Raw genomic sequence first — 115,343 nt, 5'->3', positions numbered from 1 at the left:
TGTCGATGACGCTGAAGACCGACTCCAGCTCGGAGATCTCCTCGCCACCGACCAGCGGGATCGCCGGGCGGATCCAGACCGCCGGGGTGTCCCCGGTGCGTCCGGCGAGCGTCGCCGACTCGATCGACCCGATGAAACCTGTTGTACCCCAGTCAACTCCCAGATCCACGTTGCCGGTCACGCCCGCTACCGGTGTCAACTCGGCGGGCACCGGAGTGAGCGGGGACGGGCCCTCGGCGATGGCCGAGGTGTCGGCCGTCCGGAGTCGCCAACCGACCGATCGGGCGGCGAGGCGGAACGAGCCGTCGGGTTGGCGCACCTCGAGATCCGTGCTCACCAGGCTGATCTGGCGACCCGGGCGGACCACCTGCGCGCGGACGCGGTTCACCCCCAGTCCGATCGGGCCGAGGATCTCGGTGGTCACCCGCGTGAACCGCTGACCCGGGTGCGGGTCGCAGCGGAGCAGCGACCGCATCATCAGGCCCGACGGGGGTCCGCCGTGCTGCATCGTCGCCGCCCACACGCTCTGGGTCGCCTCGGTGGGCTGGAAATACTCGTGACCAGAGGATGCCGGGTCGTTCGTTGCCGAGTCATGGGACGGCAGAGTTTCCGGACTGTCGATCGGCACGTAGTAGCAGCTCTCCACACAGCCACCGTATGCCAACCGTCATAGTGGCCCCGTGAGGGGGTCAGGACTGGGGCTCGGGAGCGAATCCCGGAGGCGGCCCCGGGTAGGGCGGTACTTCGCCACCGAACTCGGGCAGCGTGTCTTGTGCTCGCACATGCTGCACAGGCGAGAGCGGCGTGGCCGGAAGTCGCCACTGGCGACCGCCGAACGGATCGCGGACCAGATGGCCTTGAGGGTGCGGGAGAAACGTTCGAGTTCGGCCCGGTCGGGTTCGTAGATCAACTGCTGACCGTCGGACAGGTACATGAGCTGCAGACGTTTGGGTACCACGCCGCGCGTGCGGAGGATGGCAAGCGCATAGAACTTCATCTGGAAGAGGGCCTTGGCCTCATAGGCCTCCCCGGGCGATCGCCCGGTCTTGTAGTCGACCACCCGGATCTCGCCTGTCGGTGCGATGTCGATCCGGTCGATGAACCCACGCATCAGCACATCGTCGACGTCGATCTCGACGTGTTCCTCACAGGCGTCGGCCTCGAACGCGGTCGGGTTCTCCATCGTGTAGTAGGTGGCGATGAGTTTCTGGGCCTCGGCCACGAAGCGGTCGCTCTGACTCTCGTCCACGACGTCGGACAGCTGCGGATCGCCCTCACGCATCGCCGCCCACGCGCCCTCGACGAGCAGGTCGGCCGACTCCTGGGTCCGCAACTCCGCCGGCATGTCGAAGAGATTCTCCAGCGCGGCGTGGACCACCGTGCCCCGCGTCTGGGCCTTGGTCGGGGTCTCCGGGAACCGGTCGATCGCCCGGTACCGATAGAGCAGCGGGCACTGCTTGAAGTCGGCTGCGCGCGAGGGGGACAGGGCCAGCGGGCGTCCGACCAGACCTCGTGGCGACGGCCCGCTCGCCGAAGCACTCGCGGCGTCCGCGGCCCCGGGAACGGGCCCGGCTTCAGTTGTCGTACTCACAACTGGCAGGGTAGGTCGCGACAGTGACAGGTTCGAGGAACGACACCCAGCGGCGCCGGGAGCGGAGCGCGCGGGCGAGTTGCCGCGACCAGCCGGAAGGACTCAATCCGATGCCGACATCCGGCCCCTTCGTCGTAGGTGATCGCGTACAGCTCACCGATGCCAAGGGACGCAAGTTCACCGTGAACCTCGAGACGGGCAAACTCTTCCACACCCATCGTGGCGCGATCGCCCACGACGATCTGATCGGCTCGCCCGAAGGCAGCATCGTATCGGCGACCAGTGGTACGCAGTACCTCGCCTTGCGGCCGCTGCTGGTGGACTACGTGCTCTCCATGCCACGCGGCGCACAGGTCATCTATCCGAAGGACGCGGCGCAGATCGTCACCGAGGGCGACATCTTCCCCGGCGCCCGGGTCTTGGAGGCGGGCGCGGGTTCCGGCGCGCTGACCTGTTCGTTGCTGCGTGCCGTCGGTCCAGAGGGCTCGGTCACCTCCTATGAGATCCGCGACGACCACGCCGAACATGCCGTCCGCAACGTCGAGACGTTCTTTGCCGGAAGGCCGCCCAACTGGGATCTCGTCATCGACGACCTGGCCCACCTGGACACCTCCGAGGTATCCGCGAACGGCTGTTTCGATCGCGTCGTGCTGGACATGCTCGCTCCGTGGGAGCCCCTCGACGTGGTGCGGGACGCGATGACGCCGGGTGGCGTGCTGATCGTCTATGTGGCGACGGTCACGCAGTTGTCGCGCGTGATGGAGGCGATACGTGAGCAGGAGTGCTGGACCGAACCCCGTGCGTGGGAGTCGCTGGTCAGAGACTGGAGCGCAGTCGGGCTCGCAGTGCGTCCCGAACACAAAATGCAAGGACACACGGCGTTTCTGATCACCACGCGTCGTCTCGCCGACGGTGTCACGACCCTGCGGCCGCAGCGTCGGCCATCGCGCGGGTGAGGTTCTGAACACGTCGCTCGCAAAGTGGTTTACCGCGCGAAACGTCGCGAATACGTTGCGAATACGTAGATTTAACAGACCGTCAACAACGTGAATCGCGCGGTGCACGGCGTTTTCCGGCCCGCACCGGTAGCGTGGGGTTACGGCGCAAACACTCCACGAGAGAAGTGTTTGCCGGGGAGAGGAGTCAGCAATGACCGAATCTGACCGCCAGGGCGCCAGTGGCGCCGACCGCCTCGGGTCCTCGGGTGCGCACGACGACGGATCCGACCGCGACGATTCCGTCCAGATGCCCGACGAGGGATTCGTCCCCGCGTACACCTCACCGGTGGTGCGTTCCGACTCGCAGCGGTCGTCTTTCGGGCGGCCCGCCGACCCCAAGGATCTGCAGGAACGAGTCGACAACCTCACCGCGCGCAACGCGAAGCTGCTCGACACCCTCAAAGAGGCCCGTCAGCAGCTCGTCGCCCTCCGCGAGGAGGTCGACCGGCTCGGACAGCCGCCCAGCGGCTACGGCGTGCTCCTCGACATCCACCCCGACAGCACGGTCGACGTCTTCACCTCCGGGCGCAAGATGCGTCTCACCTGCTCACCGAATATCGACATCGACGCACTCAGCAAGGGTCAGACCTTGCGGCTGAACGAGGCGCTGACCATCGTCGAGGCATGTGAGTTCGATTCCGTCGGCGAGATCAGCACCTTGCGCGAGATCCTCGGCGACGGAAGTCGTGCGCTCGTGGTGGGCCACGCCGACGAAGAACGCGTCGTCTGGCTGGCCGAACCACTGATGGGTGAGGTCGACGGGGAGGACGGCAAACGCCGGAAGCTGCGCCCGGGCGACTCGTTGCTGATCGACACAAAGGCCGGCTTCGCGTTCGAGCGCGTCCCGAAGGCCGAGGTGGAGGATCTCGTCCTCGAAGAGGTCCCCGACGTCGGGTACGAGGACATCGGTGGTCTCGGCCGACAGATCGAGCAGATCCGCGACGCCGTGGAACTGCCGTTCCTGCACAAGGATCTGTTCCGCGACTACGCATTGCGTCCGCCGAAGGGTGTCCTGCTCTACGGTCCGCCCGGATGCGGAAAGACACTGATCGCCAAGGCGGTCGCCAACTCGCTGGCCAAGAAGATCGCCCAGGTTCGCGGTGACGACGCGAAGGAAGCGAAGTCCTACTTCCTGAACATCAAGGGCCCCGAGCTACTGAACAAGTTCGTCGGCGAGACGGAGCGTCATATCCGGCTGATCTTCCAGCGGGCCCGCGAGAAGGCGTCCGAGGGCACCCCGGTGATCGTCTTCTTCGACGAGATGGATTCGATCTTCCGAACCCGTGGCTCCGGCGTCTCCTCGGACGTCGAGACCACCGTCGTGCCGCAGTTGCTCAGCGAGATCGACGGCGTCGAGGGCCTCGAGAACGTCATCGTGATCGGCGCGTCGAACCGCGAGGACATGATCGACCCCGCGATCCTGCGACCGGGTCGACTCGACGTGAAGATCAAGATCGAACGTCCGGACGCCGAGTCGGCGATGGACATCTTCTCCAAGTACCTGACCGAGCAGCTACCGGTCCACGCCGACGATCTCAACGAGTTCGGCGGAGATCGCACTGCGTGTGTCAACGCGATGATCGAGCGGGTCGTGGAACGGATGTACGCCGAGAGCGACGACAACCGGTTCCTCGAGGTCACCTACGCCAACGGCGACAAGGAGATCATGTACTTCAAGGACTTCAACTCCGGCGCCATGATCCAGAACGTCGTCGACCGGTCCAAGAAGTACGCCATCAAGTCGCAGCTCGACACCGGTGCGCCAGGTCTTCGGGTGCAGCACCTGTTCGACTCGATCCTCGACGAGTTCGCCGAGAACGAGGACCTGCCGAACACCACCAACCCGGATGACTGGGCCCGGATATCGGGCAAGAAGGGCGAGCGGATCGTCTACATCCGCACGCTGGTCACCGGCAAGAGCGCAGGTGCGAGCCGCGCGATCGACACCGAGACCAACACCGGCCAGTACCTGTAGCGGTACTGCGCGGGGTTTCGGTCCTTGGTGACGCTCGCAGGCTCGCTCCTCAGGGACCGGGACCGGTTTTGGTCGGCGGGCCGGCCCGCCTGCTTTCGGGTTTGCTCGGCGCCGGCCGGCCCATCGCCCTCGGGTGTCAGCCCGGCACGTGGGGCGCCGGGTGGCCGGGTCCCGCGTCTGCGGCCGTCCCGACGGGGTAGCGCACCAGCCCGAGTTCGGCGTCGTCGGAGAGTTGTGGATGCCGGGGCAGGACCCGCGCCGTGTAGCCGTGGCGACCGGAGCGCGCGGGGCGCACCGTCGCGACGAACAGCGTCCGTCCCGATGGGTCGGCTCCGGGCGCCGGCGACATCTCGGCGATCACCGGGTCCAGGATCTCGCCCTCGTCGGTCACCCGACCGACCAGCGCCTGGACCCTGACCCGGTCCGCGGTCAGCTCTCCCAGGGCGACATGGGCGGTGAGCGTGAGGCTCACCCGCTGCGGGCTGTCCTCGGCGAGTGAATCGCCCGTGCCCGCTTCGTCGATGCCGGCGACCTGCACCGCAGGCCAGCTCTGATCGAGCAGGTGCCGGTAGTCGGCGAGGTCACGCGCCGGCGCGAAATCGTCGGCGCAGATGGAGGCGAACTGGGTGGCCGCCGGGCCATAGAGGGCAGTCGTGTAGTCGCGGACCATTCGCGACGCCTGCACCCGGGGTCCGAGTCGATTCAGCGTGTGGCGGACCATCTCCACCCAGCGCTCCGGCACACCGGTGGTCGACCGGTTGTAGAACATCGGGATCACGGTCTCCTCGAGCAGCGCATAGAGAGCCTCCGCCTCGAGGTCGTCGCGACGGTGCTCGTCGGAGACCCCCTCCGCCGACGGGATGGCCCAGCCGTTCTCACCGTCGGCCATCTCATCCCACCAACCGTCGAGGATGGACAGATTCAGGCCGCCGTTCATGGCGGACTTCATCCCGGACGTCCCGCAGGCCTCCATCGGGCGAACCGGGTTGTTCAACCAGACGTCGCACCCGGAGTAGATCTCGCGGGCCATCGAGATGTCGTAGTCCGGCAGGAACACGATCCGATCCCGGAGCGCCGGGTCGTCGGTGAATCGGACCACCTGCTGGATGAGAGCCTTGGCACCGTTGTCGGCCGGGTGCGCCTTGCCCGCGACGACCAGCTGCACCGGCCGGTCCGGGTCGGTGAGGATCCGTCGCAGCCGTTCGGGGTCGCGCAGCATCAGGGTGAGTCGCTTGTAGGTGGCCGCACGGCGGGCGAAGCCGATGGTCAACGCGGCCGGATCGAAGATGTCGGACGTCCACCCCAGTTCGGCGTCGGTGAACCCACGCTCGCGTCCGCTGGTGTGTGCTCGACGACGCACCTCGTCGACCAGTCGGGCCCGCAGGGTGGAACGGATTTCCCAGATCTCGTCGGCAGGCAGGTCGCCGACGACAGCGGCGTGGCCGTCGCCCGCGGCGAGTTCCTGCCAGCGCCGCGCCGTCCACGTCGGCCCGTGCACCCCGTTGGTGACGGCGCCGATGGGGACCTCGCCCGCGTCGAACCCGGGCCACAGATCGGCGAACATCTCACGGCTCACCGCACCGTGCAACTGCGATACGCCATTGCTGCGCTGTCCGAGCCGAAAGCCCATGTGCGCCATGTTGAAGACGCCCGGATCCGCCTCGTCACCGAGGTCGAGCACGGTGGCCACAGACAGGCCGGGGACCAATCGGGAGTTCCCGGTCTCGTCCGCGTCGAGGTAGTAGCGCACCATGTCGAGTGGAAATCTGTCGATGCCCGCCGGGACCGGGGTGTGGGTCGTGAAGACATTCGACGCCCGGACCACGGCCTCCGCGGTGTCGAAATCAAGGGGATCGGGAGCGGTACACATCTCACGGATTCGTTCGACACCGAGGAACCCGGCGTGGCCCTCGTTCATGTGGAAGACGGTCGGGACCGCATGCCCGGTGATCCGGACGTACTCCCGCACCGCACGCACACCCCCGATGCCGAGCAGTATCTCCTGTTTGATCCGGTGGTCCTGGTCCCCGCCGTAGAGCCGGTCGGTGACGTTGCGCAGCTCCTCGTCGTTGGCGGGCAGATCGGAGTCGAGCAGCAACAGCGGGATCCGCCCGACCGTCGCCACCCACACCTGGGCGTCGAGCGTCCGGCCGCCCGGCATCGAGATCGTCACGATCACCGGACCGCCCTCGTCGGCGAGGATCCGCAGCGGCAGCGAGGTCGGGTCGTTGACCGGATAGCGTTCGACCTGCCAGCCGTCGTCGGTCAGACTCTGGTGGAAATAACCCGACCGGTAGAACAGGCCGACACCGATCAACGGCAGCCCGAGGTCGGAGGCGGCCTTGAGATGATCGCCGGCGAGGATGCCGAGCCCACCCGAGTAGATCGGCAGCACCTCGGAGATCCCGAACTCCATCGAGAAGTACGCAATGGACTGCGGTGCAACGGCTTCCGAGTCGAGTCCGGCGACGTAGTCGCCGAACCACCGAGGCCGCGCGACGTAGCGTTCGAGATCCTCACGTGCGGTCGCGAGCCGGTCGAGGAAGGCGTGGTCCCGGGACAGTTCGGCGATGCGGTCGGGGTCGACCTCGGCGAGCAGACGTAGCGGGTCCGCCGTCTCGTGCCACAGCGCCGGGTCGATCGCGGCGAACAGATCCTGGGTCGGGGAGTGCCACGCCCAGCGGAGATTGTGGGCGAGGTCGGTGAGGTCGGTGAGCTCGGCTGGTAGCGGCACCCGAACGGTGAACCGGCGGAAGGCTTTCACCGCGTCGACGCTACCGAGACAGGGGCGAGGGTGCGACCGCGGCACGATGAACATCTACGCTCGTAGCATGCAGCGAATCATCGGCACCGAGGTCGAGTACGGGATCTCCGCTCCCGGCGACCCGACCGCGAACCCGATCATGACCTCCACGCAGGCAGTCCTGGCGTATGCCGCGGCCGCCGGTGTGCCGCGTGCCAAGCGCACACGCTGGGATTACGAGGTGGAGTCGCCACTTCGCGATGCCCGCGGATTCGACCTCGGTCGGGGCGCGGGGCCGGCCCCCATCATCGATGCCGACGAGATCGGCGCGGCGAACATGATCCTGACCAACGGTGCCCGGCTCTACGTCGACCACGCGCACCCTGAGTACTCGGCTCCCGAGGTCACCGACCCGATGGATGCGGTCATCTGGGACAAGGCCGGGGAGCGGGTCATGGAGGCGGCCGCCCGGCATGTCGCCAGCGTCCCGGGTGCGCCCCGTCTGCAGCTCTACAAGAACAACATCGACGGTAAGGGCGCGTCCTACGGCACCCACGAGAACTACCTGATGAACCGGGACACCCCGTTCACCGCGGTCATCGCCGGTCTCACCACCTTCTTCGCGTCCCGCCAGGTGATCACCGGTTCGGGCCGGGTCGGCATCGGCCAGTCCGGCGACGAAGCCGGCTACCAGCTGTCGCAGCGTTCGGACTACATCGAGGTGGAGGTCGGACTCGAGACCACCCTCAAGCGCGGCATCATCAACACCCGTGACGAGCCCCATGCCGATCCGGAACGGTACCGCCGACTGCACGTGATCATCGGCGACGCGAACCTGGCCGAGACCGCGACCTACCTCAAGGTGGGGACCACCGCCCTGGTGCTGGACCTGATCGAGGCGGGAGTCGACTTCTCCGACATCGAACTGGCCCGGCCGGTCCAGGCCGTGCACACCATCAGTCACGACCCGACGCTGGCAGCGACGGTCGCCCTCACCGATGGACGGGAACTGACCGCGCTCGCGTTGCAGCGCGAGTACCTCGAGCGGTGCATGAAGTTCCACGAGACCGAACGCAGCGACGACACCCGGGCGGCACACGTACTCGAGACCTGGGCCGACGTCCTGGATCGGCTCGAACGCGATCCGATGGAGTGTGCCGACATCCTCGATTGGCCTGCCAAGCTGCGCATCCTGGAGGGATTCCGCCAGCGCGAGGGTCTGGGATGGTCGGCGCCGCGACTGCAGCTGATCGACCTCCAGTACTCGGATGTCCGGTTGGACAAGGGGCTCTACAACCGGCTCGTGGCGCGCGGATCGATGAAGCGCCTCGTCGACGAGAACGACGTGCTGCGGGCGATCAACCAACCCCCGGAGAACACCCGCGCGTACTTCCGCGGCGAGTGTCTGCGGCGGTTCGGCGCGGAGATCGCGGCGGCGAGCTGGGATTCGGTGATCTTCGACCTCGGTGGCGACTCGCTGGTCCGGATCCCCACCCTCGAGCCGCTGCGGGGCAGTCGCGCGCATGTGGGGGAGCTCCTGGATTCGGTGAATTCCGCCGCGGAACTCGTCGACCAGCTGACGACGACCGCCTGACGGGACCACGCGGCGGGCGTGTTCGCTTCCGCCCCGGCGGGCGTGTGCACCGGTAGGGTGTGGAGTTACACGATGTGGAGTCCGGCCACGATGTGCCGGATCTCGGTCCGAGCGGGCCGAATCGGTTGAAGGAGGCAGCAGATGGCGCAGGAACAGACCAAGCGCGGTGGCGGCGACGACGATGATGACATCGGTTCGGACGGCGGAGCCGGCCAGGAACGCCGCGAGAAGCTTGCCGAGGACACCGACGACCTGCTCGACGAGATCGACGACGTGCTCGAGGAGAACGCGGAAGACTTCGTGCGTGCCTACGTGCAGAAGGGCGGCCAGTGAGCGATCGGTTCGGATCACTGCACCCCTACCAATCCACGCGGCCGGCATCTCCCTCTTCGCTGTTGGGAGCAGACATCTCGTCGTTCACCGAGTACGTCCGGATGCATGCGCCCGAACAGCTCCCGCAGCACCGGGCTGAGCGGATGACTCTCATGGGCACAGCGACCGACGAGATCCCGCACGGCACCACGATCGTCGCGGTGTCGTATCCCGGTGGCGTGGTACTCGCGGGTGATCGACGTTCCACGGCAGGGAATCTGATCGCCAACCGCGACGTGCAGAAGGTCTACATCACCGACGAGTACTCGGCCGCAGGCATCGCCGGTACCGCCGGGATCGCGATCGAGATGGTGCGGTTGTTCGCGGTCGAGCTGGAGCACTACGAGAAGATCGAGGGCGTCTCGCTCACCCTCGACGGCAAGGTGAGTCGTCTCGCGTCCATGGTCCGCGGGAACCTCGGCGCCGCCATGCAGGGGCTCGCGGCCATCCCGCTGCTCGTGGGCTACGACATCGACCACGACGATCCGACCGAGCGTGGCCGGATCTTCTCCTTCGACGTCGCCGGTGACCGTCACGAGGAGCTCGGCGGGTATCAGGCCATCGGGTCGGGTTCGGTGTTCGCCAAGTCGTCGCTGAAGAAGCTCTACCGCAACGACCTCGATGCCGCATCGGCGTTGTCGATCGCGATCGAGTCGCTCTACGACGCCGCCGACGACGACTCGGCAACGGGCGGTCCCGACCTGATCCGCAAGATCTTTCCGACCGCGGTGATCGTCGCGGCCGACGGCGCCCGCGAGGTGGCACCGTCGGAGATCGAGGAGGCGGCGCGGACCATCCTGGACCGTCGGGCCGCCGAGCACGAGGGGGATCCCCGATGACGTTCCCGTATTACGCCAGTGCCGAACAGATCATGCGCGACCGCTCGGATCTGGCGCGCAAGGGGATTGCGCGTGGTCGCAGTGTGGTCGCCCTGACCTATGCGGACGGAGTGCTCTTCGTCGCGGAGAACCCGTCGAACACGTTGCGAAAGGTCAGTGAGATCTACGACCGCATCGGGTTCGCCGCGGTCGGCAAGTACAACGAGTTCGAGAGTCTCCGCAAGGCCGGCATCCAGCTCGCCGACATGCGCGGCTACAGCTACGACCGTGCCGACGTGGCAGGGCTCTCGCTGGCGAACGCCTACGCCAACACGTTGGGTGCGGTGTTCACCGAACAGGCCAAGCCCTACGAGGTCGAGTTGTGCGTGGCAGAGGTGTCCAAGCCTGGCAAGCCCGGTCCGTCACAGCTGTATCGGATCAGCTACGACGGTTCGATCTCGGACGAGACCCGGTTTCTGGTGATGGGTGGCGCCAATGAGGCGATCACCGCGGCGCTACGCGACAGCTACCAACCCGACCTCGAACTCGGTGCGGCGCTCGAGGTCGCAGTGACGGCGTTGTCGACACCGCCCGAGGCGAGCGGAAACGGATCCGGCTCGTCGTCGACCGCCACCGCGACGTCGGCACCGCCCCGGGAACTGACCGCCAATGACCTCGAGGTCGCGATCCTCGACCGGAACCGGCCCCGCCGGGCATTCCGGCGACTCACCAACGCCGCGCTGACCGACCTCCTGCCGAGCGTCGCCGCGACAGCGGATCCGCCGGTCGACGGCAGTGACGCGAACCCCGCCGACCCCTCCTAGGGGGCGCGGGACCCACACGGCACCCGGGCGGTGACCGGACCGGACGATACGGTCGGGTCACCGCCCGTCGCGTCGCCGGGTCCGCAGGGTGTTCCGCGGGTAAGGTTGACGATGTGCAGCGTCGAATCATGGGTATCGAGACCGAATTCGGTGTCACATGTACCTTTCACGGTCATCGTCGGTTGAGTCCGGACGAGGTGGCCCGCTACCTCTTCCGGAGGGTCGTCTCCTGGGGGCGGTCGTCCAACGTCTTCCTGCAGAACGGCGCGCGCCTCTACCTCGACGTCGGATCGCATCCGGAGTACGCGACTGCCGAGTGCGACAGCCTGATCCAGCTCATCAATCACGATCGGGCCGGTGAGCTCGTTCTCGAAGACCTGCTGATCGATGCCGAGCAACGGCTCGCCGATGAGGGGATCGGCGGCGACATCTACCTGTTCAAGAACAACACCGATTCGGCGGGCAACTCCTACGGATGCCACGAGAACTACCTGGTGGTACGCGCAGGCGAGTTCTCCCGGATCTCCGACGTCCTGCTCCCGTTCCTGGTCACCCGGCAGCTCATCTGTGGTGCGGGCAAGGTCCTGCAGACCCCGAAGGCCGCCACCTTCTGCCTGTCTCAGCGGGCCGAGCACATCTGGGAGGGCGTCTCCTCGGCAACCACCCGCTCGCGACCGATCATCAACACCCGCGACGAACCGCACGCCGATGCCGAGAAGTACCGCAGGCTCCACGTCATCGTCGGCGACTCGAACATGTCCGAGATGACCACGATGCTCAAGGTCGGATCGGCCGCGCTGGTGCTGGAGATGATCGAGGCCGGGGTCGCGTTCCGTGACTTCGCCCTCGACAACCCGATCCGCGCCATCCGCGAGGTCAGCCACGACCCGACCGGCCGGCGACCGGTTCGCCTGGCAGGTGGCCGCCAGGCCAGTGCCCTCGACATCCAGCGGGAGTACCACGCACGCGCCGTCGAACACATGGCCAACCGCCGCCCGGATCCCGAGATGGACCGGGTGGTGGACCTGTGGGGCCGGATGCTCGACGCAGTGGAGGCCGACGATTTCTCCGCGGTCGACACCGAGGTCGACTGGGTGATCAAACGCAAACTGTTCGACCGCTACCAGAACAAATACTCGATGGACCTCTCGGATCCGAAGATCGCCCAACTCGACCTCGCCTTCCACGACATCAAGCGTGGCCGCGGTGTCTTCGATGTCCTGACGCGCAAAGGCCTGGTCACACGGGCGACCACCGATGAGGCGATCGCCGACGCGGTGAACGAACCCCCACAGACCACCCGGGCGAAGCTGCGCGGCGACTTCATCTCCGCCGCGCAGAAGGCCGGCCGGGACTTCACCGTCGACTGGGTGCATCTGAAGCTGAACGATCAGGCCCAGCGCACAGTGTTGTGCAAAGACCCGTTCCGCAGTGTCGACGAGCGCGTCGATCGACTCATCGCATCCATGTGATGCGTAAGCTGTTCCGGTGTCAACCCCGAAAGTCGAACGCCTGCTGAACCTCGTGATCTGCCTGCTCTCGACCGGTCAGTTCGTGACCGCGGAGTACATCCGTCGCAACGTCAAGGGCTACAACGACGACGGCCAGTCCGTCGAGGCCTTCAACCGGATGTTCGAGCGCGACAAGACCGAACTGCGTGATCTGGGCATCCCGCTGGTGACCGGCCGCGAGCGACTCTCAGGTGGTGCCGAGGGCTATCGGATCAATCGGGACAGCTACGAACTGCCCGACATCGAACTCGACCGCTCGGAAGCCGCGGTGGTCGCGATGGCGGCCGCACTGTGGGATGCACCGGAGATCTCGGCGATCTCGCAGACCGCCGTGCTCAAACTCCAGGCCGCCGGGATCGACGTCCGTACCGACGACGAGATCGGCTTTTCCGCTGCGCTCTCGGCCCGATCGCTGGGATCCGAATCGGCACTGGCCGCATTGTTGTCGGCGATCGGCGCATCGCAGGCGGTGACGTTCACATACCGTCCGGGCGCGGCGTCGACAGCGGCGACGCGGACACTCGAGCCCTGGGGTGTGGTCACCCATCGAGGGCGCTGGTATGTCGTCGGCCATGACCGCGACCGCGCGGCCACCCGGACGTTCCGCCTCTCCCGGATCTCCGAGGTCACTGCGACAGGTGCGGCCGGAGCCGTGACCGTCCCGGCCGACACCGACCTGCAGAGTATTGTCGCGAACGCCGTCGAGTCGGCTGCCGGCTCCGACGGCCGGACGGCCCGGATCTGGGTCGCGACGGACCGCGCCGCCGGGCTGCGGCGCCTCGCCACGCTGACGACCCCCCAGGTGCACGACGGCGAACCGGGCGACGTGCTGGAGATCACGATCCGGTCGATGTCCACCCTGGCCCGCATGGTGCTCGGAACCGGGGCCGACGCAGTGGTCTTGTCGCCTCCCGAACTGCGTGAGTCCGTGGTCGAGGCGCTCGACCGGCTCACCGGGGTGAGTGCCTGATGGCCCCACGTCCCGACAGGTTCAGCCGACTACTAGCGCTGGTCCCGTACTTCGCCGCTCGACGTGGCATCGCCCTGGAGCAGGCCGCCGGCGACCTCGGCATCACGCCCAAGCAACTGACCAAGGATCTCGAACTCCTCTTCGTCTGCGGTCTGCCCGGCCATTTCCCCGACGACCTGATCGACCTGCAATTCGAGCAGGGATATGTGGAGGTCGGCTTCACCGCGGGCATGGATCGTCCGCTGAGCCTCACCGGCACCGAGGCGAGCACCATGCTCGTCGCCCTGCGTGCCCTTCTCGACATGCCCGGTGCGGTCGATCGCGCCGCCACGCGGCGGGCCATCGCCAAGATCGAGCAGGCGGTCGGCGCCTCGGAGAAGCGCCTGTCGGTGCCGACCGGAGGCGGGGGCAGTGACGATGGGGACGACGCCGACAACCCGACGTACGCGACCATCCGCGAGGCGGTGCGGTCCGCACGTGCACTCGAGATCCGCTATTACTCGGCGACCCGCGACAGCGTGACCGAACGTGTGGTGGACCCGATCCGGCTGCAGACCATGGACGGCAACACCTATCTCGAGGCTTGGTGCCGCAGCAGTGACGGTGTCCGGTTGTTCCGGTTCGATCGGGTCGAGACCGCGACGCTGTCGGACGAACCTGCCGCACCGCCCGCCGATGCCGTCGCGCACCCGCAATCGGCGATTCTCTCCGACAATCCGGATCTGCCTTCGGCCGAGATCGAGATCGATCCGGAAGAGCTCTGGCTCCTCGATTACTACCTGGTCGAGCCACTCGAACCGGTCGAGAACCGTCCCGACCCGCAGGCCCCGCTGCGCGCACGTCTCGTCTACGGATCGGCGGACTGGCTGTCGCGGTTCCTGCTCGGATTCGGCGGGCGCGTGAGACCCGTCTCCGATCCGGAGATCGCTGATATGGTCGCCTCGACAGCCACGGCGGCCCGCAGTCGCTATCGGTGAGGCCGTGGCGGCCGGCCGTGCACTCCGCTGCCCGCCTTTACTCGGGTAGCATTGGCAACGTCGCGATTCGGAGGTAGAAACATGGGCGCTTTGTCCTGGTGGCACTGGGTGATCGTCTTGCTCGTGGTGGTGATCTTGTTCGGCTCCAAGAAGCTGCCGGACGCCGCCCGCGGTCTGGGCCAGTCGTTGCGGATCTTCAAGAGCGAGGTCAAGGAGATGCAGAACGACGGCAAGGATGCCGACGAGCCGGCCGCACCGACCACACGCGAACTTCCGCCGGGCGACGTTCCGACGAACACCACGCCGAAATCGCCCGATGACGTGAAGAAGTCCGCGTAGGCGCTCGGCGGAACCGAGGCCAGGGCACCCGCGTGCGAATTTCTCTCGACCCGAGACGCCGTAAACGCAAGCTGAACCCCGACGGCACCATGCCGTTGGTGGAGCATCTCTACGAACTCCGGACCCGGGTGGTCATCGCGCTGCTCGCCATCGTCGTGACGACGATCTTCGGCTTCATCTGGTACACACACGGCCTGTTCGGTACCCCATCGCTGGGTGAACTGCTGCGCGGGCCCTACTGCGATCTGCCGTCGTCCTCGCGCGCGACCCTCACCGACGACGGATCGTGCCGCCTGCTGGCCACCGGGCCGTTCGACCAGTTCATGCTCCGGCTCAAGGTCGCCCTGACGGCCGGCGTGGTGCTCGCGTGTCCGATCTGGCTGTATCAGATCTGGGAGTTCATCACCCCCGGCCTGCACTCGAACGAACGTCGCTACGCGGTCGGTTTCGTCTCGGCGGCCGCCGCCCTCTTCGTGACCGGCGCGATCCTGGCCTATCTGGTGGTGGCCAAGGCCTTCCACTTCCTGCTGACGGTGGGCAACGACGTCCAGGTGACGGCTCTGGCCGGTGACCAGTACTTCGGATTCATGCTCCACCTGTTGATCATCTTCGGCGTGAGCTTCGAGTTGCCGCTCCTCATCGTCGCGTTGAACATCATCGGCGTCCTGACCTACGAGCGTCTCAAATCGTGGCGTCGCGGACTGATCTTCGCCCTGTTCGTCTTCGCGGCGATCGTGACCCCCGGCCAGGACCCGTTCACCATGCTGGCGTTGTCGGTCGCGCTGACGGTGCTCCTCGAGGTCGCGATCCAGTTCGCGCGGATCAACGACAAGCGACGTAAGCGTCAGGCGGCCACGGACTGGTCGTCGATACCTGACGATCAGGCCAGCCCGCTTCCCGGAGCCGGGCCGTCGCCGAAGGCGTCGCGGATCGCAACCTCGGAATCCGCTCCCGGGGGACAGAGCGCATCGTCAGCCCGGACCTCGGTGCGAGACCGCGACACCTTCGACGACATCCTGTGACCCGGCTCGAGGAGTTCACCGATCGGATCGCCTTCCGACTCGATGAGTTCCAGCACCGCGCATGCGTGGCATTGGAGGCAGGCCACGGCGTGCTCGTCTGTGCCCCGACCGGCGCGGGCAAGACCATCGTCGGTGAGTTCGCGGTGCACCTGGCGCTGGCCGGCGGCACCAAATGCTTCTACACGACGCCGATCAAGGCGCTGAGCAACCAGAAGTACGCCGACCTCGTCGCGATCCACGGTGAGGCGTCCGTCGGCCTCCTGACCGGTGATCAGTCGATCAACTCGGACGCGCCCGTCGTGGTCATGACCACCGAGGTCGTTCGGAACATGATCTATGCGAATTCACGTGCGCTGCAAGGACTTTCTCACGTGGTGATGGATGAGGTGCACTTTCTGGCAGACCGCTTTCGTGGCGCCGTCTGGGAAGAGGTCATCCTTCATCTCGAATCGTCGGTCCGCGTCGTGAGCCTGTCCGCGACGGTGAGCAACGCCGAGGAGTTCGGCGATTGGATCCAGACCGTCCGCGGCGACACGACCGTTGTGGTCGACGAACACCGTCCCGTTCCACTGAGCCAGCACATGCTGGTGGGCACGCGCATGTTCGACCTCTTCGACCCGGCCGACGACACCGCGAACGTGTCGAGGACGACGCGCGCGCACGTGAATCCGGAGCTGAAGCGATACATCCGCCACCGAGTGCTCATGGCCGACGACCGCGACGACCGCGGCCGGGGTCGCCGTGGGCCGCCAGCTCGCGGTGGGCGGCGCGGCAGCGGGGGCGGGGTCCGGCCACCGTCACGGCCCGATCTGGTCGCCCGGCTCGACCGCGAGGGGCTGCTGCCCGCGATCGGCTTCATCTTCTCCCGCGCCGGTTGCGACGGTGCCCTCGCGCAGTGCCTGCGGTCTGGATTGAATCTGCTGACGCCGCAGGAGTCGCAGGCAGTGGACGAGGTGGTGGACCGGCACCTGACGGAGCTGTCGCCGGCCGACGAGGAGATCCTCGGTGTCGCCGAGTGGCGGGCGGGACTGCGGCGGGGCTTCGCCGCCCATCATGCGGGGTTGCTGCCGACGTTTCGGCACACGGTCGAAGAACTCTTCACGCGTGGGCTGGTCAGGATGGTCTTCGCCACCGAGACACTCGCGCTGGGTATCAACATGCCCGCCCGCACCGTCGCCCTCGAACGGTTGATCAAGTTCAACGGTGAGGCCCATGTCGATCTGACCCCCGGCGAGTTCACCCAGCTGACCGGCCGGGCCGGTCGGCGCGGGATCGACGTCGAGGGCCACGCGGTGGTCGTCTGGACACCGGATCTGGTGCCCGAAGAGGTCGCGGGACTCGCCGGCGCCCGGACCTTCCCGCTGCGTAGCTCGTTCCAGCCGGAATACAACATGGCGGTCAACCTGATCGGGCGGCTCGGTCTCGCCGGATCACGCGAACTCCTCAATCGCTCCTTCGCCCAGTTCCAGGCGGACCGGTCGGTGGTCGGCCAGGCGCGCAAGGTCGACGAGGCCCGCAGGCGATTGCGCAAGCTCGACATCGAGCTGAGCGGTGCGGCCGAGAACCGGGGCCTCGAGCCGGGCGCCCTCGTCGGGGATGGCGACGATCGATCCGGTAACGACCCGTACCACGGGTTCCTCGGATATGTGCAGTTGCGCGAGGACATCCGACGCCGTGAGCGGGATCTGAAGTTCGAGCGCCGGACCGCCAACACGCAGTCGACGGTGGCCGACCTGAACGCACTCAAGCGTGGGCACGTGATCGGCCTGCACGGCGGGCGTCATCGAGGTCTGGCGGTGGTCCTCGAACCCGCCGCGCAATCGGTCGATCCGAAACCCCTGGTGCTGAGTGAGGACGCCTGGTGCGGCCGGGTCGGCACCCGCGATTTCGTCAATCCGCCGCAGGTGCTCGGGAACATGCGGTTGCCCAAGCACATCGATCGGCGCACCGGCAGAGGGCGGCGCGACCTGGCGTCGGCGCTGCGATCCACCGGTATCGAGATGCCGCGCGGTCGCTCCAAGAAGCGCGCGGTGGCCGCCGACGATCGTGAGCTCGGTCGCCTGCGTTCGATCTTGCGCGGCCACCCCGCACATGGCCTCGACGGCAACGACGAACTGTTCCGGCTCGCGGAGCGACGCAATCGGGTGGTCCGGGAGATCGTGTCCGCCGACCGCGCGATCGGGGAACGTACCTCGACGCTGGGTGTGCAGTTCGGCCGAATCGTCGGAGTGCTCGCCGAACTCGGGTATCTGGACGCCGCTGAGCGTCCGGGCGGGCGGGAGACGACGGTGACCGCGGCGGGTCATCTACTCAGCCGAATCTACAGCGAGAGCGATCTGCTGGTCACCGAGTGCATCAGGGCCGGGGTCTGGGAGGGGTTGGCTCCCCATGAGCTCGCCGCGGTGGTGGCGGCGATGGTCTTCGAGGCGCGTCGGGAGAGCTATTCGGGTATCGACGCGATGCCCGGCAACGCCGCCATGCGCGAGGCGCTCGCTCGCACCGTCGAGATTTGGCGCGAGGTGACCACCATCGAGTCGAAGCACCGCGTCGATCCCACTCGCGAACCAGATACCGGGTTCTCGGTTGCGGTGTCGCTGTGGGCATCTGGGCGTTCGCTTACCGAATCGCTCGCGGCGGCGGGGGAGCGTGGCCAGCTGTTGTCACCGGGTGATTTCGTGCGGTGGAATCGTCAGGTCATCGATCTGCTGGAACAGATCCGGCTCGGCGTGGGGCCCGAAACCCGGCTCGCGGGTTCCGCCCGTGCGGCGGTCGCGGCGATCCGGCGCGGTGTGGTGGCCGCCGAACTCGGGTGAGCGCACGACTGACGCAGGTGTCACGCGCGTCGGCGACCGCTGGCCGCCCGACCTGTGAGGTAACGTTCTCCACGCGGTCGGGAGTGCAGGTGGGCTGGATCGACCACCGCCGTGGGACCCGCGGCGGGTACTCAACTCTCGACGACCACCATGACCAGGCGCAACGGTGCCCGGCCACCGGGCAGAGCGGGAGAGACGCATGAGTGAGCCGAACGATCCGAGCCGTCCGAGCGGACAGCCGGAGCCGGATGCATCGGACGCGGCCCCTTCGCCGCAGACACCTCAACCCGAGTACCCACAACCCGGCTTCTCGCAGGCCGGCGCACCGCAGCAGACCTACGGTCAGCCGGGTTCGGCACAACCCTCCCACGGTCAGTCGAACTACGGTCAGTCGAACTACGGGCAACCGGCCTACGGGCAACCGGCTCACCCGCAACCAGGTTCCGCACCGGATCAAGCCCAGCAGGGTCCCGGCAGCAATGGTCCGCCGTTCCAGGGCTACGCACCGGGCCAGCCCGCCGAATATGGAGCGCCGGGACAGTACGGGACACCCGGCCAGTACGGTGCACCCAGACAGTACGGTCCGGGGCCCTACGGCGACCAGACGCAACCGGGGGTGGGATACGGTCCGCCGCCGGGCGCTCAACCCCAGCAGCAGTATCCGGGTCAGCCGCAGTACGGCCAGTTCGGCGGCGACCAGTTCGCGTCGATGGCCACTCCACAGGGGAAGTCGGGTCGGCGGAAGTTGTTGCTGTTCGGTGGCGGAGCCGCGCTCGTGATCGCGGCGATCGTCCTGATCACGGCATTTGTCGTTCCTGGCTGGGCGCCGAAGACGATCTCACAGGATGCGGTGCAAGACGGCGTCAAGAAGGTGCTCACCGAGGACTACCAGGCGAGCGAGGTCTCCGACGTCCAATGCCCGTCCGGTGAGCGCGTCGAGAAGGGCGCGTCATTCACCTGTACGGCGACCGTCGGTGGCCAGCAGCAAACCGTCACGGTCACCTTCCTCGACGACGAGGGCAAATACGAGGTGTCCCGGCCGACCAGCTGACGCTCGTCGGCCGAGATCTGTCACGCCTGACCATCGTCGATCGTGTACTCGCGGTGCAGATCGCGAGTCGCGACACCCCATTCGGACTCCGCGGCTCGCCGCCGATGAGCGTCGAAGGCGCCACGATCGGTGAACCGTTCCGCGACCATCATCCGGTCGGCGTGGTCGGCGCTCGGAGTGACCGAGAACTCGATACATCCCGGCTCGGCCAGCGTCAGCCGTCGATGCTCTTCGAGGAGCGCGTCGACCCGGGCACGTCTCTCGGCGGGGACCAGCAGCCAGCCGGTCAGGTGCACCTCTCTGCTCGGTCGAGTACTCATCGATCCGAGCCGGCGGGCCAGTCGAGGGCCTTGGCCAGTCGCGCCACGGACGCCCCGATGCCCAATTCGTCGATCAGGTCGGCAAGTCCGGCGGGATCGACCGGCGCGTCGGGAAGCCTGTCGTCGTCTGTGCTGTCGATGGTGTCGGCGTCGGTGCGGACCAACACCACGGTTCGCGCGGCGGCGAGATAGTCTGCCGAGGCCAGCAACGACTTCCGTGCTCGCGTGGGCAGCGACGAAGTGCTGTCGGCCGCAGCTGATTCCAGGGCATCGAGGCTGCCGAACTCGCGGATCAGTTTCGCCGCGGTCTTCTCACCGATGCCCGCGACACCGGGCAACCCGTCGGACGGGTCGCCGCGCAACATCGCCATCTCCGCGTATGCGACGCCCGCCCGTTCCTCGGGCACCGCGTATTTCTCGGCGAGTTCCGCTGGACCCATCATCTCCGCCTTCGCCAGGCCGCGACCCACATAGAGCACCCGGACCGGGACCGGATCGTCGGCTACCACCTGGAGGAGGTCTCGGTCTCCGCTCACGACGACGACCGGGTCGGTCGACTCGTCGTACGCCAGTGTGCCGATCACGTCGTCGGCTTCGCATCCGATCGCGCCCGACGTCGCGATCCCGGCGCATCGCAGCACGTCGAGGATCATGTCGACCTGCGGGGTCAGGGTGTCCGGGACCTCCTCGATGTCGGTGACCGGGCGCCCGTCCACGCTGCTGCCCGGCGTGTGCGGAATCTCCTCCGCCACCCGATGGGCTTTGTAGGACGGGATGAGGTCGGTCCGGAAGGCGGGACGCCAGTCGAGATCCAGGCACACGACGAGGCGAGTGGGACGCTCGCGGGTGACCAGGGCAGCGATGGTGTCGACAAAACCCCGGACCGCGTTGACCGGGCGGCCATCCGGCGCGGTCATCTTCTCCGGGAGCGCATAGAAGGAGCGGAACCACAGACTCGCTCCGTCGAGGAGCATCAGCGAACCAGCCATACCCCCAACTCTGTCATTGTCCGGCGTAGGCTGCGCTCATGGCCTATCGGTTCTCTTCCGACGTGTACCGCAACCGCCTCGAGAAGGCCCGACAACTCACCGCAGACGCGGGCCTCGACGCACTGCTGGTATCCACCGGCCCGGACCTGCGCTACCTCACCGGCTCTCGGGCGGACACCTTCGAGAGGCTGACGGCGCTGGTGGTCCCGGCCGAGGCCGCTCCTCGGCTCGTCGTCGCACGCCTGGAACTCGCCTCGGTTCGCGACTCGGCGATCGCAGACCTCGGGATCGATGTCGCCGACTGGGTGGACGGGCAGGATCCCTACGAACTGGCCTTGGCGGGACTGCCGCCCGCCTCGAAACTCGCCGTGTGCGACACAATGCCTGCGCTGCACGTGATCCCGATCGCCTCGCACACGGGTTCGACACCGGCGTTGGCCACCGACGTCCTCCGCGAACTCCGGATGATCAAGGACGACAGCGAGATCGATGCACTACGTCAGGCGGGAGGCGCGATCGATCGGGTACACGCGAGAATGGGCGAATGGTTGCGCCCCGGCCGGTCCGAGCGCGAGGTCGCCGATGACATCCGCGCCGCGATCCTCGCCGAAGGTCACACGGAGGCCGCGTTCATCATCGTGGGATCCGGACCGCACGGGGCGGACCCGCATCACGAATTCTCCGATCGCGTCATCGAGACCGACGACATCGTCGTGATCGACATCGGCGGTCCCGTCGACCCGGGTTACAACTCCGATTCCACCCGCACCTACTGCTTCACCGAGCCACCCGCCGATGTTGCCGAGGCCTATGCCGCGCTTCGAGAAGCCCAACGCGCCGCGGTCGAGGTGATCCGCCCCGGGATATCCGCCGAGCGGGTCGACGCGGCCGCACGAGATCACCTGCGCGAGTTCGGTCTCGCCGAGAACTTCATCCATCGAACGGGCCATGGCATCGGGTTGTCGGTGCACGAGGAGCCGTACATCGTCGGCGGCAACGACATCACCTTGCGGCCCGGCATGGCGTTCAGCGTCGAACCGGGCGTCTACTTCGACGGCCGGTGGGGAGCTCGCATAGAGGACATCGTCGTGGTCACCGACGACGGCTGTGAAGCGATGAACACCCGCCCGCACGATCTCACGATCCTCTGATCGGTCGCCTGGGCACCGCCGCCCGTCGGGGATCAGCCCAGGAGCGACCTGGAACCCATGACGCGGCGGACCGCGATCTCGATGACCACCCGTCGCGGATTGGGTTTCGGCTCGCGATAGCGCATGGCGTATCGCTTCTCGGCCTCCCGCACGTTCGCGGGGTCGCGGCGGATGACGGCCGGGCCCTCGAGAGTCAGCCAGCGCGGTCCGTCGACATTGGTCACCGAGGCATGACCACCGCGCTCGACGTTGCGGACCTTCTGGTTGCCGTCGGAGGTGATCACCCGGGCGAGACCGTTCTCCCCATCCCAGGTGAAGCCAACGGCGACCACGTGGGGAGTACCGTCGGCGCGCAGCGTCGCCAGCGTGGCGAGGTGGCGTTCGCGGAGGAATTCGTCTGCGGCCGGGCCCAGATCAGCGGGGGTGCGGGTCATGACCGTCACGCTAGCGGGCGATGCGATACTGGCAGTCATGGCCCTGCCTCCGACGACCGGAACCATCGTGCTGTTCGGCGGTCGAAGCGAGATCGGCGTCGCGCTGACCCGACGTCTCGCCGAGGGGCGGACAGTGGTGCTGGCGGCACGTCGCCCCGACGAGCTCGGGGCCGAGGCATCCCGGCTGACCGACGCAGGCGCGGCGGAGGTGCACACGATTGCCTTCGATGCCGACGACATCGCGTCCCACACGGCATTGGTCGACTCGGTGCTCGCCCGGTTCGGTCCGATCGAGGCGGCGATCGTGGCGTTCGGCATCCTCGGCGATCAGGCACGCGCCGAGACCGATGTTACGCACGCACTTCAGATCGCGCACACCGACTACCTGGCCCAGATCAGCGTGCTCACTCCGCTCGCGACAGCGCTGCGCGCACAGGGCTCGGGCACCATCATCGTCTTCTCGTCGGTCGCCGGCATCCGAGTCCGACGGGCCAACTACGTCTACGGGTCGACCAAGGCCGGTCTCGACGGATTCGCCAGCGGGCTGGCAGATGCACTCCACGGCAGTGGCGTCCGCCTGCTGCTGGCGCGGCCGGGCTTCGTCGTCGGCGCGATGACGCGGGACCTCATGGATTCGGGAGTCAAACCGGCACCGCTGTCGGTCGATGCCGAACAGGTCGCCGCCGCCGTCGCCGTCGCGTATCGGCGGGGACGGGGAGAGGTGTGGATCCCATGGGCGCTGCGGCCCGTGTTCTTCGGTATGCGCCTGATCCCTCGCGCGATCTGGCGGCGGTTGCCACGATGACCGGGCGGTTCGTGGTGGTCGGGATCGGCGCCGACGGGTGGGATGGCCTCGGCATGCGGGCCCGCGCCGAATTGTCCGAGGCCGCCGTCATCTACGGCTCTTCGAGGCAACTCCAGTTGCTGCCGCCGCTCGAGGCACAGTCGCGGCCATGGAGATCGCCGATGAGCACACACCTGGCCGAGCTCCTCCACACCGGGCCGGAGAACGACCGCGACGGCACCGTTCACATCCTGGCGAGCGGTGACCCGATGTTCCACGGCATCGGCACCACGATCGTGCGCGCCGTCGGTGCGGCCCGCGTCGACGTGATCCCGACCGTGTCGAGCGCTGCGCTCGCCTGTGCGCGATTGGGATGGGACCTCACCGACGTCGAAATCCTGACGTCGGTGGCCAGAGACCTCGAGTCCGTCGCCGACGGGCTCTCCGACGGGCGGAACCTGCTGATCCTCAGTCGCGACGAGACAACCCCGGCGCAGCTGGCACACCTGTTGACCGACAACGGTTTCGGTTGGTCTGCGATCACCGTCCTCGAACAGCTCGGCGGTCCCGCCGAACGAGTGGTCCGAGGTATCGCCCGAACCTGGGCCGAGCCGCCCGGTGATCCACTGAACATCGTCGCCGTGTCCTGTGTCGGGCCGCGCCGGAGTCGCACCCCCGGACATCCCGACGACGAGTACGCCAATGACGGCCAGATCACCAAGCAGCCGATCCGCGCTCTCACCATCTCTGCGCTCGCGCCGAGTCACCGACAACTCCTGTGGGACATCGGCTCCGGGTCCGGAAGTATCGCGATCGAATGGCTGCGGGCCGAACCCACCGGGCGTGTCGTCGCGTTCGAGAGTGATGACACCCGACGGGCACAACTACTCGCCAACGCCACCCGCCACGGCGTCGCCGGCCGGTTGACCGTGGGTGCTGCCGCACCGGAGGCCTTCGCGAGCGCACCCGAACCCGACGTCGCCTTCATCGGTGGCGGGCTCAGCGCACGTGTTCTGGAAGCGACGTGGGCGGCACTGGGGAGAGCGGTCGGCTCGTCGCCAACGCGGTCACCCTGGAGAACCAGCAGCTGCTCATGGAATGGTATGGCCGCCAAAGCGGTTCGCTACGTCGGTTCGCAGTCGAGACGGCCGCGCCGCTGGGGACGATGACCACGTGGCGGCCGTCGTTGCCGATCGTCCAATGGGTGGTGGACAAGACATGACCGTGTATGTCATCGGCGCCGGCCCCGGCGCCCCGGATCTGATCACCCTGCGAGGTGCCGAGATTCTCGGACGCGCCCAGACCTGTCTGTACGCGGGATCACTGGTGCCAGCCGAACTGCTGGAGCGGTGTCCGGCCGATGCCGTCCTGATCGACACCGCCCGGATGCCGCTCGCGGAGATCGTCGCCCACATCGTGCAAGCGGATGCCGCCGGACACGATGTGGTCCGACTCCATTCAGGCGACCCGTCCTTGTATTCGGCGATGACCGAACAGCGCAGAGAACTCGCGGCCCGCGGGATCCCGATCGAGGTGGTGCCCGGCGTACCCGCCTTCGCCGCCGCGGCCGCCGCCCTCGACTGCGAGTTGACCGCACCCGGCGTCGGACAGAGTCTGCTGATCACCCGGGTGTCGACACTGTCCACGGACATGCCGCCGGGTGAGGAGCTCGAACGACTCGCCTCGACCGGCGTCACCTTGGCGTTGCACCTGGCCGCGCACCGGGCTGCCGCGCTCACCGACATCCTCATCCCGTATTACGGAGCGGATTGTCCGACCGCCACAGTCGCATTCGCAAGTCGGCCCGACCAGCAGATCGTGCGCTGCCGGCTCGCCGATCTGCCCGCGAACCTGGCGGACGCGGCGATCCGGCGCACCGCGGTGATCTTCGTGGGCCGCGTTCTCGATCCGGCCGCCCATCCGGCGGTCAGCGACAGCTACCTCTACTCCGAGGCCCGCATGACAAAACTCCGTCGCGATGGGTGACGGACCTGTTCTGTTGCTCGGCGGCACCGGAGAGGCGCGCGCACTCGCGGAGTCGCTCATCGCCGCCGGCATCCCGGTGATCAGCTCGCTCGCCGGCCGGGTCCGTGACCCCAGGTTGCCGGTCGGCGAGGTCCGGATCGGCGGCTTCGGCGGAGTCGACGGCCTCGCCGAGTGGATTCGTGCGCACCACGTCGACGTCGTCGTGGACGCCACGCATCCCTTCGCCACCACCATGACCGCACATGCGGCGACCGTCGCCGATCGAATGGGCCTGCCGCTCTTGCGGGTTCGCCGTCCGGCGTGGACTCCTGGTCCCGGCGACCGTTGGGAGACGGTGCCGGACATGCGTGCCGCGGGCGATGAGATCGCGGCACGTGCGAGCCGGCGGCCGGGGGATCTGCGAGTGCTTCTGACCACCGGTAGGCAGGACGTCGGTGTGTTCGCCGGCATCGGCGACGCCACCTTCCTGATCCGGGTGGTCGACCCACCGACCACCGACCTGCCGCCACGCCACCGGATCCTGCGTTCGCGCGGACCCTACGATCTCTCGAGTGAACGAGAACTGATGCGTACGAACGAGATCGATGTGCTGGTCACAAAGAACAGCGGGGGAGAACTCACCAGGGCCAAATTGGTCGCGGCGGCCGAACTCGGTGTGGGCGTGGTGATGGTGGATCGGCCGGCCGAACCACCGTCGGGCATGGCGGTCGATTCGGTGGCCGCCGCGATGGACTGGATCCTCGAGGTGGCGAGTCGCTGACTCAGCCAGGGTGATGACGGGGTGTGTAGACGAGGTCCCCGCCGGTGCGCCGCACCGCGGTGGTCGCGGACGAGCCGATGATGATCAGGGTGCGCATGTCGATGGTCTCGGGATCGAGTTCACCGACCGAGATCGTCCGCAGGCTCTCGGTCGGACCACCCACGTCGCGACCGACGACCAGTGTCCGGTCGGATGAGGCCGTCTCCAGCAAGATCTCTTTGAGTTTGCCGACCTGCCAGGTCCGACTGGCCGATCCGGGGTTGTAGATCGCCACGACGAGATCGGCAGCCACCGCGTGCCGAATCCGGTCGGCGATCACGTCCCACGGCTTGAGCCGGTCGGACAGCGAGATGATCGCGAAGTCGTGTCCGAGCGGCGCACCGACGGCCGCGGCCACCGCGCTCGCGGCGGTCACCCCGGGTGCCACCCGTACCGCGACGTCGTGCCAGCGTGGTTCCGCGGCGACCTCGGCGACGGCGGCAGCCATCGCGAAGACGCCCGGGTCACCCGAGGACACCACGGCGACACGCGCGCCCCGAGCGGCGAGATCGAGGGCGAATTCCGCCCGCTCGGCCTCCACGCGGTTGTCGCTGGCGTGGACTCGTTGTCCGGGGCGAGCGGTGACCCGTGACAGGTACGTGGTGTAGCCGACCAGATCGGTGGCGCGAGCGAGTTCCACCTGCACCTGCGGGGTCGTCTGGTCGTCGGCGCCGGGGCCCAGCCCCACCACCACCACCTCGCCGCGCGCCGACGAGTCGTCCGGGGGACGATTCGGGTTGTTACGCGGCCCGGGCACCACGACCATCGAAAAGTACGGCACCTCATCGGGATTCACATCGAGCAGTGGCACCACGCGCTGTGCGGTGGTGGACGCCCGCTCCACGTACCAGGCTTCGTCGGCCCGACCAGCCGACACCAGCGCGTCACGCACCCGGACAAAGGTCCGTCCGAGCTTGAGGACGGCGATGGCATCGGCCGCACGGAACCGCGCCACCAACTCCGCCGTGGGGAGGGTGCCGGGCACCACGGTCAACGTCTCGTCGGCCTCGACCAGCGGGATCCCCAGCGCGGCCGACGACGCGCTCACCGACGTCACCCCGGGGACGATCTCGGCGTCGAACTCGCCGACGAGGCGCTTGTGCATGTGCATGTACGAACTGAAGAAGAGCGGATCACCCTCGGCCAGCAGCGCCACGTGGCGTCCGGCCCGCAGGTGCTCGGCGAGCCGGGCGGCACTCTCGGCATAGAAGTCCTGCAGCGCCCCCGCATAGCCGCCCGGGTGGTCGGTCGTCTCGGTCGTGACCGGATACATCAGGCGTTCTTCGATCTGACCGTCGCGCAGGTAGGGCGCCGCCACCGACCGCGCAATGCTGTTGCCGTGTCGCGCACAGTGATACGCGACGACATCGGCCGACCCGATGAGCCGGGCCGACTTCACCGTGACCAGCTCGCTGTCCCCGGGTCCGAGGCCGATTCCCCAGAGTTTCCCACTCACCGACGTCACTCCTCCGGACTCGCCAACGCATTGATGGCGGCCGCGGTGATCGCCGATCCACCGCGTCGCCCGGTCACCGTGATGAACTCGAGGTCGTCACGGAGCGCGAGGGCCGCACAGGATTCCGCAGCTCCGACAAAACCGACCGGCGCGCCGACGATCGCTGCCGGGCGCGGTGCGCCGTCGTCGATCATGTCGAGAAGTGCGAACAGAGCGGTCGGGGCATTGCCGATCGCCACCACGGCACCGTCGAGGTGCGGGCGCCAGAACTCGAGCGCGGCAGCCGTTCTGGTGGTGCCCAGACGTTCGGCGAGCGCAGGTAGCGACGGTTCGGACAGGTGACAGCGAACGTCGTTGTCGGCGGGCAGACGCTTTCGCGTGACACCCGCGGCGACCATCGACGCATCGCACAGGATGGGCGCGCCGGCCCGGAGCGCCGCGCGCGCGGCCCGCACCACACCTTCGGTGGCCACCACGTCGTCGGTCAGGTCGGTCTGTCCGCACGCGTGGATCATGCGCACCACGACCTGCGCCACGTCGGCGGCGAAGGCGGACAGATCGGACTCGGCACGGATCGTGGCAAAGGACTGGCGATAGATCGCGGGCCCGTCACGCAGGTAGTCGCTCATGGTGCGGTCAGCCTATCGACGGTGCGTCTGATACCCACCGTCGGGAGTGGCCTCGACGCTGCGATGCGGGCCGCTGGGGGAGCCGCACCGCCGGCCGCACCCCACCCAGTGTTCGCGCTCCGCCACCGGCTCGCCGCCCCGCACGCGCGCCAGCAGGTCGTCGCGGACCGGCGCCGACGACTTGGCGCATCCCGGGGCACCGACACAGCAGCTCACGGCCGCCCACGGTGAGGCCGCGTCGAAGATCAGTCCCATCGGCGCCAGGACCCGCACCACGGTCTCGGCGACCCCCTCGTCCAGATCGCAGATCAGGATCTCGCGGTCGGGGGTCACGACGATCGGCACCGCCACCGCGGCCACGAACTCGGCGAGCCGGGCGGGGAGTCGTCCGAGTTCGACGACGGCGCCGAGGAGTACCGCGCCGTCGTCCTGGCCGAACCAGCCGACGATCGGTTCGGGCGGCATCGGGTCCGGACCACCGACGACCGTTGCCAGCCGAGTGCGTGCCCGGGTGGTGAGGTCCATTCGTTCGGCGTCCGTGAGATCGGCGACCCGCCACGCCCCCACGGATATGTCGCCGAGGTCCTCGGCGACGGCGAGGAGTTCAGTGACGACCGCGTCGTCGCCGCGGGCCGAACCGACAGGTACGCCACCCACCAGCACGTCGGCGACGACCTCGGCGGACGCGTCGACCGAGCGGACCACGGCGCAGACGTCGGGTTGCCGGCGCGCGATGTCACCGCGGCCGTCGTCGAGGCCGAAGAGGAACCGTCCGGAGATCGACGAGGCGTCGGCGGTCTGGAGCCGCTCGTCCAGCAGGTCGGCGAGCGGACGCACGTCGGCCACACCACCGATCCGGCCGGTCAGTGGACTGACCTCGATGTTGCGAACCTTGTCATGCGCCGAGCTCGGGGCCAGGCCTGCGGCGACGACCGCGTCGGCCACCGCATCGACGTCGGTGAGACCACGCAGCTGCACGTTGCCACGCGCAGTCAGTTCGAGGTATCCGTCGCCGTGCGCGGCGGCCGCCTGCGCGAGCAGTTCGAGCTGGTCGGGCCGTATCCGCCCGCCGGGCAGGCGCACGCGGGCCACCGCGCCATCTGCCGCAGCATGGGTACTGAAGACGCCGGGGCAGCGGTCGGCGGCATCACGGCGGGCTGGCTCGGTCACGCCCTCAGGGTAGGCCCCCGGCGCCGAGGTGCGAACCCCGCGCTGACTAGGCTGAACGCACCGAGGAGCGGCAGAAGCCGGTGCAAATCCGACGCGGTCGCGCCACTGTGAGGGTGTTCGAGGTCGACGACCGGCAACACCCGAGCCAGACCTGCGCTCCGGTAACCGACAGACGTCACCGCCGACCACACACCGGGCGCGCCATCCCGGCGAGGAGAACCATGATCCTGCTGCTCTCGACCTCCGATACCGACCTCATCACGGCAGCGGCCTGCGGCTCGGACTTCTCCGGGGCCAATCCCGCACGCATCCTCGTCGACGACATCCCCTCGCTGGCGGTGGGCGCCGACCTCATCGTGGTGCGCATCCTGGGTGGGACGCGGGCATGGGAGGACGGTCTCGCCGCGGTCGAGGCGACCGGCAAACCGCTGGTGGTCTGTTCCGGCGAACAGCAGCCCGACCCGGACCTCATGGCGCACTCGAGTGTGCCGGCCGGCGTGGTCGCCGAGGCGCACAATTATCTCGCGGCCGGTGGCGTCGAGAATCTCGTCAACCTCCACAACTTCCTCTCCGACACGGTCCTGCTGACCGGTCTCGGCTTCGATCCGCCGCGACAGACCCCTGCCTGGGGCGTCCTCGAGCGATCCGCCCGTGCCGCCACCTCGGCTCCCACCATCGCCGTGCTGTACTACCGGGCCCAACACCTCGCCGGGAACACCCGCTACGTCGAGGCGCTGTGCGCCGCCATCGAGGACCGCGGGGGCCGTGCGCTGCCGATCTACTGCGCGTCACTGCGGACCGCTCCCGACGATCTGATCGACCTCCTGGGTACCGCCGACGCGCTCGTGGTGACCGTCCTCGCCGCCGGGGGTGCCACCCCGGCGGCGGCATCGGCCGGTGGCGACGACGACGCATGGAACATCGAGCGGCTCGCCGCACTCGACATCCCGATCCTGCAGGGCCTGTGCCTCACCGGCTCCCGCGCCGACTGGGCGGCCACCGACGACGGACTCTCGCCCCTGGACGTGGCAACCCAGGTGGCCGTACCGGAGTTCGACGGCCGCATCATCACCGTGCCGTTCTCGTTCAAGGAGTTCGACGAGAACGGTCTGCCCTGGTACCAGCCGGACCCGGAACGTTGCGCACGGGTGGCCGGGATCGCGGTGGCGCACGCCCGCCTGCGACGTACGCCTGCGTCGGATCGCCGTGTCGCGCTGATGCTCTCGGCGTACCCGACGAAACACGCCCGGATCGGCAACGCCGTCGGACTCGACACCCCGCGCAGCCTGCTGCACCTCCTCGTGGCGTTGCGGGCGGCCGGGTACGACATCGGGCCGGACTCCGGCCCGGACGCGATACCCGGTCTGGCCGGCGATGATTCCGATGCGCTCATCCATGCGATCGTCGAAGCGGGCGGGCAGGATCCGGACTGGCTGAGCGAGGAAACGCTGGCGGCCAGTCCGATCCGCGTCGCCGCCGACGACTACCGCCGATGGTTCGCGACGCTGCCGGAGGAACTGCGGCACTCCGTCGAGGAACACTGGGGTCCCGCGCCGGGCGATCTGTTCGTCGACCGATCGACGCGTCCCGACGGCGAGATCGTGGTGTCCGCCATGCGCTTCGGCAACATCACGCTCATGGTGCAGCCGCCCCGTGGGTTCGGTGAGAACCCGGTGGCGATCTATCACGACCCCGATCTGCCGCCGTCACATCACTATCTCGCCTCTTATCGATGGCTCACCGGCCGCGGCGACGGAGACGCGGACATACCCGGTTTTGGCGCCGACGCGATCGTGCACGTCGGCAAGCACGGCAACCTCGAATGGCTGCCCGGGAAGACCCTCGGGATGTCGGCCGCATGTGGGACCGACGCCGCTCTCGGTGACGTCCCGTTGATCTATCCGTTCCTGGTCAACGACCCGGGAGAGGGCACCCAGGCCAAACGGCGCGCCCACGCGGTGCTCGTCGACCACCTCATCCCGCCGATGGCCCGAGCCGAATCGTACGGCGACATCGCCCGGCTCGAGCAGCTCCTCGACGAGCACGCCAACATCTCGGCGCTCGACCCCGCCAAGCTGCCCGCCATCCGTCAGCAGATCTGGACGTTGTTGACCGCAGCCAAGATGGATCATGACCTCGGCTTGTCCGAACGTCCCGACGAGGACGTCTTCGACGACATGCTGCTGCACGTCGACGGCTGGCTCTGCGAGATCAAGGACGTCCAGATCCGCGACGGACTCCACGTCCTCGGACAGGCGCCCGCGGACGAGAACGAGGTGGACCTGGTCCTGGCGATGCTGCGTGCCCGCCAGCTGTGGGGCGGCACGCAGGCGCTGCCGGGTCTGCGCGAGGCACTCGGGCTGACCGAGGACGGCAGCGCGGCGCGTACCTCGGTCGACGACGTCGAGACCACGGCAAGAGAACTCGTCGCCGCGTGTGCCAAGGAGGGCTGGACGGCGGCGGCGGTCGAGAACGCGGCGCAAGGCCACCCGTCCGCCGTGGCCGACGTGCTCGGATTCGCCGCGCGCGAGGTGGTTCCCCGCCTGCGGCAGACCGGCCGCGAGATCGACCAGATCCTGCACGCTCTCGACGGCGGATTCATCGAGGCGGGGCCGAGTGGGTCACCGTTGCGCGGCCTCATCAACGTGCTGCCGACCGGACGCAACTTCTATTCGGTGGATCCCAAGGCCGTCCCGTCGCGGCTGGCGTGGGAAACCGGTCGTGCCCTGGCCGATTCGCTGATCGAGCGGTACGTCGCCGAGCACGGTCACCATCCCGCGTCGGTCGGGTTGTCGGTGTGGGGGACCAGTGCGATGCGCACCTCCGGCGACGACATCGCCGAGGTCCTCGCGCTCCTCGGTGTGATGCCAATCTGGGATGAGGCATCCCGACGGGTCGTCGACCTGGAGCTGATCGGCCTCGCCGAACTCGGCCGCCCGCGGATCGACGTCACCGTGCGCATATCCGGGTTCTTTCGTGACGCGTTCCCGCATGTGGTCACGATGCTCGACGACGCGGTCGCGCTGGCCGCGGCGGCAGACGAAGCCGACGATGAGAACTACGTCGCCGCCCACGTCCGCTCCGCGCTGGCCGATCACGGTGACCGGCGCCGCGCATCGACCCGGATCTTCGGGTCCAAGCCAGGCACGTACGGCGCAGGGCTGTTGCAACTGATCGACTCGCGAGAATGGCGTAGCGACGCCGATCTGGCACAGGTCTACACCGAGTGGGGCGGTTACGCGTACGGCCGGGACCTCGGCGGCATACCGGCCGTCGACGACATGCGCTCGGCCTATCGACGCATCGCCGTCGCGGCGAAGAACACCGACACCCGCGAGCACGACATCGCCGACTCCGACGACTACTTCCAGTACCACGGCGGGATGGTGGCGACCGTACGTGCGCTGACCGGCACCTCGCCGGACGCGTACATCGGCGACAGCACCCGACCGGACTCGGTGCGGACACGCACCCTGTCGGAGGAGACCAGCCGCGTGTTCCGCGCGCGGGTGGTCAATCCGCGCTGGATCTCGGCGATGCAGCGACACGGCTACAAGGGCGCATTCGAGATGGCGGCCACGGTCGACTATCTGTTCGGCTACGACGCGACGACAAACGTGGTCGCCGACTGGATGTACGAGAAACTCACCGAGGCTTACGTCCTCGACGAGGACAATCAGCGTTTCATGCAACAGTCGAATCCGTGGGCGCTGCACGGTATCGCCGAGCGTCTCCTGGAGGCCGTCGATCGGGATCTCTGGGAGGAGCCGCCCGCCGACATGCTCGATCAACTGCGACAGGTCTATCTGCAGGCCGAAGGGGACATCGAGGGCCGCGCCGAGTGATGTGATCACCGCGACCCGGCGCTCGGGAAGAAATCCGGCGGATTCGGGAGAAATCCGGCACCCTCGATCGTTGGACGAGCAGAGACCAGGGCGACACCGACCATCTCGGCCGGTGGACGAGGGGCTCGGAAAGGCGGAGATCCTGATGCGGATGCTCTACGTGATCGCGTATTTTGCGGTCGAGATCGGTGCGTTCGTCGCGATGGCGCACTTCCTCGGTTTCGCCTGGGCGGTGTTGATCACCCTCGCCGCGGTCGTGGGCGGATTCGTGTTGCTCCAGCAACAGGGTCGGAAGGTCTTCGCCGAACTCCGCCGTGCCTCCCGCAACGAAGTCGACCCGCGCGGTCCGCTCACCGACACCGCGCTTCTCGCGGCGGCGAGCCTTCTGCTGGTCGTTCCCGGGATCGTGTCCACCGTCGTCGGTCTGGTCCTGTTGGCGCCGCCGATACGGCGGGTGATGCGTCCGGTGGTCGCAGCTGCCGGTGCGCGCCGGTTCGCCGCGACCATGGACCGCGCCGGGATCTATGCGAGTGGCATGTACGTCGGTCGCGGGACCGTGATCGACGGAACGGTCGTCGATGCCGACGGTACCGTTGTCGATCCGACGCAGGGACCCGCGGATCGCGGGTTGCCTCGGGGCCGATAGTCCCGGCGACCGCCCGTCAGGGCACACTGGACCATCGTGACCACGGAACTGTTGCTCGGCGGTGTCGTCTATTCACCGGCCGCTCCGGATGCCACTGCCATGGCCGTGACCGACGGCACCGTCGTCTGGGTCGGCAGCGACGACGTCGGCCGGGCGCTGCACCCCGACGCGCAGGTCACCGATCTTCGGGGCCGCTTCGTCGGACCGGGATTCGTCGACTCACACGTGCATCTCACGTCCACGGGCCTGGCCCTGTCAGGTCTCACCCTGAACGACGCGACCAGCCGATCGGACTGCCTGCGCCGAGTGGCGTCCTTCGCGTCGGGCACCGACGACGGCGAGCTGATCTGGGGTCTCGGCTGGGACGACTCCGCCTGGCAGGGAGCCGATCCCGATGACCGTCGCTTCCCGACGACCGCGGAGATCGATGCGGTGGTCGGCAACCTGCCCGTCTACCTGGCCCGGATCGACGAACATTCCGCCGTCGCGTCCACTGCGCTGCGGCGCCTGGTTCCCGACCTCGAAGCCGCCGTCGGTCATCACCCCGACGAGCCGCTGGTCGCCGAAGCCCACCACCTCGTCCGCGGCGCGGCCCGCCAACTCGTCACCGCGGCCCAACGCAGCCGTGCACAACGCCGCGCCCTCGACACGGCCGCCGCACATGGAGTCGTCGCAGTCCACGAGAACGGCGGCCCCGACATCAGCGGTCTCGACGACTTCCTCGCGCTGGCCGAACTCGACCATCCGGTCGAAGTGCGTCGCTACTGGGGCCAAGCCGTGCAGAGCGCCGAACATGCCCGTGAACTCCTGGCGATCAGCCGCGCGGACGCCCTCGCCGGTGATCTCTTCATCGACGGGGCGATCGGCTCGCACACCGCCTGGCTGACCGAGCCGTACAGCGACCATGCCGGGCACACGGGGATCAGCTACCTCGACTACGAGACCATCCGCGACCACATCCGGGCATGCACCGAGATCGGCACCCAGGCCGGATTCCATGTGATCGGCGACGCCGCGACCGCTTCGGTGGTGGCCGCGTTCGAGGAGCTCGCCGCCGAACTGGGCACGCCGGCGCTCGCACGCTGCGCCCACCGACTCGAGCACGCCGAGATGGTGTCGGCCGAGCAGGCCGCGACCCTGGCACGCTGCGGTGTGATCGCGAGCATGCAGCCGCTGTTCGACGCGGAATGGGGCGGACCGGGGGACCTCTACGAGCAGAGACTCGGAGTGACCCGAACCGCCGGGCTGAACAACTTCGCCGGACACGCTCGCGAAGGGGTGATCCTGGCCTTCTCGTCCGATGCGCCGGTGACCCCGATCGATCCGTGGTCGTCGATCCGTGCAGCCGTACACCACCATCAACCCCGGAACGCGATCTCGGCCCGGGGTGCGTTCGCGGCCGCGACCCGCGGTGGCTGGCGAGCCGCGGGCGTCAACGACGGCCTCACCGGAACCCTCGTGCCCGGCGCCCCGGCGAATTACGCGGTCTGGGACATCGACGACCTCGTGGTGGCCGGATCCCACGCCGGGGTTCAGCGCTGGTCCACCGACCCGCGGTCGCGGGTGCCTGCCCTGCCGGACATCACCCCGGGCGCACGACTTCCCCGGTGCGTCCGGACCGTGCACCGCGACACCGTCCTGTTCGACGGCGGGGTGCTCGACGGCGGCACCACGTGATCTCGTCCCGGTCCGCGTGGACCGTGCTGCTGGTGCAGACGATCGTCGCGGCGGTGGCGGGCCTCGCGATGTGGGCAGCTTTTCCGCCCCGCAACCTGTGGTTCCTCGCGGTCGTCGGCCTGGGTCTGATGGCGGCACTGCTGGGCGCGGGTCGCCCCCGAGCCCGCACCGGCGCGTGGCTCGGTTTCGTTTTCGGTCTCGCGTTCTTCGTGCCACTGCTGCCGTGGATCGGCGTCTATGTGGGACCTCTGCCATGGCTGGCGCTCGCTGTGATTCTGGCGGTGTATCTCGCACTCTTCGGACTGATCGCGGTGCTCACCATGCGGCTGCCGGTTCCACCGGTCTGGTTCACCGTGTCGTGGGTGCTGGTCGAGGCTCTGCGGTCGGCCTTTCCGTTCGGCGGATTCCCGTGGGGGAGAGCAGCGTTCAGTCAGGTCGACGGGCCGTTGCTCCCGATGGCATCGCTGTTGGGCGCGCCCGGGCTATCGGCCGCGGTCGCGCTCCTGGGCGCCTCGATAGCGTGGCTGTGTCAGATCGTCTTCCGGGCTGTCCGCGCCGGCGAGTACCACGGACGATCGGTCGTCCGCGGGGCCGCGTTGGCCGTGGTCCTCGCCCTGCTCGGTCCGATCTCCGCGATCGCGCTGACGCCCGGCACCGTCGACCGCAACGTCGCGTCGTCCTCGGCGCAGGTCTCGGCTGTGCAAGGTAATGTGCCCCGGCTCGGACTGGAATTCAACGCACAGCGCCGCGCGGTTCTCGACAACCATGTCCGGCAGACCGAGCGGCTCGCCGATGCCGTTCGCAGCGGCAATGCCGAACAACCCGACTTCGTGGCGTGGCCCGAAAACGCGTCGGACATCTCGCCGCTGACCAATGCGGACGCTGCCCAGGAGATCACCGAGGCCTCGGTGTCGATCGGTGCGCCGATCCTGGTGGGCACCCTTGTGATGAATGCCGACGGCCGCCCCACCAACACCGTGCTGGTCTGGGACCAGGAGCGCGGGCCCGTGGATCGGTACGACAAGCACATCATCCAGCCGTTCGGCGAGTATCTGCCGTGGCGAAGCTTCTTCAGGAAGTTCTCGTCGTATGCCGACATGGCCGGCAACTTCCGGCCGGGCTCGGGATCGTCGACGCTGACGGTGCCGGGTCGCTCGGGCACCGTCGAGGTCGGCGTCTCCACATGTTGGGAGGTCGCCTTCGACCGGTCGGCCCGCGCCGCCGTCGACGACGGCGCACAGATTCTCTACGTGCCCACCAACAACGCGACGTTCGGCCGCACCGAGATGACCTATCAACAACTGGCGATGTCCCAAGTGCGTGCAGTCGAACACGGCCGCGCCGTTGTGGTCGCCGCCACCAGTGGTGCGAGCGCCATCATCGACCCAGATGGGATGATCACCGCCCAGAGCGGCATATTCACACCGGCCGTGCTGTCGAGCCGGTTGCCATTGCGTAGCGATATGACGCCGGCGACGCGCTTGGGGAGCTGGCCGCAGACCGTGGCGATCATCATCGCGGCGGTGGGGCTTTTGTTCGCGGTGGGACGGCATACTAGGTTCTCACTCAGGCAACGCAGGCCACAACGCCGAGTCACAGACCGCGCTCCCGCGGACCTGACAGAGCCCGTCGGCCAGGGAGTGACGAAGGATCATGCGGGGCCCGAAGATCAAGCGAAGGAGCTCGGTGGCATTGGGTAGTCCGACACCCGGGAATGAGCAACCGGGGAACGAACAGTCGGCGAGCAGTCGCTCGCACGACGACATGCAGGCCGTCGTGGGGGCACAGGGTGAGCGCGCGCTGGTCGTCATCCCGACGTTCAACGAGCGCGAGAACCTTCCCGCGATCGTCACCCGCCTGCATGCGGCACTGCCGGGCACCCACGTCCTCGTGGTCGACGACTCGAGTCCGGACGGGACCGGCGACGTCGCGGAGAGCATTGCCGCCCAGGATCCCGGCCGGCGCGTCCACGTCCTGCATCGAACGGAGAAAGACGGGCTGGGCAAGGCGTATCTGGCCGGCTTCGCCTGGGGGCTCGCCCGCGAGTACGCCGTCATCATCGAGATGGATGCCGACGGCAGCCATGCACCCGAGCAGCTCGGCAGATTGCTCGAGGCGGTCAACGCCGGTGCCGACCTGGTGATCGGCTCGCGCTACGTGCCCGGCGGGAAGCTGGTGAACTGGCCGCGACGCCGGGAGATGTTGTCTCGTGGGGCCAACACGTATGCGCGTCTCGCCCTGGGTGCGCGCGTGCACGACATCACCGCCGGGTTCCGGGCCTACCGACGAACAGTGCTCGAGAAGATCGATCTCGGGTCCGTCGAATCGGCAGGGTACTGCTTTCAGATCGACCTGGCCTGGCGAGCGGTCCGGGCCGGCTTCGACGTCCGCGAGGTCCCGATCACGTTCACCGAACGTGAGATCGGCGAATCCAAGATGAGCGGCGGTGTGATGACCGAGGCCTTCCTGATGGTCGCTCGCTGGGGGCTGACCAGCAGGATGGAACGGTTGGGCCTGCGCAAGAACTGACGTCGGGCGGTCGCCCACCTCGGCTCAGACGACGAACGGCCGGACGAGACGAGGTCTCATCCGGCCGTGTGCGACGGAAATCAGTTCGTGACGCCCTTGCGCCTCTGCTTGAGCAGGTCGAGCCGCTCGTTGAGCAGTACCTCGAGCTCCTCCTCGGAGCGGCGTTCGAGGAGCATGTCCCAGTGTGTACGCGGCGGCTTGGTCTTCTTCTCCTCGGGCTCGGCGCCCTCGAGGATGGTGCCCTCCATGCCGTTCTTGCACGGCCACTTCGACGGCACCTCGGCGTCGTCGGCGAACGGCACGTCGAAGATCTCGCCGTTGTCGGTGCGGTACTGGACGATACGTCGTGGTGCGAGGTCGTGATCGCGATCGGTCTCGTAGCTCACCGCACCGAGGCGGCTACCCCGAAGTACTCGATCTGCCATGGACAATTCCTCTCAAACATTTCGTCGGGCGCCGGCACGGACAGGCGGGCCCATCGGTCACGGGCACCGGGAGCGCGGCGGCACCTCGGCACTGAACATATTCATTCTACGCGTCCACCTGGACTCGACGGGCGAGCCACGGGCGGCGTTGCCCCGGGTCCCCGGGTACGGTCATAGCGTGGACGACCCCCGCCGACGCCCGTACTCGTGCGCATGGTGTGGCCGCAGCATGATCGACTCGGATCACGGCCGACGCCGGAAGTACTGCAAGCAGTCCTGCCGACAACGAGCCTATGAACAAAGAGCGCTCACGCAGGGCACTTCTATTCCCGTCGACGCGGTGATCCTGACGGCCGCCGAGGCGGACGCCTTCGGCGACCGGCTGTTCGCGCTCCGGTGCGCCGCCGAGGACCTGGTCACCGCGGTCTCGGAGAGGGCCGATGTGGCCACCCTGAACTCACTCGGTGACGACCTGCTGTCACTCGCACGTGAAGCCGAGCGCCTTCGGTGATCCTGCGCGTCTTCGGGCTGTCCGCGGTCGTCACCATCGCCGCACTGCTGGTGGCATTCCTGTACCAGGGGTGGACCGGCCTTGCCCTGTGCGCGATTCTCGGCATCCTCGAGGTCTCGCTGTCGTTCGACAACGCCGTCATCAACGCGACCGTGCTCGAGCGGATGAGCTTGTTCTGGCAGCGGATGTTCCTGACCGTCGGAGTGATCATCGCCGTCTTCGGGATGCGGCTGCTGTTCCCGCTGGCGATCGTGTGGATCACCGGCGGCCTCGCTCCCGTCGAGGCGCTGCGACTGGCGATGAACCCGCCGGCCGGCGACGCGGGGTATTTCCCGGATGGCAGCCCCAGCTACGAGACCATCCTGATGGAGGCGCATCCGCAGATCGCGGCCTTCGGCGGCATGTTCCTGCTCCTGCTGTTCCTGAACTTCGTACTCAGCAACCGTGAGGTCACGTGGCTGTCCTGGCTGGAGAAGCCGCTGGGCCGGCTGGGCCGGCTCGATCAGCTGGCGATCGTGCTCGCGGCGATCACACTCGTCGTGGTCGGTGAGTACCTCGTGCCCGACGACGGCCGGGCCACCGTGCTCATCTCCGGGTTGCTGGGCATGATCACCTACATCTTGGTCGACGGCCTGAGTTCGCTGTTCCAGAGCGAACAGCCGGGCAGTGGGGATCACCTGCCATCGGCGGAGGCGACGATGGCCGAGGCCGGTTCGGCTCGTCGACCGCAAGCGGTGACAGTCGCCGTCGGCAAGGCGGGCTTCTTCATGTTCCTCTACCTCGAGGTACTCGACGCGTCGTTCTCGTTCGACGGCGTGATCGGCGCATTCGCCATCACGCCCGATCCCATCATCATCGCCCTCGGACTGGGTTTCATCGGTGCCATGTTCGTCCGCTCCATCACCATCTATCTCGTTCGTCAGGGCACTCTGGGTCAGTACCGCTACCTCGAGCACGGCGCACACTGGGCGATCGGCGCCCTGGCGGTGATCCTGCTGCTCAGCGTGCACATCCACATCAACGAAGTGATCACCGGCCTGGTGGGTGTGGCGTTCATCGGTGCATCGCTGGCCAGCAGCATCGCAGCCAACCGTCGAGACCGGCGCCGCAAGGAGCGACGGGCGTACCGGGTCACGGCGTGAGCGGGCCGTGGCCACGTGACACCTGGTTAGACTGACGCTCGTGACCGGCATGGACGGAGACGCGGTGGGACCGGGGGAGGACCGAGACGTTCGTCCCGCGCGCCCGACCCGGCGCGCCGCCGACGCTCTGGCGAGGTCCGACGCGAACGCCGGCGCCGTGCGCGCCGCCCGGGCGGCGCGCGGCCTCATCCCCGACACCCGCGGCGCTCTGCATGGAACCCGCACGTCAGACCGGGTGGCCCGCCTCATCGGCGAGTCCCGTCCGGACCGCCCGAGTGTGGTTCGGGAGCTCGGACTCGGCGCGGTGCAGGTGTGGCAGGCGCTCGTCTCGCGTCGCCTCAACCGAGACGACAACCCGGTATCGGCCACGATCCTCTTCACCGATCTGGTGGGCTTCTCGACGTGGGCCCTCGACGCAGGCGACGACCAGGTCCTGCGATTGCTCGCCCAGGTGAACGACGTGACCGAATCGGTGGTCACCGCCCGCGCGGGCAGTGTGGTCAAGCAACTCGGCGACGGGACGATGGCGGTCTTCCTCGACGGCACCGAAGCCATCGAGGCGGCCTACGAGGCGATCTGCGCCGTCAGCGCACTGACCATCGACGGCTATCGTCCTCAGTTACGTGCGGGATTGCACACCGGGACCCCGCGCGCGGTGGGCGACGACTTCCTGGGCGTGGACGTCAACATCGCGGCTCGGGTGGCCGATGCCGCGGGGCCGGGCGAACTGTTGGTCAGCGACGCGACACTCGTCGTCGCGGACGCCGCGAGATACCACCGGCGCAGACGCAGGTTCAAGGCGAAGGGCGTGCCTCGCGACCTCGAGGTCTTCGCCGTGGTGCCCCGTTACGACCCCGGAGCCGGCCGCACAGACCCGGCTCGACACTGAATCCGGTCGTCACGGGCGGCACATCACGCTCGTCACCCCGCGGTCGAGGTCAGTTCGCCCGCCCGTCACGTCAGCGTCCGCTCAGCTGGTGACACTGGTCGTGACGCGGCGCACAATGGGGTCATCCCAGGTGGGCGGCCGCGTCCAGTCGGCGGCGTGGTTCGCCGCGAGTGACCGTGTCCGGATGACGATTCGCGGGGCGTGATGGCAATGGACAGCAAGCAACAGCAGATGCTGGCGTTCGAAACGGATTGGTACCAACTCGGCGGTGGATCGTCGCGGGTGATCACCGAGCGGTTCGGCCTGACCGATCGTGATTTCTTCAGTGAGGTCGACCGGATCGTCGCGTCGGATCCGCCTGCCTCGCTGACGCATTCGGAGCTCGGCAGGATGCGCAGCGTGATCCGCCGCAGATTGTGGATGGCCCGCTGACGCAGGCGGCCACCTCGGCTGAAAGTCGCAAACCCCTCGACTGCGGGCCACGCGCACGCTAATCTGACAACAGCAGTCCTCAGAATTCGTCTGTCAGAATGCGCGGAGGTCCGAAATGACAGTGACACAGCCGTCCTCGATCGAGCCGGCCGAAGCGGTGATCTCACATCCCGACGACGAGATCGAGCTCGTCCCGCCGGACTCACTCACCGCAGAACTGACCGGGCGGTTCACCTTCCTCCCGGTGAACGGTGCGGCCTTCGTGATGCAGGTAATGCACCCGACCATCGGCGACATCGTCGGGAAGTACTCGGTCTTCCGGACCGATCCCCTCGGGCGTGCCATCCGGTCCATCGATTCCGTCCTACGTTGGGTGTACGGCGGTGCGGAGGCGATCGAAGAGGGCAAACGCTTACGGCGCATGCACCAACCGCTGCAGATGCGGAATGCGGACGGTAACCACATCAGCGCGCTCAACCCCGAGGCCTATCAGTGGGTCATCGCCACCGCGTTCCCGACGTCGTGCAGTGCTGCGCCCCTGATCCTCGGCCGGGAGTTCACCGAGGCCGAACGAGACGAGGTCTTCCGGGACAACCGGCGGATCGCGAAGATCGTCCAGGTGCCGATGCGTGGCTACCCCGAATCGATCGAGGCGTTCGGCCCTTACTACGACGACATGGTGGAGAACACCCTGATCGCACATCCGGTGGCCCTCGACCTCATCGCGCAGATGAAGGCGGCGCCGAACCTCGACGGGGCGGTCCCGCCGGCCCTGCTCGGCCTGGCCAACACGGTCGCTCGAGTCGCTGCGGTACCGGTCCAGAAGCTCAACTACCTGACCACTGTCGGCGTCATGGACACCCGGGTACGGGAAATTCTCGGTTTGTCGTGGAGTGACGACGAGCAGCGTGAACTCGAACGGATCCATGCGGCAATCCGTCTGTCCTACCGGGTCCTTCCCGAGCGGCTCACCTACTTTCCGCTCGCCTATCACGCGCGCCGCCACCACGCCGCCGTGCAGGCGATGAAACGCCGCGAGGGCGCCGGAGCCGCCTACAAGGTCGGACGTCAGGCCGGCGCCGCCGCGCGGTAGGGGGCCTCTGCCGCGACGCACTAAACTGGACGTCGTGCCCTTCTCCGACGATGACCTCGATGCGTTCTATCGGGACATCGAGGCACGTACCGCCGCGTCACCTGAGCGCCGACGCCGACCGACCGGTGTCGACCGACGGTCTGCCCCGGCCTGCCCGACCCCGGAGAAGGATGCTTTCGTCGCTGAGATGTCAGCGCGTGACAGCATTGCGCGTATCCGCCATCGCGTGCCACCCGACGTCACTCTCCGGACGTACGAATGTGTCTGTGGCGCATGGCACATCACGAGCAGAGCGCCGCGATGAGCCGGCTCTGTCCGGCCGGCGCGATGATCGACCTCGCCACCGCCGACACGGTGGCCACGGCCGGTGGTTATGCGCGTCTGCTGGGTAGGGCATCGGCGACGCCCGTGCCCGTGCGCAACGGATCCGTGCGGTGGCACCAGTTCGACGGGCCGGTCGGGGAGGGGCAGGACGGCGACGTCGACGAGAACAGTCCGTCCGGCTCACATCGTGTCTCCTTCGGCGTCGCCGACCGCGTATCGGCAGCACGGCTTCTCCAGCGCCGAGGGCTTGCGCCCACCGAACCGGTACACGTCACCGAAGACACCGGCGCTATGGAGATGCACGGCCCGGAGGTGAATGGCGGCGACATCACGGCCATCGATCATCTCGTCTTCACCGCGCCTTCGCGAGACCGGGCGCTGGCGGTCTTCGGGGCCTGCCTGGACCTCGACTTCCGACTCGACCGGGAGATCGGTGACGGCGCTCGCCAACTCTTCTTCCGCGCAGCCGATCTCGTGGTGGAGGTGGTCACGGGCTCCGCACAGGCAACCGGCGACGCGCAACCCTGTTCGCTGTGGGGTGTCGCATGGCGCTCTCAGGATGCCGAACTCACTCACCGCCGGCTGGGCGATCTCGGCGTGTCGACGAGCGAGGTCCGGATCGGACGAAAGCCGGGCACCAGATTGTTCACCGTCCGTGATCCCGCTCTCGCCACCCGGACCGTCGTGATCGAGACGGACACCGGCCACACGGTGTAGACACCGAGCGATCGATCGCGACATATGTGGTTCTGGTTTGTCAGACTGAACGGATGACCACTCCGCCCGCCCGAACCGGGCCGCGCCCCGCCGTCGTCGTGGTGTCCGACGAGCACGCCGACACTCTCATGTCCGAGTTCGAGCGATATCGGCGCGACTACGACATCACCTGCGCGAGTTCGGCGATCGAGGCGATCGCCCTCCTCGGCCGACTCCGCAACGAGGGCCATCAGGTGGCGTTGATCGTCACCGAATCCGAACTCTCCGACATGAACCTCCTCGAGGCGCTCGCGACCTTCCGCAGCATCGTGCCGACGGCCCGTCGAGTCGTCGGCATCCACTGGAGTCGATTCGTCCAGGACAGCGAGTCGCTGCGGCCCGCCCTGCAGAAGGGCAAGTTCGACACGTTCCTCCTGATCCCGCGTGGGCCGCGAGACGAGGAATTCCATTATGCGATCACGGAGCTGCTGTCGGACTGGGGCGCGACCGTCGCGGCTCCCGAGGTCGAGGTACTCCGCATCATCAGTCCCGCGCTCACACCGCTCACGATGTCGATCCGGGATTTCCTGGAGCGGATGGGCATGCCGTATCGGACGTATCCCCCGGACAGTTCCGCAGGGCGGACCGCCGTCGAGCTCTGGTCGGCCGATCGCGTCGACGCGCTCGACGGCGGGTCACCACTGCCATCCGGCCCGCTCGTCCATTCGCTGCGGGATGCCGCCGACCGTGTCATCGCCCCGGACTCGGTACGTGACGTCGCGGAGATGCTCTACGGCAGACCGTCCGACATCGAACTCGAGACCATCGTCGACCTCGCCGTGGTCGGCGCGGGTCCGGCCGGCCTCGCGGCCGCCGTCTACGCGGCATCGGAAGGGCTGAGTACTGTCGTCGTCGAGTCCGAGGCGATCGGCGGGCAGGCGGGCACGAGCTCGATGATCCGTAATTACCTCGGCTTTCCTCGGGGTATCTCGGGTATGCGACTCGCCCAGCGGGCCCGCACCCAGGCCGTCCGCTTCGGGGCGCGGTTCTTCACGGGGTGGGCGGTGGAGAGTCTCGTCGTCGAGGACTCCGCCGCCCCTTACCGCCTGCGGACCGAGGGTGGCGACGTCTGTGCCCGTTCGGTACTGATCAGCACCGGCGTCGCTTACCGCCGCCTCGGTGTCGCCGATCTCGAAGATCTCGTCGGCCTCGGCGTCCATTACGGCGCGGCCATGAGCGCTGCCCGGGAGATGGACGGCCACGACGTGTTCGTCGTCGGTGGCGGCAACTCGGCCGGCCAGGCCGCGATCCACCTGGCCCGCTATGCCCGCTCGGTCACGATCGTGGTCCGGCGTCCCGATCTCACCTCGACGATGTCGCAATACCTCGTCGGGGAGATCGCCTTCAATCCGCGGATCACGGTGCGCGGCTCCAGCGAGGTCGTCGACGGCGGCGGGTCCGGACGTCTTGAATGGATCACGCTGCGCGACAGGAACTCCCGATCCGAGCAGCGATGCGCGGCCGCCGGTCTGTTCCTGCTGCTGGGAGCGTCGCCTCATTGCGACTGGTTGCCCGACGATGTCGAACGCGATGACGACGGATTCGTCAGGACCGGCCGGGACGTGTCACGCGACCGCTGGCACGGTGACGTGCCGCCGGCGAATCTCGCGACCAGTGAGCCGGGCTTGTTCGCGGCCGGGGACATCCGGGCGGGATCGATGAAGCGGGTAGCTGCTGCCAGCGGGGAGGGAGCAAGCGTCGTGCCACTGGTGCACACCTGGCTGGAATCGTTGCGTCAGCTACAGACAGCGGATCAGTCGCGGATTCCGCGGTAGATCCCGCGCCGCACGATCCACGGTTGGAGTATCGAATCGATCGACCACGCCGGGAACCGGAAGGGGCGGCCGTTCGGGGCGAAGACCTCGAGTCCGTCGGGCTGCACGCCGAGAACCGATCCCCAGCGCCGCGTCCGCGGTCGATACGTCCGCAACGACTGCCCGACAAGGGCGGCCGCCACGTTGTGCGCCACCAGCCGGTCGGCCCGGTTGCGTGCGGAATTGCGCAACGGATCGGTCGCCGCGACGTCTCCGACCGCGAAGACGTCACCGTGCCCGGCGACCCGAAGATCATCGGCGACCCGAACGAACCCACGTTCGTCGAGGAGGTCATCCGGGAGCCATTCGGTGTTCGGCCGAACCGCCCCGATCGCCCAGATGACCGCATCGGCGTGCACGGACCGCTGACCGGTGGACCAGTTCACCACGCCGGCGGCTATCTGTTCGACGGCACTTGCCCCGGGGACCACCGCTCGGTGTCCGGGGTGCACGCCGACCCCGAGTTCGTCGAGTCGGCGGCGGATGCGATGCCAGACACGTGGATGATGGTGGGGGAGTGCATGTTCGCCTGGAAAGTACAGATCGACCTGCTTCGCCGGCCAGACCCCCGCGACATTGGCGGCGGCGCTGACCGCGGCGGCACCACCACCGACCACCGCGACCGACTCCGCCGCCGACAACTGCTGGTGCGTGGTCGCGAGGTCGGCGTCGACCTCGTCGGCCGATTGCACCGTCGGCCGGCGCCAGAATCCGTTGCGGACCCCGGTCGAGATGACAAGCGCGTCATAGCGCTCCCCGGTCTCGATCCCATCGGCGTGCCGTACGTCCACGACTCGTGCGGACGTGTCGAGTCCGGTGAGGGTGCCATGGACGACACGGACTTCGTCGAGACCGCGGAACTTGCCGAACGGAATCCAGTAATCCCGGCTCCACTCGTTCGGCCGGGTGATACGGCTGCCGACTTCCTGCCCGCTCACGAGCCCGGGTTTGACCGAGATCCCGACGACGTCGTGACGGCGGGCCAGGCGGATGGCCGTGAGTACACCGGTGTCGCCGAGTCCGGCGACGACAATTCGCCTGCGCGGCACGCCGTCACCCACGCGACGCGCTCCGCGGCGGACGAGGCACGAAACGTGGCACCCGGTCGATGACCGCCTGATAGCCGGGCCGGCGCTCGAGGCTGCGCTTCTCCATCATCGGGATGCTCGCACCCTCGAACAGCGCGAGCATGACGATCGCCCCGGCGAACAGCCACCACGCGTCAGACGGTGCGGCCGCGACACCGAACAATGCCAACGCCACCCAGAACGAGAACTCGCCGAAGTAGTTCGGATGCCGCGACCAGCCCCACACACCGCGGTCCATGACCTCGCCCGGACGTCGTGTGACGGTGAAGCCACGCAACTGCCGATCGGCCACGGCCTCGAGGAAGATCGCACCGAGACCCACCACGAATGCCACGACGACGAGCCAGAACGGTCCGTCGGCCGGTCGGGTGACCGCTACGTACACGGGGAGCATCCCGATGAACACCTGGATGGTGGGGATGAGATGGATCGCGAACAGATCGGCGGGCCACGACCACCGGCCTGCGTTCTCGCGGATCATCCCGTAGCGCCAGTCCTCATGGTGCAGTCCGGGAAATGTGCTCACCCAGTTGGCGGTCAGCCGGATCGCCCACACCATCACCACGATGGCCACCATCCACGAACGAATGTCGCCGACGCCGAGATCCCCGCTCCACCACCAGTAGACGAGCATCAGTGGCGGTATCACGCTCCAGTACGCGTCGTAGAAACTCGAGTTCCGGTAGCCGCGACTGAACGCGAAGATCACCAGAGTCGCGAAGAGGTCGGCGATCAGTGTGTCCAGCCACAGGGCGGACGTGGTGGGGCCCCAGAGGAGCCACACGGCCGCGACGGCAACGGCGATCACATAGGCGATCGTGATGCGGACGAGGCCGTGTGATCGCCGAGCCGCTACGAGGGTCGACATGATGTGCGCGCGCTCCCCGTCAGATCAGGGTCGCGAGTTGTTCGACCTCGGCCACGCTGCCGGGTGACACCAGCATGGTCGTCACTCCGGCAGCCTCCCATCGGGCGACTTCGGAGCGGACATGGTCGATGTCGCCGACTATCGCGGAGTCCTCCACCACCTCATCGGGAATGATCCGGGCCGCCTCGTCTTTGCGACCGGAACGGAACAGCGCGGTCACCTCGTCGACCACCTCGGCGTATCCCATCCGGCGGTAGACCTCGGCGTGGAAGTTCGTGTCCTCGCTGCCCATGCCGCCCATGTAGAGGGCCAAGAACGGCTTGATCGCCTCGTAGCTCGCCGACCGGTCGTCGGTGACGACGATCTGGGCGGTCGCGCAGATCTCGAAATCCGCGCGGCTGCGACGCGCCCCGGCGCGGGCGAAGCCCTCGTCCAGCCATTCGTTGTATGTGTCGGCGAGGCGGGGGGTGTAGAAGAGCGGCAGCCAGCCATCCGCGATCTCGGCCGCCAGCGCGATGTTCTTCGGCCCCTCGGCTCCGAGCATCACCGGGATGTCGGCCCGCAGCGGATGCGTGATCGGTTTCAACGGCTTGCCCAGCCCGGTGGTGTCACCGCCGCTCAGTGGCAACGGATAGTGCGGCCCCGCGCTGGTCACCGGCGCCTCACGCGCCCATACCTGGCGCATGATGTCGATGTACTCTCGGGTCCGCGCCAGCGGCTTGGCGAATCGCTGTCCGTACCAGCCTTCGACGACCTGCGGGCCGGAGACGCCCAGGCCGACGATGTGCCGCCCACCCGAGAGATGATCGAGCGTCAGGGCAGCCATCGCGCACGCCGTGGGCGTGCGAGCTGACAACTGGAGCACCGATGTGCCGAGGCGTACGCGTTCGGTCGTCGAGCCCCACCAGGCCAGGGGCGTGTAGGCATCCGACCCCCACGCCTCGGCGGTGAACACGCTGTCGAAGCCTGCCGATTCCGCGGCAGTCACCAGTTCCGCATGGTTCTTCGCCGGCTGCGCACCCCAATATCCCAGCTGTAGACCGAGTTTCATATCGCTCCCCGTGTTGATCGACGCCGGCCGGAGGACCGACATGTCCTCAGCCTAGAGTGTCGGTTCCCAGCGTCGTGCGGACATCGCGAGCCAAGGCCAGGCACGACGTCAGACCGGGGGACTCGATGCCGAACATGTTGATCAGCCCGGGCACGCCGTGTTCGGCAGGGCCCTGCACGAAGAAGTCTGCGGACGGCTCGCCGGGACCACTGAGCTTGGGCCGGATGCCTGCGTAGGCAGGCGTCAACGCGTCGTCGGGGAGTTCCGGCCAGTACCGACGGATCGCGGTGTAGAAGCGATCCGCCCGGTCGGGGTCGACCCGATAGTCCAGCTCGTCGGTCCATTCGACATCGGGGCCGAAGCGCGCGGCGCCGCCCATGTCCAGGGTCAGGTGGACCCCCAGCCCCCCGTCCACCGGCACCGGGTAGACCAGTCGCCGGAAGGGCACCGAGCCTGCCGAGAGCGTGTAGTAGTTGCCCTTCGCCAACCAGCGTGCCGGAAGCCGACCCGGCGGAAACCCGTCCAGCGATCCGGCGACGTCCCAGGCTCCGAGCCCACCACAGTTGACCAGTCCCCGGCACCGGAGGTCGCCCACGCCTGCGACCTCGAGAGTCATCGGCGAACCCGTTCGGACCGACCCCGCGACCACGCGGCTACCGAGCGCGACACCGGCGCCGGCCCCTTCTGCGTCGGCGCGCAGAGCCCGCATCAGGGCGTGACCGTCGACGATGCCGGTCGACGGCGACAACAGCCCCGCGACGCCCGCGATGTGCGGTTCGAGTTCGTGAAGAGCTGCCTCGTCGAGCTTCTCCAGGTCGGTGACACCGTTCGCCGCAGCGTGGGCCGCGACGGCATCGAGTCGCGCGATCTGGTCGCGATCCGTCGCGACGATGACCTTGCCCAGGCGGCGATGAGGTACTGCGCGCTCCACGCAATACCGGTAGAGGAGTTCACGCCCGGCGACGCATGCGATGGCCTTGCGACTGCCCGTCGGATAGTAGATCCCCGCATGGATCACCTCGGAATTGCGGGAACTCGTCTGCGTACCAACGGCATTCTCCGATTCGAGCACGAGCACCTCACGGCCCGCGGACGCGAGTTCACGGGCCACCGCAAGGCCGATGACACCCGCGCCGACGACGACCACATCGACGGTCTCCACCATCACGTCGAGGGTAATGAGCCGAGCTGCCGCTGAGAAGACTAGATTGGGCGACACCTGCCATCGTCTCTCGAGGGGATCTCTGTGAACCGGTTTCAGCAGACAGCATCGATCGTCAACAAGCTCGTCACTCCGGTCCTACGATTGCCGGTTCTCAGCTCGTTGCTCGGCCGGTCGATCATGGTCCTCCGGTACACAGGTCGCACGTCGGGCAAGACCTTCGAGCTCCCGGTCGGCTACCGCCGCGACGGAGACGACGTCATCGTCGGGGTGGCCATGCCCGACAAGAAGCGGTGGTGGCGCAACTTCACCGGCGAGGGCGGCCCGGTCACGATGGTGACCGACGGAGTGACGCAGACGGGCCACGCCGTCAGTCGTCGCGACGACGACGGTCAGGTCCTCGTCCGGATCGCCGTGGACGCCGACCGCTGAGGCGGCAACGAGACCCGAAGGATTTCTGATGACAGCCATCGACGCACTTCTCGGTTCGCTCGGCGACGGCTCGGTGTCCGTCGTGGACCTCACCGCGCCACTCAGTCCGGCCACGCCGGTCCTACAGCTGCCGGCCCCGTTCGCCAACACGATCTCGATGTCGATGGAGACGGTGAGCGACTTCGACGACAACGGACCGTTCTGGGGCTGGCACAACATCCACACCGGTGAACACACGGGCACCCACGTCGACGCGCCCAGTCACTGGGCGACCGGACGGGACGGTAGTTCGGTCGACCAGATCCCGCCAGGTCGTCTCGTCGGGCCTGCCGTGGTCCTCGACGTCACCGACGAGGTCGCGGCCGATCCGGATTTCCTCCTCGAACCCGAGCATCTCGACGCGCACGTGGCCGCCCAAGGGCCTTTGCCCGACGGTGCGTGGCTTCTGTTCCGCACGGGGTGGAGCCGCTTCAACGCCGACGCGGATCGATTCCTCAACGCCGATTCCGAAGGGCCGCACAGTCCCGGGGTGTCGGTGGCGGCCGCCCAGTGGCTGGCCTCGTCGTCGATCAGCGGGTTCGGCGTGGAGACCGTCGGTATCGACGCCGGGCAGGCCGCTGCGATGGATCCGATCTTCCCCGCTCATCACTACCTGCTCGGCGCCGACAAGTACGGGCTGACACAGCTCCAGAATCTCACGTCCCTACCGCGTGCCGGGGCGATGCTGGTCGTCTCACCACTGCCCATCGTGGGTGGAACCGGCTCGCCGGCACGTGTTCTCGCCTTCGTCCCGGCCTGATCGGTCCCCGTGATGGTGACTGTGGCACAAGTCGTCGCCCGGACCCTGGTGGATCTCGGCGTCGGGACCTGCTTCGGTGTGGTCGGCAGCGGAAACTTCGTGCTGACCAATGCTCTTCGGTCGCACGGTGTCCCGTTCGTGGCGACGCGCCACGAAGGAGGTGCCGCGTCGATGGCAGACGGGTACAGCCGCGTCGCCGACGTCCCGGGGCTCGTGTCCGTCCACCAGGGGTGCGGACTGACAAACGCGATGACCGGCATCGCCGAGGCAGCCAAGAGCCGCACACCGATGCTGGTACTCGCCGCGGACACCGCGGCGGATGCGGTGTTGTCTAACTTCAACATCGATCAGGACGGGCTGGTCCGCAGTGTGGGCGCGGTCGCCGAACGCGTCCATGGTGCCGCGTCAGCGGTCGCCGACGTACAGCGGGCGTACCGCACCGCGGTGCAGGGTCGGCGGACCGTCGTACTTAATCTTCCGCTCGACGTCCAGGGCGCCCGACTCGACGCCCCCGAGGCGGCTGCCACGCTGCGGACGCCCGGTCCGGTCCGACCATCCGCGGATTCCGTTGCCGCACTGCAAGAAGCGCTCGCGGCCGCTGAGCGGCCCGTGTTCGTGGTGGGACGCGGCGGTCGACACGCCGGGGACCAAATCGCCGAGGTCGCCGCACGGGCGGGCGCCCTCGTCGCGACCTCCGCAGTCGCCAACGGGCTGTTCCGCGGCGACGACTTCGACCTCGGTATCTCCGGCGGCTTCTCCACACCGCTGACCGCCGAGCTGATCAGCGACGCCGACCTCATCGTCGCGTGGGGTTGCGCGCTCAACATGTGGACGATGCGGCACGGCACGCTCATCGGCGCCGGGGCCGGTGTCATCCAGATCGATGACGACCAGAGCGCGCTCGGGGCGAATCGTCCGATCACCCTTGGCATCCACGGGGATTGCGGTGCGACCGCTGCGGATCTGCTCGCCACGTTCGGCGACGAACGCACCGGATACCGGACAGCGGAGGTCGGGCGGCGCCTGACCGCAGGACGACGCTGGAATGATGTTGCGACGGCGGACCTCTCGACGGCGGATCATATCGACCCACGCGTGTTCAGTGACCTGCTCGATCGCGCTCTGCCACCCGAGCGTGTCGTCGCGGTCGACTCCGGCAATTTCATGGGCTATCCCAGCACCTACCTGCAGGTTCCGGACGAGAACGGTTTCGTGTTCACCCAGGCGTTCCAGTCCATCGGCCTCGGCCTCGCCAGTGGGATCGGCGCCATGCTCGCTCAGCCGGACCGGCTCGCAGTGGTCGCGACCGGCGACGGCGGATTCCTGATGGGGATCGCCGAGCTGGAGACGGCGGTCCGACTCGGGCGGCCGATGCTGGTCGCTGTGTACGACGATGCCGCGTACGGTGCCGAGGTCCACCACTTCGGTCCCGACGTCGACCTCGGCTCGGTGACCTTCCCGGACACCGACATCGCGGCGCTGGCACGCGGTTTCGGAGCCAACGCCGTCACGGTCAGAAGCCGCGCAGACATGACAGCTGTCGACAGGTGGCTCGATTCACCTGCGGGGGTGATGGTCGTCGATGCCAAGATCGCCTCCGACGGCGGGGCCTGGTGGCTGGCCGAGGCCTTCACCGGACATTGAGGCCGATGGTGTCGGTACCACTCTCGAGGGCACGCCGTGGACCCAGCTCGGAACGTAGCCACGTATAGACGTCAGCGTGGTTCAACAGGGTGAAATGATGTGCACCGCCGATGTGGATACCGTCCGACGGTCGCAGGCCGATGGTGCGACGTCGACTCTGCCCGCGTCCACTCTCGGCGAGAACCAGGCCATCGCCCAGTAGTCGTCCGAGCGGGTGACCCGCCCGCCGGGTCACCGATGCCGTCGCGAACAGATGGCGCACATTCTGCTGCAGAGGCGCGTCATCGGGAAGAGGCTGCCGGAGCATGTCGCGATCGACGTCGAGCCACCCTTGCTCGGTGAGGGTGCCGTGGAACAGATCGCGAACTCCGGCACTGCGCCTACGGAGCAAGTTCCCGAACGGGGCCGTCATCGATGATCTGGCGAGGCCCGCGGTCGCCGCATGCACGCCCTTCGCCACCGGCGCCCCGAGGTGTGGGGTGCCGAGATACACGGTGTGCCGGAGGAGACGTGCCCAGTACATGTCCGCTCGGACGGCTCGCTCGCAGGCGCTACGGATGACGAGCCCGCCCATCGAGTGCCCGATCAGCGAGATATCGGTGACCGGGACCGGCCACAACAGGACGAGTGCCGCCAGGAGCTCTCCGAGGGCGTGGCCGTTGTCGCTGATGTGGCGGCCCGAGTTGTACCGGATCCGAACCTCCGTCGTCCAGAGGTCGGCACTCAATCGTGCACCGTAGGTGGGTCGTCCGCCGATCTCCCATGCGTATTCGGATTCCATGAGGCCGTGCAGGAACACCGTGATGTGGCCGCCGGCAGAGGGGAATGCGGCCCGCAACGCGGCGGCGGTCGGCGGGACCGCCCGGCCGCCGGCGCGAATCGACATCCCGGTGGCCAACGGCGAAGCGTCATCTGCCAATTGGTCGCCGATCAAGCCATTGAGGATGCCGAGCGCAACTGCGCCACGGGCGGTCTCTGACGGCGCCGCACCTGCCCTCGGCAGTTCCGCACCGACGGCAGCAAGGCGCCCTATGAGGTCTGCTGACTCGCCGACCGTGGTGTAGGTCGCCACCGAGAGCGCGTCGTGGACCATGCGGACGGGTTGCGCCCGGCGGCCAAAGGCCATCCGTAGGCCGCCGAACACTCCGTCCGCGATGGACGAGTGGACCTTGGCGATGCCTGCGGTGGCCCGGCGGAGTTCGGTTCCCGCCAGCGCCGCGAGGGCGGCCAGCTCGGCCTGGCGACGATCGGCTGGGGCACTCACCCAGCCAGTGTACATGTGTACACCAGCGCGTTCTCGGCGCGCATCGCCGCTGCTAGTGCTCCCAGACGATCTTGGCCAACGCATCCCGATCGGCGACATCCAGCTTGATGCACGCCCGATAGATATGCCCCTCCACCGTGCGCACCGAGACCGTGAGACGTTCGGCGATCTCGCGGTTGGTCAGGCCCTTCGCCACCAACGCGGTGATCTCCCGTTCTCGAGCGGTGACCGGCAAGGGGCGGGCGGCCAGCCGGATCGCCGGACTTGTCGCCCCGTCGCAACTCTTGGACAGCCGAAGGGCGCGTGCACTCGACTCCGCACGCTTTCCGCGGCGGCCGGCACGGTCGTGCAGTGCCACCGCCTGCGCGGCGGCATCCGCCGCGGAGAGGAGGAGGCCGGCATCCTCCAGGTCACGACTGACGTCGTCGAGTGCCGTCGCATCGGCGTCGGCGACCGCCACGGCGTGCCGGGCGTACAAGCCCGCAACTGCTCCGTGGACCTGTGGTGCCAACTTCGTGAGGCGATCGGCAACGGTGCGGTCGCCGAACCGGGCCGCATGATGCAGCGCCTCCGCCTCGAGGGCGAACTGGCCGCTGTCGTGGGCGACGGTCGCCGCCGAGCGCGACATCTCGATCGCCGAGCGGTCGCTGCCACCGGCGGCAGCGACCCAGGCGCGGGCGATCATCCGCTGCGGCTCATGCAGCGCCACATGGGATCCGACGTGCTCGTCGGCGTCGTGCAACACCCGCTCGGCCTCGGCGACGTCATCGAGCGCGGCGTAGGCGCGCGCCAACAACAGTCGCGCGGGAAGCCGCCACGGCAACGAGGTCTCGGCGTTGAGTGCCGCAAGAGCCTGCTCGATCGCCGAGATCGCGTCCCGAAAGCGTCCGCGGTAGGTGTCCACCAGGCCGGACATGATCTTGGCGATGGCCCACCCCAGAAACTGTCCCGACGACGAGAACTCGGTGTATCCGGCGACCCGCTGCTCGGCGGTGACGAGGTCGCCGACCATCGTCAGGGCGAGTGCGTCGCAATACCGCACCATGACGCGGATCATCCCGTCGGTGGCCTTCTGCTCGGCCCGGCATCGCTCGGCGATGGGTTCGAAATCATGTCCGCGACCGGCGACCGGCATCGCCAGGCCGGCGGCGAACGCAGCGAAGTCGATCGCCTGCTTCGGCACGTCGGGCTGGGCCAGCACCCGTTCGGCTTCTGCGATGCCCTCGTCGATCCGGTTCTCGTGCACGGCCATCGCGGCGCCTGCGGCGTCCACGACCAACATGATCGCGGGATAGTCGACCTTGTCCTGCATGAGCTCGAGGAGTCGATGGCTCTGTGCGACATCGCCGATCGACCAGAACAACAGGCTCATGCGGGGGACGCCCCATTGCACCAGTTGCAGCTCATCGAGATCGTCGGGATCGAATCGCGCAAGGATCTCGTCGGCCTCCACCGGGCGGCCCTGCCAGAGCAGGGCCCGAGACAGCAGTTCACCGGCGGCCAGACCACCGTCGCGCTCGAATGCGGCTCTCGCCAACCGTTCTCCCAACGGCAGATTCGCGAGGAAGACCGCATCCTTGGCGGCCGAGATCAGCAGGCCCGGCTCGGTCACCTGGTCACTGTCCACACACAGCCGGGCCAGCCGAATCCGGTCCGCGGCCGAGCCGAGCTCCCGGTCACGCAACCGGGAGACGATGCGGGAGCGCAACTTCCGTCCGGCCATGGTCCCGATTCGGCGACGGATGACGTCACCGTAGAGCGGGTGGACGAACCGGACGTTGGTGGTGTGGCCGTCGTGGGACACGCGGATCAGGTTCTGCACCTCGGCCGCATCCAGGGCATCGACGCCGACCAGGTCGACGAGGGTGTCGATGTCGAGTGGCTCGCACAGAGCCAGCAGCTTGAGCGCCTCCATCACCGACTCACCCGCGCGATCGAGACGGTCGTCCAGCAATGCCACCAGCCCGGACGGCACGGCGGTCGGACCGCGAAGCTGCCAGACCCCATTGGTCTCCGAGAGCGTGCCGGCATCGACGGCACCTTCGACCATGTTCCGCAGGAACAGCGGGTTGCCGCCGGAGGATTCCCAGATGACGTCTGCACTCAGACCTTCCAGGGTCCCACCGAGCACACGCTCCACCAACGTCGTACATTCCGCTTTGCCGAGCGGCTGCAGTTCTATCCGCGCGAGGTGGCCGTCCTTCCACAGCGACGTGACCGCATCGGGAACGGGTTCGCCGGTCCGCACCGTCGCGACGATCCGCGCCGACCGCTCGACCGCGATCTGGTGGAGCAACGTCGCCGAGAGCTGATCGAGCAGGTGCGCATCGTCGACGCCCACGACGGTGTCGGCCTCCGAGAGGAGGGCTTCCCGGGCCGACACAAGCGCCGCGATCGGGTCACGTGATGCGATCGGCGCCACCCACGGCGCGAACGCACCAAGCGGGATGGCGTGGGACGACTCCGTACAGGCCGCCCACTGCACGGGGACGCCCAGCGCACCGCTCACGTTCCGCGCCAGCGTCGTCTTGCCGACGCCCGCGGAACCCACGAGTACCACGCCACATCCGTCGGAACTGGTCAGAGCAGTTCGGATGGCGTGAGTTTCGGTCGGTCGACCGAGCAGTTGCCAGCGGCCTCCCATGGGGGCCGAGTATAGTGCGCGCGACCGGTCGGTTGTGATCGTTCGGCCGAGTCGTCCGGTGCCGTCGGGCGTACCGGTGATGGTGCTCATTCGGGTAGGTCGTCCGTGTCGGAGGGTTCGCACATCGGAGCGTTGTTCACCTGGTGACGAAATCGGCTGGATGCGTCGTACACCTTTCGCTTCAGCCGGTTGATCGAACCCAGTGGCCGGTGCGCGTCGAGACACCGCCACGAGTTGAAGGACAAGACGTCGTCGCCGTAGGCCCGTCGTTCGGGTGTGTACGGGTCCTGCTCGTCGAATCGGATGGTCGCGACCGTGCGGTGCGGGGACACCTCCTCCGGCCAGTCGAAGGTCGCATCCTCGATCCACCGGCGGTCGGTGCTCGCGCAGAGCTGAACGCGGAGTTCGTACTCGGCACCGTGGCAGGAGAAGAAGTCGACCACCATGTCCTGGAAAGCGTTGACGCCGGTGCCGGCGGGCACGGGCATGCCCGCCAGGGCGCGCACCTCCGGCGACGACGGGACACATGCCATCCGGGCCACGTAGTCCCCGAAGCGTAGCGGCGCCGACGAATAGAACGTGTCGCCAAGGATGTGGGTGTTCGGTCTGACGAAGACCGCAAGACTCTCCGGCAGTGGACGCCCGAGAGGGCGCAGGATGCGACCGTCTACTCCGGCCAGTAGCTCGCTCCCGACCTTCAGGGCCGGATCCGAGAGTCGGGCCAGCGCCCAAGCGGTGGGCATGCCGCGCTTGTAGTACGCCTCGGCATCGGCGAACAGGAAGTCACGGTGGGTCACCATGATGAAATCCTGGGTCGTCGCGGTGTCGTCGGGCAGTGCCCGTTCGCCTTCCACGCCGAGAACCTTGATGCCGAGACCTCGCACGCCGCGCATCTGGTCGCTCCTGATGGCTCCCGAGGTGCTGGACAACCTGGTGATGATGTCGAAACTCTCACCGCGCCTGGCGAAGAGGCCCTGGGCCAGTTCATCGTCCAGGTCATCGCGGACCTCGAGTTTGCCGCGGAGGATGCCGTGACTCTTGGCGTGGGCGTCGCGCAAACCCCGTTTGGTCTTGCGGTAGGCGCGTTCGTTGTTACCGCGCAAACTGGCGACGATCTTGTCGATGTAGGCGTCCTCATCGGGTTTCGGACGTTCCAGGGCGGGGTCGTAGGGCACGTACGTCGTCGTGCTGGTCATCGTGCTGGCATCCTCTCGGGTCATCGGCCCGGCCACGGTGCGAAGGGGTTGTCGACACCTGCCAGAGCCGGTGCCAGCGTGGGGAAGTGGCGCAACAAGACCGAACGCATCGAATTGTCGCGCACCCAGGCCATCCCCAGCTCGGTGTAGATCTCCGGTCGGAAGTCGGTGGTGAAGAAGCGGTCGCTGGACAAGCGGCGCGATGCCATCAGCACGAAGACACGGAACGCGGTGTCGCTGAACCCGAATCCGGGCGGCTTCCGTTCCGCATGCAGGCCGATCATCAGGTCGAGGTTGTCGATGTCGCCGTAGATGTCCTCGAGCTGTTCGGCCCATTCGGCGTTGTCGGTCAAGGCCGCGAACGAGGCGACGCGGGGGAGGCGGAATTGCCGGCGGAAGTCGTTGTAACGCGGGACCCCTCGTTCCCGGTCCCTCAGGATGTCGATCGTCGCCAGGTCGACAGGGCAGCCGTCTGGGCGGGCGAGCTGCTGCAACGCGGCAGGATAGTTGTGCAAGGTGAGCTCGCCGGCTTTCGCGCGGCCGAAGGAGTAGAAGAGATCTGGCATCGATGTCTCGTCGAGACGGTCGCGGACGTGGTCGGCGAGCAGTTTCTCGAGGCCGTGGACCGCGGGTGGGCGATTGCCGTCGATGTCACGAATCTTCACCTCGTCGGGGAGCAACGAGTGCATCCGGTAGACGGCGACGAACTCCTCGGTCAGCGAGTAGGGGACACCGTGATGGTTGGTCGTGCTGCCCGGGATCCCGCACAGCACTTCGCTGTCGGCCACTCGTCCGAACCTGCGGGCGAACCGTTCGCCGAGCAACCCGAACCAGTTTCCGCGCATCGCCGCGACCGTGGTCGGATGCGAGATGATCGCGGGAGTCCAGTCGATGGTGTGGATCTTGGCCATCAGCGCCGTGTTGACCAGGCGCGCAGTGTCGTACAGCTGCTGATCGGTCATCGACGGATATGCGGCCGCGAGCCGCCGGCAGATCACGTTGTGCTCCCGGAGGAACAGTGAATGCAGAAGGGCCAGACCGACCCAGAAGTTGGCGACCGGACCGCTGGGATCGAGGAGCCTGTCGGCCTCGGCAGGCGGGAGACCGTCCTCCGCCAACGTGATCTGGCCGCGGTCACCGGACCTGATCGCGTCGGCATAATCCTGTGCGCTTCCGTAGATCTGCGAGCCGTCCCACCAGTGGGTGTCGCGATTGGCAAACGTCGGCGCATCCGGGTCCGCGCCAGGCGCCACAGACGAGCGGTGAACGCTCATGGGACGGCGATCCTCCGGCCAGTCGTCCCCCGTGGGGAGGGGTATCTCCTGACGCGCGGCCTCTTCGTCATCCGGATGGCTGAACCAGTCGTGCACCTCGAACTGAATCCACGCTGCGGCGAGCAGATTGAGCGAATCCACCGGCTTGAACACATCGCGTTTGAGGAGTCGTTGACTGACCACCCGCGGATTCGGTTCCAGGAGGCGAGCGGGATCGGGAGATCCGCTCGCCGGTGGGACGTTCCGTCCGAACCTGCTCGCCGCGGCCCCCATCAGCGGATGGTCGAGGTCGTTGTGTGTACCGGCGCTCAGCCGGGCTCTCAACGCCCGTGGCTCCCAGGGCGGTGTCGGCTCGTCTGGGTCGCGGCCGCTGTCGTACAGGTTCAGTGCGCGCAACTGGCTGCGCAGACCGACGAGGACGGCGAGGCCTACCGGGCGCCACAGTGCCGGCCACCCCACTCTCCGATCCACCACTTCGGCGGCGCGGGCGAGGTTTCGGGTGATCGACCGCCGCCGGTCGGTTTCTCGGTCTCCACCAGTCGACGCCGTCATCAGCGTCCACCACACCCACCGGGGCACGTCCACCTCCGCTTCGCGTTGCACCACCACGCCCGGGCACCGACGCCGGGTCACCGACGTCGGGTCCTCAGGATCTTGTGCGACCAGTATGTGGTCAGATCACCGACTCGGCATGAGTAATCGACTACTCGTTGTCGCCGTCACAAATGAGGTAGTCGCCTACTCGCGTCGCATCCGGTCTCGGTCGACAAGATGTGATCACGTGCCCGGGTCGATCGACACCCGTCGCGCTTCTGGCAGAAAGGCGGCAGGTGTGATCGCACCGATCGACATCAAGGTGACCCTCGACGACGTACCCGGAGCGCTGACCGCGCTGGGTCTCACGCATGAGCGCGGACGGCATCACGACATCTGGTTCGCCGAGGTCCGGCCCGGTGTCACCGACGCCCCGTTTCCGCTGCTCAGCAATCATTTGATCATCCGCATCCGCAGTGGCGACACCGACGATCTGACCGTCGCGCTACGGCCCTGCCGACAGGGGCAACTCGCTGAGCCGTGGACCCGCCCCTTTGACACCGATTCGGTCGCCTACCGACTGAACTGGGAGTTGAGCGGGACTCACAAGGTGCTCACGGCCTCCGCGGTCAGCGAACGGCCGAAGGGGTCACTCGCGACGCAGATGGCGTCGGGGACCGATCCGCTGTCGGTACTCGACCCGGCGCAACGTCAATTCGTCGTCACCTGCACGCCCGTCGGGGTACCGGTCGACCACCTGCGGGCGCTGGGGCCGGTGTCGGCCACCACCTGGCCAGGCATCACGATCGATCAGTTCGATGTGGTCATCGATCGGTGGGCCGCCGGCGACGTGGATCTCCTGGAGCTGTGTCATCAGGTCGTCCCCAGGCAGGGCGAAGGCCTCGACGCCTTCGAATCTCGTGCATTCGCGTGCCAACAGTCATTGACCCGCTCGATCCGGCGTCGAGGCCTTCACCTGGCCGACACGGAGGTCACCACCGAGTGCGTCCTTGCAGGCCTGACCGGTGTGTGAGGTGTTCGCGCGGCAGTTGTGCCGGACTTGCCGTCAGCCCGCGCGCACCTTCTCCTGCATGGAGGTGCGCGCAGGATTGCCCTGCTCGTCGACCTTCGGGTCCGGCTCGTCGCGCTTCTCGGTGACACCGGCCTTGATCCGCGCACCGATGTCGGGATCCACCCTCGACCAGTACTCGAAGGCCCGTTCCAGGACCGGTTCGGTGACGCCGTTGAGCAGATGCCCGACCACGTTGTCGACGAAGCGCTCGCGGGCGGCATCGTCGAACACTTCGCGGACCATCGTCCCCGCCTGACCCCAGTCATCGTCTTCAGGGTGGTCGACGTACGCGCTCCGGATGATGTCACCGTCGGCGGACCATTGCGGCTCGCCCTGCCCTGCGTAGCTGGCGGCAGGCCCACCCTTGGAGTTCGGCGCGTAGACAGGGTCGGTCACCGGGGTGATGCGCATGTGCCCGTCCTTGGTGTAGCTGTGCACCTCGTTCCGGGGCGCGTTCACCGGGATCTCCTTGTAGTTCCCGCCCAGGCGAGCACGGTGGGCGTCGGCATATGCGAACACCCGTCCGAGCAGCATCCGATCCGGGCTGAAGCCGATTCCGGGTACCACGTTGTTCGGCTCGAACGCCGCCTGCTCGATCTGCGCGTGATTGTCGGTCGGATTGGTGTGCAGGGTCATTTTTCCGACCTCGTGCAGCGGATAATCGCCGTGCGGCCACACCTTGGTGAGGTCGAACGGGTTGAACCGATAGCTGACCGCGTCGTCGTAGGGCATCAGCTGCACCTTGAGTGTCCAGCTCGGGTTGTTACCGGCCGCGATCGACTCGAAGAGGTCACGGGTGTGGAAATCGGTGTCTGCGGCTGCCATCTGGTCGGCCTCGTGCTGTGTGAAGCACTCGACACCCTGATCGGTGATGAAGTGGTACTTCACCCAGTGCTTGACCCCCTGGGCGTTGACCCAGAGGTACGTGTGTGACGTGTACCCGTTCATGTGCCGCCAGGTCTTCGGGATGCCGCGATCACCCATCAGCCAGGTCACCTGGTGAGCGCTCTCGGGGGAGAGCGTCCAGAAATCCCACTGCATGTCATGGTCACGAAGGTTGTTGTCGGCGCGCCGCTTCTGCGATCGGATGAAATGCTGGAACTTCATCGGATCCTTGACGAAGAAGACCGGCGTGTTGTTGCCGACCATGTCGTAGATGCCCTCGGTCGTATAGAACTTGAGAGCGAATCCGCGCGGGTCGCGCCATGTGTCGGGGCTGCCCCGTTCACCGGCGACGGTGGAGAAGCGGGCCATCATCTCGGTCTTGACCCCGGGCTGGAAGAGCGCGGCGCTGGTGAACTCGGATACGTCCTCGGTGGTCTCGAACGTGCCGAAGGCACCGCTGCCCTTGGCGTGTGGCTGGCGTTCGGGATTCTCTCCCGGTTGAACTGCGCCATCTGCTCGATCAGGTAGTGGTCGTGCAGCACGATGGGGCCGCCTGCCCCGACGGTGAGCGAGTGTTCATCGCTTCCCGCCGGCGCCCCTGAATCACGGGTTGTGTACACGGATTTGTTGTCGGACATCTCGCCTCCGAAAAGGTCGATCCGGTCTGGGCTGTGGCACCCGAGTTGCTTCAGGTCCTGTGCCGAGCCTACGCCAGTGCCACGTCGAGCGGGCCGAATCGCGCGTGGTGGACACTGCCGTGTCGGTTAATCCATTGCTGGACAACATTATTCGCGAACCTCACCCTTTCGGGCGAGAAGGTGCCGTCCCCGCGGAACCCGACCGCCTATTCGGCGGCTGCGCGGAGCTTCTCGAGCAACGGTCCAGCAGCATCGGCCAGGAACGTGTCTTGCGATTCTCCGCCGATCTGGACGAGTGCGATGTCGGTGAATCCGGCCTCCCAGTACGGGCGGACGGCGTCGACGACGACGTCGAGGTCCGGTCCGCATGGGATCGAATCGGCCACGTCCTCAGGGGTCACGAACTTCGTCGCGGCCGCGAAACCCGCGGTGGTGGGGAGATCGGCATTCACCTCCCAGCCGCCGCCGAACCATCGGAACTGGTCGTGCGCGCGGGCGATTGCCGCGTCGCGATCGGTATCCCAGCAAATGGGAATCTGACCGATGGCCCGACTGTGCGCGGCCGCGGTACCTGCGGACTCATGTCCGTTCCATTTCTCGACTAGTCCGGCGTCGGGCTCCACGGCGATGAGGTGATCGGCCAACGGACGGAATTCGTCGATTCCGCGTTCTCCCGACACCGCGACACCGAGTGGCACGCCGCGGTCGGGCAGATCCCAGATGCGAGCCGAATCGACCTGGAAGTACTCACCACGGAAGTCCACCAGGTCGCCGCTGTGCAGAGCCCGGATGATCTCCATGGCCTCCACCAGCATGGCCTGCCGGTCGCCGATGGCCGGCCACCCCGCACCCACCACGTGTTCGTTGAGGCTCTCGCCGCTCCCCAAACCCAGGGTGAATCGTCCGTCCGCGAGAATCTGCAGGGTTGCGGCCTTCTGCGCGATGATCGCCGGGTGGTACCGGATGGTCGGGCAGGTCACGTAGGTCATCAAGTCGACCCGTTCGGTCGCGTGGGCGACCGCGCCGAGTACCGACCACGCGTACGGCGCGTGACCCTGCGACGACAACCAGGGGAAATAGTGATCGCTGGACACCTCGAAATCGAACCCGACGCGCTCGGCATCGACGGCGTAGCGGACGAGGTCCTTGGGTCCGGCCTGCTCGGTCATCAAGGTGTAGCCGAAACGTGGTGCCGAAGATGTAGTGGTCACGGTTTCGCTCCTTCGTTTGGGCGGTAGTCCGGGATTCCTGGGACGCTGGACGACGAGCTCTAGACCGGCGGCCAAACAGGAGGGTCACATGGACGGTTCGGACACTGCTTCACCGATCGACACGGGCACCACCGTCGACACCGTGCTGCTCGATGTCGACGGTACGCTCGTCGATTCCACATATCTGCACGCTCTGGCGTGGATGCGGGCCTTCGCCGCCCACGACCTCGTCCCATCGTGGTGGCGAGTGCACCGGACGGTCGGCATGGGTGGCGATCTCCTGGTGGGCGAGGTGTGTGGCGATGACGTCGAAGAACGGCTCGGCGACACTCTCCGCACGGAATGGGCGGACCGATACCGCGAATTGCTCCCTGAGGTCAGGCCGCTGCCCGGAGTTCGAGAGCTCGTCGACAGGCTGACCGGCCGTGGCCTGACGGTAGCGCTGGCTTCGTCGGGCGCGGCCGAGTTCACCGACGCCGCACTCGACGTCCTCGGTCTGTCCCGAGACGCGTTCGCGGCGGTCACCTCGGCGGAGGACGTCGACAACTCGAAGCCCGAGCCCGACATCCTGGCCACGGCCCTCCGCCGTGCGGGCGGGCGAGCCCCGGTCGTCATCGGGGACACGGTCTGGGACATCGAATCGGCCCGACGGCTGCGCGCCGAGTGCGTCGCGGTTCGCACCGGCGGATTCGGCGAGGCGGAATTGCTCGACGCCGGCGCCGCGATGGTCGTCGACTCCGTGGAGGTCCTTGCCCAACGAGGCTGGGCCCCTTGACCGCTCGGATCGGCCAGAGATGGCGGCCGCTGCACGACGATGCACCCTCCGGTGCATGACGTCCCACCGACCGTGCTTGGGCAATCGCGGTCCACGTGGCACGATCGCAGGGGTGACCAGCACGTCTTCCGACGATCAGCGCCTGCGCGACCTCGCGCGTCTGCGCCGCGTCCGTGATCGAATCGACCGCGAGTACGCACAACCTCTGGATGTGGAGTCGCTCGCGCGCGGCGCGCACATGTCGGCCGGGCACCTCAGCCGGGAGTTCCGTCGGGTGTACGGAGAGTCGCCCTACTCGTATCTCATGACCCGGAGGATCGAGCGGGCGATGGCCCTGCTGCGACGCGGCGATCTCAGCGTCACCGAGATCTGTTTCGCGGTCGGATGTTCATCTCTGGGAACCTTCAGCACACGTTTCACCGAACTCGTGGGGATGTCGCCGAGCGCCTACAAGCGCCACGACGGCGACCCCATCGACGGCATCCCGGCATGCCTGGCGAAACAGATCACCAGACCGATCAGGAATCGAGAAGCGCAGGGCACCGACTCGCGTTTACGGTGATCTCCATGAACATCACCATTCACTACACCTTCCTTCCGCAGACCGATCCCGAAGCGACCCTGAGCTTCTACCGCGACACGCTCGGTTTCGAGCTCCGAAAGGATGTCGGTTACGAGGGAATGCGGTGGCTCACCGTCGGCCCTCCGGATCAACCGGGCACGTCGATCGTGCTCCATCCGCCGGCCGCAGATCCCGGTATCACCGACGAGGAGCGCCAGACCATCCTGGAACTGATCGCCAAGGGCAGCTACGGCGCGATCACCCTGGCAACCGACGACCTCGATGTGTTGTTCGAGCGACTCGAGGCCAGCGGTGCGGAGGTCCTCCAGGAGCCGACGGATCAGCCATATGGTGTGCGCGACTGCGCTTTCCGTGATCCGTCGGGCAACTTGATCAGGATCAACCAACTCAGCTGACGGGCGGCCGTCATGTGTAGGTTCCGTGAGGGGCACCTGACCGTCGAGGAGTTCGGGACACTCACCTCGACGAACCGGACAAAGCCGCAGGACATGGTTGGATCGACGCCGAGCCCGTCACCCGGAGATGTCCTGACCAGAGCGACCAGATGGAGGCACGATGAGCACGGCCACGAAAGCGAAGAACAGGTCGTCTGAGGAACACCTCGCCGACACCCATGACCTCATCCGGGTGCACGGCGCGCGCGAGAACAATCTGAAGGACGTCAGCCTCGACATCCCCAAGCGCAGGCTCACCGTGTTCACCGGCGTGTCCGGATCGGGGAAGAGCTCACTGGTCTTCAGCACGATCGCCGCCGAGTCGCAGCGGATGATCAACGAGACCTACAGCGCGTTCGTGCAGGGGTTCATGCCGAACCTCGGCCGCCCTGATGTGGACGTCCTCGAGGGACTGACGACGGCGATCATCGTCGACCAGGAGCGGATGGGTGCCAATCCGCGCTCCACGGTCGGTACCGCCACCGATGCCAACGCGATGCTGCGAATCCTCTTCAGCCGGCTCGGCAAGCCGTATATCGGTTCACCGCAGGCATTCTCGTTCAACGTGGCGTCCATCAGTGGTGCGGGAGCAGTGAGCATCGAGAAAGCAGGGCGCACGGTGAAGGAGCGCCGCACCTTCTCGATCACCGGTGGCATGTGCCCGCGATGCGAGGGCCGTGGTGCTGTCTCGGACTTCGACCTGACGGCGCTCTACGACGATTCCAAATCGCTCAACGAGGGCGCCCTCACCATTCCCGGCTACAGCATGGAGGGATGGTACGGCCGCATCTACCGCGGATGCGGGTGGTTCGATCCCGACAAGCCGATCAAGAAGTTCACCAAGCGGGAACTCAACGATCTGCTCTACAAGGAGTCGACGAAGATCAAGGTCGAGGGGATCAATCTGACCTACCTGGGTCTCATCCCGCAGATCGAGAAGTCGTTCCTGTCCAAGGATCGTGAGGCGATGCAGCCACACATCCGTGCCTTCGTCGATCGCGCCATCACGTTCGCGACCTGCCCCGAGTGCGACGGGACACGTCTCGCGGAGACCGCACGGTCGTCGAAGATCAAGGGCAAGAACATCGCCGACCTCTGCGCGATGCAGATCAGCGATCTCGCCGCCTGGGTGCGGGACCTCGATGAGCCGTCGGTGGGCCCGTTGCTCACCAGCCTGCGCGAAACCCTCGACTCGTTCGTGGACATCGGTCTCGGCTACCTGTCCCTCGAGCGTCCGGCCGGCACCCTGTCGGGCGGCGAAGCGCAACGGACAAAGCTGATCCGGCATCTCGGCTCGTCCCTCACCGATGTCACGTACGTGTTCGACGAGCCGACGATCGGCCTGCATCCGCACGACATCGACCGGATGAACGATCTGCTGCGCCAGTTGCGGGACAAAGGCAACACCGTGCTCGTCGTCGAGCACAAACCCGAGGCGATCACCATCGCCGACCACGTCGTCGACCTCGGCCCTCATGCGGGACGTGACGGCGGTGAGGTGGTGTTCGAGGGCACCGTGGCCGAACTCCGCAAGAGCGGCACACTCACCGGCAGGCACCTCGACGACCGGGCCACCCTCAAGGACTCCGTGCGCACCCCGACCGGCGCTCTGGAGATCCGCGGCGCGTCGACCCACAACCTGCAGAATGTGGACGTCGACATCCCGCTCGGCGTCCTCGTGGTGGTCACCGGCGTCGCCGGATCCGGGAAGAGCTCCCTGATCGACGGCTCGGTGGCAAAGCGCGACGACGTCGTCTCGATCGATCAGGCGGCGATCAAGGGATCCCGGCGCAGCAATCCCGCCACCTATACCGGTCTTCTCGACCCGATCCGCAAGGCCTTCGCCAAGGCCAACGGCGTGAAACCTGCTCTCTTCAGCGCCAATTCAGAAGGTGCATGTCCCAACTGCAAAGGGGCAGGCGTCATCTACTCCGATCTCGCGATGGTGGCCGGCGTCGCCACCCCGTGTGAGGTCTGCGAGGGAAAACGCTTCTCCGCGGACGTTCTCGAATACACCTTCGGCGGCCGAGACATCAGTGATGTCCTTGCCATGTCAGTTGCCCAAGCCGAAGAGTTCTTCGGCTCCGGTGACGGGAAAGTGCCTGCCGCGCACAAGATCCTGATCCGGCTCCGAGATGTCGGACTCGGGTACCTCACCATCGGACAGCCACTCACCACCTTGTCCGGCGGCGAGCGTCAGCGCCTGAAACTCGCCGCGCAGATGGGGGACAAGGGCGATGTGTACGTCCTCGACGAGCCCACCACCGGCCTACACCTCGCCGACGTCGAGCAACTGCTGGAACTCCTCGACCGGTTGGTCGACTCGGGGAAGTCGGTCATCGTGATCGAACACCATCAGGCCGTCATGGCCCACGCGGACTGGATCATCGACCTCGGTCCGGGCGCCGGACACGACGGCGGACGCATCGTATTCGAGGGGACGCCGAACGACCTGGTCGGCGACCGATCCACACTGACCGGCAGCCATCTCGCCGACTATGTGGGAGCGTCGTCCTGACCAGAAGTACGACAACGCAATCTCCGCGGACATCGGGTCGAAACGGGTCCTGGACTCCGGTTGGAACAGATGCAACAATCTGTTTCAAGAGTGCACGGGCAGTCGATCGCCCGTGTGGAGGTCGATCAGACTAGGGAGTGGACGTCCGTGCAATCCGCGAAGAAAACCTTTCAGGCCGGCCTCGGCGCGCTGTCCAAGGCGTATCCCAGCAAGCCTCGGGCGCTGGCCGAGCCGCCTGCCGGGTCCGGGCTGAAACCGGTGATGGGTGATCCCGGCATGCCATTGCTGGGCAACACCCTCGAGTCGCTGGCAGACCCACTTGCCAGCGCGATGAAGCGTTACGACAAGTACGGGCCCGTTTCGTGGTCCGGTTCGCTGAACATGAACATCGTGACGCTGGTCGGGCCGGAGGCCATCGAATGTGCCTGGATGAACCGGCAGAAGGCCTTCTCCAGCGAAGAGGGTTGGGAACCGATGATCGGGCCGTTCTTCCGCCGCGGCATCATGCTGATGGATTTCGACGAGCACATGCACCATCGTCGGATCCTGCAGCAGGCATTCACGCGCCCACGACTCAACGGTTACCTCGACATCATGACGCCGCACATCGAGAAGACGCTGGCCAACTGGGAGGTCGGCAAGGGCTTCCCGATGTACTCACGCACCAAGGACCTCACGCTGTCGTTGGCCACGGAGGTGTTCGTCGGGGCATCGCTCACCGAGGGAGAGGCACACCGTCTCGAGAGTGCGTTCGAGGCCGCTGTCCGCGGTGGACAGGCGCTCATCCGGGCCGACGTACGCGACTGGACCTGGGCTCGCGGTCTGCGCGGTCGCGAGGCCCTGCAGCAGTACTTCCGCTCGGAGATCGGCGCTCGGCGGGCCGGCGACGGCGGTGACCTCTTCAGCGTTCTGTGCCACAGCGAGGACGAGGACGGCAACACCTTCAGCGACGAGGACGTCGTCAATCACATGATCTTCGTGATGATGGCCGCGCATGACACCAGCACGATCGCGCTGTCGATGCTCACGTATTTCCTCGGCCGGTATCCGCAGTGGCAGGAGAGGCTCCGAGAGGAGTCCCTCGCCCTCGGAAAGTCGACACTCGACTACGACGACATCGATTCCTTGCCCAGCCTCGACCTTGCCTTCAAGGAGACGCTGCGCATCAATGCCCCGGTGGGCATGCTCTTCCGGAAGGCGATCGCGGACACCGACATCCTCGGTCACTACGTGCCCAAGGACACGCTCGTCGCGATTCACCCGTGGGCGTCGATGCTGCGTGAGGAATGGTGGCCGAATCCCACGCACTGGGACCCGGAGCGGTTCGCACCGGACCGTCGTGAGGACAAGGTGCACCGTTTCGCCTGGGCACCGTTCGGCGGCGGCGCGCACAAATGCATCGGCCTGTACTTCGGCGGCATGGAGGTCAAGTCGATCATGCACCAGATGTTGCAGCGCTTCGAATGGTCGGTTCCCTCCGATTACCGGATGGAGCTCACCTATGGAACCGGCCCGACGCCTGCGGACGGTCTGCCGATCGACATCAGGCGGCGCGTGGCCTCGTAGTCCACCGGTTGTCCCGCTCGACCACCGACCAGAAGGATGACCCCATGGATTTCGCGCTGCCCGAGTCATTGACCGACTACCTGGCCGAACTCGACGCGTTCATCGACGCCGAGATCGTTCCCTTGGAGCAGGCCGATGACAACGTCCGATTCTTCGATCATCGCCGCGAGGATTCGCGCACCGATTGGGAGCGGGACGGACTGCCGAGTGCCGACTGGGAGGCCCTGCTCGGAGAGGTGCGGCGACGCGCCGACGCCGCGGGGCATTTCCGTTACCCGTTCCCCCGGAGTTCGGTGGGCGCGATGGCTCCAATCTGTCGATGGCGGTCATCCGGGAGCATCTCGCCGCCAAGGGCCTCGGTCTGCATTGCGATCTGCAGAACGAACACAGCATCGTCGGTAACAACATCGGCCTGCTGCTGATGCTGGAGTACGGGTCACCCGAACAGCGTGACGAATGGGTCGAAGGCCTGGCGTCCGGTCAGAAATTTTTCGCGTTCGGCATCACCGAACCCGAGCACGGATCCGACGCCACGCACATGGAGACCGTTGCGGTCCGCGAGGGCGACTCCTGGGTGATCAACGGGGAGAAGACCTGGAACACCGGCATCCACGCCGCGCACCGGGATATCATCTTCGCCCGGACCAGCGGCGACGCCGGTGACGCACGCGGCATCACGGCGTTTCTGGTCGACCCGGCATCTGAGGGGTTCACGGTGGAGGAATACCTGTGGACGTTCAACATGCCGACTGACCACGCCCACATCTCCCTGCGCGACGTCCGGGTCCCGGACTCGGCAATCCTCGGCGAAGAAGGGCGTGGGCTGCAGATCGTGCAGCACTTCTTCAACGAGAACCGGATCCGTCAAGCGGCCGCGAGCCTCGGTGCCGCGCAGTATTGCATCGACAGAGCGGTCGCGTACGCCAACGAGCGCTCACCTTTCGGCCGCAAACTCTCCACGAATCAGGGGATCCAGTTTCCGCTCGTGGATCTCCACACCCGGGCCGCGATGCTCCGGGCACTGGTCCGCGAAACGGCGTGGAAGATGGACACCTACGGTGCGTTCGCGGCGTCGCAAGAGGTCTCCATGTGCAACTACCAGGCCAACCGGTTGTGCTGCGACGCGGCAGATCAGGCCATGCAGGTGTTCGGTGGACGTGGCTACTCGCGGCACGAACCGTTCGAGCACATCTATCGCCACCATCGCCGGTACCGCATCACCGAGGGTGCCGACGAGATCCAGATGCGCCGGGTTGCCGGATATTTGTTCGGTTTCATGTCCGCCGGCGCACCCAAGGGCGTCGGTACAGCTCAGGACTGACGCGGCGAGGACGCGGTCGGCTCATCGAGTTGGGAGTGCGCCCAGGTGAGCGCATGATCGGCGACCGCCTCCCAGCCGGGTTCGGCACAGGTCCAATGCGACCGACCCGGGAACTCGTGGAAGTCGGTGACAGCCGACGACTTCCGGTAGTGACGGGCATTGGACCTGTTCACCGACGGCGGCATGATGTGATCGGCCCCGCCCGCGATGAAGAGCAGCGGCGCGCGATCGTCTCGCGAATAGTCGACCGCGGTCTCGAGATGTCGCGGCGTCAAATTCGCGAAGACCCCGTAACGCCACACCCACGCCCCGGGTGCGGGGATCGCATACCGGTCGTAGGCGGCCCGCGAATCCTCATCGCTCAAGGTGTTGGTGAACGCGTACTGGAACTGCTCATGGGTGAATCCTGCTGCCTTGTGACGACTGGAAGGGCGCTTGAGGATCGGGAACAACGACTTCAACTGCGACGGAGGGTTCACGAGCACGCCTTCGGTGGGTGCCGAGTCGATCACGACCGCGGCCGCACCGAGCCCGCGGTCGACCAGCAGCTGGGTCAACGCGCCGCCGAACGAATGTCCGATGAGGATGGGCGGGCTCGGTAGCGATTCGATGATTCCCGCCAGATGGTCGACGGTGTCGTCGACCGTCAGGTCGGCGATCACGTCCGGGTTCTCCCGCAGCGCCTCCACCTCGATATCGAACCCGGGATAGGCCGGGGTGAGCACCCGCAGCCCCTTGTTCTCGTAGTAGGGCACCCAGTGTTCCCAACTGCGCGGTGTCATCCACAATCCGTGGATCAGCACAACGGTGTCGGGGGAGGACGAAGATGTCATGTTCTGCTCCGAAGATGTTCGCCGATAAGGGGATTGGACGATCTCCGTCCGGTTGTCCGTCACGATATCGGCGCCGCTGCAGCAGAACCTGGCTGACTGTGCACACTTTTGTGCTCTGCCAGCACGACCACTGGTGGCCGGTGCGAACGGCGCGCACAGTCCGACAGCGCCATTCACAATGAGATCTCACGTAGCTGCTCCTGCGGGCCGGCTTCAGTGCCGCGTCGGTCCACCACGAAAGGTGTTCAGGTCATGCCGTCCACAGTTCTGCCACGTCGGTCGCCTCGGGTGTTGCTCACGCGTGCCGCGGCCGCCATGATCGTCGTCCTCGGTGTCCTCGGTCTGGGCGCCGGACCGGCCGCCGCGGTCCCGCCGCCACCGACGATCGTCTTGGTGCACGGCGCATTCGCGGATGCAACCGGCTGGCGCGACGTTGCGGACACACTGAGAGGCCAGGGCTATCCGGTCCAGACCTTCGACAACCCGCTGCGCGGACCGGCCCACGATTCGGCGCTTCTCGAGAAGCAACTCGCCGGCATCAGAGGGCCGGTGGTGTTGGTGGGACATAGTTATGGCGGCGCGGTCATCACCAACACTCATGATCGCGACGTGGTGGCCAACGTCTACATCGCGGCGTTCGCACCGGCGCGGGGCGAATTCGTCCAAGGACTGCTCAACCCGCTGACCTATCCGGGCAGCCGATTGCTCCCGCCTGCGCTGCAACTGAAGATCGTCGACGATCCCACCGGCCCGGGAGGCAAGAACCTCGACGGATACATCGCGCGCCCGTATTTCCGCGACATCTTCGCCCAAGACGTCAGCCCCGCGACGGCCGCTGACATGTTCGCCCATCAGAAGTCGGCCGCGCTCAGTGCCAATCTCGAACCGTCGGGCGATCCGTCGTGGCGCACGGTACCGAGCTGGTACCTGGTGTCCAGACAGGACCGCGTCATCCCGCCCGCACTGCAACGATTCATGTCCTCACGGGCCGCACAGGGTCGGACGAGTGAGGTCGACGCGAGCCATGCGTCTCTGGTCTCTCGCCCGGGCGCCGTGGCGGCTGTGGTGCTCAGGGCGGCCCGCGCATCTCAACAGTGATCGCCCTCGAGCGGGCTGCGCGTTCCGGTCTCTCCGGATCGCGTGTGGCCGGTTTCGGCCGGGGAGGATGATTCGTGGTCGTCGTATTCGATACCGCCGACGTCGTCCCCGATCTGCGGATGGACGCCACGATCGCGGAGTTCCAGCAGCAGTCCTTTCCGGCCCGCGTCACGTTCGATCCCCCCGGTGATGTCTCCGCCGTGATGGAGCTGTGGCAGTACGGAACCGTCAGTGTGTTCCGCGCGCAGACGACCGGTCACCGGATGTCGCGGACGTCGTCACATATCCGGCGCGGGCCCACGGACATGTTGGCGATCGCGGTACAGGAGAAGGGGGTATCCCACCTCGACCAGCATGGGGTCCGGCAGGATTGTCACCCCGGCGATCTGATGGCCGTCGATCTCGACGCCCCGTACACGGCGGGATGGCACGGCATCGGGGCCGCTCGCAGCATCCGGGTATCGGCGCAGGATGCCGGTGTACGCCCCGGCGAGTTGTCGGAACTCGGCCATCGTCTTCGCGCGAGTCCGCTCCACCGCGTCCTGGCGCGCCACATCGTGCGGCTGTGCGTGCCCGGTCCGGTTCCCGACTCCCGAGCCGAGGATCTGGTCGGTGCGGCGAGCACTGCACTCGTCCACGGGTTGTTCGCCACGGTGCGCGAGCCAGCCCATCGAATCCGGCCGGACGCACTGATGGCCATGGTCGCCGACTTCGTCCGCAGTCATCTGACTGATCCGGACCTGTCGGTCGGCATGATCGCGGATAATCTACGGGTGCCTGTCATCGAGCTCCGGCAACTCGCAACCGATGCGCAGTTCGACGTCGATCGATGGATGCTGGCAGAGCGACTCCGGATGGCCCGCGCCCTCATGGCCCGGGAAGGACGTGAGTTGCGTCCGGGTCAACGCAGATCCCTGGGGTTCGTCGACCGGAGACACTTCGCCGAGGAGTTCTCCGCCGCCTACGGACTCTCACCACAGGAATGGCAACAGATGACGGTCGATGAGCGCGTCGCGGACGACCGATCGGGAGATGATTCGGGGCAACCATGACAGTCGTGTTCAGCACCGAGGGGCTTTCCCCGACCGATCGGGTGGAAGCGACCTGCGTGGCCATGCAGGAGCAATCGGTGCCCTCGACGGTTCGTCTCGACAACCGCACCGAAGTTCGCTCACGCATGGACGTCTGGACATATGGGGACGCCAGTATCTTCCGGGCGGAGATGACCGGCTTCCGGCTCATCCGCACGCAAAAGCAGATCGCCACCGGCCCCGGGGAGATGCTGGCCATCGCGATGCACGAGAGTTGTGTCGGCGAGCAGGAGCAGTACGGGATTCGGCGGACGGTCCGGCCGAACGAGCTGATGCTGATGGATCTCAACTCTCCGTACGACTACCGGCTCAACGGGATCGGTGCGTCCCGATGCCTCCACGTGCCGATCGACGCCGTCGGACTGCCCCATGAGGTCATGAGGTCGGCCGCCGATCGGTTGCACGCGAGTCCCGTCGCCGCGATGATGGTCGACTACATCTCGCAGTTGACGGTGCACGCGGAGACGTTGACATCGAGTGTCGCTGCTCGGTCGCTGGGAGAGGCCGGCATCGAACTCGTCCGCACCCTGGTGGCGTCGGCGTACGACATCGACTACGCGCGCGGGGCGATGGCCGAGATGTTGCTGCCGCGCATCCGTTCTTACGTGAAGCAGCATCTGGGCGATCCGCAGCTCGGGCCGCAGTCGATCGCGACCGCGCACGGCATCTCGCCGCGCCATCTGTTCAAATTGTGCGCCGCGGCGGACTTCAGCCTTGAGCAATGGATCATCGCCGAGCGACTCGCGCGAGCCCGCGACGATCTGGCGAGGCCCGAGCTGGCATCGGCGACGGTGTCGGCCGTTGCGCGGCGTTGGGGCTTCGCCAACGATTCGCACTTCAGCAGGCGATTTCGGATGATGTACGGCTTGTCGCCGCGCGCATGGCGACAGGTCAGCTCATCGGTCCCGGCCGACCGTTCCGACGGGTAACGGGTCCCCACATGGTGTTGCTGCTCGATACGGACACCGTCGATGCCGGCGCTGTGATCGCGGAACTGCACAACGCTTTCCGTGTGGCCGGCACCGCTCCGGGATTGACCATCACCCCGTTGACGCCACACCGAGTGTTCCGAGCACGGGTCAGCGGCTGGACCGTCGGTGACGGAACGTCACTGATGCACTTCGAGGCGGATCCGATCGCGCTGGCCGTCACCAACTCTCGCCTCCGCGCCTGTCCGGTCGACCGGGTGGCAGTCGTCGCGGTCTCACCCGGGTCGTGGAGTCACCGTCAGCACGGTGTCGTCGCGACGGTCGATTCCCGAGTCGCCACCCTGTTGATCGTCGACCAGGCGGCCCCATACGATTTCCGCCGTGTCGATCGCGGCGAGTCGACCGTCGTCCACGTCGACACCGGCCTCCTCAACCTTCCGCCTTCGGCGATCCGGAAGGCCGTCCAGAGGCTCCGGCCGTCGAGCCACCTGTACCAGCTGTACCTGTCGTTCCTCGGCGAGTTGCGCGAGGTCGCGGAGACGAACCCCGAGGTGCTCTCCGAGCTGAACTCGACAACGATCCTCCTCACGCACGCACTGATTCTCGATGCCGCCGCCGATGCCCCCGGTGAGCCGTCGAGCGCATCGGCCGACATCATGCATCGGGTCCGAAGCTACATCGAGCGGAACATCACCGACCCCGAATTGTCTGCGGCGTCCATCGCTCTGGCCCACAACATCTCGGTACGCACGCTCTACAAGGCCTGGCAGGGAACTGATCCGGGTCTGCACGACTACATCATCGGCCGGCGGCTGGAGCTGGCACGCGATGCACTCCTGGACCGCTCGCAGCTGACCGTGGCCGCGGTCGCCCGAGCGCACGGATTCACCGACCCCACCCACTTCGCGCATCGCTTCCGGGACAGGTACCAGGTCAGTCCGCGGGATTGGCGACGGATCAACAGCTGACTGACCGCGCTCGGTAGCGGTCACGCTCCGACGGCCCGTCCGATGGTTTGCGGTGCGAGGGTTCGGACGACGCGTCGGGCACGACGGGACCGCACCAGACTGATGTGGGTGTCGCCGTTCGTCGCGAACATGCCGACGTGGTCCGGAAGCGCCTTCGCGATCCGACGTACCTGACTCGTCGGCCGGTCGTCGCGCATCCCCACCACCACGTGCGCTGCCTCGAACTGGCTTGCGGCACGGCTGATCACCGTCACCGGATCTCCCACCACCGCGATCGCGGTCGCCGGCTCGATTGAATGTGCGTGCACGGCCTCGACTCCGCGGCGGATCAGCTCGTCTGTCGACGCCCGATCCGACAGCAGGTAAGCCTCGGATTTCAGGGCGTCGTGCATGGCCGTCGTCGATCGAGGCGGACGAAAGGGCCGGACAGCACAGATGAGAGCGATGCGGGCATCGGCCTCCGCCGTCCTCAGTACTGCGTCGAGCGCCCGGACCGACACCGGCGATCCGGTGTAACCCACGATGATCCCGCCGCGACCAGGCAGCCGGTCGATCGACGTCGTAGCACGCCTGTGCGATGGACGGAAGATCTCAGATGTGGTCATGGCTCTCACCTCTGTTCGTCACGGACCTGCTCTGACCTCTGCAATCGACGCTACGAAACCGTCGTCGCGATAACCGCATGCCGAAGGCGGACCCGTCCTCCATCCGTGGGTGGAGCCGCGGCTCCAACCGGAGTTCGATGAATGAACACGTCGGCGGCCTATCCTTTTCATGTGTCGGTGACGTCATTGGCCGCGGCTGTCCGCCGCCGGATCGAGTTGGCGGGTGATGGGTACCCTCCGCTCTATCCGGCCGTGACACTCGCCGGCTCAGCCGGGCTGACCATCGCCGCGGTCGTACAGCGGTTGCCTTTGGAGCCGCCGTGGTGGGCGCTGCTCGGGGCCGCGATCGCGACGCTGTCGCTGATCGTGGATATCTGGATACCGACGAAGATGGCCTGTGCCATCCTCGCTGCGGTTGCCGTGGCGCTGATGCTGATGGATCCGGTGCCCGTGGATGTCGCACCGCTTCTCCTCGCCCTCATGACCGCGATAGCTGCGGCGATGGAGTCGCTGCGTCGCGGACTGGCGGTGGCGGCGTTGTCGGTGGCCGTCGTCGTGGTCGGCAGTCAAACCGGGCACCTGCAATCACCGACGGTGTATGTTCTCGCGATCCTGTGCGGATGGCTCGTGGGATACATGATCCTCTATCAGAAGTTGCTGTCCCAGAATGAGTTACGTGACCAACAGACGAGATCGGAGCGTGCGGCCAGCGAGGAACGTCGTCGCATCGCCCGCGAAGTCCACGACGTCATCGCGCATTCACTGTCGATCACGATGCTCAATGTCACCGGCGCGCGGCGCGCGCTGCAGGAGGGCGCCGACGGAGAGGCGCTGGAGGCGCTCGAGGATGCCGAGCGAATCGGACGACAGGCCATGACCGAGATCCGCTACATCGTGAAAGTCCTTGGCTCATCGGATGATTCGTCCGCACCAACGCCCAGAGCGCGCGACATCGACCAACTGGTGGACGATTTCCGCAAGGCGGGTGTGGCAGTCAGCTTCGACGTGAACGTGGACCTCGAGTCCATCCCCGCGCCTCTCGGGGCAGCGCTCTACCGGATCACCCAAGAGTCGTTGGCGAATGTGGTGAAGCACTCGCGCAGTCACACCGCGACGGTGACCTTGACCGCCGATCCCGACATCGTGCTGTGCGTCCGCAACCCACATTCGCCTCCGGCACCGGGTCGCTCGTCTCCTGACGGATCGGGCACCGGCGGATCGGGCACCGGCGGATCGGGTATCGACGGGATGAAGCAGCGTGCACAGTTGCTCGGCGGTGTCGTCGACGCCGGTGGCCATCAGAAGGCCTGGGTGGTGCGCGCCGCCTTCCCGGGCCACCTCGACGACGCGGTACGGCAGGCCGGCTGATGACGACCGCACGCCCGCCGGCGGGTGATCCATCCGGTATCCGCGTGCTCCTCGTCGACGACCAGGAACTCGTGCGGACGGGCCTGCGTCGAATCCTTCGGGTCCGCGACGGTTTCGACATCGTCGGCGAATGTGACGACGGACGTGACGTTGTCGAGATGGTGGCAGCGTGCGAGCCGGACGTCATCCTGATGGACCTCCGGATGCGCCATGTCGATGGGATCACCGCTACCGCCACAGTCCGCACACTTCGCAAGCCCCCGCCGGTCCTCGTGTTGACGACCTTCGACGACGATCAGTTGCTCTCCGGCGCCCTCCGGGCCGGTGCGGCCGGTTTCATCCTCAAGGACTCACCTGCCGAGGCGCTGATCTGGGCGGTACGGGCCGTGGTGCGAGACGGCGCGTTTCTCGATCCCGCCGTGACCGAGCGGGTGCTTCGCGGATTTCGCCGAGCCGTGCCCGAACCCCGGGAGCCCGCCGACACTGGTCTGACCGATCGCGAACTCGACGTGTTGCGTCTCATGGCGCGCGGACTCACGAACGCCGAGATCGGGTCGACGCTGTTCATCTCCGAAGTCACGGTGAAGAGCCACGTCAATCACATCTTCACAAAATTGGACCTGCGCGACCGGGCGGCGGCGATCATCTACGCCTTTGAGAACTCACTGGTGATGCCGTCCGGTGGCAGGGAGGGCTGACCAGGCGCGCCCGGTCTTGCTCAGTCGGGCAGGCTCGGGCGATACGGCACCTGATCTCCTCGGGTCGCGTCGATACGGACCCGCACGCTGGGATGCACATGATCACCGGTGCGGATCACGCGGGGACGCCACCCACCGGCCAGCCGCCACCAACCCGAGTTCGGCGTGATCGGCCCGAGGGCTCGGTCATCGGGAAGCGGTGCGCCCCAGGGAACATGTAAGAGTCGTCGGTACGCCCTCTGGTCGACGAGCAATCCCGCGGCATGCGCTTCGCCGACCATCCATGCGAGCGTGACATCGGGTAGTCGGCTCGCGTCCCGACACTGGCCGCCGACGTCGCCGTGCACCCCCGGGAACCAGACCTCCTCGACGTCGCCCCCTGCCGTGTCGGCGAAGCGGTATTCGGCGAACGGACGCCGTTGCTCGTCGATCGCCAGAGCGTGACGGGCCGTCTCGACGTTGGCGATGTTCGCGGTGAACGGCCAACGGGCGACCTCGAATCGCGCACGTAGATTGAGCCAGCCCACCGATTTCACGGTGTCCCAGACACCGAGAAAGCGGATCTGCTTGCGGTTCTGGAAGGGATTCGGGAAGTCCGGGTTGCCGAATTGCTTACGGAAGTTCTCCCGCAACCGCCAGAACTCCCGGACGCTCGAGTCGGATGCCGTGCCTGCGTCCGTCGGGCCACTCTTCACATAGAGCTTGAGTGCATACGGCACGAGGTTCAACGCATCCCCGTGCAGCAGGCCGACCGTGCGCAGCATTCCGGTCAGGGCCCGAGCGGTGTAGGCGCCACGCGAGAATCCGAAGACGAAGATCTGATCACCTGGGCGGTATCGCTGACAGAGCCAGCCATAGGCCTCCTCGATGTTGTCGCGAATTCCATACCCGGCGACCATCCCGGCCGCGCGCGTCGCGCCCCGGCCGATCCTTGTCACCGCCGCGCGCGAGCCCATCGTGCCGACACCTGGGTCGTAGTACACGAGCTGCCGGTGGTCTTTGACGGCGACGTCGAACATCCGGGCCACGTTGGTGAAGCCCGTCTCGGGTTCATTGGTGGTTCCATCCAGACATACAACGAGATTCCGGGTGGGAGTGTCTGCATCCGTGTCGGTCACCGAACTCCTCTGTTCGCCACCATCGCCGGGAGACAAGGCTACGGCACCTCGGTCACGGGTTCGTCTGTCTCGACGATTGGCAAGCCGACCCGCGTTCGTTAGCGTGAAGCATGGCAAGAGAGCTCGTAGAGGGAATGACCTTCACGACCCCCGAAGTGATCGTGGTCGACGACGAGCTCCTGGCCGGCTTTGCGGATGTGCTCGGATCGAATTCGGCGGATTTCGGCCTTCCGGTGGTATTCAGTGTCACCACCGAGTTGGCCCATCAGGCCATGCAGTCTGGGACGGTGCCCACCGACGGCATCGTCCACACCTCCGAATCGCTGCGGCTGCGCCGCGAACCGCGGCTCGGCGACCACCTCAGCGGACTCTTGACGGTGGAAGAGATCCACCGGCGTGCGGGAGCGACCCAGCTCGTCGTCCGCAGCGACATCGTGGCGGACGGCGAGAGTTCGCCGATCGCGGTGACGACTTCCACCCTCACCTTCCGAAGCTAGGCGGCGATCCACGATGGCCCAGGTTCCCACCCCCGTCGAACCGGTCGACCCGGGGCAGCAGCTGTGGGAAACGACCGAAGAGATCACCATGGATCGAGTCCGCCGGTACGCACGAGTGTCGGGTGATCGCAACGCCATCCACATCGACGCCGCCGCCGCGGCGGCCGCCGGGTTGTCGGCACCGATTGCTCATGGACTCCTCATCCTGGGTATCGTGGTCCGCCACGCCGACGACTGGGTCCGTGACCGCGGTGGCCGGATCACCGGATGTGACACGCGCTTCGTCCGGCCGGTCTACCTCGGCGACGAACCGGTCACGCTGTACGTGACCGCGCACCTCGTCGGAGCCGGGCACATCGCCGCCACTGCATCTGTTCTCGACGCGGATGGATCGACACAGAGGGCGATCCTCCGCCCGATCCGGATCTCGTACTCGGACGGTCGCCCGGACGATGTCAGCGCTGACCGTCAGCCCCGCGGCTGATCGGAGGTGACGACGCGTCGACCTTCGCCGTCGACGGCCGCCGCGGCCGCACGCATGTCGGCCCGCAATGCGAACGGCGCCAACGTTTTCAGCGCCACAACGGGCGGTGCGAGGAGCGCCGGGACGGTCAGGAACGCCTGAGCCCGCACATGTGTACGACCGTCGGATCCCGACTCGACCGCAAGAGACAGACTCGCATCCACAAGCCACCACCGACCGATCTCGCGCCAACGGCGGGGTGGCGCGCACTCGACGACCTCGAGGCGCGGGTGCACCCACGGCACGAGCGTGATGTCCGTCCACGACGTACCCGTGTCTCCGGGCCGCTGTCCGACCGGGGCCAGATCCGCGACCCGGCGCAGACTGGATTGCCATTCATGACGTGTCCCGGGATCCACCAGATACGCGAATGCCACCTCCGGTGACGCCGCGAACGGCACGGTCACATCCGCTATCCGCACACGGTGGGTCCACGACATCTGCCATCTCCTGATCGGTGCAGTGAGTGTAGTCCCGTCGGCGAGCGGGCGGCCGGTCCGCGCCGAACGAGACGACTCATCCAACCCGCCAGATCGTAGAAATAGAACGTGTTCTAGTATCTGGGCGTGACGATGACAGGGAAGTCCGTACTCATAACCGGCGGTGGAAGCGGGATCGGCGAAGGGGTGGCAAAGGTCCTTGTCGACCACGGCGCGAAGGTGACGATCGTCGGCCGGTCCCTCGACAGGTTGGCGGCAGCGCAGGAGCGGCTCAACCGGGACGCTCCGGCCGGCGCCGGCGTACATGCGCACGCCGCGGACGTCACCGACGAACAGCAGGTCATCGCGGCGGTCGCCGCGGCGACCGAGTTCGGAGGCGGCCTCGACGGCGTCGTGGCGTGTGCGGGCGGCAGTGAGACGATCGGCCCGCTGACGCAGATGGACACAGATGCCTGGAAACGCACCGTCGATCTCAACATCAACGGGACCATGTTCACTCTCAAGCACACCGCGCGTGAGCTGGTGCGCTCCGGCGGGGGATCGTTCGTCGCCATCTCGTCCATAGCCGCCAGCAACACCCATCGATGGTTCGGCGCTTACGGCGTGACGAAGTCCGCGGTCGATCACATGGTCGCCCTCGCGGCCGACGAACTCGGATCCAGTCGGGTCCGGGTCAACGGCATTCGACCGGGACTGATCAAGACCGATCTCGTGACCGCGGTGCTCGACGATCCGCAGCTGACCGAGGATTACCGAGTGTCCACACCGATACCCCGGATCGGCGAGGTCCGCGACATCGGCGAGCTGGCGGCCTTCCTCCTGGGCGAGGGGTCCACGTGGATCACCGGCCAGGTGATCAATGTGGACGGCGGCCAGATGCTTCGTCGCGGACCGGATTTCAGCTCCATGCTGGAGCCGCTGTTCGGGGCCGACGGCCTCCGTGGCGTCGTCGCGCAAGACCAGACCGAGGCGGCACCGGAAGCCTGATCAGCGCCGTCGTGTCACGACGGCGACCGCTTCGTGCCCTGCAGGTCGCCTCCGGCGGCCCGCCAGTCGATGAGCCCCTTGGTCATGTTTCTGGCCTCGAAGCCGAACTCGAGCAACATGTTCGCGGCACCGCCCGATCGGAGCCCGCCCGTGCAGAACGTGATGAGGAGCCGGTCGTCGGGCAACTCCCCGCAGCGGTCGCGCAATTCCTCGAGCGGGATATGGATCGATCCGGGGATGTGGTTCCGATTCCACTCGAACCGGCGGCGCACATCGACGATCAGTGCGCCGTCGGCAATCAACCGGATCGCTTCCGCGGCAGAGACTGCCGGCGCGTGTCTCAGGTAGTGACGAACAGCCATGGACGGAAACCTCTTTCGAATCACGCGACAGCGTGGACCAGATCCTGGCCGGCGATAGCTTCAGTTATTCTGAAGGTCCGGATCGGCGCTTGTCAACATGGCCGCTCCCGACGGTCTCCGCCCAGACGCTCGGTGGAGCGGTCGCACGGTCGTAACAACCGGCCGCGGCCCGTAGGGGAACGCCGCCATCCCGGCTGCCACTGTTGCGGATCCCCACCGCCGACACGACGCCCCCGCGATGAACAGCACAGCAGTGATGAGGACCGTGCGATGAAACCCGGCGTTGTCGAGCACCCCACCCGCGATGATGCCGGTACAGGCGACGGCCACGAGCCCGGAAACGCGTGAGATCGCGTTGTTGATGGCCGAACCGATGCCACTCTGATCCCTGCTCACCGCAGCCAGGACCGCGGACGTCAACGGTGTGACGGTGACCGACAGCCCCAGGCCGAAGAGGACCAGGCCCGGCAGCATCTGCCACCAGAAGTTGAAATCGCCGTTGGTGGTCAGCATGAGCAGGTACCCGCAGCCGGCGATGATCGGCCCCGAGGTCATGAACAGACGGGGACCGTAACGCGCCGAGAGAGTGCCCACCGGTCGCGCGATGAAGAACGACAGCAGGGGAACCGGCAGTGTCGCGAGACCTGCTGCGAGGGCCGAAAAGCCCGCGACCTCCTGGAGGAAGAGTGCGGTGATCAACGATCCCATCGATACACCCGCGTAGATGAACGTCGTCGCGAGGTTGCCGACGCCGAAATTGCGCACGGTGAACATCCGTAGCGGGATCATCGGGTGGTCCGTGTGCGATTCCCGCCAGCCGAGACCGGCAAGGCACAGCACTCCGAGGACGAGGGAGACTGCCACAGCTGGATTCGACAGTCCCAGGCGCTGTACCTCGATCAGGGCATAGACGGTCCCGGCGAGACCCCCTGCCGCCAGCACCGCGCCCGTCACGTCGATCACGGTGTCTCTCGCTGGGCGCGGCACTTCGGCGAGCCGCATCGAGAGCACGAGGGTGACGACCACCGGGAAGACGTTCACGGCAAAGATCCACCGCCAGTTCCACGTGTCCACCAGCACCCCACCGAGGAGAGGTCCGACCACGAAGGCGGTTCCGGTCCAGGCCGTCCAGGTTCCGATCGCCCGGGGCTGATCGTCGGACGAGAACGCCGAGTTGATCAGGGCCAATGAGCTCGGGACCAGCAGCGCCGCACCCACCCCCTGGACGCCGCGGCCGATGATCAGGATCAGGTCGGTCGGCGCGAGTGCACACATCACCGATGACAATCCGAAGATCAGGAGCCCGAGGCGGAGCACCGGGAGACGACCGAACGCGTCGGAGATGGAGCCCGCGACCAGGATCAGCGCCCCCAGCGTCAACAGGTAGGCGTCCACGACCCATTGTTGGGTGGCCAGGCCGCCGCCTAGATCTCCGGAGATCGCCGGCAGCGCCAGATTGACCACCGACCCGTCGAGAAATGCAACGAATGACGCAAGTATGGCGACGGCCACGACCGGGCCCCTCGAGGACCGATCGGTGGGCACACCGGCGCTGGTCGCCATTGCTTCCGCCTGTCACGTGTCTCGGAGACGGTCAGTGTGTCTGTTCGGCCTCGGGGTCGGGGGTGACGTAACGACCGGCCAACTCGTGGAGTGCTCGGAACACCCGCCGCGACGACTCCGCCCACGGCATGAGGATCGGAAAGACATGGAACATCCCGCGTTCCTCCATCGCATGCACCTTGACTCCGGCGGTCTGCAGTTCCTGGGCGAACTCCCGGATCCCGTCGCGGAACATCTCATCGGAACCCCAACACACGAACGTGGGCGGAAACCACTCCGGATCAGGTGCCGAGTGCACCGCCGACACCCGCTCGTCGTTCGGCTGCACGCCGTGCAGGTAGGGCGTGACAGGGACATTCCACGGGAGGATGTCGAGATGTGCGTTCTCGGTGATCGACGGATGGTCGAGGTCGAGATCGACCTCGGGCGAGAAGAGGGCGAGCGCCGCAGGCTTCGGCTTCGAGTGGTTGTGCAGGTAGGACACCAACGACGCCGCCAGTCCACCGCCCCCGGAGTCGCCTGCGATCACCAGGTGTTCGGGGTCGACGCCTCTGTCCAGTAGGCCCTGGTAGACGTCGGCGGCGTCCAGCACACCTGCGGGGAAGGGGAATTCCGGCGCCATCCGGTAATCGGCGATGAAGACCTCGTACCCCGTGATCCCGACCAGCGACGCAGCGAACGCCGAGTACATGATGGGCGACGTTCCGATATAGCCGCCCCCGTGCAGGTACAGGATGGTCGCACCGATGGTCTCCTTCTCGTCGGAGTCATCGACAAACGCGTCGGAACTGGCCTTCGCACGACACCAGATCCCCGGCACGCCGCCGATCGTGTCGTCGGCGATCTCCACACCGTCGATGATCCCGACGAACGGTGGGATCACCGCGAGGCAGATGTCGTCGAGGATCTTTTCCATGGACCGGAATTCTTCGATCGGCAACCCCGTCGAATAGCCCATGAAAGACCTCACCACCTGGCGCGTGACGGATTGGCCCAGGTTGTCGAGCAGGCCACCCGGCCCCTGCCACGGACGCCGGAACGGGACGCGCGCCAGCCCGTTGAGCAGACTTTCCGCGAGACCCATCACGGCCAGCGCGGTCACCGGTCCTGACGCCGTCTCCACCTCCGGACGATCAGCCATCACCATGAGGCCCATGCTAGTGGGCACACGCGATGGACCGCCGCGCGTGAGTTACCCACCCTTGATAGGCAAGTAACAACTTGCCTATAGTGTTCGCATGGCCGATGTGTTCCGAGCTCTCGACGATGAGACGCGGCGTCTCATCCTCGATGAACTCGCCGCGAGCGACGGCCAGACGCTCTTCGAGATCTGCGCGCTGCTGACCACACGGCACGACCGCAGTCTCACCCGGCAGGCGATCTCCCAGCATCTCGCGGTGCTCGAGTCCGCGGGGCTCGTCGCCACCGAGCGTCGAGGACGATCCAAATTCCACTACTTCACCCCGGAGCCGCTGGCGCAGATCGCGCGTCGGTGGCCCGCCACAGAAAGGCGTGATCGATGAGAATCAACCTCACGAGCGTGTTCGTCGACGACCAGCGGGCCGCCCTGGCCTTCTACACCGATGTGCTCGGATTCACCAAGCACCATGACATCCCGGTGGGCGACAACAATTCTTGGCTGACGGTGGTGTCACCCGAAGCCCCCAACGGACCCGAGCTGCTCTTGGAACCCTGCGGCCACCCCGCAGTCCAGCCGTACCGGGATGCTCTGGTGGCCGACGGGATACCGCTGATCCAGTTCGCGGTCGACGACGTGGAAGCCGAACACACGCGACTGAGCGGCAAGGGCGTGGTTTTCACGCAACCGCCGACCGATGTCGGCACCGCAATGATCGCCGTCTTCGACGACACCTGCGGCAACCTGGTCCAGCTGGTGGCAGAGAAGCCACCTGCTGCCGACGTCTGACGGCGGGCAGCTGTCATTCGGTGAGACGGTCGACCTATAGCTTCTGACACTTCTCATGTTCTGTGACATGCCACGTGGCCCATTGCTGTACGAACTCGACCTCCACCGATCTCCCCGAGAAGTGCTCGGCGACAGCACCTTTGCGCAGTGTCGGCCTTCACCCCAACACAATCCGCGCACCATCCCTGGCATCACGACCATCACCGCCATACTCTCGATACGCTCCGAGAACGGTTCGACATCCGATGTGGACCGCTGGACCGGCACTCGGCGGCGACCTGAGTGGCGCCGATCACCCCTCAAGCGAGACTCGAGGATGTTCACGTCAGTCCGTCCTGGGTCCGAGTCTGACCTGCACAGTTGAGCCGAAGGGCGCGGCGACGGACACGCAGCAACTGAGGTGACGTCCAGACGTGGCACACTACCTCGGGTCCACCAGTCCCTGTGAGAACCCGTGAGGCGGCGATGGAGAGTGCTGAGCAGCCGACACTGGCTGAGGCGTGGGATGCCAATCGAGGGATCCAGAGATCCGCAGCGGTCCGGCTCTTCGCGGCGACCAACTCGGCACTCTATGTCACGTTGATGGAGCGGCACCTCGACTTCGGCACGCGCTTGTCGGAGACCGACCTGGCAGTGCGACTCGAGCGCGACATCGCCGCCCTCGGCGTCGCCGACCAGCCGAGCGGGCTGGAATTGGTGAAACTGTGGGCCCGGCAGGGATGGCTGCACCGGGTCACGGATACAAGTGTCCGGACGGCTCAGAATCTCTGTTACCTCACCTCCGAGGCCCGCTCGGTGGTCGATTACGTCCGCCGCCGCCGGCGTGAGGACAGCGTTGCCACCGGCGGGTCGATCAACGGGATCGCCGCCGGGCTGCATCGGGTTGCGGGTCAGGTGACCAACGATCCGCGACAGATTCGTGAGGAGATCGAACATCAGATCTCCGAACTCGACGCCGAGCTGGCCGATCTCGACGCCGGGCGGCGCCCTGAGCCGGACCTCCGGGTGGCCGAAGACGAAGCACGTGCGATCGCCTATCAGATGGAACAGATCATCTCCGACATCGGTCAGTACGGAAGCATGCTGGACCGGATCACCACGGCGCTGCTCGACGACCCGCACGACTCGGACCTTGCCTACCGAGATCGCCAGCGACAGATGTTCGACGACTACGAGGCGCTACTCGAATCCTCACAGAGCGCGTCCTACCACGCTTTCAGCCATATGATCCAGGACCCTGAGCAGCGCGCCCGCCTCGTCGCCGACATCGCCACGGTGACAAGGCAACTCCCGGGCATCGACCGCGGTCTCCGATCGGTGATGGACGACTTCTTCGGCCTCGTCACCCAACAGATGGCAGAAGTCGGACGAACCCGTCAGCGGTGTGCGCGACGCATCCGCAGATTCGTCGCGTCCGGAACACTCGAGCAGAGCCGTGGCATGGCCCGACAGCTCAACGATGCGCTGGCGACGGCGAACGACCTTCTGAAGACCTCGCTCGCGGATCGCCGCATCGGCTACGAATTGCCCTTGGCCACACCATCGATCACGTCGGCGGGACGCCTCGCCTTCGAGATCCGGGATCCCGTCCCACCCGCGCCGGCACTGCCGGCCACCGGGGACGCCGATCTCACCACGTTCGCGTCACTGTCGGGTCAGGTCGACACCGTGGAGCTCACGGGAGTGGTGAACGCGGCCGTCGACTCCGGCCCCATCTCGCTGTCGGACGTCATCGACCGCGTCGATGAGCCATACCTCGCACACGTGATCGTGCTGTGGTCGTGGGCTCTCAAGCAGTCCGACACCGCCGATCGGGGTTCGGCATTTGTCCGGTTCCGATCGCTCGAGGGGGAGGACCACATCATCGAGGTCCCGTCACTGATGTTCACCGAACCGATTCCGACCGCGGAGGTCGACCTGCTATGACCGACAACCTCGACGTCACAGGCGGCCGAAGGGGCGGGGGACCGCCCGACGAGTTCGCCGGATACGACGATCTCCCGGCGGTGGAGCGCGGCGATCGCGACGACAGCCCGGGGGCGCCGCGCTTCGACGGCGACGTCAGTGCGTTACCTGATCGTGCGTGCTGGGCACTCCAGAACCTCTTGACCCGCCGGTTCATCAGCGGTGACCGCCAGCCCCAGCTGTGGTCGTGGGTGGCCGAATATCAGGACCCACTGCGTGTCCGGCTGTCCGAGCTGGATCTGCGTCTGCGTATCGTCGACGAACTCGAGGTGGCCTTCGTCGAGCAGGCAGGTTATGAATCACGCTGGGGGAGAAGGATACTCAAGCGCGAGGCGATCCACACCTACGATGCGATCCTGGCCTTGCACCTGGCCAAGTACCTTCGTGCATCCCGAGATGAACAGGTACTGATCACCCGGGAGGAGATCCACGAGTTGTTCGCCGGCGTCACCAACACCATCGACCGCGATCTGGCCCTGTTCGACAAACGCATCGAGCATGCCATCGACAAGATGGACGAACTGGAGTTCCTGCGGAAGCAACGAGATGATCCGGACACCTTCACGGTCAGCCCCGCCATCTCGGCGGTGATGACCGCCTCGGTGATCACCGACCTGCAAAAGCAATTCGAGCAATTCATCGGATCGGGGGAGACCGGCGACGACGCCGCATCCGAGACACTCGAGACCTCCGCGGCGGATCGCGATGAGGACGACGATGACGAAGGAGATGATTGGTGAGCGAGCCGGTCGACCAATATCACCTGTCCCGACTCCAACTGATCAACTGGGGCGTCTTCGACGGATATCACTCGATCCCGTTCAGTCCTTCCGGCTCACTGATCACCGGATCGTCCGGTAGCGGCAAGTCCTCACTGCTGGATGCCATTTCGCTGGCCTTTCTCCCTGATCACCGGCGAAACTTCAACGCTTCGGGGGACGCGACCGCGGCGGGATCGTCGAGCGGCAAACGGACTGTCGGGAAGTATGTCCGCGGCGCCTGGGGCGAACGACGCGATGGGACCAACGCCCACCGCGAGATCATGTACCTCCGCGGAACGGGTCCGGCCTGGGCGGCGATCGCCGTCACGTATACCTCGAGCTCCGGTGTCTCGATCACGGGTCTCGTCCTGAAGTGGCTGGCGGCCGGCAAGATGACCGATGCGCACAGCTCGTACTTCGTCCACGACAGCGACGTCGACATCGTCGACGTCTGTAACACCTGGGCAGGCAACAACTACAACTCGGCAAAGTTCCGCGAACAGGGCTGGCGGGGAGGCCCGGGAGAAGGTAAGTACCTGGCCACCCTGTACTCCCTGATCGGCATCCGTGGCTCCGAGGCCGCCCAGCAGCTGCTGGGCAAGGCCAAGTCGTTGAAGAGTGTTGGTGGCCTGGCCCAGTTCGTCCGCGAGTTCATGCTCGACGAGCCCACCAGCACCGTCGGCATCAAAGACGCCCTCGAACAGATCGACCCACTGGTGGAGGCGCGCGAGCTGCTGGACGTCGCGCGGCGCAAGCGCACGATTCTGGGGAACATCGAAACGCTCCAGGAGAGGTATGCGTCCGAGGCCGCGACATTCACGGTTCTCGACACCATCGACAGCGCCACGGTGCGCGCGTATCTGAACAACCTGCGTCGGCACAACGCCGAACCAGAGGTCGCCGACCTCGACGACCAGATAGCACGCCTCGATGCCGATCTCGCGGCACTGACCGGCCAACACGACCAACTCCGACAGGACCACAGTCACCTGCTGTCGCGAATCGCCACCTCGACAGGCGATCTCGCTCCATTGCAGGAACAGCTCGCGACCGCTCAGAAGGTCAGCAACGAGGCATCGATGCGGCGGAGCGGCTACGAGAACAAGATCTCGGCGCTGGGCGTCAAGCTACCCAACGACGCCGAAGAGTTCTGGTCACTCCGCGAGAGCCTGATGGAGGACGCCACGCAGATCGACGGGCAACTCGAGGCGGGCAAGGCGCATTTCGCCGAGACGTTGGCCCGGGAAGTCGCGGCACGTACCCAACGCGATGCCGCGCAGGAGGAACTCAGCCGTGTCGAGCAGGCGGGTTCGGCACTCCCGCGAGCCGAGCACGAGATGCGCCGGGCGATCGCCAACTCACTACAGATCGACGAGTCCGAGTTGCGCTATGTGGCGGAGATGGTCGAGTTGCATCCTGACCAGGAGCGATGGAGAGCGGCTGTGGAGAAGGTTCTCCGCAATGCCGGTCTACGACTTCTGGTTCCGGACAAGCACTTCCGTGCCGCGCTGCGTTTTGTGAACAGTCACGACATGCGCGGGCGCATCCAGCTACACCATGCCGAGAACCGTTCGGCACCGATCGCGGAGGCCGGGACATTGGCCGCGAAGTTACGCGCGGTCGATCCACAGCATCCTTGTTCGGCCGAGGCGTTCGCCATCCTCACACGGCTGGGGAACTACGTATGCGTCGATTCGCCATCCGAATTCGCCGATCACGCCAAGGCCGTGACGGACCAGGGACTGCGGAAGGACTCCGCAAAGCTGGCGATCAAGGACGATCGCCAGGCGCTGCGCCCGTCACAGCACATCTTTGTCGGCAATGTCGAGTCCAAGATCGCCGCGCTGCGGGATGAATTCGACAACGAGCAGCGCGCCTACGACGCGGCTCGGGAGGCGAGCGCCGAACTGGACCGAGAACGGACCACCCGTCAGCAGCGTCGCGACGACTACCGCCGGGTGTGTGAGCAGTTCACGCAGTGGAGTGAGATCGACACCGACTCTGCCGATGACCGTGTCGATCAGCTGACCGAGCAGTATGAGCTGCTGATGGAAGAACATCCCGACATCGAGGCGCTCCAGCGCAAGGCAGAGGACATCTGGGAACAGGTGCGGTCGGCGATCTCCCAGGCCGCCTTGGTCCGGGACAAGATCGCCACGCACGACCATCGCCGTACCCAACTGCTCGATCTCGTCGATCGGCTCAAGCTCGAAGATGTACCCGCGCAGGCGGAGAAGACCCTCGACGGTTTCCGCGAGGAGACTGCGGCCACCCTCGATGTCCTTGCGCCCGAGCCGTTTCGGCAAGAGTTGATGAAGGCGGTCCTGAAGGACCGCGACCGGATGCGGTCGGACGCGAGACGGTCGCGAGACGAACTCGGCCGCATCGTCGACAGCTACGACGACGAGTTCCCCGATGCGATCCCCAACGACAGTGATGATTTCGACGAGCGTGTCCACGACTATGTCGCATTGAGTCGCCGGATCGACGAACGCGAACTCCCCGCCGCCTACGAGCGCATGCGTCGTCTGATCACCGAACAGGCCCCCGGAGCGATCCTGAACCTGCACATGACCGCCGACGCGGAGGAACGGCGCATCGTCGACCAGATCGAGCGGGTCAACTCCGGCCTCGCCGCCGTCGCGTTCAATCGCGGTACACGCCTGCGCCTGCACCCAGGGCGCAAGAACCTCACCGCGGTCGCGGAACTCACCGAGAAGGCGCGGCAGATCTCGCAACGGACCACGGCCGTGAGCTTCGGCGACGACGAAGCCATCCTCGCGCAGTACGCCGACATCCTGCTGCTGCGTGAACGTCTGGGGGGTACGACACCCGAGGATCGGCAGTGGACCCGTGATGCCCTCGACGTGCGAAACCGCTTCGACTTCTACTGCGAAGAACACGACGCGGTGACCGGCGAGACCATCCGCACCTACAGCAACGCAGGCGACAATTCCGGCGGCGAGCAGGAGAAGCTGATGGCCTTCTGCCTGGCGGGCGCGCTCAGTTTCAACCTGGCGAGCCCACAGGGCGACGACAACCGGCCGATCTTCGCTCAGCTCATGCTCGACGAAGCGTTCTCGAAGTCGGATCCGCAATTCGCGCAGCAGGCGCTGTCGGCATTTCGCAAGTTCGGCTTCCAGTTGATCATCGTCGCCACGGTGCAGAACACCAGCACCATCCAGCCCTACATCGACAACGTCATCATGGTGTCCAAGACGGAGGGGGCCGGCGCCCGTCCGGTGGCGAATGCCATGTCCACGTCCATCCAGACGTTCTCGGACCTGCGCCGGTCGACGGGGGGACGGTTACCGGTGTGAGCGGCTTCGCCACACCCGGGCGACGAGGGATACCCGCATCGGCGGCGTGGCCCGCCACCACGGCGCGCACCCTTGACGAACCACAATGGTAAGTGAATACTTACGGTTCGTGGCGACAAACGGATCAGGCATCGAGCCATGGGACATCCTTGCCGATGCTTCACGCCGGCAGATTCTGGCGGCGCTCTCGAAGCACCCGTCACCGGTCGGCGAACTGGCAGATCAGCTTCCCATCAGCAGACCGGCTGTCTCCCAACATCTTCGGGTACTCAAAGCGGCCGGCGTCGTCATCGACGTCGAGCACGGAACACGACGTGTCTACCACGTGGACGCAGCTGCCTTGTCGGCGCTGAAAGACCAACTCGACACCTTCTGGCAGCGCACATTGACCGGCTTCGGCGACACGGTGGCGACGTCGGTCGACAAGGAGAAGGAGAGCGACGATGACTGAGTTGAACTCGACCATCCGGCGGTCGACAACCGTTCCGGTGCTTCCGGAGGAGGCCTTTTCGGTTTTCACCGAGCGCCTCGGCGAATTCAAACCGCCGGAGCACAACCTGCTCGGTGCGCCCATCACAGAGACGGTGGTGGAACCGCATGTCGGTGGATCCATCATCGACCGAGCGGTCGACGGCAGTGAATGTCGTTGGGCTCGCATCCTGGTCTTCGATCGCCCCGAGCGCATCGTGTTCTCGTGGGACATCGGACCGACCTGGCAGATCGAGACCGATCCCGCACGATCGAGCGAGGTCGAGATCCGGTTTGTCGCAGAAGGTGATGCCTCGACGCGGGTAGAGCTCGAGCATCGCCATCTGGACCACCACGGGCCCGGCTGGGAATCGGTGCGCGACGGTGTCGACAGCGACCAGGGATGGCCACTGTATCTCGAGCGATACAGCGAGCTCGTCACGGTGTGATCGAGGGGAAGGGTCGTCTCACGGTCCCGGGCGTTGCTTCGAGCGCGCACGGCCGGTCCGGATGGCGATGGGCCGCGCGATCTTCTCGATGTCGGAGATGCGCGGGTCCTTCGACATCTTCCACGTGCCGTCGTAACACCACCAGATGCTTCACCGGACGTCTCCTTCATCGCATACGGTCGGACAGGAACACGGCGCCGATCCCACGATCCCGCGGCACGATTGGTGCGCTACCCGCTTCCTCCGGGGTTTACTACCGGTATGTCGATCCACACCTGGTCGCAGCGCGCGACGTTGTCCGCCGCCGTCGTCGGTGCAATCGGACTGTTCACGGTCATGTCGGCGTCAGACGCGGATGCCGCGACCGGCACGACAGGACTCGATCCGGTCCTCGCCACCGCGTACACCTACGCCGCACACGCTGCGCACACGCAGGGCGTCCCGCTGTCGATCACGTCCGGAAGACGTACCGTGAGAGAGCAGGAGACACTGTGGCGCAACGGAATCGTCACCTACGGCAGCCCGCGGGCAGCGCGGCGCTGGGTCCTCCCGCCCCGCGAATCCACCCACGTCACCGGCCACGCGATCGATGTGGGTCCACGCGCCGGCGCGGCGTGGTTGGAGGCACACGGTTATCGCTGGGGCCTGTGCCGCACCTTCGTCAATGAGTGGTGGCACTTCGAAGTGACCGCCGTGCCCGGTACGCGATGCCCGCCGATGTGGCCCGACGCCGCCGCGCGGCCGCGGTGACGGTGCCGATGCACCTCAGAGGGCTTTCGTCCATCGAGGCGGAACCCACGCGTTGTCGACCGGATGGTCGGCGTGAACGGCCATCAGGTGCGCGACGAGTGCAGCCAGTGACTCGTTCCGGTTGTCGCGCGCCCACACGATCGACATCGGATACACCGGAGTCGGATCGACGATCGGGATGCGCCGCAGGTCGTAGTGTGCCGGCCAGAGGTAGCGCGAACCTTCACCGACGAACGTGGCCAGATCGGGCGAGTCGGCGATCTCGGCCAGCAGGACCTCACCGCCGAAGTTCGGGCCGAGCACATCGATGCGAAGCCCGAAGGTCGAGGCGAGCTCGGCGTAGTAGGCACCCCAGTCAGTGGTCGAGGGGAGTCCCGGCATCCAGACCGGGTGGCGTTCCAACTCGGCCAGCACGATGACGTCGTTGTCGGCCAACGGATGCCGAGGGCCGACCAGGAGCTGATGGGCATCGTCGATGACGTGTGCCGAGCGGAGTGTTCGCGACAAGCGGCTCGTGTTCAGCACGGTCCTGAACGTGGCGTCGACGGTTCCGTTGGTCACGGCGGCGAAGGCCGTATCGGTGTCGATGTCCGGGAGAGCGACCACGTCGAGCGCTATGTCGGGATGCTGCCGATAGAACGCGTGGACCCGGACGGCCGGCGCGATGCGGCGGTTGATGACGTCGACCCGCAGCGGACGGCGTTGCGGGGTGACCGACGCCAGCGCACGGTCTTCGGCGCGCAACAGCTCGCGGGCGTGGGGCAGCAGGGCTTGCCCGTCGACGCTCAGCGTGACACCGCGGGCATTGCGCGTGAGTAGCTGGACCCCCAGGTCGCGCTCGAGGGCCGCAACACGTTTCGACACCGCTTGCTGGGTGATGGACAGTCCGTCGGCGGCCGCCTGGAATTGTCCCGCATCGACGATCGCGACGAAGGTGCGTACACCGTCAAGGTCCATGCGGCTCACGGTAATGAACAACCATCGGTTGTGCCTCGCCGATCGGGCGGTTGTTTGTGCCGACGGCGACGTCGGCGTTTCATCGAGCGTGGTTCTGACCCGGTCGGCAGCGGAGGGGAGTCTGCATGGGTGTGCGACGCACTTTGGGGCGACCGTTCGAATGGCTGTGGGCGGCGTATGCGGTGAGCACCTTCGGCACCTGGCTCGGATTCGGAGCACTCTCGGTGGTCGCGATCACCGTGTTGGATGCCGGGCCGGCTGAGGTTGCGGCATTGTCCGCGGCCGGTCTCGCGGTGGGTGCGGTGGTCGCCGTACCCCTGGGCCCCTGGGTGGAATTCCGTCGCAAGCAGTCGGTGATGATCACCTCGGATCTGATCCGGTTCGGCGCCTTCGCGTCTCTGCCACTCGCATACGCGTGCGGTGTGTTGACGATCGGCCAACTGATCGCGGTCTCCGTGGTGGCAACGGCCTCGCGAATCGCGTTCGACGCCGCCGGCGGGCCGCTGATCAAGACTCTCGTGCGCCCCGACGACCTGCTGACCGCGAACAGCCGTTTCGAGTCGACCAGGTGGTCGGCAACCGTTGTCGGCCCAACTCTCGGTGGCGCCATGATCGGACTCTTCGGTCCGTTCGTGACCATCTGCATCGACGCGACGAGCTATCTTCTCTCCGCGTTGGGAATCGGTGCGATGGGATCGACGGAGACGCCGCCGAGCAGGACCACTCCGACGCGGTTGCCCGATCTGGTGGAAGGCTGGCGCATCATCGTCGGGCACCGCACCCTGCGACGGTTGTTCGCCAACACCATGCTGGTGAACGGACTGATCATGGCGGGAGAGCCGCTGCTGGCGGTACTGATGCTCGGGCACCTGGGCTTCCCGATGTGGCAATACGGTCTGGCCTTCTCACTACCGTGCGTCGGCGGCCTCATCGGCTCACGACTGGCAGGACGAGTCGTCGACCGCCTCGGCGAACACCGGGCGCTGCTGGTCACCGGCGTGCTGCGGGCGTGCTGGCCGATCGGACTCACGTTGGTTGGTCCCGGCGCGATCGGCCTGGCGACCGTGATGGCGATCGAATTGGGGCTGATCGTGTGCTGCAGCGTGTTCAATCCGGTGTACGTCACGTACCGTCAGCAACTCGTCGCGACCCACCAACTCTCGCGCGTCATCACCGCCTGGTCGATCAGCACCAGTGTGTGCATCGCCGTTCTCACCGCTGCCTGTGGCCTGCTCGCCGCCATGACCACTCCGCGTGTCGCGTTGCTGGCCGCCGGGCTGGCCGCACTTGCCACACCGGTCCTGTTGAGCGGCCACCCGACCGCGGTCACGGGGTCCTCCCGCGACCCTTCGGCGAATGCCTCCGGGGTCCGCTGAGGACGTCCACCGCCGGCCATCGCGATCGCGAATGGCCGGCGGTCGCCGATCAGCCGCGCGCTGACTCCAACGCGTCGTTGAAGGTCTTGCTGGGTCGCATCACGGCGGCGGTCATCTCGGGATCCGGTGCGTAGTACCCGCCGATGTCCACGGGGTTGCCCTGCACCTCGTTGAGTTCTGCCACGATCGCGTCTTCGTTCTCGGCCAGCTTCTCGGCCAGTGGGCCGAAACGGTTCCGGAGTTCCTCGTCGTCGCTCTGCGCAGCCAGTTCCTGCGCCCAGTACATCGCCAGGTAGTACTGGCTGCCACGGTTGTCGAGTTCACCGGACGTGCGCGACGGCCCCTTGTCGTTCTCCAGCAGCTTGCCGGTCGCCGCGTCCAACGTCCGCGCCAGGATCTCGGCGCGCTTGTCCCCGGTCTTCTTGCCGAGGTCCTCCAGACTGACGGCGAGGGCCAGGAACTCGCCCAGCGAATCCCAGCGCAGATGGTTCTCTTCGATGAGCTGCTTGACGTGTTTCGGCGCAGAACCGCCCGCTCCGGTCTCGTACAGACCGCCACCGGCCATCAGCGGCACGATCGAGAGCATCTTGGCGCTGGTCCCCAGCTCGAGAATGGGGAAGAGGTCGGTCAGGTAGTCGCGCAAGATGTTTCCGGTTGCGGCGATGGTGTCCATACCGCGGATGACACGTTCCAGCGTGTACCGCATCGCGCGCACCTGCGACATGATCTGGATGTCCAGCCCGTCGGTGTCGTGATCCTTCAGATAGGTGTTGACCTTCGCGATCAGCTCGTTCTCGTGGGGACGGTAAGGATCGAGCCAGAACAGCACCGGCATCCCCGAATCCCGTGCACGCGTCACAGCCAATTTGACCCAATCGCGGATCGGAGCATCCTTCACGATGCACAACCGCCAGATGTCGCCCTCTTCGACGTTCTGGGTCAGGAGGACTTCTCCGGTCGCGATGTCGGTGATGTTCGCGACGCCTGTCTCGGGCACCTCGAAGGTCTTGTCGTGGGAGCCGTATTCCTCGGCCTTCTGCGCCATCAGGCCGACGTTGGGCACGGTGCCCATGGTGGTCGGATCGAACGCACCGTTGGTCTTACAGAAGTTGATCATCTCCTGATAGATGCGGGAGAACGTCGACTCGGGATTGACCGCCTTGGTGTCCTTCAGCCGTCCATCGGCGCCGTACATCTTGCCGCCCGCACGGATCATCGCGGGCATCGACGCATCGACGATGACGTCGCTGGGGGAGTGGAAGTTCGAGATACCGCGCGCCGAGTCGACCATCGCCAACTCCGGACGATGCTCGTGGCACTTGTGCAGGTCGTCGATGATCTCCTCGCGCTGCGCACTCGGCAGGGACTCGATCTTGCTGTAGAGGTCCGACAACCCGTTGTTCACGTTCACGCCGAGTTCGTCGAACAATTCGCCGTGCTTGGCGAAGGCGTCCTTGTAGAAGACTTTCACGGCGTGCCCGAAGACGATCGGATGCGATACCCGCATCATGGTCGCCTTGACGTGCAGAGAGAACATGACGCCGGTCTTGTAGGCGTCCTCGATCTGCTCCTCGTAGAACTCGACGAGTGCCTTCTTGCTCATGAACATGCTGTCGATGACGTCGCCGTCGTTGAGCGTCACCTTTGGCTTGAGCACCAGCGTCTCACCACTCTCGGTGATCAGCTCCATCTTGACTTCTCGATCGCCCTCGACCGTCATCGACTTCTCACCGTGGTAGAAGTCGCCTTCAGTCATGTGCGCGACATGGGTACGCGAGGCCATCGACCATTTGCCCATGCTGTGCGGATGCTTACGCGCGTACGCCTTTACCGCCTTGGGCGCGCGTCGATCGGAATTGCCCTCACGCAGAACCGGGTTCACCGCACTGCCCAAGCACTTGGTGTACCGATCGCGGATCTCGGCCTCTTCGTCTGTCTTCGGATTCCCGGTGTAGTCGGGGATCGCGTAGCCCTTCTCCTGCAGCTCCTTGATCGCGGCGAGCAACTGCGGAACCGACGCACTGATGTTCGGCAGTTTGATGATGTTGGTGTCGGGGTCCTGGGTGAGGCGGCCGAGCTCACCGAGATTGTCCGGCACCCGCTGGTCCTCGGTGAGATAGTCGGAGAACTCGGCGAGGATCCGCGCGGCCACCGAGATGTCACTGGTCTCGACAGTGATGTCGGCCGCGTCGGCGAAAGCGCGGATGACCGGCAGAAAAGCCTGCGTCGCGAGCATCGGCGCCTCGTCGGTCAGTGTGTAGATGATGGTCGGCTGCTCCGCGCTCATAATCCTGCCTTCGTCTTCAGTTTCGGTCACGCAACACATCGGTCTGCTTGCCTCAGCTTTACCAGTATCACGCCGGATGAGGCTGGGTGCCCACCAATGCGAGCGATGGCGGTCATCGCTCGGTGATAGATCACCTACGGTCTTACAAGAGCCCAAAAACGCGTCGACACCCGGGGGAACAATGGCGAGCGATGACGACCTGATCCGGCCGACGATCGCCGAGCTACTGAAACGGGCCGCGCACAAGTTCGCGGACGTCGACTACACGGTCTCACCCACCGATCGCATGACCTATGCCGAGGCCGAGGAGCGCTCTGCGCTGGTTGCCCGATGGCTGCTCACGCGGCCTGTGGGCAAGGGTTGCCGGGTCGGCCTGTTCTTCACCAGTGGCGTCGAATGGACGGTCTGGTGGCTCGCCGTCAGCCGGATCGGCGCGGTCGCGGTGCCCCTGAGCACCCTCTACCCACCCGCCGAGCTGGCGCGGGTGCTCCGCCTGGCGGACGTGGAATTGCTGGTCGCGCCGACCGGGATCCTCGGAGTCGATGTCCCGGACAAACTCGAGGCGACTCTTCCCGGCCTCGACGCCCAGGAGAGCGGACGGGTCCAGCTGCCCGCCGTGCCGTTCCTACGTGACGTCGTGCTCACCGGTCGGTCCGACCGGTCGTGGGCCACCCATTGGCGGCACGACGACACGTCGCTGGTCGACAAGGCTCTTCTCGCCGCCGTCGAGAACGAGGTCTCGCCCGCCGACATCGCGTTGATGATCCACACATCGGGCTCCACCGCCGCACCCAAAGGCGTCGTCCACACCCAGGGCACTCTGGTCCGACAAACCTCCCAGTGGGTACAGATGTTGCACGCCGGCAACGGCGCCGCCGAGATACCGGTCGTCTTGTGCGCGATGCCCGTGTTCTGGATCGGTGGCATCCTGGCCGCCGCCGGCGCCCTGCACGCGCCTGCAACGGTGCTGACCGTCCCGCGTCACGATCCAGGTCCCGCACTCGACCTCATCGAACGTGAACAGGCGACCGGATACGTCGGATGGCCTGCTTTTGTCCAGCAGCTGCGCGCGCACCCGTCATTCGGCGAACGTGACCTGTCGCGCGCCCCGATCCTGCGCGACGGACCTGCCGACCTCGCCATGATCAACTCGCCGCACGGGCATCCGATCCACCGGACCATGACCGAGACCGCCGGCGGTTGGGCGACCACCGAGAAACGAATCGTCGACGACGGCGGCGAGATCGTCCCGGTGGGCGAGATCGGTGAACTCTGGATCCGGGGTACCGGCGTGATGTCCGGCTACAACAAGCGGGAACGGGCAGAGGTCTTCGACGCCGATGGCTGGTTCCACACCGGGGACCAGGTCTACGAACTACCCGGCGATCCGCGGCTGTTCTACGTGGGCCGAGACTCCGAGCTGATCAAGGCGGCCGGCTCCAACGTGTCCCCCCGCGAGGTCGAGGCGGTCGTCGAGGAGTTCGCGGATGTGGCGCACTGCCTCGTCGTCGGCATCGATCATCCGACCCGCGGCGAAGAGGTGGTGGCAGTCGTGGTGCCGGCCGGCACCGATCTCGACGCGGCCGATCTGGAACGCCGGACCCGCGAGCAACTCTCCCGCTACAAGGTCCCGACCACATGGTTCACCGCGACGATCGACGAACTCCCGCTGTTCCCCACAGGCAAACCCGACCGTCGCCTGCTGCGGGCGAGGATGACCGAGGGGACGCTTGGCGTGAGGCTCTGACCCACGAATCCGTCGATGCCATCGCCGACTCGGCGACCCTGAGTTGTCCAGAGCCACGCGAGCCGACGCGACCCACCCCGGAGCGACCTACCGCAGTTCGACCTACCGCAGTGCCTCGGCGATGCGCCGCCACTGCTCGCGTGGCATCGCGCGTTGATCCGCCTGCAGCACCTGCACGCAGACGTGGTCGGCGCCGGCGGCGCGGTGCTCGTCGATCCTGGCCAAGACCGCCGACTCATCACCCCACGCGATGATCGCATCGAACAGCCGGCCACTGACGGATTGCAGGTCGTCCTCGGAGAATCCCAGGCGCCGTAGATTGTTGGCGTAGTTGGGCATCGCGAGATAGCCCTGTAGCCACGGCGCGCCGATCGAGCGGGCCTCGTCGCGGTCGGTCGTGAGGATCGCGGTCTGCTCAGGCGCGAGCAGCGCGTCCGCGCCCAGCGCCGTACGAGCGATCGCGGTGTGCTCCGGCGTCACCAGATACGGGTGGGCGCCTCGACTGCGCTCAGCCGACAGCGTGAGCATCTTGGGGCCCAGTGCCGCCAGCACGCGGCCGTCGTTGGGGACGGGGCGCTCGGCATCGTCGAGGCCGTCCAGAAAGGCCTTGGTGGTTGCCAGCGGCTTCTGGTACCGCCCGGCTTCCTTCGCGTCGATCAGGGGAGCGTGGCTGATGCCGAGACCGAGCAGGAACCGCGGGCCGTGCTCGGCCGTCAGTCGCGCATACGCGTCGGCCACGTCGTGCGGCTCGTGCATCCACATGTTCAGGATTCCGGTCGCGATCACGGCGCGCTTCGTCGCCCCGAGCAGATTTTCCACCGACTGCAGCACCGGCCCACCCACGTCGGGAATCCACAGGGCCGTGAAGCCCAGGTCGTCGAGTTCCGATGCCGCGTCCGCTGCTTCGCCCGGATCCCCGTAGCGCAATGGCGAACTCCAGATACCTACCCCGTTGAGATTCACGTGCTCGACCCTACTGGTCCACGGGACAAGGTCGGGGACGGAATCAGCGATCCGCTCCGAGCTCTTGAAGATGAAGCCGACTTCAACTATATCTCGATAGGACCGAGATCACCCATCGATTCCTCCGTGGTGCGTCCTTCCGCCCGTTCGGGTGGTTGTGCCGCCCCCATCAGCGAAAGTGGTGTCCTAGTGAGCTTTTCACCGCCGGGTGCGTGGCCGCACCGTCGAGTTGCCGGCTCGGTGACGAATCCCGGGCGAGGTGCACGATGACGCCCCCACAGGATCAGGGAGATGGAGAGTCGCTGTTCGATGTCGCCGGAAAGTGTGTCGTCGTCACCGGCGGCACGCGTGGCGTCGGGCTGATGATCGCGCGTGGCTTTGTGCGGGCAGGGGCGCGCGTGATCGTCTCGTCCCGAAAAGCCGACGCCTGCGAGCGGGCTCGCGAAGAACTGTCCGAATGGGGTGATGTCGGGGCGCTGGCCGCCGACCTCTCGACATCCGCGGGCGTCGAGGCGTTGTCCCGTTACGTGGCAGATGAATTCGATCGGGTCGATGTCCTCGTCAACAACGCGGGCGCCACCTGGGGCGCGCCCGTCGACGACTTCCCGCGCTCGGGTTTCGACAAGATCCTGAATCTCAACATCACATCGGTGTTCGAGATGACCCAGGCATTGCTACCGCTGCTGCGTACGGCAGCCGCGGACGCGCCGGCGCGGGTGATCAACATCGGATCCATCGACGGCATGGTCGTCTCGCATACCGACAACTTCTCCTACGGAGCGTCCAAGGCAGCCGTACACATGCTGACCCGCAAACTCGCCGCCACGCTGGCACCGGAGCAGATCACCGTCAACGCCATCGCGCCCGGACCGTTTCCGTCGAAGATGACTGCCTTCATGCTCGACGACCCCGACATGCGTTCCCAGGTCGAGGCAGGCGTCCCGCTCGGGCGGGTCGGTACGCCCGACGACGTCGCAGGCACAGCCATCTTCCTGTCCTCTCGCGCCGGTGCGTACCTCACCGGCGTGGTGATCCCCGTGGACGGAGGAATGAGCGGCACCCGCTGACGGTGACGGCATCCGGGCGGGACGGCCCGGAGCCGATCGAAAGGCCGGTGACGGATCAACGCAGGGCGTGGAGAACGGCTGTCCGGAACTCGGGACTCCGCACGGCCCCCAGATGATCGCCGGGCACCCGGATCAGGTCGGCGGACAACGCGTTCGCCAGGACCCCGGGATTTCTCGCGAGGTCATCGTCGGTACCCGCGATGACCGCGGCCGCCTCGACCGAGATCTGATCGAAGGCGACGGCGCCCGTGTTGACGGCCTCGACCTGGGCCGCCAACGCGCGCAGGTCGTTGCCCGATGCGTCGGCGAACAGCCGGAATCGTCGGGCAGCCGGGTCGGTCACCGATGTCGGGTCCTCGGCGCGCAACGCCGCCGCGAGGGTGCGCTGGTCGATCACCCGGGTGTCGACACCACCGAGTTCCACCACTCCCGCCCCGACGCCACCGACGACGAGTCGCCGGATCCGACTGTCGTGCACAGCGGTCAGCAACGAGACGATGGCCCCCATCGAATACCCGACGAGATCGACCGCGGTGATGTCCAACACGTCGAACAGCTCCACCAGATCCCGCGCCATACGTCCCTCCCCGTAGTGGCCGGGGTCGTGCGGCTTGTCCGACTGTCCGTGGCCGCGCGCATCGACCACGATCACCCGCCGGCCTTGGCCGACCAGGGCTTCCACCAATCCCGTTGCGACCCAGTTCTGTACACCGCTGGACGCGAAGCCGTGCTGCAGGACGACCGGTTGTCCGTCGACCGCGTCCCCGAACGTTCGGAAGCTGATGGCGATCTGGTCGCCGGTGGTGAAACGTTGCGCCACGCTCATGCATTGCACCCTAACGCCGGCTCGTCCCGCGGGACTGCATCGTCGGAACAGACGGCGAGGTCAGTCGGTGAGGAAGACGCCGGTCATCTCCGCGAGCGTGCCGTCGTCGCGCGGCTGCTCGAAGACCACCCGTGCCCTGCGACCTTCGGTCACCAGAGTGGCGATGGTGTTGCCGAACAACGGACCTCCGACGTCCGACCAGGTCATCGACGGCGCAGGAGAACCGACGTGCCGCGCCCACGCGTGGGTCAGGCGAGCGACCCGCGGCGACCAGGCGTGTTCGAGCGCCGGCTTGACGTAGGCGGGCACATGGTTGTGCACCGGCGAACAGACCAGCTGGTGAACTGACGCCGCTCCGGGATGGTCCGCCCGCGCCACATAGCTGTGGTGGACGTCGCCGGAGAGCACCGACACGGTGGCCGGGGCCGCGCCCGACCGAGCGGCCACGCCGACGATCAGATCGCTCAGTCGCCGGAACGACTTCATGAATGCCGGCCAATGCTCGAAATCGGTCGCCTGACGAATCTTCTCGGCGAGCCGGCCCCGTAGTCCCGCTCGATCGGCGGCGATCTCGTTGATCGCTTGCAGGTCACTGAGCGCAGGAGGTAGCAGCCACGGCAGCGAGGACCCCAGGATCAGGTGATCGACAGCGTCGAGGTCATCGGTCATCTGTTCTTCGAGCCACGCGAACTCTTTGTCACTCAACATCTTCCGGGCGCCACCGGAGAGGATGCGACCATTGCGTGAGTCGATCATGATGAGCCTCGAGCCCCCCAGATCCCAGCGATAGCTGAACCGGAGTCCCTTCTCTCCGTCGGTGTCGTCGTCGGCGCGGTCGGCGAGATCGGCCAGCAACGGCCAGCAGTCGCCGCTGGAGGCCACGATCTGGCGGTAGTCGTCATCGGCGTCGAGTTCGGTCGGGCTCAGATTTCCCAGATGCTGGTACACCCAGTACGAGGCGAGACCCGCACGAATACGGTCCCGCCACCACGGCACGGAGTTCATCGACGCACGCCACGCCGCGGAGGTGTTCCAGTCATCGCGGATGTCGTGGTCGTCGAAGATCATCGCGATCGGCACGGTGGACATGAGCCAACGGATCTCGGGATCGCCCCACGTGTGCCGGTAGAGGCCTTCGTACTCGGTGAAGCTCACGACCTCATCGGGTGGGCGCTTGGTACGGATCGACCCGCCGCGGCGCCCGGCCAGATGACGGCGCGCAGCCGGGGTCAACTCGTCCGCATAGACCTGGTCGCCGAGCAGGATCACCACGTCGGGCAACTCTGACACCGGCTGCCCGATCAGTCGTCGTGCATAGCAGTCCAGGGCATCCCAGCCGAGCTTCTCGTCCAACGTCGCGTCGCCGGTCTTGGGATAGCGACACGACCCGAAGACCACCCGGAGACCGTCGTCGCGGTCGCCCACCCGCGTCTGGATCACACTCGCCGGGTATTCGGAGCCCTGCGGTGGCCACTCCTGGGTTCCGTTGACGTGCAGGCAGTACTCGGTGGTGGAGCCGGGCGTCAGCCCGTCCACCACCACCAGCGCGTAGTGACTGCCGCTGACCTCGAATGTCGACGCATGGCAGCCGAGCACCTCGACGTCGGCCTGCGCGTCGGTCTGAACCCACACAGTCGCGGTGGTCGCACCGACGTGCCGCAAGATCGGACCGAGGACGAGACCCATCGGTACAGCCTAGGTGGCAAAGAATGCGGATTCGCCACGCATCCGCGCACCTCGCGACATGCGCGCGCTGACGCCGGGTGCGCGCGACACCCTTCCACCGCAGCCCACAAATGCTCACACCCAGGTCAGCGGCGGTATTCACGCCCCAAACGCCAATATCACAAAGGCCGTACTCGCGCGTAGGGAAACGATTCGCCACAATCATGCGAGGTGCGCCACCGGTGTCGATCACCGGCGCGGAGCACACCGACCCCGTACTCGGGCGCAGCCGTCGAGAGGGGCGCCGCGACCTCCGCGGCCGACACGTTGGAAACGAAGAGATTGGAGTCGGTGATGTTCACACGCATTGCCATCGTGAACCGCGGCGAGTCCGCCATGCGACTCATCCATGCCGTCCGCGGCCTGTCCGCAGAGACCGGACAGCCGATCGAGGTCGTCGCGCTCTACACCGACGCCGATCGCAACGCGACGTTCGTACGCGAAGCCGACATCGGCTACGACCTCGGACCCGCCGCTGCGCGCCCCTACCTCAATCTCGAGATCCTCGAGCGCGCTCTTCTCGCGACCGGTGTGGATGCGGCGTGGGTCGGCTGGGGTTTCGTTGCCGAAGACCCGCTCTTCGCCGAACTGTGCGAACGGATCGGCGTCACCTTTGTCGGGCCGTCGGCGGAGGCCATGCGCAAACTCGGCGACAAGATCGGCGCCAAGCTCATCGCCGAAGAGGTCGGTGTCCCCGTGGCGCCGTGGAGTCGCGGTGCCGTCGAGACCATCGACGACGCCGTGGCGGCGTCGGCCGAGATCGGGTATCCCCTCATGCTCAAGGCGACCGCCGGTGGCGGTGGCCGGGGTATCCGGGTCGTGACCAACGACGCCGACCTCCGCGAGGCCTACGAACGAACCCGTGATGAGGCGGCCCGCGCCTTCGGCAGCGGCGTCGTGTTCCTCGAACGTCTCGTCACCGGTGCCCGCCACGTCGAGGTGCAGGTGATCGCCGATGGTCAGGGCACCGCGTGGGCGCTCGGCGTACGCGACTGCTCGGTACAGCGACGCAACCAGAAGGTCATCGAGGAATCGGCCTCACCGGTGCTCTCCGATGCGCAGGTCGCCGAACTGAAGGCCTCCGCCGAACGACTGGCCGTCGCCGTGGGCTACCGCGGCGCGGCCACGGTCGAGTTCCTCTATCACCCCGGCGAGCAGCTGTTCGCGTTCCTCGAGGTCAACACTCGACTGCAGGTGGAGCATCCGATCACCGAGGCCACCACCGGCTTCGACCTCGTGCGCGCCCAGCTGCACGTCGCCTCGGGCGGACGTCTCGAGGGTGAGCCGCCGAGCGAACGCGGCCACGCGATCGAGGCCCGCCTCAACGCCGAGGATCCGGACCGCGACTTCGCACCCTCCCCGGGCCGCATCGCGCGCCTCGAACTGCCCGCCGGGCCGGGCATCCGCGTCGACACCGGGGTCAGCGAAGGTGACACCATCCCGGCCGACTTCGATTCGATGATCGCCAAGATCATCGCCTACGGCCGCGACCGCGAGGAGGCGTTCGGGCGTCTGCGACGCGCAATGGTCCAGACTCGGGTCATCATCGAAGGTGGCGCGACCAACAAGAGTTTCGTCCTCGAACTGCTCAACCAGCCAGAGGTGATCGACGGCAGCGCCGACACCGGTTGGATCGACCGGGTACGGGCTGACGGCCGACTCGTCGCCCATCGGCACTCCGCCGTCGCGCTCGCGGCCGCGGCCATCGACGCCTACGAAGAAGGCGAATCGGTGGAACGTCACCGGTTGCTGTCCACCGCGTCGGGCGGTCGGCCGCAGGTACAACACGACAGCGGTCGTCCGCTCGACCTCAAACTGCGCGGCGTCGGTTACCGCGTCCGCGTCGCCCGCATCGGCGCCCATCGTTTCCGCATCGGGATCGAGGCAGGGGAGCAGACCCGTACCGCCGATGTCGACCTCGAACGCTTCGACGAGCACACCGCTCAGATCGTGCTCAACGGCGTCCGCTACCGACTGGTGACCGATACCCACGGTCCGATCCACCTCGTCGACGTCGATGGGGTGACGCATCGGGTCAGCCGTGACGAGGGTGGCGTGGTCCGGTCACCGGCGCCTGCACTGGTGGTCGCCACACCGCTGGAGGTGGGCGCCGAAGTGGAAGCCGGCGCGCCCGTGCTGGTGCTGGAGAGCATGAAGATGGAGACGGTGTTGCGCGCCCCGGTCCGGAGCCGGTTGAAGGAATGCCTGGTCTCGGTCGGCACGCAGGTGGAGACCGGGGTGCCGCTGCTGCGACTGGAACCGCTCACCGATGACGACGACGCCGAGACGCCCGACGACGCGGCCACCGACGACGTCGACATCGAACTGCCCGCCGAGCCTGCCGACGTGTCGCCGCAGGAGCGCACCGGCCGCAGCCTCGAAGATCTGCGGAGCCTGCTGCTGGGATATGACGTCGATCCGCACGATCGCACCCGACTGCTCGACGACTACCTCACCACGCGCCGCGTGGCCACCGAGAGCGGTCGTCGTCCGCTCGCCGATGAACTCGAACTGATCACCGTGTTCGCCGACCTCGCGAAATTGAGTCAGAACCGGCCGTCGGGGGAGGCCATCGGCGACGAACGTGTGCACAGCTCACGTGAGAGCTTCCACACGTACCTGCAGAGCCTCGACGTCGAGCGTGACGGGCTGCCGGAGGCTTTCCACGCTCAGCTCCGCCGGGCGCTCGCCCACTACGGGGTGACCGAACTCGATCGCACCCCGGAGCTCGAGGGCGCGGTGTTCCGCATCTTCCTGGCCTTGCAGAACCCCGGTGACTCGGTCACCGTGATCACCACCCTGCTCCGCGAGTGGCTGGGGGAGCCGACTCCGCGCGAGGAACTGCGCGACTCCGTCGGCACCGCGCTCGACCGGCTCGTCGCAGCCACACAGGTGCGGTTCCCGGTCATCGCCGATCTCGCGCGCGGGCTCATCTACGCGTGGTACGGACAGCAGCTGCTGCGGCGAAACCGCGCACGGGTGTATGACAACGTCCGCGACCATCTGCGCTATCTCGACGACAACCCGCACGCCGCGGATCGCGCCGAGCGCATCTCGGAGATGGTCCGCAGCACCGAGCCACTCGTTCGGCTGCTGGGGCAACAGGTGGTCCGCGGCAAGTCCGACAACACCGTGATGCTCGAGGTGCTGACCCGGCGCTACTACGGGAACAAGGGCATCTCCGATGTGCGCATCCAGAAGGCCGGCGGTGCCAGCTTCGTGGTCGCCGAACGGGATGGCGCGAACCTGGTCTCCGCCGCGGTGAGCTTCGACGAGCTGGGACCGGCCCTGGCCGGGCTGGCCGAACTCGCTCGCGACACGGCATCCACCGACGCCGACATCTACCTCAGCTGGGAACAGCAACCCGAGGACTTCGATGCGATGGCATCGGCGTTGCACGAGGTCATCGCTGCCACACCCATGCCCAGCCAGGTGCATCGCATCACCACCACGGTTGCCGGGAGTGGCGACGCCCTGATGCATCACCACTTCACCTTCCGTCAGGCCGCGACCGGGATGGCCGAGGAGCGACTGATCCGCGGTCTGCATCCGTACATCGCGCAACGTATGCAGATGGAGCGTTTGCACAAGTTCGACCTCACCCGGCTGAGTTCGTCCGACGACGACGAGGTCTACCTCTTCCGGTGTGTGGCCCGCGAGAACCCGTCCGACGACCGCCTCATCGCCTTCGCACAGGTCCGTGACCTCACAGCGCTGCGCGAGCACGACGGCCGCCTGCTGGCGCTACCGACGGCCGAGACGATCCTGGCGTCGTGCGTCGATTCGATACGGCAGGCGCAGCGGCCGTCCGGCCGCACGGCCGACACCAATCGGATCATCATGTACATCTGGCCGCCGATGGAGGTCACCGCCGAGGAACTCGAAGCGATCGCGGGGTACATCCGAGCCATTGCCGCAGGAGTCGGGCTCGAGGAAGTCCAGCTGATCGCGCGTCGGCGCGACCACGACAGCGGCGCCCTGTCAAAGGTCGCCGTGCGGTTCTCGATCAACGCCACCGGCAGCTTCGACGTCACCGTCGGTGAGCCGTCCGACGAGCCGATCGAGCCCGTCGACGGGTACCGGCAGAAGGTACTGCGGGCGGCGAAGCGCAACACCGTCTACCCGTACGAGCTGGCGACCCTGCTCGGCGAGTTCACCGAGTACGACCTCAACGCCGAACAGGTACTGGAACCCGTCGATCGACCCAAGGGCGGCAACACCGCCGCCATGGTGGTCGGCGTGGTCACCACTGCGACCGAGAAGTACCCGCAGGGTGTCACCCGCGTGGTCCTGCTCGGCGATCCCACGAAATCGCTTGGTGCGCTGTCGGAGCCAGAGTGCAGCCGGGTGATCGGGGCGCTCGACCTCGCCGAGCGGATGCAGGTTCCGCTCGAGTGGTTTGCGCTGTCGTCGGGCGCCCGGATCTCGATGGACTCGGGAACCGAGAACATGGACTGGGTGGCGCGCGCACTCAAGCGGGTCGTCGAATTCACCCAGGCCGGCGGCGAGATCAACATCGTCGTGGCGGGCATCAACGTCGGCGCGCAGCCGTACTGGAATGCCGAGGCGACGATGCTGATGCACACCAAGGGCATCCTGGTCATGACACCGGATTCGGCGATGGTGCTCACCGGCAAACAGTCACTCGACTTCTCCGGCGGTGTGTCCGCCGAGGACAACTTCGGCATCGGTGGCTACGACCGGGTGATGGGCCCCAATGGGCAGGCTCAGTACTGGGTGCCGAACCTCGGCGCCGCCAAGGATCTACTGATGAGTCATTACGACCACACCTATGTGGTTCCCGGCGAGCAGACGCCGCGACGATCGGTCACCAGTGACCCGGCAGATCGGGACATCTGCGACTACCCGCACGTTCTGGCCGGGAGCGATTTCACCACGGTCGGGCACATCTTCTCGACCGAGACGAATCCGGATCGCAAGAAGCCCTTCGACATTCGCACGGTGATGCGCGCTCTCGCCGATCAAGATCACGTGGTGCTCGAACGGTGGGCGGGCATGGCAGACGCCGAGACCGCCGTGGTCTGCGATGTCCACCTGGGCGGGATCCCGGTGTGCCTGCTCGGTATCGAATCGCGAGAGGTACAGCGCCGCGGCTACAAGCCGACCGACGGTCCGGACACCTACACCGCCGGCACGCTGTTCCCGCAGTCGTCGAAGAAGGCCGCACGAGCGATCAACGTCGCCAGCGGCAATCGACCGCTCGTGGTGCTGGCCAACCTGTCCGGCTTCGACGGCTCACCCGAGTCGTTGCGCAAGCTCCAGTTGGAATACGGCGCCGAGATCGGTCGTGCGATCGTGAACTTCCAGGGGCCCATCGTTTTCTGCGTGATCTCGCGGTACCACGGTGGTGCCTTCGTGGTGTTCTCCAAGGCGCTGAACCCGAACATGACAGTGTTGGCCATCGAGGGCTCGTTTGCATCGGTGCTCGGCGGGGCGCCCGCCGCCGCAGTGGTGTTCGCCGGCGAGGTCGGCAAGCGCACCGCAGCCGACCCCCGCATCAGGGAGCTCGAAGCGCACGTCGCCGAGGCATCCGGAACAGACCGCTCGACGTTGAGCGCCGAACTCGCGGAGATGCGCCAGTCCATCCGGGCAGAGAAGATCGGTGAGGTTGCCGCGGAGTTCGACGCCGTCCACAGCATCGCGCGTGCCGTGGAAGTCGGTTCGGTCGATGCGGTGATCCGTGCCGCGGAGCTGCGGCCCCAGATCATCGGGGCGATAGAGGCCAGCGCGGCGTGGTCCGGCCGCGGAGCGCAGGTCGGCGTTTCGTAGCGGCCGCCGGGATACATTGGCTCGCATGAAGGTCCTGATCGTGGGAGCCAGTGGAGCAGTGGGCGACGTCGTGGCGCACGCGCTACGACGCTTGGGACACTCGACCACCGCGACGAGCCGGTCGGGGCGGTCGAACACCACGGTGCTCCGGCTCGACACACCTGCGGGGTTGGACGCCTTGTCGGCGCTGGCAGCAGAGCACGACGTCGTGGTCAACACGTCTGGTGTCGAGGACACCGCGGTGCGCCGTGCGTGCCTCGATGTCCCCTTCGTGGATGCCTCGGCCACCGGCTCCTATCTCGATGAGTTGGCCGAGGTCGGCGGCGAGGCCACCACGGTGCTGGGAGCGGGCCTCGCGCCGGGCGTGACCACCGTCCTCGTCGAGGCGGTGGGACCTCGACCGGGCGACGACATCGACGTCGCGATCATGCTCGGTTCCGGTGAGGTCCACGGCACAGCGGCCGTCGAGTGGACGGCAGGATTGGTGGGTCAGCAGATCTACGCCGCAGATGACGGCCCACGGGTGTTCAATTACCGCGAGCGGCGCGTGTTCGACATGCCCGGAGGGAAGCGCGTCTTCCTCCGCGCGGATTTTCCCGACCAGGTGCTGGCCGGGAACCGTCACGAGATCCGCGTGCGCAGCTACCTCGCGCTCGACGACCGGCTGTCCACCGTCGGCCTGGCTCTTGTCGGGCGGCTCCCCGTTCTTCGTCCGGCACTGATGCGGGCGCCTCATCGCGGCACCGACCGCTGGCAGATCCTCGTTCGCAATCGTGTTACCGGACAACAGGTCACCGCCCACGGTCGTGGACAGTCGGCGACGACGGGGGAGCTGGTCGCACGCTCAGTGGTCGCAGCCGGGGCGTCTCCGTCGTCGGGGTCGGTGACCTTCGCCGGCCTGCTCACCGTGGAGGACCTCCGAACCACTCCCGGCATCTCAGACATCGACGTCGGGTAGCCGTGGTCCGGCCGGATGTACGGCTAGTGAACCTCGGCCATTCGGGTTCGAACGGGATTCGGCGACCCGTCCACGGCGAGCCGCATCGCGTCCTACGGTGTACACGAGGGCACCGTCGCGAGGAGCGCGGGGACCCGGTAACCGCTTCCGACCTCCAGGAGATCGAACATGACCGTCACCGCCGAGTCGACCAGTGACCTCGTCGCCGAGCCGATGCGCTCGCGACGCAACCATTGGAACAACCAGGTCCGCCGGCATGCGTTCATGACACCGGACCGCACCGCGGTGAAGTACCTCGACACGGTCACCACGTGGCGGGAGCTCGACGAGAGATCACGCGCATTCGCCGCCGCTCTGCATCGCCGAGGCGTGCGGTTCGGCGATCGCGTCCTGATGGCCCTGCTCAACCGCACCGAATACATCGAAGCAGTGTTGGGCGCCAACCTGATCGGCGCCATCCCGGTTCCCGTCAACATCCGGATGAGTCCCGCCGAGGTCGCCTTCCTCGTCACCGACAGCGGCGCCCGGGTGGTCGTCACCGAGAAACTGCTCGCGCCGGTCGCAGATGCCGTGAGCGCATCCACGGACGCGATCGACTCCATCGTCGTCGTCGACGGCAGCGACAACGCAGCCCACCTCGATTACGAGAGCCTGCTCGCCGAGGATCGGGCAGATCTGCCCGAGATCGATGTCCCGGAGGACACGGTCGCCGTCATCATGTACACCTCGGGAACCACCGGAAAGCCCAAGGGCGCCATGTTGACCCACACGAACCTGCAGGCGCAGGCGGTGACCACGATCAGCGCATCGCAGGGGAGTACCGACGACGATGTCGCCTCGGTGGTGCCGCCCATCTTCCACATCGCCGGACTCGCCGCATTCGCGCCGGTGTTCTACCGGGGCGTCCGATCGGTGATCCATCCGCTCGGCGCGTTCGACGCCGAGACCATGCTCGACACTCTCGAGCGCGAAGGCACCACCTCCGTCTTCATGGTCCCTGCCCAGTGGCAGGCCGTGTGCGCCGCACAGAAGGCCAGGCCCCGCAATCTGAAACTCCGCACCATCAGCTGGGGAGCGGCTCCGGCGTCGGATTCGGTGCTCAACGCGATGAACGAGAGCTTCCCGGCCGCGCTCAACATGACGGCGTTCGGGCAAACCGAGATGTCGCCTGTCACATGCATTCTCGAGGGCAAGGATGCTCTCCGCAAGATCGGTTCGATCGGCAAGGTGGTGCCCGCGGTGACAGCACGCATCGTCGACCCGATGATGAACGACGTGAAACCCGGGGAAGTCGGTGAGATCGTCTATCGAGGGCCGAACATGATGAAGGGCTATTGGCAGAACCCGCAGGCAACCGCCGACGCCTTCCGTGGTGGGTGGTTCCATTCCGGCGATCTGGTGCGTGAGGACGACGAGGGTTTCCTCTACGTCGTCGACCGCGCCAAGGACATGATCATCTCCGGCGGCGAGAACATCTACTGTGCCGAGGTCGAGAACGTGCTGTACAGCCATCCGAAGATCGCGGAGGCGGCGATCATCGGACGCGCGGATGACCGGTGGGGGAGGTACCCGTGGGGATCGTCGTTCTATCCGACGGCGTCGACGACCTCACCCTCACCGAACTCGAGCCATACCTCAACGAGAACCTGGCACGCTTCAAGCACCCCAAAGATCTGGTCATCCTCGCCGAGCTGCCCCGCAACGCCGGCGGCAAAGTGGTGAAACCGCAGTTGCGCGCGGCATATGGGAGCAAGGACGCGGGCCTGGCCGACTGACCGCCGGTCGGGAGCGGCTACTTCGAGTAGTCGTAGAACCCTTTGCCGGTCTTCTTACCGAGGTATCCCGCATCGACCATGCGCTGCAACAGGGGCGGCGGTGCGAGATGTGGTTCGCGGAACTCCTGGTAAAGCGACTCGGCGACGTCGAGGACAACATCCAGGCCGACGGTATCGCTCAGCGTGAGTGGTCCCATCGGGTGAGCGCAGCCGTTGATCATGCCGGCGTCGATGTCTTCCTTTGTCGCGTAGCCGCTCTCGTACATCTTGATCGCGCTCACGAGATAGGGGATCAGCAAGGCGTTGACGACGAAACCGCCCCGGTCGCCGGCCTGGATGGTCCGCTTGCCGAGGTGGTCACGCGCATAGGCGGTGACCGTCTCGATCGCCGCTGTCGAGCTGGCCAGACTTGCGATGATCTCGACGAGCGGCATCACCGGCACCGGGTTGAAGAAGTGCACGCCCACCACCCGAGACGGATCGGCGACGTTCTTCGCCACCCTGATGATCGGGATGGACGAGGTGTTGGTGGCGAGGATCGCGTCAGCAGCCGTCACCTGGTCGAGCTGAGCGAAGAAGTCGACCTTGAGGGACTCGATCTCCGGCAGGGCCTCGATGACGAGTTCCCGATCACTGAAATCGCCGACGGACGTGGTGGTACGCAACCTGGCAAGCGAATCGGCAGCCTCCTGATCGGTGATCTTGCCTGCCTTTGCGCCGCGTGCCAGGGACTTCTCGACACGGACGCGCGCAGCGTCGGCCGCGTCCTGATCACGTTCGAGGACCAGTACCTCGTCGCCCGCGCGAGCGGCCACCTCGGCGATCCCGGCGCCCATCGTCCCGCCGCCAACTACTCCCAGATGTGTCACGTCCAAAGCCTCCCGTGTCGAGATCGGATATCGGAGGTCGATGACTCCACGCCACCGACGCACCCTCTGCTGACAACCTAACGGGCTCGCCCCGGCTCGTCGTTGTCGGACCGGGCAACCGCTCCATGCCGGCGGAACATTTCCCCGGTCACGCGCATCCAACTCGGTGTTCACACCTATCGCGAATGACATGAGGGGCACACGATGACGACCGACTGCACCATTCAGGAGCCACCCGGCGACCTCGACCACCAGCACCGACCACGCCCTGCGCGTCGACGTGTCCCTGACTCACTGTGCGCCCTGGTCACCGCGTCGCTCGCGATCACCGCACTACTGATGGGTCTGGGACTGCTGGTGCAGTCACCGGCATCCGCCGGCCCGGTGGATTGTTCGTCACTGCCCGCCCGTATCGCGGCTCACAACCAGGAAGTCGATCAACTCTCCGCCTACGCACGCTCGGTGAACGCTTCCGGCGGGGCGACCTCGGCTCAGATCGCCCAGTTCGAAGCGCAAAAGGCGCAGGTGAACGGTCGTGGGCGCGCGCTGGAGGCCGAGCGGGCCGAGTGTGGCAGGCGTGCCGGCCGCGAGGCAGAGGAGCGCGGCCGACAGGCGGCGGTCCCGCGACCCGAGTGGCCGGCGGCCGGGCACGCCGATCAGCTACCCAAATCGGGCGCGATGCCCTACGTACCGCCGAAGAGCGCACACGGCCAACCCAAGTCGATCCGCAACGGCGGATTCGTCGACAACAAGGGCCGCGTATGGACATGGGACAAGTCCCGTCACGGTGGGGAACACTGGGATGTGGTCGATCGCAGCGGTCATCATGTGAACGTGTACCCCAACGGTCACGTCCGCGGTTGAGCGAGAACAGGGACAGGTGATGGAACTTCTGACGGGTGTGGACCCGAGTGTCCTACCGGAGTGGGCCGATCCCGAGCTGGTCGTGCGGATCAGCGGGCACGGCAACGCCCTCTTCGCGATCGCGGGCAACCCGCACACCTTCCGCGGTCTCCTCGCGGTTCACGAGTTGGCCACCGGACAGACGATCTCGGTGCGGCCATCCCAGATCACCGAAGCCACGGAGTTCGCACGGGGATGGTTGCGGGGCTACCTCAGTGGCAACGAACCATCGCCACCGCCCAACGACGCGCTGGAGGCGATGCGTTGGGAGCGTGAGAGGTTGTTGTTCCACGCGTATGAACGCGAGATGCCGCCGCAGTCGTTGGGCCGGTACGTCATCGACGCCATCCGAACCACCGACGGCATCTCGGTGGCGGAGACGAGTCGTGCGATCTCGGCTGTTTTCGCGAAACTGGCTGTCGCACACAGCCTGTGGCGCAACAACAGGTGGCTGCCCGTCACCGAGGATCGGGCGTCTCTGCCGCCCATCGGTTTGGCCACGGCCGACGAGGTCGTTGACGCATTCCGGTGCGTCAATCCCGCGTACGCGATCGACGGCACACTCCACAACTGGCAGATGACGCTGCGGGTGATCAACGCCCAGACCGATGCGTGTGCGGCCGGTCTCATCGAAGTGATCGTCTGGCTCGACACGAGTGGTCCGGTGGTCGATCAGATCCATGTGGTGGTCAACCTGGAACGGCCGGACCTGGTCGCCGCCGCAGACGACACGACGCCCGAGAAACTTCTCGAGGCTGTCCTCGGAGCCGTCATCATCGGCATCGATCCCGATGTCGCATCCGTGGCCCACGGCGACGCCCTGTACGAAGGGGAGCCGTTCTCGATCGAACCGGCCGACGAGTCGGCCGACCCCACACCGCCGATTCTGCCCGGGCCGCTGACCTACGTGGCCACGCGGCGGCGATCTGACCTGGACTGCATCGCTGATCTCCCGTTCGATCGGCAGCCGGTGGGTTCCGGAGTGCTGATCCGCCACCGCGGCGGTTTCACCATGACGACGA

93 protein-coding genes, 5 pseudogenes and 1 riboswitch (2 of these 99 running past the window's edge) are annotated in these 115,343 nt (G+C 66.7%); of the genes and pseudogenes, 65 read left to right on the top strand and 33 right to left on the bottom strand.

Features of this window, described 5'->3' with window-relative positions:
- On the bottom strand, positions 1 to 646 hold the 5' portion of the coding sequence (locus tag GTV32_RS04520) for a thioesterase family protein (protein ID WP_161059119.1). The gene continues 221 nt to the left of window position 1, outside the view; the window shows 646 of its 867 coding nt (coding positions 1-646); its start codon is at positions 644 to 646; the stop codon falls past the left edge of the window.
- Positions 647 to 689: 43 nt separating this feature from the next.
- Positions 690 to 1,507, bottom strand: a pseudogene (locus GTV32_RS04515) (RecB family exonuclease).
- 194 nt (positions 1,508 to 1,701) lie between these two features.
- Here GTV32_RS04515 and GTV32_RS04510 point away from each other — a divergent pair.
- Together GTV32_RS04510 and arc are read left to right on the top strand one after the other, a co-directional pair.
- Positions 1,702 to 2,547 (top strand): tRNA (adenine-N1)-methyltransferase, encoded by an 846-nt coding sequence (locus tag GTV32_RS04510; protein ID WP_161059118.1) that lies wholly within the window; start codon positions 1,702 to 1,704, stop codon positions 2,545 to 2,547.
- A gap of 193 nt (positions 2,548 to 2,740) precedes the next feature.
- Positions 2,741 to 4,564: a proteasome ATPase gene (gene arc / locus GTV32_RS04505; protein WP_161059117.1), complete on the top strand. Its 1,824-nt coding sequence runs from the start codon at positions 2,741 to 2,743 to the stop codon at positions 4,562 to 4,564.
- A gap of 136 nt (positions 4,565 to 4,700) precedes the next feature.
- Here arc and glgP read toward each other — a convergent pair whose 3' ends face one another.
- On the bottom strand, positions 4,701 to 7,328 hold the full coding sequence (gene glgP, locus GTV32_RS04500; RefSeq protein ID WP_161059116.1) for an alpha-glucan family phosphorylase: 2,628 nt from the start codon (positions 7,326 to 7,328) through the stop codon (positions 4,701 to 4,703).
- A gap of 67 nt (positions 7,329 to 7,395) precedes the next feature.
- On the opposite strand from glgP, the gene dop reads away from it, so the two are divergent.
- From dop to GTV32_RS04445, 11 genes are all read left to right on the top strand, one after another.
- Positions 7,396 to 8,901, top strand: coding sequence for a depupylase/deamidase Dop (dop, locus tag GTV32_RS04495; RefSeq protein WP_161059115.1), 1,506 nt, complete (start codon positions 7,396 to 7,398; stop codon positions 8,899 to 8,901).
- 141 nt (positions 8,902 to 9,042) lie between these two features.
- Positions 9,043 to 9,234: a ubiquitin-like protein Pup gene (locus GTV32_RS04490; protein WP_161059114.1), complete on the top strand. Its 192-nt coding sequence runs from the start codon at positions 9,043 to 9,045 to the stop codon at positions 9,232 to 9,234.
- The gene (gene prcB, locus GTV32_RS04485) at positions 9,231 to 10,112 is read left to right on the top strand and encodes a proteasome subunit beta (RefSeq protein ID WP_161059113.1); all 882 of its coding nucleotides are present in this window, start codon (positions 9,231 to 9,233) and stop codon (positions 10,110 to 10,112) included. Before GTV32_RS04490 ends, prcB begins: the two co-directional genes overlap by 4 nt.
- Positions 10,109 to 10,915: a proteasome subunit alpha gene (prcA, locus tag GTV32_RS04480; protein WP_161059112.1), complete on the top strand. Its 807-nt coding sequence runs from the start codon at positions 10,109 to 10,111 to the stop codon at positions 10,913 to 10,915. The genes prcB and prcA overlap by 4 nt, the downstream gene beginning before the upstream one ends.
- Before the next feature lie 113 nt (positions 10,916 to 11,028).
- Positions 11,029 to 12,387 carry a Pup--protein ligase gene (gene pafA, locus GTV32_RS04475; protein ID WP_161059111.1) on the top strand — a complete coding sequence of 453 codons (1,359 nt, stop codon included), beginning with the start codon at positions 11,029 to 11,031 and terminating at the stop codon, positions 12,385 to 12,387.
- 16 nt (positions 12,388 to 12,403) lie between these two features.
- A complete protein-coding gene (locus GTV32_RS04470) occupies positions 12,404 to 13,396 on the top strand; it encodes a WYL domain-containing protein (RefSeq protein WP_161059110.1) in 993 nt (330 codons plus the stop codon).
- Positions 13,396 to 14,373: a WYL domain-containing protein gene (locus tag GTV32_RS04465; protein WP_161059109.1), complete on the top strand. Its 978-nt coding sequence runs from the start codon at positions 13,396 to 13,398 to the stop codon at positions 14,371 to 14,373. Before GTV32_RS04470 ends, GTV32_RS04465 begins: the two co-directional genes overlap by 1 nt.
- Before the next feature lie 81 nt (positions 14,374 to 14,454).
- Positions 14,455 to 14,712 (top strand): Sec-independent protein translocase subunit TatA, encoded by a 258-nt coding sequence (tatA, locus tag GTV32_RS04460; protein WP_161059108.1) that lies wholly within the window; start codon positions 14,455 to 14,457, stop codon positions 14,710 to 14,712.
- A gap of 32 nt (positions 14,713 to 14,744) precedes the next feature.
- Positions 14,745 to 15,734, top strand: a complete 990-nt coding sequence (tatC, locus tag GTV32_RS04455) for a twin-arginine translocase subunit TatC (protein WP_161059107.1) — start codon at positions 14,745 to 14,747, stop codon at positions 15,732 to 15,734.
- The gene (locus GTV32_RS04450) at positions 15,731 to 18,547 is read left to right on the top strand and encodes a DEAD/DEAH box helicase (RefSeq protein WP_161059106.1); all 2,817 of its coding nucleotides are present in this window, start codon (positions 15,731 to 15,733) and stop codon (positions 18,545 to 18,547) included. Before tatC ends, GTV32_RS04450 begins: the two co-directional genes overlap by 4 nt.
- Positions 18,548 to 18,746: 199 nt before the next feature.
- Positions 18,747 to 19,598, top strand: coding sequence for a DUF4333 domain-containing protein (locus GTV32_RS04445; RefSeq protein WP_161059105.1), 852 nt, complete (start codon positions 18,747 to 18,749; stop codon positions 19,596 to 19,598).
- 20 nt (positions 19,599 to 19,618) lie between these two features.
- Here the strand turns inward: GTV32_RS04445 and GTV32_RS04440 are convergent, their stop codons facing one another.
- Positions 19,619 to 19,918, bottom strand: coding sequence for an antibiotic biosynthesis monooxygenase (locus GTV32_RS04440; protein WP_161059104.1), 300 nt, complete (start codon positions 19,916 to 19,918; stop codon positions 19,619 to 19,621).
- On the bottom strand, positions 19,915 to 20,892 hold the full coding sequence (locus GTV32_RS04435) for a 5'-3' exonuclease (protein ID WP_161062337.1): 978 nt from the start codon (positions 20,890 to 20,892) through the stop codon (positions 19,915 to 19,917). Before GTV32_RS04435 ends, GTV32_RS04440 begins: the two co-directional genes overlap by 4 nt.
- Positions 20,893 to 20,945: 53 nt before the next feature.
- On the opposite strand from GTV32_RS04435, the gene GTV32_RS04430 reads away from it, so the two are divergent.
- On the top strand, positions 20,946 to 22,058 hold the full coding sequence (locus GTV32_RS04430) for a Xaa-Pro peptidase family protein (protein ID WP_161059103.1): 1,113 nt from the start codon (positions 20,946 to 20,948) through the stop codon (positions 22,056 to 22,058).
- 32 nt (positions 22,059 to 22,090) lie between these two features.
- Here the strand turns inward: GTV32_RS04430 and GTV32_RS04425 are convergent, their stop codons facing one another.
- On the bottom strand, positions 22,091 to 22,492 hold the full coding sequence (locus GTV32_RS04425; protein ID WP_161059102.1) for a PPOX class F420-dependent oxidoreductase: 402 nt from the start codon (positions 22,490 to 22,492) through the stop codon (positions 22,091 to 22,093).
- A gap of 37 nt (positions 22,493 to 22,529) precedes the next feature.
- On the opposite strand from GTV32_RS04425, the gene GTV32_RS04420 reads away from it, so the two are divergent.
- The 4 genes and pseudogenes from GTV32_RS04420 to GTV32_RS04405 all read left to right on the top strand — a co-directional run bounded on the left by GTV32_RS04420 (position 22,530) and on the right by GTV32_RS04405 (position 26,022).
- Positions 22,530 to 23,297 (top strand): SDR family NAD(P)-dependent oxidoreductase, encoded by a 768-nt coding sequence (locus GTV32_RS04420; protein ID WP_161062336.1) that lies wholly within the window; start codon positions 22,530 to 22,532, stop codon positions 23,295 to 23,297.
- Positions 23,294 to 24,498, top strand: a pseudogene (gene cbiE, locus GTV32_RS04415) (precorrin-6y C5,15-methyltransferase (decarboxylating) subunit CbiE). Before GTV32_RS04420 ends, cbiE begins: the two are co-directional and overlap by 4 nt.
- Complete coding sequence (cobM, locus tag GTV32_RS04410) at positions 24,495 to 25,262, top strand: precorrin-4 C(11)-methyltransferase (protein WP_161059101.1); 768 nt, start codon at positions 24,495 to 24,497, stop codon at positions 25,260 to 25,262. Before cbiE ends, cobM begins: the two are co-directional and overlap by 4 nt.
- Entirely contained in the window at positions 25,255 to 26,022 is a 768-nt protein-coding gene (locus tag GTV32_RS04405) for a cobalt-precorrin-6A reductase (RefSeq protein WP_161059100.1), read from the top strand. Before cobM ends, GTV32_RS04405 begins: the two co-directional genes overlap by 8 nt.
- 1 nt (position 26,023) lies before the next feature.
- Here the strand turns inward: GTV32_RS04405 and GTV32_RS04400 are convergent, their stop codons facing one another.
- Genes GTV32_RS04400 through GTV32_RS04390 form a run of 3 tightly spaced genes read right to left on the bottom strand, consistent with a single transcriptional unit; the run spans position 26,024 to position 29,316 of the window.
- The gene (locus GTV32_RS04400) at positions 26,024 to 27,517 is read right to left on the bottom strand and encodes a precorrin-2 C(20)-methyltransferase (protein ID WP_161059099.1); all 1,494 of its coding nucleotides are present in this window, start codon (positions 27,515 to 27,517) and stop codon (positions 26,024 to 26,026) included.
- A 5-nt stretch (positions 27,518 to 27,522) separates the two neighbouring features.
- Entirely contained in the window at positions 27,523 to 28,146 is a 624-nt protein-coding gene (locus GTV32_RS04395; RefSeq protein WP_161059098.1) for a precorrin-8X methylmutase, read from the bottom strand.
- 12 nt (positions 28,147 to 28,158) lie between these two features.
- Entirely contained in the window at positions 28,159 to 29,316 is a 1,158-nt protein-coding gene (locus GTV32_RS04390) for a precorrin-3B synthase (RefSeq protein ID WP_161059097.1), read from the bottom strand.
- Positions 29,317 to 29,354: 38 nt separating this feature from the next.
- A riboswitch (cobalamin riboswitch) is annotated at positions 29,355 to 29,490 on the top strand.
- 47 nt (positions 29,491 to 29,537) lie between these two features.
- On the opposite strand from GTV32_RS04390, the gene cobN reads away from it, so the two are divergent.
- From cobN to GTV32_RS04365, 5 genes are all read left to right on the top strand, one after another.
- Positions 29,538 to 33,161 (top strand): cobaltochelatase subunit CobN, encoded by a 3,624-nt coding sequence (gene cobN / locus GTV32_RS04385; RefSeq protein ID WP_161059096.1) that lies wholly within the window; start codon positions 29,538 to 29,540, stop codon positions 33,159 to 33,161.
- A gap of 145 nt (positions 33,162 to 33,306) precedes the next feature.
- Positions 33,307 to 33,807, top strand: coding sequence for an FxsA family protein (locus tag GTV32_RS04380; protein WP_161062335.1), 501 nt, complete (start codon positions 33,307 to 33,309; stop codon positions 33,805 to 33,807).
- Between the two features lie 36 nt (positions 33,808 to 33,843).
- Positions 33,844 to 35,484, top strand: a complete 1,641-nt coding sequence (locus GTV32_RS04375) for an amidohydrolase (protein ID WP_161059095.1) — start codon at positions 33,844 to 33,846, stop codon at positions 35,482 to 35,484.
- Positions 35,481 to 37,184, top strand: coding sequence for an apolipoprotein N-acyltransferase (gene lnt, locus GTV32_RS04370; protein ID WP_343287209.1), 1,704 nt, complete (start codon positions 35,481 to 35,483; stop codon positions 37,182 to 37,184). The genes GTV32_RS04375 and lnt overlap by 4 nt, the downstream gene beginning before the upstream one ends.
- Positions 37,185 to 37,248: 64 nt before the next feature.
- Positions 37,249 to 38,013: a polyprenol monophosphomannose synthase gene (locus GTV32_RS04365; protein ID WP_161062333.1), complete on the top strand. Its 765-nt coding sequence runs from the start codon at positions 37,249 to 37,251 to the stop codon at positions 38,011 to 38,013.
- Between the two features lie 80 nt (positions 38,014 to 38,093).
- Here the strand turns inward: GTV32_RS04365 and GTV32_RS04360 are convergent, their stop codons facing one another.
- On the bottom strand, positions 38,094 to 38,438 hold the full coding sequence (locus tag GTV32_RS04360; RefSeq protein WP_161059094.1) for an RNA polymerase-binding protein RbpA: 345 nt from the start codon (positions 38,436 to 38,438) through the stop codon (positions 38,094 to 38,096).
- A 229-nt stretch (positions 38,439 to 38,667) separates the two neighbouring features.
- Here GTV32_RS04360 and GTV32_RS04355 point away from each other — a divergent pair, with 229 nt between their 5' ends.
- The 7 genes from GTV32_RS04355 (at position 38,668) to GTV32_RS04325 (ending at position 45,360) form a co-directional block, all read left to right on the top strand.
- The gene (locus GTV32_RS04355) at positions 38,668 to 38,949 is read left to right on the top strand and encodes a hypothetical protein (RefSeq protein ID WP_161059093.1); all 282 of its coding nucleotides are present in this window, start codon (positions 38,668 to 38,670) and stop codon (positions 38,947 to 38,949) included.
- The gene (locus GTV32_RS04350) at positions 38,946 to 40,091 is read left to right on the top strand and encodes a DUF475 domain-containing protein (RefSeq protein ID WP_161059092.1); all 1,146 of its coding nucleotides are present in this window, start codon (positions 38,946 to 38,948) and stop codon (positions 40,089 to 40,091) included. Before GTV32_RS04355 ends, GTV32_RS04350 begins: the two co-directional genes overlap by 4 nt.
- 49 nt (positions 40,092 to 40,140) lie before the next feature.
- The gene (locus GTV32_RS04345) at positions 40,141 to 40,980 is read left to right on the top strand and encodes an adenylate/guanylate cyclase domain-containing protein (protein WP_161062332.1); all 840 of its coding nucleotides are present in this window, start codon (positions 40,141 to 40,143) and stop codon (positions 40,978 to 40,980) included.
- A 210-nt stretch (positions 40,981 to 41,190) separates the two neighbouring features.
- On the top strand, positions 41,191 to 41,412 hold the full coding sequence (locus GTV32_RS04340; protein ID WP_161059091.1) for a DUF3263 domain-containing protein: 222 nt from the start codon (positions 41,191 to 41,193) through the stop codon (positions 41,410 to 41,412).
- Positions 41,413 to 41,527: 115 nt separating this feature from the next.
- Positions 41,528 to 42,505: an oxygenase MpaB family protein gene (locus GTV32_RS04335; RefSeq protein WP_161059090.1), complete on the top strand. Its 978-nt coding sequence runs from the start codon at positions 41,528 to 41,530 to the stop codon at positions 42,503 to 42,505.
- Between the two features lie 273 nt (positions 42,506 to 42,778).
- Entirely contained in the window at positions 42,779 to 43,546 is a 768-nt protein-coding gene (locus GTV32_RS04330) for a hypothetical protein (RefSeq protein WP_237421481.1), read from the top strand.
- Positions 43,547 to 43,599: 53 nt separating this feature from the next.
- Positions 43,600 to 45,360 (top strand): FAD-dependent oxidoreductase, encoded by a 1,761-nt coding sequence (locus GTV32_RS04325; protein WP_161059089.1) that lies wholly within the window; start codon positions 43,600 to 43,602, stop codon positions 45,358 to 45,360.
- Here GTV32_RS04325 and GTV32_RS04320 read toward each other — a convergent pair.
- Genes GTV32_RS04320 through GTV32_RS04305 form a run of 4 tightly spaced genes read right to left on the bottom strand, consistent with a single transcriptional unit; the run spans position 45,339 to position 49,571 of the window.
- On the bottom strand, positions 45,339 to 46,448 hold the full coding sequence (locus tag GTV32_RS04320; RefSeq protein WP_161062330.1) for an FAD-dependent oxidoreductase: 1,110 nt from the start codon (positions 46,446 to 46,448) through the stop codon (positions 45,339 to 45,341). The two genes, GTV32_RS04325 and GTV32_RS04320, sit on opposite strands and share 22 nt — an antisense overlap.
- Positions 46,449 to 46,452: 4 nt before the next feature.
- Positions 46,453 to 47,355, bottom strand: a complete 903-nt coding sequence (locus GTV32_RS04315; protein WP_161059088.1) for a DUF1295 domain-containing protein — start codon at positions 47,353 to 47,355, stop codon at positions 46,453 to 46,455.
- A gap of 19 nt (positions 47,356 to 47,374) precedes the next feature.
- Positions 47,375 to 48,406, bottom strand: coding sequence for an LLM class F420-dependent oxidoreductase (locus GTV32_RS04310; protein ID WP_161062329.1), 1,032 nt, complete (start codon positions 48,404 to 48,406; stop codon positions 47,375 to 47,377).
- A gap of 46 nt (positions 48,407 to 48,452) precedes the next feature.
- Positions 48,453 to 49,571 (bottom strand): NAD(P)/FAD-dependent oxidoreductase, encoded by a 1,119-nt coding sequence (locus GTV32_RS04305; protein ID WP_161059087.1) that lies wholly within the window; start codon positions 49,569 to 49,571, stop codon positions 48,453 to 48,455.
- An 81-nt stretch (positions 49,572 to 49,652) separates the two neighbouring features.
- On the opposite strand from GTV32_RS04305, the gene GTV32_RS04300 reads away from it, so the two are divergent.
- From GTV32_RS04300 to GTV32_RS04290, 3 genes are read left to right on the top strand one after another with little or no spacing between them, the layout of a single operon-like run.
- Positions 49,653 to 50,000, top strand: a complete 348-nt coding sequence (locus GTV32_RS04300; protein WP_161059086.1) for a nitroreductase/quinone reductase family protein — start codon at positions 49,653 to 49,655, stop codon at positions 49,998 to 50,000.
- 28 nt (positions 50,001 to 50,028) lie between these two features.
- Positions 50,029 to 50,799: a cyclase family protein gene (locus GTV32_RS04295; RefSeq protein ID WP_161059085.1), complete on the top strand. Its 771-nt coding sequence runs from the start codon at positions 50,029 to 50,031 to the stop codon at positions 50,797 to 50,799.
- A gap of 12 nt (positions 50,800 to 50,811) precedes the next feature.
- Positions 50,812 to 52,443: a thiamine pyrophosphate-binding protein gene (locus GTV32_RS04290; RefSeq protein WP_202421611.1), complete on the top strand. Its 1,632-nt coding sequence runs from the start codon at positions 50,812 to 50,814 to the stop codon at positions 52,441 to 52,443.
- On the opposite strand, the gene GTV32_RS04285 is transcribed toward GTV32_RS04290, so the two are convergent.
- The 4 genes from GTV32_RS04285 to GTV32_RS04270 all read right to left on the bottom strand — a co-directional run bounded on the left by GTV32_RS04285 (position 52,430) and on the right by GTV32_RS04270 (position 59,373).
- Positions 52,430 to 53,707: an alpha/beta hydrolase gene (locus GTV32_RS04285; protein ID WP_343287208.1), complete on the bottom strand. Its 1,278-nt coding sequence runs from the start codon at positions 53,705 to 53,707 to the stop codon at positions 52,430 to 52,432. The two genes, GTV32_RS04290 and GTV32_RS04285, sit on opposite strands and share 14 nt — an antisense overlap.
- Positions 53,708 to 53,759: 52 nt before the next feature.
- Positions 53,760 to 56,351, bottom strand: coding sequence for a LuxR family transcriptional regulator (locus GTV32_RS04280; RefSeq protein ID WP_161059083.1), 2,592 nt, complete (start codon positions 56,349 to 56,351; stop codon positions 53,760 to 53,762).
- 86 nt (positions 56,352 to 56,437) lie between these two features.
- Positions 56,438 to 57,547: a catalase family protein gene (locus GTV32_RS04275; protein WP_237421480.1), complete on the bottom strand. Its 1,110-nt coding sequence runs from the start codon at positions 57,545 to 57,547 to the stop codon at positions 56,438 to 56,440.
- A 20-nt stretch (positions 57,548 to 57,567) separates the two neighbouring features.
- Complete coding sequence (locus GTV32_RS04270; protein ID WP_161062327.1) at positions 57,568 to 59,373, bottom strand: peroxidase family protein; 1,806 nt, start codon at positions 59,371 to 59,373, stop codon at positions 57,568 to 57,570.
- Positions 59,374 to 59,653: 280 nt separating this feature from the next.
- On the opposite strand from GTV32_RS04270, the gene GTV32_RS04265 reads away from it, so the two are divergent.
- Complete coding sequence (locus GTV32_RS04265) at positions 59,654 to 60,388, top strand: hypothetical protein (protein ID WP_161059081.1); 735 nt, start codon at positions 59,654 to 59,656, stop codon at positions 60,386 to 60,388.
- A 33-nt stretch (positions 60,389 to 60,421) separates the two neighbouring features.
- Here the strand turns inward: GTV32_RS04265 and GTV32_RS04260 are convergent.
- Positions 60,422 to 61,950 (bottom strand): annotated as a pseudogene (locus GTV32_RS04260) (catalase).
- 206 nt (positions 61,951 to 62,156) lie between these two features.
- Positions 62,157 to 63,161: an LLM class F420-dependent oxidoreductase gene (locus tag GTV32_RS04255; protein WP_343287207.1), complete on the bottom strand. Its 1,005-nt coding sequence runs from the start codon at positions 63,159 to 63,161 to the stop codon at positions 62,157 to 62,159.
- A gap of 88 nt (positions 63,162 to 63,249) precedes the next feature.
- On the opposite strand from GTV32_RS04255, the gene GTV32_RS04250 reads away from it, so the two are divergent.
- The 6 genes and pseudogenes from GTV32_RS04250 (at position 63,250) to GTV32_RS04225 (ending at position 70,358) form a co-directional block, all read left to right on the top strand.
- Positions 63,250 to 63,936 carry an HAD family hydrolase gene (locus GTV32_RS04250; RefSeq protein WP_161059080.1) on the top strand — a complete coding sequence of 229 codons (687 nt, stop codon included), beginning with the start codon at positions 63,250 to 63,252 and terminating at the stop codon, positions 63,934 to 63,936.
- A gap of 112 nt (positions 63,937 to 64,048) precedes the next feature.
- The gene (locus GTV32_RS04245; protein WP_161059079.1) at positions 64,049 to 64,498 is read left to right on the top strand and encodes a helix-turn-helix transcriptional regulator; all 450 of its coding nucleotides are present in this window, start codon (positions 64,049 to 64,051) and stop codon (positions 64,496 to 64,498) included.
- A 5-nt stretch (positions 64,499 to 64,503) separates the two neighbouring features.
- Positions 64,504 to 64,914 carry a VOC family protein gene (locus GTV32_RS04240; RefSeq protein ID WP_161059078.1) on the top strand — a complete coding sequence of 137 codons (411 nt, stop codon included), beginning with the start codon at positions 64,504 to 64,506 and terminating at the stop codon, positions 64,912 to 64,914.
- A gap of 160 nt (positions 64,915 to 65,074) precedes the next feature.
- Positions 65,075 to 67,471: an excinuclease ABC subunit UvrA gene (locus tag GTV32_RS04235; RefSeq protein WP_161059077.1), complete on the top strand. Its 2,397-nt coding sequence runs from the start codon at positions 65,075 to 65,077 to the stop codon at positions 67,469 to 67,471.
- Between the two features lie 147 nt (positions 67,472 to 67,618).
- Positions 67,619 to 69,037 (top strand): cytochrome P450, encoded by a 1,419-nt coding sequence (locus tag GTV32_RS04230; protein ID WP_343287206.1) that lies wholly within the window; start codon positions 67,619 to 67,621, stop codon positions 69,035 to 69,037.
- A 44-nt stretch (positions 69,038 to 69,081) separates the two neighbouring features.
- Positions 69,082 to 70,358: pseudogene (locus GTV32_RS04225) on the top strand (acyl-CoA dehydrogenase family protein).
- On the opposite strand, the gene GTV32_RS04220 reads toward GTV32_RS04225, so the two are convergent.
- Positions 70,349 to 71,191, bottom strand: a complete 843-nt coding sequence (locus tag GTV32_RS04220; RefSeq protein WP_161059075.1) for an alpha/beta hydrolase — start codon at positions 71,189 to 71,191, stop codon at positions 70,349 to 70,351. The pseudogene GTV32_RS04225 and the gene GTV32_RS04220 sit on opposite strands and share 10 nt — an antisense overlap.
- Positions 71,192 to 71,506: 315 nt before the next feature.
- On the opposite strand from GTV32_RS04220, the gene GTV32_RS04215 reads away from it, so the two are divergent.
- The 4 genes from GTV32_RS04215 (at position 71,507) to GTV32_RS04200 (ending at position 75,277) form a co-directional block, all read left to right on the top strand.
- A complete protein-coding gene (locus GTV32_RS04215) occupies positions 71,507 to 72,289 on the top strand; it encodes an alpha/beta hydrolase (protein WP_161062325.1) in 783 nt (260 codons plus the stop codon).
- Positions 72,290 to 72,363: 74 nt separating this feature from the next.
- Positions 72,364 to 73,341, top strand: coding sequence for a hypothetical protein (locus GTV32_RS04210; RefSeq protein WP_161059074.1), 978 nt, complete (start codon positions 72,364 to 72,366; stop codon positions 73,339 to 73,341).
- A gap of 5 nt (positions 73,342 to 73,346) precedes the next feature.
- Positions 73,347 to 74,309 (top strand): helix-turn-helix domain-containing protein, encoded by a 963-nt coding sequence (locus GTV32_RS04205; RefSeq protein WP_161059073.1) that lies wholly within the window; start codon positions 73,347 to 73,349, stop codon positions 74,307 to 74,309.
- Between the two features lie 11 nt (positions 74,310 to 74,320).
- A complete protein-coding gene (locus GTV32_RS04200) occupies positions 74,321 to 75,277 on the top strand; it encodes an AraC family transcriptional regulator (RefSeq protein ID WP_161059072.1) in 957 nt (318 codons plus the stop codon).
- A gap of 20 nt (positions 75,278 to 75,297) precedes the next feature.
- Here the strand turns inward: GTV32_RS04200 and GTV32_RS04195 are convergent, their stop codons facing one another.
- Complete coding sequence (locus tag GTV32_RS04195) at positions 75,298 to 75,882, bottom strand: universal stress protein (RefSeq protein WP_161059071.1); 585 nt, start codon at positions 75,880 to 75,882, stop codon at positions 75,298 to 75,300.
- A gap of 171 nt (positions 75,883 to 76,053) precedes the next feature.
- Between GTV32_RS04195 and GTV32_RS23990 the strand changes: the two genes are divergently transcribed.
- Positions 76,054 to 77,250 (top strand): histidine kinase, encoded by a 1,197-nt coding sequence (locus tag GTV32_RS23990; protein ID WP_161059070.1) that lies wholly within the window; start codon positions 76,054 to 76,056, stop codon positions 77,248 to 77,250.
- Entirely contained in the window at positions 77,250 to 77,948 is a 699-nt protein-coding gene (locus tag GTV32_RS04185) for a response regulator transcription factor (protein ID WP_161059069.1), read from the top strand. Before GTV32_RS23990 ends, GTV32_RS04185 begins: the two co-directional genes overlap by 1 nt.
- A 20-nt stretch (positions 77,949 to 77,968) precedes the next feature.
- Here GTV32_RS04185 and GTV32_RS04180 read toward each other — a convergent pair whose 3' ends face one another.
- Positions 77,969 to 79,066, bottom strand: a complete 1,098-nt coding sequence (locus tag GTV32_RS04180) for a DUF2235 domain-containing protein (protein ID WP_161059068.1) — start codon at positions 79,064 to 79,066, stop codon at positions 77,969 to 77,971.
- Between the two features lie 134 nt (positions 79,067 to 79,200).
- Here GTV32_RS04180 and GTV32_RS04175 point away from each other — a divergent pair, with 134 nt between their 5' ends.
- Together GTV32_RS04175 and GTV32_RS04170 are read left to right on the top strand one after the other, a co-directional pair.
- Positions 79,201 to 79,563, top strand: a complete 363-nt coding sequence (locus GTV32_RS04175) for a MaoC family dehydratase N-terminal domain-containing protein (RefSeq protein ID WP_161059067.1) — start codon at positions 79,201 to 79,203, stop codon at positions 79,561 to 79,563.
- 13 nt (positions 79,564 to 79,576) lie between these two features.
- Positions 79,577 to 80,047 carry a MaoC family dehydratase gene (locus GTV32_RS04170; protein WP_161059066.1) on the top strand — a complete coding sequence of 157 codons (471 nt, stop codon included), beginning with the start codon at positions 79,577 to 79,579 and terminating at the stop codon, positions 80,045 to 80,047.
- Here GTV32_RS04170 and GTV32_RS04165 read toward each other — a convergent pair.
- Positions 80,032 to 80,526, bottom strand: coding sequence for an SRPBCC family protein (locus GTV32_RS04165; protein ID WP_161059065.1), 495 nt, complete (start codon positions 80,524 to 80,526; stop codon positions 80,032 to 80,034). The two genes, GTV32_RS04170 and GTV32_RS04165, sit on opposite strands and share 16 nt — an antisense overlap.
- 132 nt (positions 80,527 to 80,658) lie before the next feature.
- Between GTV32_RS04165 and GTV32_RS04160 the strand changes: the two genes are divergently transcribed.
- A complete protein-coding gene (locus tag GTV32_RS04160) occupies positions 80,659 to 81,513 on the top strand; it encodes an SDR family oxidoreductase (RefSeq protein ID WP_161062324.1) in 855 nt (284 codons plus the stop codon).
- A 14-nt stretch (positions 81,514 to 81,527) separates the two neighbouring features.
- Here the strand turns inward: GTV32_RS04160 and GTV32_RS04155 are convergent, their stop codons facing one another.
- The 3 genes from GTV32_RS04155 to GTV32_RS04145 are packed head-to-tail and all read right to left on the bottom strand — an operon-like array spanning position 81,528 to position 84,585.
- The gene (locus GTV32_RS04155; RefSeq protein WP_161059064.1) at positions 81,528 to 81,875 is read right to left on the bottom strand and encodes a rhodanese-like domain-containing protein; all 348 of its coding nucleotides are present in this window, start codon (positions 81,873 to 81,875) and stop codon (positions 81,528 to 81,530) included.
- A 60-nt stretch (positions 81,876 to 81,935) separates the two neighbouring features.
- Complete coding sequence (locus GTV32_RS04150; RefSeq protein ID WP_237421479.1) at positions 81,936 to 83,438, bottom strand: MFS transporter; 1,503 nt, start codon at positions 83,436 to 83,438, stop codon at positions 81,936 to 81,938.
- Positions 83,439 to 83,469: 31 nt separating this feature from the next.
- Positions 83,470 to 84,585, bottom strand: coding sequence for an alpha/beta hydrolase (locus GTV32_RS04145; RefSeq protein WP_161059063.1), 1,116 nt, complete (start codon positions 84,583 to 84,585; stop codon positions 83,470 to 83,472).
- Positions 84,586 to 84,676: 91 nt separating this feature from the next.
- Between GTV32_RS04145 and GTV32_RS04140 the strand changes: the two genes are divergently transcribed.
- The 8 genes from GTV32_RS04140 to GTV32_RS04105 all read left to right on the top strand — a co-directional run bounded on the left by GTV32_RS04140 (position 84,677) and on the right by GTV32_RS04105 (position 93,078).
- Positions 84,677 to 84,961, top strand: a complete 285-nt coding sequence (locus tag GTV32_RS04140) for a metalloregulator ArsR/SmtB family transcription factor (RefSeq protein WP_161059062.1) — start codon at positions 84,677 to 84,679, stop codon at positions 84,959 to 84,961.
- Complete coding sequence (locus GTV32_RS04135) at positions 84,958 to 85,365, top strand: VOC family protein (protein ID WP_161059061.1); 408 nt, start codon at positions 84,958 to 84,960, stop codon at positions 85,363 to 85,365. The genes GTV32_RS04140 and GTV32_RS04135 overlap by 4 nt, the downstream gene beginning before the upstream one ends.
- A 465-nt stretch (positions 85,366 to 85,830) precedes the next feature.
- Positions 85,831 to 87,291, top strand: coding sequence for a DUF3375 domain-containing protein (locus GTV32_RS04130; RefSeq protein WP_161059060.1), 1,461 nt, complete (start codon positions 85,831 to 85,833; stop codon positions 87,289 to 87,291).
- Positions 87,288 to 88,070, top strand: a complete 783-nt coding sequence (locus GTV32_RS04125) for a DUF4194 domain-containing protein (protein WP_161059059.1) — start codon at positions 87,288 to 87,290, stop codon at positions 88,068 to 88,070. Before GTV32_RS04130 ends, GTV32_RS04125 begins: the two co-directional genes overlap by 4 nt.
- Positions 88,067 to 91,411, top strand: a complete 3,345-nt coding sequence (locus GTV32_RS04120; RefSeq protein WP_161059058.1) for an ATP-binding protein — start codon at positions 88,067 to 88,069, stop codon at positions 91,409 to 91,411. The genes GTV32_RS04125 and GTV32_RS04120 overlap by 4 nt, the downstream gene beginning before the upstream one ends.
- A 109-nt stretch (positions 91,412 to 91,520) precedes the next feature.
- Complete coding sequence (locus GTV32_RS04115; RefSeq protein WP_343287205.1) at positions 91,521 to 91,862, top strand: metalloregulator ArsR/SmtB family transcription factor; 342 nt, start codon at positions 91,521 to 91,523, stop codon at positions 91,860 to 91,862.
- Positions 91,855 to 92,328 (top strand): SRPBCC family protein, encoded by a 474-nt coding sequence (locus GTV32_RS04110; protein ID WP_161059056.1) that lies wholly within the window; start codon positions 91,855 to 91,857, stop codon positions 92,326 to 92,328. Before GTV32_RS04115 ends, GTV32_RS04110 begins: the two co-directional genes overlap by 8 nt.
- A gap of 336 nt (positions 92,329 to 92,664) precedes the next feature.
- Entirely contained in the window at positions 92,665 to 93,078 is a 414-nt protein-coding gene (locus GTV32_RS04105; RefSeq protein WP_161062323.1) for a D-alanyl-D-alanine carboxypeptidase family protein, read from the top strand.
- A 15-nt stretch (positions 93,079 to 93,093) separates the two neighbouring features.
- Here the strand turns inward: GTV32_RS04105 and GTV32_RS04100 are convergent, their stop codons facing one another.
- The gene (locus tag GTV32_RS04100; protein ID WP_161059055.1) at positions 93,094 to 94,035 is read right to left on the bottom strand and encodes a LysR family transcriptional regulator; all 942 of its coding nucleotides are present in this window, start codon (positions 94,033 to 94,035) and stop codon (positions 93,094 to 93,096) included.
- Between the two features lie 125 nt (positions 94,036 to 94,160).
- On the opposite strand from GTV32_RS04100, the gene GTV32_RS04095 reads away from it, so the two are divergent.
- Entirely contained in the window at positions 94,161 to 95,411 is a 1,251-nt protein-coding gene (locus GTV32_RS04095) for an MFS transporter (RefSeq protein WP_161059054.1), read from the top strand.
- A 49-nt stretch (positions 95,412 to 95,460) separates the two neighbouring features.
- Here GTV32_RS04095 and GTV32_RS04090 read toward each other — a convergent pair whose 3' ends face one another.
- Positions 95,461 to 97,698 (bottom strand): NADP-dependent isocitrate dehydrogenase, encoded by a 2,238-nt coding sequence (locus GTV32_RS04090; RefSeq protein ID WP_161059053.1) that lies wholly within the window; start codon positions 97,696 to 97,698, stop codon positions 95,461 to 95,463.
- Between the two features lie 181 nt (positions 97,699 to 97,879).
- Here GTV32_RS04090 and GTV32_RS04085 point away from each other — a divergent pair, with 181 nt between their 5' ends.
- Positions 97,880 to 99,445 carry a class I adenylate-forming enzyme family protein gene (locus GTV32_RS04085; protein ID WP_161059052.1) on the top strand — a complete coding sequence of 522 codons (1,566 nt, stop codon included), beginning with the start codon at positions 97,880 to 97,882 and terminating at the stop codon, positions 99,443 to 99,445.
- A 102-nt stretch (positions 99,446 to 99,547) separates the two neighbouring features.
- Here the strand turns inward: GTV32_RS04085 and GTV32_RS04080 are convergent, their stop codons facing one another.
- Complete coding sequence (locus GTV32_RS04080; protein ID WP_161059051.1) at positions 99,548 to 100,408, bottom strand: LLM class F420-dependent oxidoreductase; 861 nt, start codon at positions 100,406 to 100,408, stop codon at positions 99,548 to 99,550.
- 266 nt (positions 100,409 to 100,674) lie between these two features.
- Here GTV32_RS04080 and GTV32_RS04075 point away from each other — a divergent pair, with 266 nt between their 5' ends.
- Entirely contained in the window at positions 100,675 to 101,475 is an 801-nt protein-coding gene (locus tag GTV32_RS04075; protein ID WP_161059050.1) for an SDR family oxidoreductase, read from the top strand.
- 55 nt (positions 101,476 to 101,530) lie between these two features.
- On the opposite strand, the gene GTV32_RS04070 is transcribed toward GTV32_RS04075, so the two are convergent.
- Complete coding sequence (locus GTV32_RS04070) at positions 101,531 to 102,301, bottom strand: alpha/beta hydrolase (protein WP_161059049.1); 771 nt, start codon at positions 102,299 to 102,301, stop codon at positions 101,531 to 101,533.
- Between the two features lie 60 nt (positions 102,302 to 102,361).
- Positions 102,362 to 103,987 carry an alkaline phosphatase D family protein gene (locus tag GTV32_RS04065; RefSeq protein ID WP_161059048.1) on the bottom strand — a complete coding sequence of 542 codons (1,626 nt, stop codon included), beginning with the start codon at positions 103,985 to 103,987 and terminating at the stop codon, positions 102,362 to 102,364.
- Between the two features lie 333 nt (positions 103,988 to 104,320).
- Here GTV32_RS04065 and GTV32_RS04060 point away from each other — a divergent pair, with 333 nt between their 5' ends.
- The 3 genes and pseudogenes from GTV32_RS04060 (at position 104,321) to fadD5 (ending at position 112,549) form a co-directional block, all read left to right on the top strand.
- Positions 104,321 to 109,816, top strand: coding sequence for a carboxyl transferase domain-containing protein (locus GTV32_RS04060; RefSeq protein WP_161059047.1), 5,496 nt, complete (start codon positions 104,321 to 104,323; stop codon positions 109,814 to 109,816).
- Positions 109,817 to 109,841: 25 nt separating this feature from the next.
- On the top strand, positions 109,842 to 110,774 hold the full coding sequence (locus tag GTV32_RS04055; protein WP_161059046.1) for a saccharopine dehydrogenase: 933 nt from the start codon (positions 109,842 to 109,844) through the stop codon (positions 110,772 to 110,774).
- A gap of 168 nt (positions 110,775 to 110,942) precedes the next feature.
- Positions 110,943 to 112,549, top strand: a pseudogene (gene fadD5, locus GTV32_RS04050) (fatty-acid--CoA ligase FadD5).
- 17 nt (positions 112,550 to 112,566) lie between these two features.
- Here the strand turns inward: fadD5 and GTV32_RS04045 are convergent.
- A complete protein-coding gene (locus tag GTV32_RS04045; RefSeq protein ID WP_161059045.1) occupies positions 112,567 to 113,418 on the bottom strand; it encodes a 3-hydroxybutyryl-CoA dehydrogenase in 852 nt (283 codons plus the stop codon).
- A gap of 204 nt (positions 113,419 to 113,622) precedes the next feature.
- Between GTV32_RS04045 and GTV32_RS04040 the strand changes: the two genes are divergently transcribed.
- Both GTV32_RS04040 and GTV32_RS04035 read left to right on the top strand, forming a co-directional pair.
- Complete coding sequence (locus GTV32_RS04040; protein ID WP_161059044.1) at positions 113,623 to 114,282, top strand: hypothetical protein; 660 nt, start codon at positions 113,623 to 113,625, stop codon at positions 114,280 to 114,282.
- A 19-nt stretch (positions 114,283 to 114,301) separates the two neighbouring features.
- Positions 114,302 to 115,343 carry the 5' portion of a hypothetical protein gene (locus GTV32_RS04035; RefSeq protein ID WP_161059043.1) on the top strand. It continues 44 nt past the right edge of the window, so only the first 1,042 of its 1,086 coding nucleotides appear in the window; its start codon is at positions 114,302 to 114,304; its stop codon lies beyond the right edge, outside the window.

The sequence above is a fragment of the Gordonia sp. SID5947 genome, assembly GCF_009862785.1.
Lineage (GTDB): Bacteria > Actinomycetota > Actinomycetes > Mycobacteriales > Mycobacteriaceae > Gordonia.
Note: the sequence above shows the minus strand (reverse complement) of the source record. Positions and strands in the feature narration are given on the sequence as shown.

What these genes read in the sequence shown, in the direction of transcription:
- GTV32_RS04510 (WP_161059118.1), top strand. Translation starts at nt 1,702, where the DNA reads ATGCCGACATCCGGCCCCTTCGTCGTAGGTGATCGCGTACAGCTCACC.
- arc (WP_161059117.1), top strand. Translation starts at nt 2,741, where the DNA reads ATGACCGAATCTGACCGCCAGGGCGCCAGTGGCGCCGACCGCCTCGGG.
- dop (WP_161059115.1), top strand. Translation starts at nt 7,396, where the DNA reads ATGCAGCGAATCATCGGCACCGAGGTCGAGTACGGGATCTCCGCTCCC.
- GTV32_RS04490 (WP_161059114.1), top strand. Translation starts at nt 9,043, where the DNA reads ATGGCGCAGGAACAGACCAAGCGCGGTGGCGGCGACGACGATGATGAC.
- prcA (WP_161059112.1), top strand. Translation starts at nt 10,109, where the DNA reads ATGACGTTCCCGTATTACGCCAGTGCCGAACAGATCATGCGCGACCGC.
- GTV32_RS04465 (WP_161059109.1), top strand. Translation starts at nt 13,396, where the DNA reads ATGGCCCCACGTCCCGACAGGTTCAGCCGACTACTAGCGCTGGTCCCG.
- tatA (WP_161059108.1), top strand. Translation starts at nt 14,455, where the DNA reads ATGGGCGCTTTGTCCTGGTGGCACTGGGTGATCGTCTTGCTCGTGGTG.
- GTV32_RS04445 (WP_161059105.1), top strand. Translation starts at nt 18,747, where the DNA reads ATGAGTGAGCCGAACGATCCGAGCCGTCCGAGCGGACAGCCGGAGCCG.
- GTV32_RS04440 (WP_161059104.1), bottom strand. Translation starts at nt 19,918, where the DNA reads ATGAGTACTCGACCGAGCAGAGAGGTGCACCTGACCGGCTGGCTGCTG.
- GTV32_RS04435 (WP_161062337.1), bottom strand. Translation starts at nt 20,892, where the DNA reads ATGCTCCTCGACGGAGCGAGTCTGTGGTTCCGCTCCTTCTATGCGCTC.
- GTV32_RS04430 (WP_161059103.1), top strand. Translation starts at nt 20,946, where the DNA reads ATGGCCTATCGGTTCTCTTCCGACGTGTACCGCAACCGCCTCGAGAAG.
- GTV32_RS04425 (WP_161059102.1), bottom strand. Translation starts at nt 22,492, where the DNA reads ATGACCCGCACCCCCGCTGATCTGGGCCCGGCCGCAGACGAATTCCTC.
- GTV32_RS04420 (WP_161062336.1), top strand. Translation starts at nt 22,530, where the DNA reads ATGGCCCTGCCTCCGACGACCGGAACCATCGTGCTGTTCGGCGGTCGA.
- cobM (WP_161059101.1), top strand. Translation starts at nt 24,495, where the DNA reads ATGACCGTGTATGTCATCGGCGCCGGCCCCGGCGCCCCGGATCTGATC.
- GTV32_RS04405 (WP_161059100.1), top strand. Translation starts at nt 25,255, where the DNA reads ATGGGTGACGGACCTGTTCTGTTGCTCGGCGGCACCGGAGAGGCGCGC.
- GTV32_RS04395 (WP_161059098.1), bottom strand. Translation starts at nt 28,146, where the DNA reads ATGAGCGACTACCTGCGTGACGGGCCCGCGATCTATCGCCAGTCCTTT.
- cobN (WP_161059096.1), top strand. Translation starts at nt 29,538, where the DNA reads ATGATCCTGCTGCTCTCGACCTCCGATACCGACCTCATCACGGCAGCG.
- GTV32_RS04380 (WP_161062335.1), top strand. Translation starts at nt 33,307, where the DNA reads ATGCGGATGCTCTACGTGATCGCGTATTTTGCGGTCGAGATCGGTGCG.
- GTV32_RS04365 (WP_161062333.1), top strand. Translation starts at nt 37,249, where the DNA reads ATGCAGGCCGTCGTGGGGGCACAGGGTGAGCGCGCGCTGGTCGTCATC.
- GTV32_RS04360 (WP_161059094.1), bottom strand. Translation starts at nt 38,438, where the DNA reads ATGGCAGATCGAGTACTTCGGGGTAGCCGCCTCGGTGCGGTGAGCTAC.
- GTV32_RS04355 (WP_161059093.1), top strand. Translation starts at nt 38,668, where the DNA reads ATGATCGACTCGGATCACGGCCGACGCCGGAAGTACTGCAAGCAGTCC.
- GTV32_RS04345 (WP_161062332.1), top strand. Translation starts at nt 40,141, where the DNA reads ATGGACGGAGACGCGGTGGGACCGGGGGAGGACCGAGACGTTCGTCCC.
- GTV32_RS04340 (WP_161059091.1), top strand. Translation starts at nt 41,191, where the DNA reads ATGGACAGCAAGCAACAGCAGATGCTGGCGTTCGAAACGGATTGGTAC.
- GTV32_RS04335 (WP_161059090.1), top strand. Translation starts at nt 41,528, where the DNA reads ATGACAGTGACACAGCCGTCCTCGATCGAGCCGGCCGAAGCGGTGATC.
- GTV32_RS04330 (WP_237421481.1), top strand. Translation starts at nt 42,779, where the DNA reads ATGGCACATCACGAGCAGAGCGCCGCGATGAGCCGGCTCTGTCCGGCC.
- GTV32_RS04325 (WP_161059089.1), top strand. Translation starts at nt 43,600, where the DNA reads ATGACCACTCCGCCCGCCCGAACCGGGCCGCGCCCCGCCGTCGTCGTG.
- GTV32_RS04315 (WP_161059088.1), bottom strand. Translation starts at nt 47,355, where the DNA reads ATGTCGACCCTCGTAGCGGCTCGGCGATCACACGGCCTCGTCCGCATC.
- GTV32_RS04310 (WP_161062329.1), bottom strand. Translation starts at nt 48,406, where the DNA reads ATGAAACTCGGTCTACAGCTGGGATATTGGGGTGCGCAGCCGGCGAAG.
- GTV32_RS04305 (WP_161059087.1), bottom strand. Translation starts at nt 49,571, where the DNA reads ATGGTGGAGACCGTCGATGTGGTCGTCGTCGGCGCGGGTGTCATCGGC.
- GTV32_RS04295 (WP_161059085.1), top strand. Translation starts at nt 50,029, where the DNA reads ATGACAGCCATCGACGCACTTCTCGGTTCGCTCGGCGACGGCTCGGTG.
- GTV32_RS04290 (WP_202421611.1), top strand. Translation starts at nt 50,812, where the DNA reads ATGGTGACTGTGGCACAAGTCGTCGCCCGGACCCTGGTGGATCTCGGC.
- GTV32_RS04280 (WP_161059083.1), bottom strand. Translation starts at nt 56,351, where the DNA reads ATGGGAGGCCGCTGGCAACTGCTCGGTCGACCGACCGAAACTCACGCC.
- GTV32_RS04275 (WP_237421480.1), bottom strand. Translation starts at nt 57,547, where the DNA reads ATGACCAGCACGACGACGTACGTGCCCTACGACCCCGCCCTGGAACGT.
- GTV32_RS04270 (WP_161062327.1), bottom strand. Translation starts at nt 59,373, where the DNA reads ATGACGGCGTCGACTGGTGGAGACCGAGAAACCGACCGGCGGCGGTCG.
- GTV32_RS04250 (WP_161059080.1), top strand. Translation starts at nt 63,250, where the DNA reads ATGGACGGTTCGGACACTGCTTCACCGATCGACACGGGCACCACCGTC.
- GTV32_RS04240 (WP_161059078.1), top strand. Translation starts at nt 64,504, where the DNA reads ATGAACATCACCATTCACTACACCTTCCTTCCGCAGACCGATCCCGAA.
- GTV32_RS04235 (WP_161059077.1), top strand. Translation starts at nt 65,075, where the DNA reads ATGAGCACGGCCACGAAAGCGAAGAACAGGTCGTCTGAGGAACACCTC.
- GTV32_RS04220 (WP_161059075.1), bottom strand. Translation starts at nt 71,191, where the DNA reads ATGACATCTTCGTCCTCCCCCGACACCGTTGTGCTGATCCACGGATTG.
- GTV32_RS04215 (WP_161062325.1), top strand. Translation starts at nt 71,507, where the DNA reads ATGATCGTCGTCCTCGGTGTCCTCGGTCTGGGCGCCGGACCGGCCGCC.
- GTV32_RS04200 (WP_161059072.1), top strand. Translation starts at nt 74,321, where the DNA reads ATGGTGTTGCTGCTCGATACGGACACCGTCGATGCCGGCGCTGTGATC.
- GTV32_RS04195 (WP_161059071.1), bottom strand. Translation starts at nt 75,882, where the DNA reads ATGACCACATCTGAGATCTTCCGTCCATCGCACAGGCGTGCTACGACG.
- GTV32_RS04185 (WP_161059069.1), top strand. Translation starts at nt 77,250, where the DNA reads ATGACGACCGCACGCCCGCCGGCGGGTGATCCATCCGGTATCCGCGTG.
- GTV32_RS04175 (WP_161059067.1), top strand. Translation starts at nt 79,201, where the DNA reads ATGACCTTCACGACCCCCGAAGTGATCGTGGTCGACGACGAGCTCCTG.
- GTV32_RS04170 (WP_161059066.1), top strand. Translation starts at nt 79,577, where the DNA reads ATGGCCCAGGTTCCCACCCCCGTCGAACCGGTCGACCCGGGGCAGCAG.
- GTV32_RS04165 (WP_161059065.1), bottom strand. Translation starts at nt 80,526, where the DNA reads ATGTCGTGGACCCACCGTGTGCGGATAGCGGATGTGACCGTGCCGTTC.
- GTV32_RS04160 (WP_161062324.1), top strand. Translation starts at nt 80,659, where the DNA reads ATGACAGGGAAGTCCGTACTCATAACCGGCGGTGGAAGCGGGATCGGC.
- GTV32_RS04155 (WP_161059064.1), bottom strand. Translation starts at nt 81,875, where the DNA reads ATGGCTGTTCGTCACTACCTGAGACACGCGCCGGCAGTCTCTGCCGCG.
- GTV32_RS04150 (WP_237421479.1), bottom strand. Translation starts at nt 83,438, where the DNA reads ATGGCGACCAGCGCCGGTGTGCCCACCGATCGGTCCTCGAGGGGCCCG.
- GTV32_RS04145 (WP_161059063.1), bottom strand. Translation starts at nt 84,585, where the DNA reads ATGGTGATGGCTGATCGTCCGGAGGTGGAGACGGCGTCAGGACCGGTG.
- GTV32_RS04140 (WP_161059062.1), top strand. Translation starts at nt 84,677, where the DNA reads ATGGCCGATGTGTTCCGAGCTCTCGACGATGAGACGCGGCGTCTCATC.
- GTV32_RS04135 (WP_161059061.1), top strand. Translation starts at nt 84,958, where the DNA reads ATGAGAATCAACCTCACGAGCGTGTTCGTCGACGACCAGCGGGCCGCC.
- GTV32_RS04130 (WP_161059060.1), top strand. Translation starts at nt 85,831, where the DNA reads ATGGAGAGTGCTGAGCAGCCGACACTGGCTGAGGCGTGGGATGCCAAT.
- GTV32_RS04125 (WP_161059059.1), top strand. Translation starts at nt 87,288, where the DNA reads ATGACCGACAACCTCGACGTCACAGGCGGCCGAAGGGGCGGGGGACCG.
- GTV32_RS04110 (WP_161059056.1), top strand. Translation starts at nt 91,855, where the DNA reads ATGACTGAGTTGAACTCGACCATCCGGCGGTCGACAACCGTTCCGGTG.
- GTV32_RS04105 (WP_161062323.1), top strand. Translation starts at nt 92,665, where the DNA reads ATGTCGGCGTCAGACGCGGATGCCGCGACCGGCACGACAGGACTCGAT.
- GTV32_RS04100 (WP_161059055.1), bottom strand. Translation starts at nt 94,035, where the DNA reads ATGGACCTTGACGGTGTACGCACCTTCGTCGCGATCGTCGATGCGGGA.
- GTV32_RS04095 (WP_161059054.1), top strand. Translation starts at nt 94,161, where the DNA reads ATGGGTGTGCGACGCACTTTGGGGCGACCGTTCGAATGGCTGTGGGCG.
- GTV32_RS04090 (WP_161059053.1), bottom strand. Translation starts at nt 97,698, where the DNA reads ATGAGCGCGGAGCAGCCGACCATCATCTACACACTGACCGACGAGGCG.
- GTV32_RS04085 (WP_161059052.1), top strand. Translation starts at nt 97,880, where the DNA reads ATGGCGAGCGATGACGACCTGATCCGGCCGACGATCGCCGAGCTACTG.
- GTV32_RS04075 (WP_161059050.1), top strand. Translation starts at nt 100,675, where the DNA reads ATGACGCCCCCACAGGATCAGGGAGATGGAGAGTCGCTGTTCGATGTC.
- GTV32_RS04070 (WP_161059049.1), bottom strand. Translation starts at nt 102,301, where the DNA reads ATGAGCGTGGCGCAACGTTTCACCACCGGCGACCAGATCGCCATCAGC.
- GTV32_RS04065 (WP_161059048.1), bottom strand. Translation starts at nt 103,987, where the DNA reads ATGGGTCTCGTCCTCGGTCCGATCTTGCGGCACGTCGGTGCGACCACC.
- GTV32_RS04060 (WP_161059047.1), top strand. Translation starts at nt 104,321, where the DNA reads ATGTTCACACGCATTGCCATCGTGAACCGCGGCGAGTCCGCCATGCGA.
- GTV32_RS04055 (WP_161059046.1), top strand. Translation starts at nt 109,842, where the DNA reads ATGAAGGTCCTGATCGTGGGAGCCAGTGGAGCAGTGGGCGACGTCGTG.
- GTV32_RS04040 (WP_161059044.1), top strand. Translation starts at nt 113,623, where the DNA reads ATGACGACCGACTGCACCATTCAGGAGCCACCCGGCGACCTCGACCAC.